This is a genomic window from Curtobacterium sp. MCPF17_001, assembly GCF_003234615.1.
GTDB lineage: Bacteria > Actinomycetota > Actinomycetes > Actinomycetales > Microbacteriaceae > Curtobacterium.
Map to the genome: position 1 here is coordinate 1 of NZ_QKSL01000003.1, position 111374 is coordinate 111374.

General features: G+C 71.2%; 110 protein-coding genes, 1 tRNA gene and 1 pseudogene (1 of these 112 running past the window's edge). 70 read left to right on the forward strand and 42 right to left on the reverse strand.

Features of this window, described 5'->3' with window-relative positions:
- Positions 1-117 precede the first annotated feature (117 nt).
- Genes DEJ24_RS03925 through DEJ24_RS03935 form a run of 3 tightly spaced genes read right to left on the reverse strand, consistent with a single transcriptional unit; the run spans position 118 to position 2233 of the window.
- Entirely contained in the window at positions 118-564 is a 447-nt protein-coding gene (locus tag DEJ24_RS03925; protein WP_111077377.1) for a hypothetical protein, read from the reverse strand.
- A complete protein-coding gene (locus DEJ24_RS03930) occupies positions 561-1694 on the reverse strand; it encodes a hypothetical protein (RefSeq protein ID WP_111077378.1) in 1134 nt (377 codons plus the stop codon). The genes DEJ24_RS03925 and DEJ24_RS03930 overlap by 4 nt, the downstream gene beginning before the upstream one ends.
- On the reverse strand, positions 1691-2233 hold the full coding sequence (locus DEJ24_RS03935) for a hypothetical protein (RefSeq protein WP_111077379.1): 543 nt from the start codon (positions 2231-2233) through the stop codon (positions 1691-1693). The genes DEJ24_RS03930 and DEJ24_RS03935 overlap by 4 nt, the downstream gene beginning before the upstream one ends.
- Before the next feature lie 133 nt (positions 2234-2366).
- Between DEJ24_RS03935 and DEJ24_RS03940 the strand changes: the two genes are divergently transcribed.
- Positions 2367-3509, forward strand: coding sequence for a geranylgeranyl reductase family protein (locus tag DEJ24_RS03940; RefSeq protein ID WP_111077380.1), 1143 nt, complete (start codon positions 2367-2369; stop codon positions 3507-3509).
- Positions 3510-3584: 75 nt separating this feature from the next.
- Here DEJ24_RS03940 and purB read toward each other — a convergent pair whose 3' ends face one another.
- From purB to DEJ24_RS03955, 3 genes are all read right to left on the reverse strand, one after another.
- The gene (gene purB, locus DEJ24_RS03945; protein ID WP_111077381.1) at positions 3585-4970 is read right to left on the reverse strand and encodes an adenylosuccinate lyase; all 1386 of its coding nucleotides are present in this window, start codon (positions 4968-4970) and stop codon (positions 3585-3587) included.
- Positions 4967-5479: a low molecular weight protein-tyrosine-phosphatase gene (locus tag DEJ24_RS03950; RefSeq protein ID WP_110905026.1), complete on the reverse strand. Its 513-nt coding sequence runs from the start codon at positions 5477-5479 to the stop codon at positions 4967-4969. Before DEJ24_RS03950 ends, purB begins: the two co-directional genes overlap by 4 nt.
- Before the next feature lie 74 nt (positions 5480-5553).
- The gene (locus DEJ24_RS03955) at positions 5554-5955 is read right to left on the reverse strand and encodes a phage holin family protein (protein WP_110904996.1); all 402 of its coding nucleotides are present in this window, start codon (positions 5953-5955) and stop codon (positions 5554-5556) included.
- A gap of 52 nt (positions 5956-6007) precedes the next feature.
- Here DEJ24_RS03955 and DEJ24_RS03960 point away from each other — a divergent pair, with 52 nt between their 5' ends.
- From DEJ24_RS03960 to DEJ24_RS03985, 6 genes are all read left to right on the forward strand, one after another.
- Positions 6008-7114: a histidinol-phosphate transaminase gene (locus DEJ24_RS03960; RefSeq protein WP_110904995.1), complete on the forward strand. Its 1107-nt coding sequence runs from the start codon at positions 6008-6010 to the stop codon at positions 7112-7114.
- Between the two features lie 5 nt (positions 7115-7119).
- Positions 7120-8256: a thiamine pyrophosphate-dependent dehydrogenase E1 component subunit alpha gene (locus tag DEJ24_RS03965; protein WP_111044576.1), complete on the forward strand. Its 1137-nt coding sequence runs from the start codon at positions 7120-7122 to the stop codon at positions 8254-8256.
- Between the two features lie 86 nt (positions 8257-8342).
- Entirely contained in the window at positions 8343-9302 is a 960-nt protein-coding gene (locus DEJ24_RS03970; RefSeq protein ID WP_110905025.1) for an alpha-ketoacid dehydrogenase subunit beta, read from the forward strand.
- Positions 9303-9346: 44 nt separating this feature from the next.
- Positions 9347-10918: a dihydrolipoamide acetyltransferase family protein gene (locus DEJ24_RS03975; RefSeq protein WP_111077382.1), complete on the forward strand. Its 1572-nt coding sequence runs from the start codon at positions 9347-9349 to the stop codon at positions 10916-10918.
- Between the two features lie 109 nt (positions 10919-11027).
- Complete coding sequence (locus DEJ24_RS03980; RefSeq protein ID WP_111077383.1) at positions 11028-11603, forward strand: GNAT family N-acetyltransferase; 576 nt, start codon at positions 11028-11030, stop codon at positions 11601-11603.
- A gap of 109 nt (positions 11604-11712) precedes the next feature.
- Positions 11713-12447: a GntR family transcriptional regulator gene (locus tag DEJ24_RS03985; RefSeq protein WP_111077384.1), complete on the forward strand. Its 735-nt coding sequence runs from the start codon at positions 11713-11715 to the stop codon at positions 12445-12447.
- A gap of 61 nt (positions 12448-12508) precedes the next feature.
- Here DEJ24_RS03985 and DEJ24_RS03990 read toward each other — a convergent pair whose 3' ends face one another.
- Together DEJ24_RS03990 and DEJ24_RS03995 are read right to left on the reverse strand one after the other, a co-directional pair.
- The gene (locus tag DEJ24_RS03990) at positions 12509-12961 is read right to left on the reverse strand and encodes a PTS glucose transporter subunit IIA (protein ID WP_111077385.1); all 453 of its coding nucleotides are present in this window, start codon (positions 12959-12961) and stop codon (positions 12509-12511) included.
- Positions 12958-13194 (reverse strand): glucose PTS transporter subunit EIIB, encoded by a 237-nt coding sequence (locus tag DEJ24_RS03995; protein ID WP_110823137.1) that lies wholly within the window; start codon positions 13192-13194, stop codon positions 12958-12960. The genes DEJ24_RS03990 and DEJ24_RS03995 overlap by 4 nt, the downstream gene beginning before the upstream one ends.
- Before the next feature lie 180 nt (positions 13195-13374).
- Here DEJ24_RS03995 and DEJ24_RS04000 point away from each other — a divergent pair, with 180 nt between their 5' ends.
- The 13 genes from DEJ24_RS04000 to DEJ24_RS04060 all read left to right on the forward strand — a co-directional run bounded on the left by DEJ24_RS04000 (position 13375) and on the right by DEJ24_RS04060 (position 25197).
- On the forward strand, positions 13375-14643 hold the full coding sequence (locus DEJ24_RS04000; protein ID WP_110904989.1) for a PTS transporter subunit EIIC: 1269 nt from the start codon (positions 13375-13377) through the stop codon (positions 14641-14643).
- Between the two features lie 75 nt (positions 14644-14718).
- Entirely contained in the window at positions 14719-15627 is a 909-nt protein-coding gene (locus DEJ24_RS04005; protein ID WP_111077386.1) for a metal ABC transporter solute-binding protein, Zn/Mn family, read from the forward strand.
- Entirely contained in the window at positions 15624-16517 is an 894-nt protein-coding gene (locus DEJ24_RS04010) for a metal ABC transporter ATP-binding protein (RefSeq protein WP_111077387.1), read from the forward strand. The genes DEJ24_RS04005 and DEJ24_RS04010 overlap by 4 nt, the downstream gene beginning before the upstream one ends.
- Positions 16517-17437 carry a metal ABC transporter permease gene (locus DEJ24_RS04015; protein ID WP_111077388.1) on the forward strand — a complete coding sequence of 307 codons (921 nt, stop codon included), beginning with the start codon at positions 16517-16519 and terminating at the stop codon, positions 17435-17437. The genes DEJ24_RS04010 and DEJ24_RS04015 overlap by 1 nt, the downstream gene beginning before the upstream one ends.
- On the forward strand, positions 17434-17856 hold the full coding sequence (locus tag DEJ24_RS04020; RefSeq protein WP_111077389.1) for a Fur family transcriptional regulator: 423 nt from the start codon (positions 17434-17436) through the stop codon (positions 17854-17856). Before DEJ24_RS04015 ends, DEJ24_RS04020 begins: the two co-directional genes overlap by 4 nt.
- A 10-nt stretch (positions 17857-17866) precedes the next feature.
- The gene (locus DEJ24_RS04025; protein ID WP_111077562.1) at positions 17867-18553 is read left to right on the forward strand and encodes an alpha/beta fold hydrolase; all 687 of its coding nucleotides are present in this window, start codon (positions 17867-17869) and stop codon (positions 18551-18553) included.
- A 69-nt stretch (positions 18554-18622) separates the two neighbouring features.
- The gene (locus tag DEJ24_RS04030) at positions 18623-20071 is read left to right on the forward strand and encodes a lipase maturation factor family protein (RefSeq protein ID WP_111077390.1); all 1449 of its coding nucleotides are present in this window, start codon (positions 18623-18625) and stop codon (positions 20069-20071) included.
- A 324-nt stretch (positions 20072-20395) separates the two neighbouring features.
- The gene (rpmB, locus tag DEJ24_RS04035) at positions 20396-20632 is read left to right on the forward strand and encodes a 50S ribosomal protein L28 (RefSeq protein WP_110905118.1); all 237 of its coding nucleotides are present in this window, start codon (positions 20396-20398) and stop codon (positions 20630-20632) included.
- Complete coding sequence (gene rpmG / locus DEJ24_RS04040; protein WP_110905119.1) at positions 20632-20802, forward strand: 50S ribosomal protein L33; 171 nt, start codon at positions 20632-20634, stop codon at positions 20800-20802. The genes rpmB and rpmG overlap by 1 nt, the downstream gene beginning before the upstream one ends.
- Before the next feature lie 3 nt (positions 20803-20805).
- On the forward strand, positions 20806-21111 hold the full coding sequence (gene rpsN / locus DEJ24_RS04045) for a 30S ribosomal protein S14 (protein ID WP_110823155.1): 306 nt from the start codon (positions 20806-20808) through the stop codon (positions 21109-21111).
- Between the two features lie 303 nt (positions 21112-21414).
- Entirely contained in the window at positions 21415-21702 is a 288-nt protein-coding gene (locus DEJ24_RS04050; RefSeq protein ID WP_110823157.1) for an HU family DNA-binding protein, read from the forward strand.
- A 130-nt stretch (positions 21703-21832) separates the two neighbouring features.
- On the forward strand, positions 21833-23875 hold the full coding sequence (locus tag DEJ24_RS04055; RefSeq protein ID WP_111077391.1) for a cytochrome c oxidase assembly protein: 2043 nt from the start codon (positions 21833-21835) through the stop codon (positions 23873-23875).
- A complete protein-coding gene (locus DEJ24_RS04060; protein ID WP_111077392.1) occupies positions 23872-25197 on the forward strand; it encodes an ATP-dependent RecD-like DNA helicase in 1326 nt (441 codons plus the stop codon). The genes DEJ24_RS04055 and DEJ24_RS04060 overlap by 4 nt, the downstream gene beginning before the upstream one ends.
- A gap of 265 nt (positions 25198-25462) precedes the next feature.
- On the opposite strand, the gene DEJ24_RS04065 is transcribed toward DEJ24_RS04060, so the two are convergent.
- Positions 25463-25981, reverse strand: coding sequence for a DUF4383 domain-containing protein (locus DEJ24_RS04065; protein ID WP_181432827.1), 519 nt, complete (start codon positions 25979-25981; stop codon positions 25463-25465).
- 193 nt (positions 25982-26174) lie between these two features.
- Here DEJ24_RS04065 and DEJ24_RS04070 point away from each other — a divergent pair, with 193 nt between their 5' ends.
- Together DEJ24_RS04070 and DEJ24_RS04075 are read left to right on the forward strand one after the other, a co-directional pair.
- Complete coding sequence (locus DEJ24_RS04070) at positions 26175-27107, forward strand: phosphatase PAP2 family protein (RefSeq protein ID WP_181436517.1); 933 nt, start codon at positions 26175-26177, stop codon at positions 27105-27107.
- 112 nt (positions 27108-27219) lie between these two features.
- The gene (locus tag DEJ24_RS04075) at positions 27220-28359 is read left to right on the forward strand and encodes a CE1758 family FMN-dependent luciferase-like monooxygenase (protein ID WP_111077395.1); all 1140 of its coding nucleotides are present in this window, start codon (positions 27220-27222) and stop codon (positions 28357-28359) included.
- Positions 28360-28536: 177 nt separating this feature from the next.
- On the opposite strand, the gene DEJ24_RS04080 is transcribed toward DEJ24_RS04075, so the two are convergent.
- Both DEJ24_RS04080 and DEJ24_RS04085 read right to left on the reverse strand, forming a co-directional pair.
- A complete protein-coding gene (locus tag DEJ24_RS04080; protein WP_111077396.1) occupies positions 28537-28893 on the reverse strand; it encodes a multidrug efflux SMR transporter in 357 nt (118 codons plus the stop codon).
- Positions 28893-29207, reverse strand: coding sequence for a multidrug efflux SMR transporter (locus DEJ24_RS04085; protein WP_111077397.1), 315 nt, complete (start codon positions 29205-29207; stop codon positions 28893-28895). The genes DEJ24_RS04080 and DEJ24_RS04085 overlap by 1 nt, the downstream gene beginning before the upstream one ends.
- 88 nt (positions 29208-29295) lie before the next feature.
- Between DEJ24_RS04085 and DEJ24_RS04090 the strand changes: the two genes are divergently transcribed.
- From DEJ24_RS04090 to DEJ24_RS04105, 4 genes are all read left to right on the forward strand, one after another.
- Positions 29296-29874 carry a TetR/AcrR family transcriptional regulator gene (locus DEJ24_RS04090; protein WP_111077398.1) on the forward strand — a complete coding sequence of 193 codons (579 nt, stop codon included), beginning with the start codon at positions 29296-29298 and terminating at the stop codon, positions 29872-29874.
- 152 nt (positions 29875-30026) lie between these two features.
- Positions 30027-31046: a permease gene (locus DEJ24_RS04095; RefSeq protein WP_181436518.1), complete on the forward strand. Its 1020-nt coding sequence runs from the start codon at positions 30027-30029 to the stop codon at positions 31044-31046.
- The gene (locus tag DEJ24_RS04100; RefSeq protein WP_111077399.1) at positions 31033-31866 is read left to right on the forward strand and encodes a TIGR03943 family putative permease subunit; all 834 of its coding nucleotides are present in this window, start codon (positions 31033-31035) and stop codon (positions 31864-31866) included. The genes DEJ24_RS04095 and DEJ24_RS04100 overlap by 14 nt, the downstream gene beginning before the upstream one ends.
- A complete protein-coding gene (locus DEJ24_RS04105; RefSeq protein WP_111077400.1) occupies positions 31856-33280 on the forward strand; it encodes a hypothetical protein in 1425 nt (474 codons plus the stop codon). Before DEJ24_RS04100 ends, DEJ24_RS04105 begins: the two co-directional genes overlap by 11 nt.
- Positions 33281-33358: 78 nt before the next feature.
- Here DEJ24_RS04105 and DEJ24_RS04110 read toward each other — a convergent pair whose 3' ends face one another.
- The 3 genes from DEJ24_RS04110 to DEJ24_RS04120 all read right to left on the reverse strand — a co-directional run bounded on the left by DEJ24_RS04110 (position 33359) and on the right by DEJ24_RS04120 (position 36766).
- Entirely contained in the window at positions 33359-34321 is a 963-nt protein-coding gene (locus DEJ24_RS04110) for an AraC family transcriptional regulator (RefSeq protein ID WP_111077401.1), read from the reverse strand.
- A 245-nt stretch (positions 34322-34566) separates the two neighbouring features.
- Positions 34567-35613 (reverse strand): NAD(P)-dependent alcohol dehydrogenase, encoded by a 1047-nt coding sequence (locus DEJ24_RS04115; protein ID WP_111077402.1) that lies wholly within the window; start codon positions 35611-35613, stop codon positions 34567-34569.
- A 154-nt stretch (positions 35614-35767) separates the two neighbouring features.
- Complete coding sequence (locus DEJ24_RS04120; RefSeq protein ID WP_220036691.1) at positions 35768-36766, reverse strand: LacI family DNA-binding transcriptional regulator; 999 nt, start codon at positions 36764-36766, stop codon at positions 35768-35770.
- A 167-nt stretch (positions 36767-36933) separates the two neighbouring features.
- Here DEJ24_RS04120 and DEJ24_RS04125 point away from each other — a divergent pair, with 167 nt between their 5' ends.
- On the forward strand, positions 36934-42882 hold the full coding sequence (locus tag DEJ24_RS04125; RefSeq protein WP_111077403.1) for a GH92 family glycosyl hydrolase: 5949 nt from the start codon (positions 36934-36936) through the stop codon (positions 42880-42882).
- Between the two features lie 82 nt (positions 42883-42964).
- Here DEJ24_RS04125 and DEJ24_RS04130 read toward each other — a convergent pair whose 3' ends face one another.
- The 3 genes from DEJ24_RS04130 to DEJ24_RS04140 form a co-directional block, all read right to left on the reverse strand.
- Complete coding sequence (locus DEJ24_RS04130) at positions 42965-43648, reverse strand: DUF6766 family protein (protein WP_111077404.1); 684 nt, start codon at positions 43646-43648, stop codon at positions 42965-42967.
- Positions 43649-43729: 81 nt separating this feature from the next.
- Positions 43730-44176, reverse strand: a complete 447-nt coding sequence (locus DEJ24_RS04135) for a hypothetical protein (RefSeq protein ID WP_111077405.1) — start codon at positions 44174-44176, stop codon at positions 43730-43732.
- A gap of 144 nt (positions 44177-44320) precedes the next feature.
- The gene (locus DEJ24_RS04140; RefSeq protein WP_111077406.1) at positions 44321-45418 is read right to left on the reverse strand and encodes a glycerate kinase; all 1098 of its coding nucleotides are present in this window, start codon (positions 45416-45418) and stop codon (positions 44321-44323) included.
- A gap of 150 nt (positions 45419-45568) precedes the next feature.
- On the opposite strand from DEJ24_RS04140, the gene DEJ24_RS04145 reads away from it, so the two are divergent.
- Positions 45569-46441, forward strand: coding sequence for a formate/nitrite transporter family protein (locus tag DEJ24_RS04145; RefSeq protein ID WP_111077407.1), 873 nt, complete (start codon positions 45569-45571; stop codon positions 46439-46441).
- Positions 46442-46469: 28 nt separating this feature from the next.
- Here DEJ24_RS04145 and DEJ24_RS04150 read toward each other — a convergent pair whose 3' ends face one another.
- Complete coding sequence (locus tag DEJ24_RS04150) at positions 46470-47594, reverse strand: FAD-dependent oxidoreductase (protein ID WP_111077408.1); 1125 nt, start codon at positions 47592-47594, stop codon at positions 46470-46472.
- 161 nt (positions 47595-47755) lie between these two features.
- On the opposite strand from DEJ24_RS04150, the gene DEJ24_RS04155 reads away from it, so the two are divergent.
- On the forward strand, positions 47756-49246 hold the full coding sequence (locus DEJ24_RS04155) for an MFS transporter (protein WP_309147003.1): 1491 nt from the start codon (positions 47756-47758) through the stop codon (positions 49244-49246).
- Positions 49239-50222, forward strand: coding sequence for an alpha/beta hydrolase (locus DEJ24_RS04160; RefSeq protein WP_111077410.1), 984 nt, complete (start codon positions 49239-49241; stop codon positions 50220-50222). The genes DEJ24_RS04155 and DEJ24_RS04160 overlap by 8 nt, the downstream gene beginning before the upstream one ends.
- A 39-nt stretch (positions 50223-50261) precedes the next feature.
- Here the strand turns inward: DEJ24_RS04160 and DEJ24_RS04165 are convergent, their stop codons facing one another.
- The 3 genes from DEJ24_RS04165 to DEJ24_RS04180 form a co-directional block, all read right to left on the reverse strand.
- Positions 50262-50696 carry a DUF2087 domain-containing protein gene (locus DEJ24_RS04165; protein ID WP_111077411.1) on the reverse strand — a complete coding sequence of 145 codons (435 nt, stop codon included), beginning with the start codon at positions 50694-50696 and terminating at the stop codon, positions 50262-50264.
- A gap of 760 nt (positions 50697-51456) precedes the next feature.
- Positions 51457-52005 carry a hypothetical protein gene (locus DEJ24_RS16520; protein WP_146242542.1) on the reverse strand — a complete coding sequence of 183 codons (549 nt, stop codon included), beginning with the start codon at positions 52003-52005 and terminating at the stop codon, positions 51457-51459.
- Positions 52006-52178: 173 nt separating this feature from the next.
- Entirely contained in the window at positions 52179-52583 is a 405-nt protein-coding gene (locus DEJ24_RS04180) for a nuclear transport factor 2 family protein (protein WP_111077414.1), read from the reverse strand.
- Positions 52584-52666: 83 nt separating this feature from the next.
- Here DEJ24_RS04180 and DEJ24_RS04185 point away from each other — a divergent pair, with 83 nt between their 5' ends.
- Positions 52667-53110: a MarR family winged helix-turn-helix transcriptional regulator gene (locus DEJ24_RS04185; RefSeq protein ID WP_146242543.1), complete on the forward strand. Its 444-nt coding sequence runs from the start codon at positions 52667-52669 to the stop codon at positions 53108-53110.
- A 425-nt stretch (positions 53111-53535) separates the two neighbouring features.
- On the opposite strand, the gene DEJ24_RS04190 is transcribed toward DEJ24_RS04185, so the two are convergent.
- Positions 53536-54075, reverse strand: a complete 540-nt coding sequence (locus tag DEJ24_RS04190) for a cysteine hydrolase family protein (RefSeq protein WP_111077416.1) — start codon at positions 54073-54075, stop codon at positions 53536-53538.
- Positions 54076-54573: 498 nt separating this feature from the next.
- A complete protein-coding gene (locus DEJ24_RS04195; protein WP_111077417.1) occupies positions 54574-55203 on the reverse strand; it encodes a TetR/AcrR family transcriptional regulator in 630 nt (209 codons plus the stop codon).
- 85 nt (positions 55204-55288) lie between these two features.
- Here DEJ24_RS04195 and DEJ24_RS04200 point away from each other — a divergent pair, with 85 nt between their 5' ends.
- The 4 genes and pseudogenes from DEJ24_RS04200 (at position 55289) to DEJ24_RS04215 (ending at position 57495) form a co-directional block, all read left to right on the forward strand.
- Positions 55289-55699 carry a nuclear transport factor 2 family protein gene (locus tag DEJ24_RS04200; protein WP_111077418.1) on the forward strand — a complete coding sequence of 137 codons (411 nt, stop codon included), beginning with the start codon at positions 55289-55291 and terminating at the stop codon, positions 55697-55699.
- Positions 55699-56112 carry a DUF6640 family protein gene (locus tag DEJ24_RS04205; protein WP_111077419.1) on the forward strand — a complete coding sequence of 138 codons (414 nt, stop codon included), beginning with the start codon at positions 55699-55701 and terminating at the stop codon, positions 56110-56112. Before DEJ24_RS04200 ends, DEJ24_RS04205 begins: the two co-directional genes overlap by 1 nt.
- A pseudogene (locus tag DEJ24_RS17355) lies at positions 56109-56987 on the forward strand (NAD(P)-dependent alcohol dehydrogenase); the annotation flags it as partial. The gene DEJ24_RS04205 and the pseudogene DEJ24_RS17355, both read left to right, overlap by 4 nt.
- Positions 56988-57126: 139 nt before the next feature.
- Positions 57127-57495, forward strand: a complete 369-nt coding sequence (locus tag DEJ24_RS04215; protein ID WP_111045114.1) for a DoxX family protein — start codon at positions 57127-57129, stop codon at positions 57493-57495.
- 231 nt (positions 57496-57726) lie between these two features.
- On the opposite strand, the gene DEJ24_RS04220 is transcribed toward DEJ24_RS04215, so the two are convergent.
- Positions 57727-57797: transfer RNA gene (locus tag DEJ24_RS04220), tRNA-Gly, on the reverse strand.
- A 205-nt stretch (positions 57798-58002) separates the two neighbouring features.
- On the opposite strand from DEJ24_RS04220, the gene DEJ24_RS04225 reads away from it, so the two are divergent.
- Both DEJ24_RS04225 and DEJ24_RS04230 read left to right on the forward strand, forming a co-directional pair.
- Positions 58003-59076: a DUF6177 family protein gene (locus DEJ24_RS04225; protein WP_111077420.1), complete on the forward strand. Its 1074-nt coding sequence runs from the start codon at positions 58003-58005 to the stop codon at positions 59074-59076.
- 1 nt (position 59077) lies between these two features.
- Positions 59078-59413, forward strand: a complete 336-nt coding sequence (locus DEJ24_RS04230; protein WP_146242552.1) for a hypothetical protein — start codon at positions 59078-59080, stop codon at positions 59411-59413.
- Between the two features lie 41 nt (positions 59414-59454).
- Here the strand turns inward: DEJ24_RS04230 and DEJ24_RS04235 are convergent, their stop codons facing one another.
- From DEJ24_RS04235 to DEJ24_RS04250, 4 genes are all read right to left on the reverse strand, one after another.
- Positions 59455-59784 carry a hypothetical protein gene (locus DEJ24_RS04235; protein ID WP_111077422.1) on the reverse strand — a complete coding sequence of 110 codons (330 nt, stop codon included), beginning with the start codon at positions 59782-59784 and terminating at the stop codon, positions 59455-59457.
- Positions 59781-60305, reverse strand: a complete 525-nt coding sequence (locus DEJ24_RS04240) for a helix-turn-helix transcriptional regulator (protein WP_111077423.1) — start codon at positions 60303-60305, stop codon at positions 59781-59783. Before DEJ24_RS04240 ends, DEJ24_RS04235 begins: the two co-directional genes overlap by 4 nt.
- 79 nt (positions 60306-60384) lie before the next feature.
- Positions 60385-60972: a dCTP deaminase gene (gene dcd / locus DEJ24_RS04245; protein WP_110903789.1), complete on the reverse strand. Its 588-nt coding sequence runs from the start codon at positions 60970-60972 to the stop codon at positions 60385-60387.
- Between the two features lie 31 nt (positions 60973-61003).
- Positions 61004-61303 (reverse strand): hypothetical protein, encoded by a 300-nt coding sequence (locus DEJ24_RS04250; protein ID WP_111077424.1) that lies wholly within the window; start codon positions 61301-61303, stop codon positions 61004-61006.
- A 244-nt stretch (positions 61304-61547) separates the two neighbouring features.
- On the opposite strand from DEJ24_RS04250, the gene DEJ24_RS04255 reads away from it, so the two are divergent.
- Both DEJ24_RS04255 and DEJ24_RS04260 read left to right on the forward strand, forming a co-directional pair.
- A complete protein-coding gene (locus tag DEJ24_RS04255; protein ID WP_146242553.1) occupies positions 61548-62264 on the forward strand; it encodes a GAF and ANTAR domain-containing protein in 717 nt (238 codons plus the stop codon).
- Positions 62264-62974 (forward strand): GAF and ANTAR domain-containing protein, encoded by a 711-nt coding sequence (locus DEJ24_RS04260; RefSeq protein ID WP_111077426.1) that lies wholly within the window; start codon positions 62264-62266, stop codon positions 62972-62974. The genes DEJ24_RS04255 and DEJ24_RS04260 overlap by 1 nt, the downstream gene beginning before the upstream one ends.
- Before the next feature lie 19 nt (positions 62975-62993).
- Here the strand turns inward: DEJ24_RS04260 and DEJ24_RS04265 are convergent, their stop codons facing one another.
- Positions 62994-63728: an ANTAR domain-containing protein gene (locus tag DEJ24_RS04265; RefSeq protein ID WP_111077427.1), complete on the reverse strand. Its 735-nt coding sequence runs from the start codon at positions 63726-63728 to the stop codon at positions 62994-62996.
- Positions 63729-63853: 125 nt separating this feature from the next.
- Here DEJ24_RS04265 and DEJ24_RS04270 point away from each other — a divergent pair, with 125 nt between their 5' ends.
- The 4 genes from DEJ24_RS04270 (at position 63854) to DEJ24_RS04285 (ending at position 68621) form a co-directional block, all read left to right on the forward strand.
- Positions 63854-65935: a cytochrome c oxidase assembly protein gene (locus tag DEJ24_RS04270; protein ID WP_111077428.1), complete on the forward strand. Its 2082-nt coding sequence runs from the start codon at positions 63854-63856 to the stop codon at positions 65933-65935.
- Positions 65936-65966: 31 nt separating this feature from the next.
- Positions 65967-67127 carry an alpha-hydroxy-acid oxidizing protein gene (locus tag DEJ24_RS04275; RefSeq protein WP_111077429.1) on the forward strand — a complete coding sequence of 387 codons (1161 nt, stop codon included), beginning with the start codon at positions 65967-65969 and terminating at the stop codon, positions 67125-67127.
- A gap of 64 nt (positions 67128-67191) precedes the next feature.
- Entirely contained in the window at positions 67192-67794 is a 603-nt protein-coding gene (locus DEJ24_RS04280) for an RNA polymerase sigma factor (protein ID WP_111077430.1), read from the forward strand.
- Positions 67791-68621, forward strand: a complete 831-nt coding sequence (locus DEJ24_RS04285) for a hypothetical protein (protein ID WP_111077431.1) — start codon at positions 67791-67793, stop codon at positions 68619-68621. Before DEJ24_RS04280 ends, DEJ24_RS04285 begins: the two co-directional genes overlap by 4 nt.
- Positions 68622-68784: 163 nt before the next feature.
- Here the strand turns inward: DEJ24_RS04285 and DEJ24_RS04290 are convergent, their stop codons facing one another.
- From DEJ24_RS04290 to idi, 5 genes are all read right to left on the reverse strand, one after another.
- Positions 68785-69903, reverse strand: a complete 1119-nt coding sequence (locus tag DEJ24_RS04290; protein ID WP_111077432.1) for a sugar-binding protein — start codon at positions 69901-69903, stop codon at positions 68785-68787.
- 109 nt (positions 69904-70012) lie between these two features.
- Positions 70013-71305: a multiple monosaccharide ABC transporter permease gene (gene mmsB, locus DEJ24_RS04295; RefSeq protein WP_111077433.1), complete on the reverse strand. Its 1293-nt coding sequence runs from the start codon at positions 71303-71305 to the stop codon at positions 70013-70015.
- Entirely contained in the window at positions 71302-72825 is a 1524-nt protein-coding gene (gene mmsA, locus DEJ24_RS04300) for a multiple monosaccharide ABC transporter ATP-binding protein (RefSeq protein WP_111077565.1), read from the reverse strand. Before mmsA ends, mmsB begins: the two co-directional genes overlap by 4 nt.
- Positions 72826-73218: 393 nt before the next feature.
- Positions 73219-74238, reverse strand: coding sequence for a LacI family DNA-binding transcriptional regulator (locus DEJ24_RS04305; RefSeq protein WP_111077434.1), 1020 nt, complete (start codon positions 74236-74238; stop codon positions 73219-73221).
- 206 nt (positions 74239-74444) lie between these two features.
- Positions 74445-74987 carry an isopentenyl-diphosphate Delta-isomerase gene (idi, locus tag DEJ24_RS04310; RefSeq protein WP_111077435.1) on the reverse strand — a complete coding sequence of 181 codons (543 nt, stop codon included), beginning with the start codon at positions 74985-74987 and terminating at the stop codon, positions 74445-74447.
- 21 nt (positions 74988-75008) lie between these two features.
- Between idi and DEJ24_RS04315 the strand changes: the two genes are divergently transcribed.
- Genes DEJ24_RS04315 through DEJ24_RS04340 form a run of 6 tightly spaced genes read left to right on the forward strand, consistent with a single transcriptional unit; the run spans position 75009 to position 80352 of the window.
- Entirely contained in the window at positions 75009-76067 is a 1059-nt protein-coding gene (locus DEJ24_RS04315) for a polyprenyl synthetase family protein (RefSeq protein WP_181432824.1), read from the forward strand.
- The gene (locus DEJ24_RS04320) at positions 76064-76987 is read left to right on the forward strand and encodes a phytoene/squalene synthase family protein (RefSeq protein ID WP_111077436.1); all 924 of its coding nucleotides are present in this window, start codon (positions 76064-76066) and stop codon (positions 76985-76987) included. Before DEJ24_RS04315 ends, DEJ24_RS04320 begins: the two co-directional genes overlap by 4 nt.
- On the forward strand, positions 76984-78645 hold the full coding sequence (gene crtI / locus DEJ24_RS04325) for a phytoene desaturase family protein (protein ID WP_111077437.1): 1662 nt from the start codon (positions 76984-76986) through the stop codon (positions 78643-78645). The genes DEJ24_RS04320 and crtI overlap by 4 nt, the downstream gene beginning before the upstream one ends.
- Entirely contained in the window at positions 78645-79004 is a 360-nt protein-coding gene (locus DEJ24_RS04330) for a lycopene cyclase domain-containing protein (protein ID WP_111077438.1), read from the forward strand. The genes crtI and DEJ24_RS04330 overlap by 1 nt, the downstream gene beginning before the upstream one ends.
- A complete protein-coding gene (locus DEJ24_RS04335) occupies positions 79001-79444 on the forward strand; it encodes a lycopene cyclase domain-containing protein (protein ID WP_181436519.1) in 444 nt (147 codons plus the stop codon). The genes DEJ24_RS04330 and DEJ24_RS04335 overlap by 4 nt, the downstream gene beginning before the upstream one ends.
- Positions 79441-80352: a prenyltransferase gene (locus tag DEJ24_RS04340; protein ID WP_111077439.1), complete on the forward strand. Its 912-nt coding sequence runs from the start codon at positions 79441-79443 to the stop codon at positions 80350-80352. The genes DEJ24_RS04335 and DEJ24_RS04340 overlap by 4 nt, the downstream gene beginning before the upstream one ends.
- Before the next feature lie 240 nt (positions 80353-80592).
- On the opposite strand, the gene DEJ24_RS04345 is transcribed toward DEJ24_RS04340, so the two are convergent.
- The gene (locus tag DEJ24_RS04345; protein WP_111077440.1) at positions 80593-81333 is read right to left on the reverse strand and encodes an MBL fold metallo-hydrolase; all 741 of its coding nucleotides are present in this window, start codon (positions 81331-81333) and stop codon (positions 80593-80595) included.
- A 116-nt stretch (positions 81334-81449) separates the two neighbouring features.
- Here DEJ24_RS04345 and DEJ24_RS04350 point away from each other — a divergent pair, with 116 nt between their 5' ends.
- The 3 genes from DEJ24_RS04350 (at position 81450) to DEJ24_RS04360 (ending at position 83738) form a co-directional block, all read left to right on the forward strand.
- Entirely contained in the window at positions 81450-81911 is a 462-nt protein-coding gene (locus DEJ24_RS04350; protein ID WP_146245923.1) for a hypothetical protein, read from the forward strand.
- Between the two features lie 2 nt (positions 81912-81913).
- Positions 81914-82957, forward strand: coding sequence for a YihY/virulence factor BrkB family protein (locus DEJ24_RS04355; protein ID WP_111077442.1), 1044 nt, complete (start codon positions 81914-81916; stop codon positions 82955-82957).
- A gap of 61 nt (positions 82958-83018) precedes the next feature.
- A complete protein-coding gene (locus tag DEJ24_RS04360; RefSeq protein WP_111077443.1) occupies positions 83019-83738 on the forward strand; it encodes an SDR family oxidoreductase in 720 nt (239 codons plus the stop codon).
- An 88-nt stretch (positions 83739-83826) separates the two neighbouring features.
- Here DEJ24_RS04360 and DEJ24_RS04365 read toward each other — a convergent pair whose 3' ends face one another.
- Positions 83827-85440: an ATP-binding cassette domain-containing protein gene (locus DEJ24_RS04365; RefSeq protein WP_111077444.1), complete on the reverse strand. Its 1614-nt coding sequence runs from the start codon at positions 85438-85440 to the stop codon at positions 83827-83829.
- 276 nt (positions 85441-85716) lie between these two features.
- Here DEJ24_RS04365 and DEJ24_RS04370 point away from each other — a divergent pair, with 276 nt between their 5' ends.
- Both DEJ24_RS04370 and DEJ24_RS04375 read left to right on the forward strand, forming a co-directional pair.
- A complete protein-coding gene (locus DEJ24_RS04370; protein ID WP_111077567.1) occupies positions 85717-86049 on the forward strand; it encodes a DUF3140 domain-containing protein in 333 nt (110 codons plus the stop codon).
- 27 nt (positions 86050-86076) lie between these two features.
- A complete protein-coding gene (locus tag DEJ24_RS04375; RefSeq protein ID WP_111077568.1) occupies positions 86077-86499 on the forward strand; it encodes a DUF3151 domain-containing protein in 423 nt (140 codons plus the stop codon).
- A gap of 183 nt (positions 86500-86682) precedes the next feature.
- On the opposite strand, the gene DEJ24_RS04380 is transcribed toward DEJ24_RS04375, so the two are convergent.
- The gene (locus tag DEJ24_RS04380; RefSeq protein WP_111077445.1) at positions 86683-89733 is read right to left on the reverse strand and encodes a glycoside hydrolase family 2 TIM barrel-domain containing protein; all 3051 of its coding nucleotides are present in this window, start codon (positions 89731-89733) and stop codon (positions 86683-86685) included.
- A 226-nt stretch (positions 89734-89959) separates the two neighbouring features.
- Here DEJ24_RS04380 and DEJ24_RS04385 point away from each other — a divergent pair, with 226 nt between their 5' ends.
- Together DEJ24_RS04385 and DEJ24_RS04390 are read left to right on the forward strand one after the other, a co-directional pair.
- Positions 89960-90394, forward strand: coding sequence for a hypothetical protein (locus tag DEJ24_RS04385; RefSeq protein WP_111077446.1), 435 nt, complete (start codon positions 89960-89962; stop codon positions 90392-90394).
- Positions 90375-91547 carry a Vms1/Ankzf1 family peptidyl-tRNA hydrolase gene (locus DEJ24_RS04390; protein WP_111077447.1) on the forward strand — a complete coding sequence of 391 codons (1173 nt, stop codon included), beginning with the start codon at positions 90375-90377 and terminating at the stop codon, positions 91545-91547. The genes DEJ24_RS04385 and DEJ24_RS04390 overlap by 20 nt, the downstream gene beginning before the upstream one ends.
- 148 nt (positions 91548-91695) lie before the next feature.
- On the opposite strand, the gene DEJ24_RS04395 is transcribed toward DEJ24_RS04390, so the two are convergent.
- Positions 91696-92856 carry an MFS transporter gene (locus DEJ24_RS04395; protein WP_111077448.1) on the reverse strand — a complete coding sequence of 387 codons (1161 nt, stop codon included), beginning with the start codon at positions 92854-92856 and terminating at the stop codon, positions 91696-91698.
- A gap of 107 nt (positions 92857-92963) precedes the next feature.
- Between DEJ24_RS04395 and DEJ24_RS04400 the strand changes: the two genes are divergently transcribed.
- Positions 92964-93680: a GntR family transcriptional regulator gene (locus tag DEJ24_RS04400; protein ID WP_258368832.1), complete on the forward strand. Its 717-nt coding sequence runs from the start codon at positions 92964-92966 to the stop codon at positions 93678-93680.
- 48 nt (positions 93681-93728) lie between these two features.
- Here DEJ24_RS04400 and DEJ24_RS16780 read toward each other — a convergent pair whose 3' ends face one another.
- Entirely contained in the window at positions 93729-93887 is a 159-nt protein-coding gene (locus DEJ24_RS16780) for a hypothetical protein (RefSeq protein ID WP_181421567.1), read from the reverse strand.
- Between the two features lie 99 nt (positions 93888-93986).
- Here DEJ24_RS16780 and DEJ24_RS04405 point away from each other — a divergent pair, with 99 nt between their 5' ends.
- The 8 genes from DEJ24_RS04405 to DEJ24_RS04440 all read left to right on the forward strand — a co-directional run bounded on the left by DEJ24_RS04405 (position 93987) and on the right by DEJ24_RS04440 (position 104250).
- Complete coding sequence (locus DEJ24_RS04405; RefSeq protein WP_111077449.1) at positions 93987-95144, forward strand: LacI family DNA-binding transcriptional regulator; 1158 nt, start codon at positions 93987-93989, stop codon at positions 95142-95144.
- A 94-nt stretch (positions 95145-95238) separates the two neighbouring features.
- A complete protein-coding gene (locus DEJ24_RS04410; protein ID WP_258374540.1) occupies positions 95239-96933 on the forward strand; it encodes an ABC transporter substrate-binding protein in 1695 nt (564 codons plus the stop codon).
- On the forward strand, positions 96930-97910 hold the full coding sequence (locus tag DEJ24_RS04415; RefSeq protein WP_111077450.1) for an ABC transporter permease: 981 nt from the start codon (positions 96930-96932) through the stop codon (positions 97908-97910). Before DEJ24_RS04410 ends, DEJ24_RS04415 begins: the two co-directional genes overlap by 4 nt.
- A complete protein-coding gene (locus DEJ24_RS04420) occupies positions 97907-98863 on the forward strand; it encodes an ABC transporter permease (RefSeq protein ID WP_111077451.1) in 957 nt (318 codons plus the stop codon). The genes DEJ24_RS04415 and DEJ24_RS04420 overlap by 4 nt, the downstream gene beginning before the upstream one ends.
- The gene (locus tag DEJ24_RS04425) at positions 98860-100731 is read left to right on the forward strand and encodes an ABC transporter ATP-binding protein (RefSeq protein ID WP_258374725.1); all 1872 of its coding nucleotides are present in this window, start codon (positions 98860-98862) and stop codon (positions 100729-100731) included. Before DEJ24_RS04420 ends, DEJ24_RS04425 begins: the two co-directional genes overlap by 4 nt.
- Positions 100728-101600, forward strand: coding sequence for an alpha/beta fold hydrolase (locus tag DEJ24_RS04430; RefSeq protein ID WP_111077452.1), 873 nt, complete (start codon positions 100728-100730; stop codon positions 101598-101600). The genes DEJ24_RS04425 and DEJ24_RS04430 overlap by 4 nt, the downstream gene beginning before the upstream one ends.
- Positions 101601-101620: 20 nt before the next feature.
- Positions 101621-102805 carry a glycoside hydrolase family 1 protein gene (locus DEJ24_RS04435; protein ID WP_220036694.1) on the forward strand — a complete coding sequence of 395 codons (1185 nt, stop codon included), beginning with the start codon at positions 101621-101623 and terminating at the stop codon, positions 102803-102805.
- Positions 102806-102912: 107 nt separating this feature from the next.
- The gene (locus DEJ24_RS04440) at positions 102913-104250 is read left to right on the forward strand and encodes a right-handed parallel beta-helix repeat-containing protein (RefSeq protein ID WP_111077453.1); all 1338 of its coding nucleotides are present in this window, start codon (positions 102913-102915) and stop codon (positions 104248-104250) included.
- A gap of 50 nt (positions 104251-104300) precedes the next feature.
- On the opposite strand, the gene DEJ24_RS04445 is transcribed toward DEJ24_RS04440, so the two are convergent.
- The 3 genes from DEJ24_RS04445 to DEJ24_RS04455 are packed head-to-tail and all read right to left on the reverse strand — an operon-like array spanning position 104301 to position 107157.
- The gene (locus tag DEJ24_RS04445; protein WP_375334691.1) at positions 104301-105365 is read right to left on the reverse strand and encodes a UDP-N-acetylglucosamine 4,6-dehydratase family protein; all 1065 of its coding nucleotides are present in this window, start codon (positions 105363-105365) and stop codon (positions 104301-104303) included.
- Positions 105362-106030, reverse strand: coding sequence for a NeuD/PglB/VioB family sugar acetyltransferase (locus tag DEJ24_RS04450; RefSeq protein WP_111077455.1), 669 nt, complete (start codon positions 106028-106030; stop codon positions 105362-105364). The genes DEJ24_RS04445 and DEJ24_RS04450 overlap by 4 nt, the downstream gene beginning before the upstream one ends.
- Positions 106027-107157, reverse strand: a complete 1131-nt coding sequence (locus tag DEJ24_RS04455) for a DegT/DnrJ/EryC1/StrS aminotransferase family protein (protein ID WP_111077571.1) — start codon at positions 107155-107157, stop codon at positions 106027-106029. Before DEJ24_RS04455 ends, DEJ24_RS04450 begins: the two co-directional genes overlap by 4 nt.
- 90 nt (positions 107158-107247) lie before the next feature.
- Between DEJ24_RS04455 and DEJ24_RS04460 the strand changes: the two genes are divergently transcribed.
- The 5 genes in view from DEJ24_RS04460 to DEJ24_RS04480 are tightly spaced (at most 1 nt apart) and all read left to right on the forward strand, a layout consistent with a single transcriptional unit that may run on beyond the window.
- Positions 107248-107874 (forward strand): acyltransferase, encoded by a 627-nt coding sequence (locus DEJ24_RS04460; protein ID WP_111077456.1) that lies wholly within the window; start codon positions 107248-107250, stop codon positions 107872-107874.
- Positions 107871-108986, forward strand: coding sequence for a DegT/DnrJ/EryC1/StrS aminotransferase family protein (locus DEJ24_RS04465; RefSeq protein ID WP_111077457.1), 1116 nt, complete (start codon positions 107871-107873; stop codon positions 108984-108986). Before DEJ24_RS04460 ends, DEJ24_RS04465 begins: the two co-directional genes overlap by 4 nt.
- The gene (locus DEJ24_RS04470; RefSeq protein ID WP_111077458.1) at positions 108986-110020 is read left to right on the forward strand and encodes a Gfo/Idh/MocA family protein; all 1035 of its coding nucleotides are present in this window, start codon (positions 108986-108988) and stop codon (positions 110018-110020) included. The genes DEJ24_RS04465 and DEJ24_RS04470 overlap by 1 nt, the downstream gene beginning before the upstream one ends.
- On the forward strand, positions 110017-111312 hold the full coding sequence (locus DEJ24_RS04475) for a nucleotide sugar dehydrogenase (RefSeq protein ID WP_111077459.1): 1296 nt from the start codon (positions 110017-110019) through the stop codon (positions 111310-111312). Before DEJ24_RS04470 ends, DEJ24_RS04475 begins: the two co-directional genes overlap by 4 nt.
- Before the next feature lies 1 nt (position 111313).
- Positions 111314-111374 carry the start of a lipopolysaccharide biosynthesis protein gene (locus tag DEJ24_RS04480; RefSeq protein ID WP_181432823.1) on the forward strand. Its footprint extends 1256 nt past the window's final position, so 61 of the gene's 1317 nt are visible here — the first part of the coding sequence; it begins with the start codon at positions 111314-111316; its stop codon lies off the right edge, out of view.

A 111374-nucleotide genomic window follows, 5' to 3' on the forward strand; every position in this document is an offset into this window, starting at 1 on the left:
GCCTCGCCCCGGCCTCGCCTCGCCCCGGCCCCGCCTCGGCCTCACCCCGGGCCGCCCGCGTCTCGGCAGGCCGCGTCTCCGCAGGTCCGTCCCGCCGGTCCCGTCCCGAGGCCCGTCTCACGACCGGCCGCGTGCCTCCTCGATCTCGTGCAGGAGCGCCGTCAGGCGGTCCAGGTGCTCGGCCGTCACGTCCTGGTTCAGCGTCCGGGCCGCGTAGAGGCTGACCGGGCTGGTGCGCTCCGCCAGGGTGAACCGGAGTGCGGCGTCGATCGTCTCGGTGAGCTGGCTCGCCGGACCGGTCAGGTACGACGGGTCGATCTCGAAGTACTCCGCGATCGCCTGCAGCAGCCGCTCGTCCTCGACCACGTAGCGGTTGCCCAGGCGCATGTACTCCCAGCGCGACCGGCTGAGCTTCACGTCCCGGTCGGCCAGCCAGTCGCGGATCTTCGGGTACGTCACCGGGCCACCGTCAGGGGCGGTGATGGTGCTGCAGAGCAGGTGCAGTTTGCGGGCGAGCTCGGCGCGCTGGGTCTGCTGCGCCTCGGTGAGCTTGTCGTGGTTCATGGCGTCGACTCGATCCGTTCCGGGTCTCGTTCGGTGTGCTCGTCGTCGGCCGGGACGTCGTCGTCGGGCAGGCTGAGTTCGTCGATCAGGGAGTCCGTCACGCCGGTCGTGGCGGCGACGCCCATCAGGTGGATGACCCCGCGTTCGTACCAGCGGGGCCGGAACTGGCGGAGGCGGATGTTGTCCTCGAGTTCCGCCCACCGCTGGTAGAGCGCCACCTCGGCCTCTTCTCCGCGGCTCCGGAACGCGTGGGCCCGACGGACGCTCCGCGGGTAGACGCTGAACTCCGGGTGCGCCTCCATCGCGCGATCGGTGATCGGCAGGCTGACCAGGAGCAGCAGGCGGCGCCACACCGGCACCACGACCGGGCGGGCGGCTGCGAACACCACCCCGACCGCGGTCAGGCTCGCCATCGACACCACGGCCAGTTCCCAGAGCGGGTCGACGGTGCCGACCATGGCGAAGTGCCGGTCGACGAACAGCCGCACCGCGCCGGCAGCCAGGCTCTCGGTGATCCAGGCGAGGTCGACGAGCGCGGCGATGCCGATCAGCCAGACGCCCCACCGCGTCGTCCACTCGCCGTAGAGGGGCAGCCCCCGGAACGCCACCGCGGCGACCTGCACGCCGTACAGTCCGACGCAGATCGGCAGCACCGCGGCGAACAGCTCGCGGGTCGGTTCGCCCGTGTACCGGCCGAGGAACGGGTCCGAGACGGCCCAGTCGCTCATCGCGAAGAGGGTGACCTGCACGGCGACCGCCACCAGGACCAGTCCCCACGTCAGGCGTTCCCCGAGGGGTCGGCGCTCACCGTGCTCGGCGCGGATGACCATGACCTCGAGGCAGCCGAGCGCGACGACCACCGCGGACCGGTACACCAGGTTGGTGACGTTGTGCCCGCCGAGCAGACCGTCGACCCAGAGGTAGACGAACGGGGCCTGCAGCGTGCACCCCAGCGCCCAGACGAGCACCCCGGGGACGAGCATCGAGCGGGGCCCGGTCTGGTCGTCGGCGTCCGGGTGCGCCGGCAGCGGCTGGCGCACGTTCGGGGACAGCATCGACAGTGCTGCGAGGCCGACGGACACCACCGTCACCACGCTCGCCACGAAGACCCAGCCGTCCAGGACGTTCATCCGCCGAACACCCGCCCGAACCGCACGTCCCGGCCCCGTGCGCGGGCGTGCCGCATCACGCGGACACTGAGCTCCACGCCGACGAGCTCCGCCAGGCGTTCCTCGTCCTCCGAGAAGTCCGTGTGGCCGTAGAGGAACTGGAGGTCCGGTGTGTACTCCTGCTCGAGGGTCTCCCCGGACCGGACCACCCGGCGACCGGGCACGATGCCGTCGACCTTCTCCTGGACGAACCGCGCGAACCGCGGGTCGATGCCGTGCGACTCCGCCGGTCCGTCCGGGCTGATGAGCATGTGGCCGTGCTCGTGGTTGATGACGACGAGCTGCGTGCCGGAGGGCGCCGGCGGGTAGGACACGACCGCGGTCCCGTCGTCGAACCCGGCCCAGAGCCCGTGCACGTCCTGGTGCGCGAGTCCGCGGACCAACCGGTAGGTGACCTCCCGGCCGGTGACCTCCTGCACGAGGCGGCGGATCGCGGACATCGGGACCGCGCCCGGCAGCCCGTGGTCGTCGACGATCTGCACGGCGGTGTTGCGGCTCACGTCCCTCGACACGGATCCCGCTCCCCACTCCTGGCCCCCGGCGGGGCAGCCTGCACGCCCGACGCAGTCAGCGTAACCGCTCGCATCGCCGCGAGGGCGGTCATGCCGGCGGTCGCCGGTAGGCTCTGGCCCCATGCAGGACACGGAACCCGATCAGCCCTGGGACGTCGTGGTCGTCGGAGCCGGCCCTGCCGGTGCCACCGCAGCCCGGCACGCAGCGCTCGGCGGCGCCCGCGTCCTGCTCCTCGACAAGGCGGTCTTCCCCCGGTACAAGACCTGCGGCGGCGGCATCATCGGGCAGTCCCGACGGCGACTCAACGACCGCGCCCTCGCGACCATCGAAGCGGACCTGCCCGAGGTCGGTTTCTCGCACCGCATGGGCCGCGTGACCCGGGTCCGCACCGAGGCGCCGTTCGTCGCGATGGTCGACCGGGAGCGGTTCGACCAGGCGAACGTCGACGCTGCGCAGGAGGCCGGGGTCGTCTTCCGCGACGGCGCCAACGTCCGCGCGCTCGCCGACGAGGACGGCCGCACCCGGCTGACGCTCTCCGACGGCGACGAACTGGTCGCGCGCGTCGTGATCGGCGCCGACGGCTCCGGCGGTCGGGTCGGACGGTACGTCGGCGCCGTGATGGCCGTCACGGACCTCGGACTCGAGGTCGAGGTCCCGCGTCGCCCCGAGGACGCCGCCACCGGTGTGCTCCTGGACTGGGGCCCGCACCCCGGCACGTACGCCTGGGTCTTCCCGAAGGCCGAGACCCTGACCGTCGGGGTCATCGAGCAGAAGGGCCACGCCGACCAGACCCGTCGGTACCTGGACGACTGGATCGAGCGCCTCGGCCTGCACCCGACCGACCAGGACCGCAGCAGCGGCCACCTCACCCAGTGGCGCACGGGGGACTCACCGCTCCGCAGCGGCACCGTCCTGCTCGCGGGCGAGACCGCGGGCCTCCTGGAGCCGTGGACGCGCGAGGGGATCTCGTTCGCCCTGCGGTCGGGGGAGTGGGCGGGGACCGCCGCTGCCGCGCACGTCGCCGGTGACCGCGCGGCGCTCGACCGCTACGAGTCGCAGGTGCGTGCGGAACTGGTCCCCGAGATCGACGCCGGGGCACAGCTGCTCCGTGTCTTCACGCGGTTCCCGGCCGGCTTCCACTTCCTCATCTCGAAGACACCGTTCGGCCGCGGCTACTTCGTCCGGTTCTGCCGCGGCGAGACGACCCTCGCCCGGGCCTTCCGGCACCGCTGGGTGCGGAAGGTCACCGGCTGGCTCGGCTGAGCATCGACCCACCGACCGGCCGGTCAGCCGGCCGGCCGGTCGGGCCGGCGAGGCGGCCGACCGGTCGGGTCCGGCTCAGACCTCGAGGTGGTCGACGAGTTCGTCCGCCAGGCCGGTGTACGTCGCCGGGGTGAGGTTCGTCAGTCGGGCCTTCGCAGCATCGGAGACGTCGAGTCCGTTCACGAACGCCACGAGCTCCTGCCGCCCGATGCGCTTGCCCCGGGTGAGCTCCTTGAGCATCGCGTAGGGGTCCTCGATGTCCGACTGTCCGGCCGTGACCTCGGCGCGGATGACGGTCTGGATGGCCTCGGCCAGGACCTCCCAGTTGTGGTCGAGGTCCTCGGCCAAGCGGATCTCGTTCACCGCGATCTCGCCCAGACCACGGCGCAGGTTGTCGAGCGCGAGCAGCGAGTGCCCGAACGCGACGCCGATGTTGCGCTGGGTGGTGGAGTCGGTCAGGTCGCGCTGCAGACGGCTCGTGACGAGGGTCTCGGACAGCGTGGAGAACAGCGCCGAGGAGATCTCGAGGTTGGCCTCGGCGTTCTCGAACCGGATCGGGTTGATCTTGTGCGGCATCGTCGACGACCCGGTCGCGCCGGCGATCGGGATCTGCGTGAAGTACCCCATCGAGACGTAGGTCCACACGTCGGTCGCCAGGTTGTGCAGGACCCGGTTCGCGTGCCGCACCCGGTCGTACAGCTCGGCCTGCCAGTCGTGCGACTCGATCTGCGTCGTCAGCGGGTTCCACGTCAGACCGAGGCCCTCGACGAACTCGCGGGACAGCGCGGGCCAGTCGGCCTCCGGGTCCGCGGCGAGGTGCGCCGAGAACGTGCCGGTCGCGCCGGAGAACTTGCCGAGGTACTCGCCCCGCTCGACCTGGGACAGGATCCGCTCGAGTCGGTAGACGACGACCGCGATCTCCTTGCCGAGCGTGGTCGGCGTCGCGGGCTGGCCGTGGGTGTGCGAGAGCATCGGCACGGCCCGGAGGCTCGTGGCCATCTCCCGCAGGCGCTCCACGACCGCGCGTGCGGACGGCAGCCAGACGTGCTCGACGGCGTCACGGACGGTCAGCGCGTAGGAGAGGTTGTTGACGTCCTCGCTGGTCGCGGCGAAGTGCGTCAGCTCGGCGACGGCGTCGAGGCCCAGGTCGCTGAGGCGACGACGGACGAAGTACTCGACCGCCTTGACGTCGTGGCGGGTGGTCGCCTCGATCTCGGCGAGCTCCGCGATCTGCTCCTGGCCGAAGTCGTCGACCAGGGCGCGGAGCGCGGCCTTGTCGTCGACGGACAGCGGGGAGGTGGTGAACATCGCGTGGTCGGTGAGGAACACGAGCCACTCGACCTCGACCCGGATCCGGGCACGGTTGAGGCCGGCTTCGGACAGGTGCTCGCCCACCGTGTGCACGATCGGGTAGTAGCGCCCGTCGAGCGGGCTGATCGGCTGCGGGGGAAGGGGGGTCATGGGGCTCCCTGGCGGACTGCCGGCTCGAGCTGGTGGAAGAGCGCCCGGCAGGCCCGTTCGACCGTGCTGAGCACCCGGTCGAACTCGTGTCGGTCCGCGTAGTACGGGTCCGGCACGTCAGCCTGCTGAGGCCAGGCGTCGTCGTACCGCAACAGGAGCGTCACCTTCGCGGCGTCGTCCATGGTGGGGGCCCACGAGCGCAGGATGCGTTCGTGGGAGCGGTCGAGTGCGACCACCAGGTCGAGGTCCGGGAACCGGTCCGGGTCGAACTGACGGGCGCGATGCCTGCTGCCATCGTATCCGCGTGCCGCGAGCGCTGCGATCGTGCGCTCGTCGGCGGGTTCGCCGACGTGCCAGTCCCCGGTGCCTGCGGACTCGACCACGAACCGGTCCGCCAGGCCGGCGTCGGCGGCCACCTGCGCGAAGACGATCTCGGCCATCGGGGACCGGCAGATGTTGCCGCTGCAGACGAAGGAGACACGGAAGGGCGACGGGGCGCCGGCGTCCATGGTCATGTGCACATCATGGCCCAGCCGGACGCCGGACGCGATGCCCGGCCACCAGGCGCGATGGCCGACCGGCCTCAGGCCCGACCGCGGCCGCCCAGGACCGGACGGGCGACCAGGCCGACGAGCCAGGCGAAGACCGCCAACACGAAGGCCCCGACGATGCCCCAGCCGAACGACTCCACCGACAGGCCGAAGCCCAGCCCGGTCGAGATCCCCGCGACGATGAGCAGCAGGACCGCGTTGACGACGAACGAGATCAGCCCGAGCGTCAGGACGTAGAGGGGGAACGCCACGATCCGGATCAGCGTGCCGATCACCGCGTTGACGATGCCGAACACCAGCGCGACGAGCAGGTACGTCAGGACGGTCTCGACGGGACCACCGTCCCCGAAGGAGTCGACGGCGACCCCGCTCACGAGGAGCGTGGTGAGCCAGAGGGCGACGGCGTTGACGATGAGCCGGACGAGGAACCGCATGGCCCCATGATGCCCGCCTTCTCCGCGAACAGGCCGCCGGTACGCTGGGGCGGTGACCGACCAGTCCGTGCCGACCGTGCACATCCGCCCCGAGATCGCCGTGCTGCCGCCCTACAAGCAGGGACGTCAGGCCGCGCCGGACGCCCTGAAGCTCTCGAGCAACGAGAACCCCTTCCCGCCGCTGGCCGGGGTGGTCGAGGCGGTGCAGGCGCAGACGGCCTTCAACCGCTACCCCGACGCCACCGCGCTCGCGGTCCGTGCGGTGCTCGCGAACCGGTTCGGCACCACCGTGGACGAGGTGCACGTCGCCCCGGGCAGCGTCGCGATCCTGCACGAGTTGGCGAAGGCGACCTCCGGCCCGGGCGACGAGGTCGTCTACGCCTGGCGGTCCTTCGAGGCGTACCCGGGTGTCGTCACCGTCGCCGGAGCCACGAGCGTGCAGGTCCCGAACCGTCCCGACGGCGGCCACGACCTCGACGCGATGGCGGCGGCGGTGACCGAGCGCACCCGCATGGTCATCGTGTGCACGCCGAACAACCCGACCGGCCCGATCGTCACCGGCGCGGAGTTCGGCGCGTTCATGGAGCGGGTGCCGACCTCGGTGCTCGTGGTCCTCGACGAGGCATACGCCGAGTTCGTCACCGACGTCGACGCGGTCCGCGGGCCGGCACTGCTCGAGCGGTACCCGAACCTCGTGGTGCTCCGGACCTTCTCGAAGGCGTACGGACTCGCGGGCCTCCGGGTCGGGTACGCGCTCGGACCGGCATACGTCCTCGACGCCGTCCGTGCCTGCGCCATCCCGCTGTCCGTGACGGCGCAGGGCCAGGCGGCCGCGCTGGCCAGTCTCGAGCGCGAGGGCGAGCTGCTGGACCGCGTCGCCGAACTGGCCGAGCGCCGGGACCGGATCCGCGCGGGGCTGCTCGAACAGGGGTGGGACGTCCCGGCGGCGCAGGGCAACTTCGTCTGGCTGCCGACGGGTGAGCACACCGCCTTCGCCGCCGAGGCCTTCGAGCACGCCGGGCTGATCGTCCGGGCCTTCGCGCCCGAGGGCATCCGCATCTCGATCGGGGAGCACGAGGCTGTCGCAAAGCTCCTCGAAACCGCGAGTGCCGTTGTGGAACGTCTCACAACGACGGCTCCTGAGCGGCCGGTACGCTGACGGACATGTTGTTCCGCGCCGCGGCTCCTGCGACGACCCCCGTCCAGCTCCTCGATCCCGAGGGCCGGTTCGTGGAGACCGACGAGAACGCCGAACTCGCCGCCGTCGCCCGGGCCCTCCCCGATGAGACCCTGCTCGCCATGCACCGCCAGATGGTGCTCACCCGACGCTTCGACCACGCCGCCGGCAACCTGCAGCGCACCGGTCAGCTCGGACTCTGGGCGCCGAGTCACGGGCAAGAGGCTGCGCAGGTCGGCTCCGCGTTCGCGCTCCGCCCCCAGGACCACCTCTTCCCCTCGTACCGCGAGCACGCCGTCGTGATGCAGCGCGGGGTCGAGCCGATGGAGATCATCTCGCTCTTCCGTGGCCAGGCCCACGGCAACTGGGACCCGGACGCCCGCGGCAACACGCACATCTACACGCTCGTCATCGGCGCGCAGACCCTGCACGCCACCGGCTACGCCATGGGTCAGGCGCTCGACGGCGTCGTCGGCACCGGCGACCCGGACGTCGACGAGTGCTCGATCGTCTACTTCGGTGACGGCGCGACCAGCCAGGGCGACGTGAACGAGGCGTACGTGTTCGCCGCCTCGCACACCGCGCCGGTCGTCTTCTTCCTGCAGAACAACCACTGGGCGATCTCGGTGCCGGTCTCGGTGCAGTCCCCGACCCCGCTCGTCGACCGTCCGCGCGGCTTCGGCATCCCGAGCATCAAGGTCGACGGCAACGACGTGCTGGCCTCGTACGCGGCGAGTCTCGTCGCGACCGACCACGCCCGCAGCGGTCAGGGCCCGGCGTTCGTCGAGGCCGAGACCTACCGCATCGGTGCGCACACCAGCTCGGACGACCCGACGCGGTACCGCGGCGACGACGAGCTCGCCGGCTGGGTCGCCCGCGACCCGATCACCCGGTCCGAGGCGTACCTGCGCAGCAAGGGCGCCACTGACGCCCAGTTCGCCGAGTTCGACGCCGAGGGCGAGCAGATCGCCGCCGACATCCGGACCCGTACGAGTGCCCTCCAGGACCCGCCGATGGAGGCGATGTTCGACAACGTCTACCGTGAGCCGCACCCGCGCATCGACGAGCAGCGCGCATGGCTCCGGGACTACGAGGCCGGCCAGGACGCAGGAGCCCACGCATGAGCACCACCGAGCAGCTCTTCGACTACACGTTGCGGACGCACCCCGGTGCGGGCGAGGTCCCCGCGGACCCGACCCCGACCCTCCCGATGGCAAAGGCGCTGAACGCCGGCCTGGCGAAGGCGATGGAGGCGGACGACAAGGTCCTGCTGATGGGCGAGGACATCGGCCGTCTCGGCGGTGTCTTCCGCATCACCGAGGGTCTGCAGGACCGCTTCGGCGCCGATCGCGTCCGGGACACCCCGCTCGCCGAGTCCGGCATCGTCGGCACCGCGATCGGCCTGGCGCTGCGCGGCTACCGTCCCGTCATCGAGATCCAGTTCGACGGCTTCGTCTGGCCCGCCTTCAACCAGATCACCTCGCAGCTGGCGAAGATGGCGAACCGACTGCCGGCGCACATGTCGCTGCCGATCGTCATCCGGATCCCCTACGGCGGGCACATCGGCGCGATCGAGCACCACCAGGAGAGCCCGGAGACGTACTTCGCGCACACCCCGGGGCTGCGCGTGGTCAGCCCGAGCACCCCGAACGACGCCTACTGGATGATCCAGGAAGCCATCGCGTCGAAGGACCCGGTGGTCTTCTTCGAGCCGAAGTCGCGCTACTGGCCGAAGGGCCAGGTCGACCTGGTCGACGGCCACGTGCCGATGCACACGACCCGCGTCGCCCGCACCGGCACCGAGGTCACCCTCGTCGGCCACGGTGCGATGGTCGCGACGCTCATGCAGGCCGCCGACATCGCGGAGGCCGAGGGCACCAGCTGCGAGGTCGTCGACCTCCGATCGATCTCACCGATCGACTGGGAGCCACTGCTCGCCTCGGTGCGCAAGACCGGCCGCCTGGTCATCGCGCAGGAGGACTCGGGCTTCATCAGCGTCGGCAGCGAGATCGCCGCGACCGTCGCCGAGCGGGCGTTCTACACGCTGCAGGCCCCGCCGCTGCGGGTGTCCGGGTTCGACATCCCCTTCCCGCAGTCGAAGCTCGAGCACTTCCACCTGCCCGACGCCGACCGCGTCCTCGAGGCCGTCGACCGCGCCCTCGCCTACTGACCCGCACCACTCCCGTACGAACGAACCCTGCTGAAGGAGCCGACGTGGCCGTCGCCGAATTCCCCCTGCCCGACGTGGGGGAGGGCCTGACCGAGGCCGAGATCGTCCAGTGGCGCGTCGCCCCCGGTGACGAGATCGCCGTGGACCAGGTGCTCGTCGAGATCGAGACCGCGAAGTCGCTGGTCGAGCTGCCGTCGCCGTTCGCCGGCACCGTCACCGGCCTGCTCGTCGCCGAGGGCGACACGGTCGAGGTCGGCAGCCCGATCATCCGCGTCGAGTCCGACGCGGCCGCCGCCGGGCAGTCGGCGGACTCGGCCCCCGTCGCCGACACCGCCGCGTCCGCCCCGGCGCCGGCTCCGGTGGCGTCCGCTCCGCTGGCGCCCGCGCCGGTGGCCCCCGCGGCCGTGGCGCAGGCTCCGGTCCCCGCTCCGGCCGCTCCGATCCATGCCGCTCCGGCTCACGCCGCCGCGGCCCCGGCCCCGGCCCCGGCCCAGGTCGCCGTGGACGCCGGTGTCGTCGGCACCGACGAGGGCTCGGGCGCCGTGCTCGTCGGTTACGGCTCCGCCACCTCCGCACCCTCCCGCCGGAAGCCGGGTGCCCGCCGGGCCGCGGCCGCCGCTGCGGAGGCGTTCCGGGCCTCCAGTCGGGAAGTCGGACTCGAGTTCGTCACCGACGACGGCGAGGCGACCACGGCCGACGCCGTCGCGGCACAGGGGAGCCGGCCCGCGCGTCCCACGATGCCGAGCGCCTCGGCGCTGCAGGTGATGGCGAAGCCGCCGATCCGGAAGCTCGCGAAGGACCTCGGTGTCGACCTGACGATCGTCGTGCCGACCGGCCTCGCCGGCGAGGTCACGCGCGACGACGTCATCCGGCACGCCACGCAGGCCACCGTGTTCCGCAACATCGAGACGCCGGAGTGGGGCGACGTCCGCCAGGAGGCCATCCCGGTCAAGGGCGTCCGCAAGGCCATCGCCACCGCCATGACGACCTCGGCCTTCACGGCGCCGCACGTCTCGCTCTTCGTGGACGTCGACGCGACCCGCACGATGGAGTTCGTCAAGCGGCTCAAGGAGTCGCCGACGTTCGCCGGGGTCAAGGTCTCGCCGCTGCTCATCATGGCGCGCGCCGTCATCTGGGCCGTCCGCCGCAACCGGTCCGTGAACTCGTCCTGGACGGACCGCGAGATCATCGTCCACCACTTCGTGAACCTCGGCATCGCCGCGGCGACCCCGCGGGGGCTCATCGTGCCGAACATCAAGGACGCGCAGGACATGTCGCTGCTCGAGCTCGCGAAGGCGCTCGAGCAGATGACGCTGACCGCCCGCGACGGCAAGACGACGCCGGCGGACATGGCCGACGGAACGATCACCGTCACGAACATCGGCGTCTTCGGGATGGACACCGGCACCCCGATCCTCAACCCGGGTCAGGTCGCCATCGTCGCGATGGGCACCATCAAGCCGAAGCCGTGGGTCGTCGACGGGGACGTGCGCTCGCGCATGGTGACCACGATCGGTGCCTCGTTCGACCACCGTGTCGTCGACGGTGACGTGGCGTCGCGCTTCGTGCACGACGTCGCCTCGGTCATCGAGGAGCCCGCGCTCCTGCTCGACTGACGACGAGCGCTGCCCGACCGGGCCGGGCGACGCCGACGGATCGGTTCGGGTCGCGCGGTCTTGGTGTGCCGTTCACGCCGATGTCGGCGGAGCGGGGGATGATCAGCACATGGTCCACCAGCTGCTCGTGCCGCAGCAGGAGATCCGGACGGGTCGCCTGGTGCTCACGCCCGTGACGCCCGCGGACATCGACGCGGTCCACGAGCTCTTCTCGGACGCCCGGACCTGGACGCACCTCCCGGCCGGGCGGCACACCTCCCGCGCCGCGACGCAGGACCTGGTGCAGCGGAAGATCGGCGGGCGCGTCCGGCACGGGCTTGGCTCGTGGGCGATCCGAGCGGCCGACTCCGGTGTGTTCCTCGGCATCGGCGGTGTGGACCTCACCGCCGGCGGCGTCTGGAACCTCGGGTACCGCCTGGCCCCGGAGCACCACGGCCACGGCTACGCGACCGAGGTCGCCCGCGCCGCGGTGGACGCCGCACGCGAACTGCGCCCGGACGTCCCGGTGACCGCCCGGGTGCTCACGAACAACCCGGCTTCGTCTCGTGTGCTCGCCCGGGTGGGGCTGACCCAGGTCTGGCAGGGGCCGACACGGACGGCAGCGCCCGAGGGTGTCGAGTGCCAGGTGTGGAGCGACCGGACGCTGACGCCGGCGCAGCTGGACTGGCTCGTCGCGAACGCCTGACCGGCCCGGTGCAGAGCCTCCGCGGCGGTTGCACGCGCGGGTGCGGCCGGTACTGTGGGTGAACTGGTCATGTCCGCACAGGACCACTTGATCCACACGAGGAGTCCGCTTGCCGAGCCGCATCACCGAGGGTGCTGAACCGAAGCACCAGCAGCTGCGGCGGATCCTGCTCGACCAGATCACGACCCGCCTGGCACCGGGGGCCGCGATCCCCTCGGAGCGGCAGCTCATCGCCGAGTACGGCGTCTCGCGCATCACCGTGCGGGAGGCCCTGGGCCAGCTGGTGAACGAGGGACACCTCGAGCGCGTCCGCGGCAAGGGCACCTTCGTCGCGAACCGCCCGATGCAGTCGACCCTGCACCTGGCCTCCTTCACCGAGGAGATGCGCGCGATGGGGCACGTGCCGACGACGGTCGTGCTGATCCGGGAGGAACGCGTCCCGCCCGCCGCGACGGTCGCGGCCCTGCACCTCGGCGAGGGCGAGACCGCGCACCACCTCAAGCGACTGCGGATGGCCGACGGGGCACCGGTCTCGGTCGACGACGCCTGGCTCGCCGCGGACGTGTTCCCCGGTCTGCTCGACCACGACCTGTCCGGCTCGGTGTACTCGATCGCGGCCGAGGCGTACGGGCACCCGATCGACCGGGCGCAACAGACCGTGGCGGCCAACCCGGCGACCGACGACGTCGCGACCCTGCTCGGCACGAAGACCGGGGCGCCCCTGCTCGAGTTCGACCGGGTGTCGTACTCGGGGCCGCGGGCGGTCGAACACGCACGGAGCTGGTACCGCTCCGACCGCTACCGCGTGCAGATGGAGGTCACGGCCTCCCGGGCAGGGGTCTGACGCGGGACGGGCCGGGAGCGAGCGGGTGCTCACTCCCGGCCCGTCCGGTCGTCGGGGTCGGTCAGACCTCGAAGAGCGCGTCGCCCTCGGCCACGGTGGTGCCGACCGTGCCCTGCGGGACGGAGTCCGGCGTCGACCCGAGCACGACCACGGGGACGACGGGGGAGTACCCGGCCGCGGTGATGGCCGCGGGGGTGAAGCGCACGACGGGGTCGCCGGCGGCGACGGTGTCGCCCTCCGCTGCGAGGAGCGTGAAGCCCTCGCCCTTGAGCTTCACGGTGTCGATGCCGACGTGCACCAGGACGTCGGTGCCCGCGGCGCCCTGCAGCGCGAACGCGTGGGGGTGCAGCTTGACGATGGTGCCGTCGACCGGGGCGACCGCGGTGACCGGACCCTCGGCGCCGGTCGGGTCGACCGCGACACCGGCACCGACGAGCTGCTCGGCGAACACCGGGTCGGGAACGTCGGAGAGTCCGACGACCGGGCCGGCGAACGGCGTGCGGACGACCGTCACAGCTCGTCCTGGATGTCCTGCGCCAGGTTGTCCGCGATCGGCCCGACGATGACCTGCCAGCCGGTGCCGCCACCGACGACGGCCTGGGCGCCGGCGGCCTTCAGCGCGTCCTTGTCGACGAGGTCGCCGTCCTCGACCTCGACGCGGAGGCGGGTGATGCAGCCCTCGACCTCGTCGATGTTGTCGGTTCCGCCGAGTGCGGCGATGATGTCGGCAGCCTTGATGTCAGCCATCTGTTTCCTCCTCGTTACGGGTTCGCTCACAGGTTGACATGCAGTCCACGGTCATCGACACTACGAACTGGTCATGACCGGACAGGACCGGGACCTGGCGACACTGCCGAGGGTACCTGCGCCGTCCACGCGACTCAACTCACCCCGAACAGCTCCACCCGATGACGAGAGGAACTCCGCATGAGCACCGCTGCCACCACGGACGTGCCGGAGAAGAAGACGCCGAAGAAGCAGTCACGCTTCTTCGCGAATGCCCAACGGCTGGGCCGGAGCCTGTTGCTCCCGATCGCGGTCATGCCGGCCGCGGGCATCCTCAACCGGATCGGGCAGCCCGACCTGCTCGGTGCGATCCCCGGGTTCGAGACCGGTGCGAGCGTCATCGGCGCCGCCGGCAACGCGATCTTCACCTGGCTGCCGCTGCTCTTCGCGGTCGGCATCGCGATCGGCTGGGCGAAGAAGTCCGACGGCACGACGGCCCTGGCCGCGGTCGTCGGCTACATGGTCATGTACGAGGTCTTCAAGACGATGTCGCCGATCGTCCTGGCGGGCGTCAAGGACTCGGCCGGCAACCAGGCGACCATCAACTTCGGTGTCCTCGGCGGCATCGTGATGGGTCTCGTCGCCGCGGGCCTGTGGCAGAAGTTCCACCGGACGAAGATGCCCGACTTCCTCGGGTTCTTCTCGGGTCGCCGTCTCGTCCCGATCCTCACCGCGGCCGCCGGTCTGGTCATCGCCGTGCTGATGTCCTTCGTCTACCGGTACTTCGACATCGGCCTCACGTGGGTCGGCGAGCAGGTCACGTCGCAGCCGGTCGTCGGTGGCGGCATCTTCGGGTTCGCCAACCGCATGCTCATCCCGGTCGGTCTGCACCAGCTGCTCAACTTCTTCCCGTGGTTCCAGCTCGGCAGCTTCGCCGGTCCGAACGGCGCCGTCTCCGGTGACATCCCGCGCTTCCTGGCGGGCGACCCCACCGCCGGCATCTTCCAGACCGGCTTCTTCCCGATCATGATGTTCGCGCTGCCCGCCGGTGCGCTGGCCATCTGGCGGAACGCCCGCCCGTCGCAGCGCAAGCTCGTCGGCGGCATCATGCTCTCCGCCGCGCTGACGTCCTTCGTGACCGGCATCACCGAGCCGCTCGAGTACTCGTTCATGTTCGTGGCCTGGCCGCTCTACGTGATCCACGCCGTGCTCACCGGCACCTCGCTGGCGCTGGTGAACGCGCTCGGCATCCACGACGGTTTCTCGTTCTCCGCCGGGGCGATCGACTACGTGCTCAACTTCGGCAAGGCGCAGGGGGCGATCTGGCTCATCCCGATCGGTCTGGCGTACGCGGCGGTGTACTACTTCCTCTTCAGCTTCGTGATCAAGAAGTGGAACCTCCGGACGCCGGGTCGCGAACCGGAGGACGAGATCGCCTCGGCCTCGGTCGACGACCTCACCAAGGCGTAGGTCCTCTGGCCCGTCCGTCGTTCGCGCTGATACCGGTTTTGACAATCGTTCTCATGTGGCGCTAGCGTCGTCCCCATGCACACCCGACTCCTCGCCCTGCCGCTCGTCGCCGGCGCCGCCGCGCTCGCCCTGACCGGGTGCGCGACCTCCTCCGGATCGACCGACGCTGGCGACGGCACGGTCCGCGTCGTCGCCTCGACCAACGTCTACGGGTCGATCGTCGAGAGCATCGGTGGCGACCACGTCGACGTCACGAGCATCCTCGAGGACCCGTCGCAGGACCCGCACTCGTTCGAGTCGAGCGCGAAGACGCAGCTCGCCGTGTCCAAGGCGGACCTGCTGATCGAGAACGGCGGTGGCTACGACGACTTCATGTCCACGCTGGCGAAGTCCTCGAACACCGACGCCCCCACGATCAACGTGGTGGAGCTCTCGGGTCTCGACACCGGCGGATCGGACGAGTTCAACGAGCACGTCTTCTACAGCTACCCGACGATGGTGAAGCTCGTCGCCGACGTCTCCGAGCGCCTGACGAAGCTGGACAGCGCGGACGCGAGCACCTTCCAGGCCAACGCGAAGACCCTCACCGGCAAGCTGCAGGAGCTCGAGTCACAGACCGCCTCGGTCGAGAAGACCGTCGACGGCGAGAAGGTGGCGTACACCGAGCCCGTGCCGGGGTACCTCTTCGACGCGATGGGCCTCGACAACGTGACGCCGCCGGACTTCTCCGAGGCGATCGAGGAGGGCGACGACGTCCCGCCGGCCGCGCTCAACGACACGCTCAAGCTCTTCACGAGCGGTGAGGCGAGACTGCTCGCCGTCAACGAGCAGACCTCGAGCCCCGAGACCGAACAGGTCCAGAAGGCCGCGAAGCAGGCGGGCGTCCCCGTCATCGGTGTCACGGAGACGCTCCCGAAGGGGGAGGATTACGTCTCGTGGCAGCAGGCGAACATCGACGCGGTGACGGCGGCACTCGAGAAGTGACGACCTTCCAGGACCGGGACCGGACCGCCACTGCCGCGCGCAGTGGCGGTTCCGCCGTGCTCGCACTCCGTGACGCGGGGCTCGCCTACGGCAGTCGTCGGCTCTGGGACGGCCTCGACCTCGACGTGCAGCCCGGCGAGTTCGTCGCCGTGCTGGGGCCGAACGGCGCCGGCAAGACCTCGCTGCTGCGCACCGTCCTCGGGCAGCAGCGGCTGACGAGCGGGTCGATGTCGTTCCTCGGACGCCCGGTCCGCCGCGGTCACCGGAGGATCGGCTACATCCCGCAGCAGCGGCTGATGGACTCCGGGACCCCGCTCCGTGCCCGCGACATGATCGCGCAGGGCGTGACCGGGCACCGCTGGGGCATCCGACCCGAACGCCGTGCCGAACGCGAGCGCATCGACCGGATCGTGGCGGAGGTCGGCGCGACCGCGTTCGCCGACGCGCCCGTCGCCGAGCTCTCCGGCGGCGAGCAGCAGCGCACCCGTGTCGGACAGGCCATCGCCGCCGACCCGGCACTGCTGCTCTGCGACGAACCCCTCATCTCGCTCGACCTCCGGCACCAGCGCGGCGTCACCGAGCTCATCGACCGGCAGCGCCGACAGCAGGGCGCCGCGGTGCTCTTCGTCACCCACGACGTGAACCCGATCCTCGACGTCGTCGACCGGGTCCTCTACATCGCGGGCGGACGCTTCCGGATCGGTGCCCCCGACGAGGTCCTGCGCGCCGACGTCCTCAGCGACCTCTACGGCACGCCCGTCGACGTCGTCCGCACGATGGGCCGCATCGTCATCGTCGGTGCGAGCGACGCCCACGACACCGCGGGCGATGGACACCACCACTGCGAGCCCTCACCGCACGCCACCACCCCCGACGAAGGACGAATCTGATGGACGTCTGGTCGACCGTCTTCTCGTTCCAGGACTACGGCGAGCTGCTCGTCCTGGTGCGCAACTCGATCGTCGCGGGCGCCGTGCTCGGCATCGTCGGCGGGCTCATCGGGCCGTTCGTCGTCGCCAGGAACATGCCGTTCGCGGTGCACGGCATCAGCGAGCTGTCGTTCGCCGGCGCGAGCGCCTCCCTGCTCCTCGGCGTCAACGTCGTCAGCGGCTCGGTCGTCGGGTCCCTGATCGCCGCGCTGCTCATCGGGGTGCTCGGCAGCCGGGCCCGCGACCGGAACTCGATCATCGCCGTGCTCATGCCGTTCGGCCTGGGCCTCGGCATCCTCTGCCTGGCGCTCTACAAGGGCCGGGCCGCGAACAAGTTCGGCCTGCTCACCGGCCAGATCGTCTCCGTCGACAACCCGCAGCTCGGCATGCTCGTGGCCATCGCCGCGGTCGTGGTGCTCATCCTCGTGGTCATCTGGCGTCCGCTGATGTTCGCCTCGGTGGACCCCGACGTCGCCGCGGCCGCCGGTGTCCCGGTGCGCACCCTCGGCCTGGTCTTCATGCTCGCGCTCGGCCTGGCCACCGCGGTGTCGGTGCAGATCGTCGGGGCGCTCCTGGTGCTCTCGCTGCTGGTGACCCCGGCCGCCGCCGCACTGCGGGTGACGGTGAACCCGGTCCTCGTGCCGGTGCTCTCCGTCGTCTTCGCCGTGACCTCGGTGGTCGGTGGGATCCTCCTGGCCCTCGGCGGCGGACTGCCGATCAGTCCGTACGTCACCACCATCTCGTTCCTCATCTGGGTCGTCTGTCGGGTGCTCGGCGCTCGCAGGGACCGCCGTGGACGTGACCGCGTGACGGCGCGGGAGCAGCAGGTCGACCGTGGGACGGGCCTCCCGGCCGTACCGGAGCAAGGAGTCGCAGCATGAACGCCGTCCAGAAGCCACGACGCAACACCTGGCAGCGCGAAGCGGTGCGCGGAGCCCTGTCCGCGACCGAGGGGTTCGTCAGCGCGCAGTCGCTGCACGCGCACCTGCGGGACGGCGGCTCCACCATCGGGCTGGCGACCGTGTACCGGGCGCTGTCCGACCTGGCCACCGAGGGTGACGCCGACTCGCTGCAGCAGGACGGTGAGTCCCTGTACCGGGCGTGCACGACCGACAAGCACCACCACCACCTGATCTGCCGCGTCTGTGGCCGGACGGTCGAGATCCAGGCCGACCCCGTCGAGGAGTGGGCCCGCGCGACCGCCGCCGCGAACGGGTTCTCGAACGCCAGCCACGTCGTGGACGTGTTCGGCGAGTGTGCCGAGTGCACCGCGCGTGCCGCTGTCCGGGGCGGCGCGTAGTCTCCGCCACATGCACGTGATCCTGGTTCCCGGGTTCTGGCTCGATGCGAGCGCATGGGACGACGTCGTCCCGGTCGTCCGCGCGGCGGGCCACACCGTCGACGCCGTCACCCGACGCGGGTCGACGCTCGACGAACAGGTCGCCGACCTCGTCGCCCGGGTGGACGACGCCCCGGAGCCGGTCGTGCTGGTCGGGCACTCCGGTGCGGGACCGATCGCGTACATGGCGGCCGACCAGCGGCCCGACCGGGTGCTGCACCTGGTCTACGTCGACACCTTCCCCGGGCCGGACGGTGGATGCGTCAACGACGAACTGCCGGTCGTCGACGGGCAGGTGCCCCTGCCGTCGTGGGACGTCTGGGAAGCCGCGACCCTGCGGGACATGACCCCGGAGATCCGTGCCGACGTCGAACGACGTGCGTTCCCCGAACCGGCTCGCGTCGCGTCCGACCGGTTCCACTACGCCGACCCCGCACGACACCGGATCCCGGCGACCGTGATCACGTGCGAGATCGCCCCGGACGAGCTGGCCGGCATGGTCGCGGACCACCAGGTCTGGGCCGCCGAACTCGTGGCGACCGAGGAGCTCGAGATCGTCGGCCTGCACACCGGGCACTGGCCGATGTCCACCGCACCACGGGAACTCGGTGCGCTGATCGTGCAGGCGCTGGCACCGCGCCCGACCGACGGCGTCTGAGGGCGCGCTCCGGCCGGACCGCGCGGGTCCGGACAGCAGTCGAGGGAGCCCGCGGGTAGCGTCCGGCGCGTGGACCTCGAGGCGTGGACGAGTTGGGCGGGCGCCGGCGACTACGACGTCGCCCGGTTCGTCCTGCAGCGTGGGGTCGCGGCGATCGCGTGCCTGGCGTTCCTGTCGGCGATCGCGCAGTTCCCGGCGCTGCTGGGGGAGCGGGGGCTCCTGCCCGTCCCGCGGTTCATGGAGCGCCGGTACGCGCAGACCCTGCCCGTCGTTTGGCGGTGGTGGCGGTACACCGATCGACGACTGCGGATCCTGGCCGGAGGCGGGGCGCTGCTGTCGCTGACGATCGTCGTCGGCCTGCCGCAGCGGGGGCCGGCGTGGGTCCCGGTGCTCTGCTTCCTGGTGCTCTGGCTGGCGTACATGTCGATCTCCGACGTCGGCCAGACCTTCTACTCGTTCGGGTGGGAGTCGCTGCTGCTCGAGTCCCTGTTCGTCGTGGCGTTCCTCGGTTCCGACCAGGTCGCGCCACCGATCGTGGTGCTCATCGCGATCCGGTGGCTCGTGTTCCGGCTGGAGTTCGGTGCCGGCATGATCAAGATGCGTGGGGACCGGTCGTGGCGCGACCTGACCGCGCTCTACTACCACCACGAGACGCAGCCGATGCCGAACCCGATGTCGCGCACGGCCCACCTGCTGCCCCGACCCGTGCACCGGCTCGAGACGCTCGGCAGCCACGTGGTCCAGCTCGGGGTGCCGTTCCTGCTGTTCGCGCCGCAGCCCGTCGCCTCGGTCGCCGCGGCGCTCGTGCTGCTCACCCAGGCCTGGCTCGTGGTGTCGGGCAACTTCGCCTGGCTCAACTGGATCACCCTGGTGCTGGCCTTCGCGGCCGTCGACGACCGGTCGATCGCGACGGTGCTGCCGTTCCTCGACGGGATCGCGGACACCGGCCCGACCGCGACGCCGGCCTGGTTCGTCGGACTGACGGTCGCGGTCGGCCTGCTGCTGCTCGTGCTGTCCTGGCCGTCGGCGAAGAACCTGGTGTCACGCCGACAGCTCATGAACGCGTCGTTCAACCGCTGGCACCTCGCCAACGCCTACGGTGCCTTCGGCAGTGTCACGCAGGAGCGCGACGAGGTGATCGTCGAGGGCACCATGGCAGAGGTCCCCGACGAAGCGGACTGGCTGCCCTACGAGTTCAAGGGCAAGCCGGGGGACCCGCGTCGCCGCCCGGGGCAGTTCGCGCCGTACCACCTGCGCCTCGACTGGCTGATGTGGTTCCTGGCGCTCGGTGCGGACGACGGCTGGTTCCGGGTGTTCGTGCTGCGGCTGCTCGAGGCGGACCGGCCGACGCTCCGGTTGCTCCGGCACGACCCGTTCGACGGACAGCGGCCGCGGTGGGTCCGGGCGCGGGTGTTCCGGTACCGGTTCGCCACCCGGGCGGAGCGTCGGGAGACCGGGCTGTACTGGATCCGGCAGGAACAGGGGTACCTCCTGCCGCCGTCCGGCCTCCGGCGGTGAGGGCGGACCGGAGGCCCGGCTCGCGACGCGCCCGACTCGCGACGCGCCCGGCTTGCGAGGTGCCTGGCCGTCGCGTAACGTGGGTGGCTGGTTCTCTGCGTTCACCGTGGAGTGCCCGTTGTTCTGCCCTCCGACCGTCGCGAACGCCGCGGTCGCGCGGTACCGGATCGAGCCTCCAGGCCCGACTGCCGGTCTGGGCGGTGCGCACAACCCCCTCGCTCGTCGCCGTCGTGGACTTCCACTCAGGCGGCGCAGCGCGTGCGTGCCAGGCAAGTGACCTTGGGTGCAGCCGATCGGCTGCACGGTATTCATCAGGAGGAAACCATGGCTGCAGTGTGCCAGGTGACCGGCGCCGTTCCCGGCTTCGGACACAACATCTCGCACTCGCACCGTCGGACGAAGCGTCGCTTCGACCCGAACGTGCAGAAGAAGACCTACTACGTGCCGTCGCTGCGTCGTAACGTGACGCTCAACGTCAGCGCCAAGGGCATCAAGGTGATCGACGCTCGTGGCATCGAGTCCGTCGTGGCGGGCATCCTCGCCCGTGGGGAGAAGATCTGATGGCGAAGCGCGGTCAGGACATCCGTCCGATCATCAAGCTCCGTTCCACTGCGGGTACCGGGTTCACGTACGTGACCAAGAAGAACCGCCGGAACAACCCCGACCGTCTCGTGCTGAAGAAGTACGACCCGGTGGTCCGCAAGCACGTCGACTTCCGTGAGGAGCGCTAGGCCATGGCGAAGAAGAGCAAGATCGCGAAGAACAACCAGCGCGCCGTCATCATCGAGCGCTACGCCGAGCGTCGCCTCGAGCTGAAGAAGGCCCTCGTGGACCCGAACGGCACCGACGAGTCCCGCGAGGCCGCCCGCGTCGGCCTGCAGAAGCTGCCCCGCGACGCGTCGCCGGTCCGCTACCGCAACCGCGACGCCATCGACGGCCGTCCCCGCGGCCACCTCGGTGAGTTCGGCATCAGCCGTGTCCGCTTCCGTGACATGGCCCACCGTGGCGAGCTCCCCGGCATCACGAAGAGCTCCTGGTAAGCACCAGTTCTCCCGACGCCCCCGCGACCTCTCGAGGTCGCGGGGGCGTCGTCGTCCGCGAGACGTCATCCGCCGACCCGGGCAGCACCACGGTCGTCACATCGGTCACTCCAGCCCCTCCTGTTACCCGAGAGGCCCGGAAAACCGGGCGGGTCGACCGGAAACCCCGGAACCGGCTGGTAGGTTCATCAGCGGTTCCCCGGGCCCTCGGCCCGACCGGGCCCACCGCTCGGGGCAACCGTCCCGCAGCATCCGGACGTTCCGCGTCCGACCCATACGCAAGAAGTCCGAGGAGGACATCCAATGGCTGACAAGTCACTGAACCGCACCGAGCTCGTCGCTGCCGTCGCCGCCGAGTCCGGCCAGAGCCAGGCCACCGTCAACGGCGTCGTCGACGCGCTCTTCGCCGTCGTCGGCAAGTCCGTCGCGGACGACACCAAGGTCACGATCCCGGGCTGGATCGCCTTCGAGAAGACCCACCGTGCCGCCCGCACCGGCCGCAACCCGCAGACGGGTGAGGCCATCGAGATCGCCGCGAGCGACTCGGTCAAGGTCAGCGCCGGCAGCAAGCTCAAGGCATCGGTCAAGTAAGACCACTCAGCTCCACGGAAGGGACGGCGTTCGCGCCGTCCCTTCCGTCGTTCCCGGGAGGCCCGTCCACCGTCCACAGGTCGGCCCGCGTCGTTGCGGTGGCGCGCTGGGCAGCGCCTAGGCTTGACGGGTGAACCGCATCGCGCGCATCGCCGGCCCCGGCGTCCTGCTGCTCGCGGCGTTCGTGTCCCTGCTCGTGGCGCTCGTCGTCGGCGGTGGTGCCGACGCCGCCCTCATCGCCGACCCCGGTGCGGTCGTCCGCTTCGGGCTCCCGATCGCGCGGATGCTCGTCGACCTGTCCGCCGCAGCCGCCATCGGCGGGCTCGCCCTCGCGACGATCGGACTCTCCCGCACGGCACCGGAGTGGGACCGCGCGATCGACGTGGCCGCCGCGGCAGCCGGTGTCTGGACGGTGACCTCGGCGGTCACGACCTTCTTCACCTACCTCAGCGTCGCCGGCGGGGCGGTCAGTCTCGACGCGAAGTTCGGCCAGTCGATGGGCGTCTTCCTCACCGGGACCGACCTCGGGCTCGCCTGGCTCACCACCGTGCTCGTCGCGGCAGCGGTCACCGTGCTCTGCTTCGCCGTGCGATCCCGGGGCATGGTCGCGCTGACGGCCGGTGTCGCCCTGATCGGCCTCGTCCCGCTGACACAGCAGGGCCATGCGGCCGGCACCGCCAGCCACGACGCCGCGGTCACCGCACTCGGACTGCACCTGGTGGGTGCCGCGCTCTGGGTCGGCGGGCTCGTCATGCTCGTCCTCGTCCGTGACGTCGTCCCCGGCGACCGTCTCGCAGCCGTCGTCGGCCGGTACTCCAGCGTCGCGCTGGGTTGCTTCGTCCTCGTGAGCGTCTCCGGCGTGGTGTCCGCCCAGATCCGGATCGGGGCCTGGGCTGAGCTCGGCAGCCCGTACGGCGTGCTCGTGCTCGTCAAGGTGGCCGCGATCGTCGCGATGGGCGTCATCGGAGCGATGCACCGCCGCCGGGTGATCTCCGCCCTGACCGCCGCACCCGCGCGCGTCCGGCCCTTCTGGACGCTCGTCGTGGTCGAGCTCGCCGTGATGGGCGTCGCGTCGGGCTTCGCCGCCGCGCTCGGCCGCACCGCCACCCCGGCGGGGCAGCTGGCGCTGAGCAAGACCAGCGACCCGAGTCCGGCCGAGGTCCTGACCGACGACCCGCTCCCCGCGGCGCCGGGGTCCTGGGGCTGGCTGACGAACTGGAACGTCGACCTGTTCTGGCTGATGGCCGCCGTGCTGCTCGTGGCCGCCTACGTCGCCGGGGTCGTCCGTCTGCGTCGACAGGGGCGCTCCTGGCCCCTCCGCCGCTCGGTGTCCGCCGGCATCGCGGTGGTGGCGCTCGTCGTCGCGACCTCGGGGTCGCTGCACACCTACGACCGCTTCCTGGTGTCGGCGAACGTCGGAGCGCACGTGCTGCTCGGGCTGGTCGTCCCCGCCCTCGTCTGGGCCGCGGCGCCCGTGCAGCTCATCCGGGCCGCCGTCCACCCGCGAACGGACGACAGCGCCGGTGTGGCCGAGTGGACCACGGTCTTCGTCGACAACGCCGTCGTGCGGTACCTGGTCCAGCCGTTCCCGGCGTTCCTGCTGCTCGCCGGCATCTGGTGGGGGCTGTACGCGACCGACGTGCTGCGCTGGTCCGTCAGCGACGCCATGGGCCGGACCGTGGTGGACCTGGTCTTCCTGCTCGTGGGGCTCCTGGCGCTGCCGACCCTCCTCACGCCGATCGCCCTCGGCGCCCGGCGGCCGTCGGCAGCGGCGTTCCTCGTGCGTGCCGTCGGAGCGGTCGTCGTCGCGGCGGCCACCATCTCGCTCGGCATCGCGATGCAGGGGCCGCTCGGGCTGCTGCAGGCGTCCTGGTTCGGGGCGATGGGGCGCACCTGGGGCCCGGACCCGCTCGTCGACCAGGCCCGGGCAGGCGCGCTGCTGATCGTCGCTGGTGTGCTCGTCGTCGTCGCGGTGGTCGTCGTCGGCGCGGTGCGCCTGCGGACCCGTCCGGGTGCCGGTGTCGGTGTCGGCGGCGGTGTCGGCGGGGTCGAGGACCAGCCCATCGCACCGGCGGCCGCGTCCCCGGCGGACGTGCCCAGGAGCCTCCCGGACGCCGACATCGCGACAGCGATCGGCGACAGCGGCGTCGCGAGCGGATCGAGCGCGCGATGAGCGTCGAGCTCTCCACCGAACAGCGGGCGGTCTTCGAGTACATCGAGTCGACGCGCGACCACGTCTTCATCACCGGACGAGCCGGCACCGGCAAGTCCACGCTGCTCAACCACCTGTCCTGGAACACCGAGAAGCAGGTCGTCATCTGCGCCCCGACGGGTGTCGCGGCGCTGAACGTCGGCGGACAGACGATCCACTCGCTGTTCCGCCTGCCGATCGGCCTCATCGCGGACGCCGAACTGCGGCAGGGCCCGGACACCCGGAAGCTCCTCAACACCATCGACACCCTGGTCATCGACGAGGTCTCCATGGTCAACGCCGATCTGCTCGACGCCATGGACCGCTCGTTGCGGAAGGCCCGCGGACGGCAGTTCGAGCCGTTCGGCGGCGTCCAGGTGGTCATGTTCGGCGACCCGTACCAGCTGCCCCCGGTACCGGGTGACGGTGACGAGCGCGCCTACTTCACCGACCACTACCGGTCCATGTGGTTCTTCGACGCCAAGGTGTGGCTCGAGGCCCAGCTCCACATCATCGAACTCGCGACCGTGCACCGGCAGCGGGACGACGCCTTCGCCGCGATGCTCACCGCCGTCCGCCACGGACGGGTCACCGCCGACGTCGCGCAGCGGCTCAACGAAGCGGGCGCCCGTCCTGCCCCCGACGACGCGATCACCCTCGCCACCCGGAACGACACCGTCGCCCGGATCAACAAGGCCGCCCTCGAACGCCTGCCCGGCAAGCTGAAGACCGCCAAGGCCGACGTCAACGGCGACTTCGGCGGTCGGAACTTCCCGGCGGACGAAGCCCTCGAGCTGAAGCCCGGCGCCCACGTGATGTTCCTCCGCAACGACCCGGACCAGCGCTGGGTGAACGGCACGCTCGGCATCGTGCGGAGCATCCGCGACACGGTGTGGGTCAGCGTCGACGGTGAGGACTTCGAGGTCCAGCCGTCGGTGTGGGAGAAGTTCAAGTACTCGTACGACCCGGAGAAGAAGGAACTCAAGAAGGACACGGTGGGGGAGTTCCAGCAGTTCCCCCTGCGCCTGGCCTGGGCCGTGACGATCCACAAGTCCCAGGGCAGCACCTACGACCGGGCGGTGGTGGACCTCGGCAACCGGGTGTTCAGCGCCGGGCAGACGTACGTGGCGTTGTCGCGCTTGACGTCCCTGGACGGGCTGTACCTGACGCGGCCGCTCCGACCGGCGGACATCATCGTGGACCTCGACGTGCGGCGGTTCATGTCCGAGTCGCCGCGCGTCGTCGCGACGCAGCTCGAGCCGCCGAAGCCCGCCGCCGAGCCCTCGGACGCACCCGAGGCCTGACGCCGACGCGAGGCCGGCCCGCTCCGTCCGTGGTGCGCCCCCGCGCTCCCTGCCGCCTCGACGGGCCGGTGCCAAGGTCGCACGACGTGCCGCTCGCGTCCGTCGAGGTCGCACGATGTGCCTGCTGGGCGGCCGGCCGGCGGCAGGTCGTGCGACCTCGGCGGGCGGCCGGCGGCGCGTCGCGCGACCTGGCCGCGCCGCACGCACCCCACGAACGACGACGCCCGCCTGCCGGAGCGGCAGACGGGCGTCGGAGGTGAGCAGGTCAGGCGCGGGCGCCCGCTGCCCGCAGTGCGCGGATGTTCTCCTTGTCGGCACCCAGCGCGGTGAGCAGCAGGACGACGCCGACGATGGCGTGGAAGACGTTGTCGGTCGTGTTCAGCGCGAGGACGTTCGCCGAGGTGTTCGAGAACACGAACCCGTAGACGGCGAGCACGAGCAGCACGACACCGATGACCCGGTTCACCGTGCGGGACCCGATCGTGTTGCCGAGGCCCACGATGAAGAACGCGGCGGCCAGGATCGTCCACAGCCCGCAGAGCGCCGGGTTGAGCCCGAACGCGTTCCAGAGGAACCCACCGGAGCGGCTGAAGAACGCTCCGCCACCGTCCTGGGCGAAGAAGAAGCCCAGGATGCCCCAGATCGCGAAGAGCGTGCCGGCGGTCATCGCCAACGCGCGGTTCGGCGAGGCGATGATGCTCGGTTCCTTGACGGCCACTTCGGTCTCCTCTTCCTGCGCGACGATCGCGCTGTACGACTGCCCGCCGTCACGTTGGTCACGCACACTGTCAGCGGCACGCGCTCCGGTGCCGGACCGACCTGTGTCACGCTGTCCGGAGACCTGCTGCAGGACGGCCGTGGCCTTGCTGCGAAGGCCGGCGTTCCCAGCTTCGGACGGGTGCCCCAACGGTATCGTGTCGGACCCCGAGCGACCGAATCGCTTCCCGCGCAGCAGACCGACGACGAGGCCGACCACCATGACCCCCAGGAGGACGATGCCCGTGATGCGGACGCCCGAGCGCACCGCCCCCGAGTCCGTCGACGAGGGGCGTGGACCGAGCGTCTCCCGGAGGCTCCGGTGGGCTCTGCTCGCGGCTCTGGGGTTCGTGATCGTGCCTTCCGTCTACGCGGTCGCCGTGCTGACGCCGCTGGGGCAGCGGGTGGAGGACGCCGCGCTCGGCGGTGTCCGCGAGTCCGACCTGTTCGGGTCGGACACCGCACTCAACGTCATCTCGGTGCCGGTGATCCTGCTGTTGGTCGTCGTGATCGCCGCCGTCGCGTTCGCACGCAGGCGGCTCGCCGTGGGGCTCGGAGCGGGCTTCGTGGTGCTCGCGTCCGCGGCCACCTCGACGTTGCTCAAGCGTATCGCCGAGCGCCCGGAGATCGCTCAGTCGACTACGCCGAACTCGTTCCCGTCGGGTCACGCGACCATCGCCCTCGCGGCGTTGTTCGCCGTGTTGATGGTCACACCGCGGCGGTTCCGGCCGCTGGTGCTGCTCGTCGGCGCCGTCTACGCGGTGTTCGTCGCGAACCAGACCGTCGTCTACGGGTGGCACCGGGTGAGCGACATCATCGGCGCCTGCGCGGTCGCGCTGTTCTGGCTCGGGCTCGTCCGGGCCGTCGGACCGCAGGTGGACCGCGGCGCCCGGGGCGACCGCGACGGACGCCGGGGACCGCGACGCGCGGTGACGGTCGTGCTGCTCGTCGCCGTGGCCGCCGCGTTGGCGGTCGGTGTCGTCGCGCTGCTGGTCGGGACCCTCGGTGACGGAGAGCACGGTGCGATGCTGCTGGCGGGTCGGCTGGCCTCGTCCGCCAGCGTCCTGGCGGTGATCACGGCGGTGTGGTTGGCCGACGGCATGCACCACGTGCCGCCGACGACCAGCGCGGACGCGCCTCCCGTCCGCATCTGACCGGGGTGGGTGGCAGTGGCGGGAATGCTCCCGTCTACGCTACGTTGTACTCGTCAGTTCGATGCAAACGCATAGAACAGCGACGAGCCAGCGACAGACGAGGCGGCACATCATGCAGTTCGGGATCTTCACGGTCAGCGACGTCACCACCGACCCCACCACCGGGACCACGCCGGACGACACCCAGCGTGTCCGGGACATCCTGACGATCGCGCAGCACGCGGACCAGGCCGGCCTCGACGTCTTCGCCACCGGCGAGCACCACAACCCGCCGTTCGTCGCCTCGAGCCCCACGACCATGCTCGGCTACCTGGCCGGCGTCACGAAGGACATCACCCTCTCGACGTCGACGACCCTCGTCACCACGAACGACCCGGTGCGCATCGCCGAGGAGTACGCGATGCTCCAGGTCGTCTCCGGCGGCCGCATGGACCTGATGATGGGCCGCGGCAACACCGGCCCGGTCTACCCGTGGTTCGGCAAGGACATCCGGCAGGGCCTGAACCTGGCGGTCGAGAACTACGCACTGATCCGCCAGCTCTGGGAGAACGAGGTCGTCAACTGGCAGGGGCAGTTCCGCACGCCGCTGCAGGGCTTCACCTCGACCCCGCGCCCGCTCGACGGCGTCGCCCCCTTCGTCTGGCACGGGTCGATCCGGACGCCCGAGATCGCGGAACAGGCCGCCTACTACGGCGACGGGTTCTTCCACAACAACATCTTCTGGCCGATCCAGCACACCGAGCAGATGGTCGGGCTGTACCGGCAGCGCTACGAGCACCACGGACACGGGCGTGCTGACCAGGCGATCGTGGGCCTCGGTGGGCAGTTCTTCGCGCGGAAGAACTCGCAGGACGCAGTCGACGAGTTCCGTCCGTACTTCGACAACGCCCCGGTCTACGGACACGGCCCGTCGATGGAGGACTTCACCACCCAGACCCCGCTCACCGTCGGGTCGCCGCAGCAGGTCATCGACCGGTACGCCACGATGAAGGACCACGTCGGGCACTACCAGCGCCAGCTGTTCCTCATCGACCACGCCGGCCTGCCGCTGAAGACGGTGCTCGAGCAGATCGACATCCTGGCCGAGGACATCGTCCCGGAGCTCCGCCGCATCAACGAGTCCGACCGGCCCGAGCGCGTGCCGTCGAACCCGCCGACGCACCTGGAGCGCGTCGCTGCCGCCCGCGCGTCCGGCACGGCCGGTGCCGACCACGTGGCCGCCGTCGACGAGTGGACCGGCGCGTCCGTCTGACCGGGCCGGTGACCACCTGACGGACGGGAGGCACGCCACCCGTCACGACCGTCCCGGCGCGCGTTTCGACCCCGGTGCGCGTCGCAACCCGGGCGCTCGTTGCCTCCGCCGAAGCGACAGATCGCCGCGAGGCATTCGCGGCGATCTGTCGCTTTCGCGTCCCGGAAGCCGCGCGGGTCAGCGCCGGACGTCCCGAGGGTCCGCGGGGCGCGCGGGGCGTGCGGGCACGAGCTTGAGGCCGACGACGCAGCCGACGATGCCCGCGATGAACAGCAGGCGGAGGAGCGTGACCGGCTCCGCACCGGTCGCCATGCCCCAGAGCACCGTGAGCGCCGCTCCGGTGCCGGTCCAGACGGCGTACGCGGTGCTGATCGGGATGTGCTTGAGGACGTACCCGAACGCTCCGAGGCTCAGCACGATGGTGACCGCGAAGACCAGCGTCGGCCCCGGGCGGGTGAAGCCGTCGCTGGCCCCGAGCGCGGTTGCCCAGACGGTCTCGAACGCGGCGCTGACGAACAGCACGACCCAGGGCATCAGCTCACCACCTTGAGACCGACGACGCACGCGACCAGACCGAGGACCAGTGCGATGCGGGCGAGCGACGCGGCCTCCTGCCGCCGTAGGACCGCGACGACGACCGTCAGCGAGGCGCCGATCCCGACCCACACCGCGTAGGCGGTGCCGACCGGGATCTCCTTCATGGCGAACGCGAGCCCGACCATGCTCAGGCCCATGCCGGCGACGAAGACGATCGTCGGCACCACCCGCTTGAACCCGTTCGACGCCCCGAGCGCGGTGGCCCAGACGGCCTCGAGCACGCCCGACAGCACCAGGATGACCCATGCCATGGTTCCTCCGATCCACAGTCGTACGACTGTGCGACTCATTGACGACCAGTTCTAGCACGAAGTCGTACGAGCGTGCGACCATGAGTGCATGTCGCGCAGCATCGACCTCGAGGAACGTCGTCGCACCGTGTCCGCGGCGGCCTGTCGGGTCCTCGCCCGGGACGGCCTGGGCGCCCTGTCCGTTCGGAACGTCGCCGCCGAGGCCGGACTGCCCCCGAGCACCGTCCGCTACGCGTTCCCGACCCAGGCGAGCGTGCGGGAGCACGCGATCGCCTCGGTGTTCGACCGGACCAGGGAGCGCATCGAGGCGATCCCCGCGGACCTGCCGCCCCGCGAGTGGGTGCGGGCCGTCCTCGTCGAGCTGCTGCCCCTCGACGACGAGCGCGTGATCGAGCTCGACGTGTACCTGGCCCTCGGGAATGCGGCACTGACGGACGTCGAGCTCCGGCCGACGCTCGACCGCGTCGTCGTCGAGATGCGCGAGTGGTGCGAACGCGTCCTCGGCGTACTCGGGGTGCCCGAAGCCGACCGCGAGTACGAGGCCTGCCGACTGCACGCGCTGCTCGACGGCCTCGCGATGCACGTCGCCCGGCTCGCACCGGGCGAATCGGGTGACTGGGCGATCGACGTCCTCGGCCGACACGTCGACGGAGTCGCCCGGATCTGACCGAGGGAGGCCTGACCGGCGCAGCCCCGGCCGAGGGGAGCCGGACCGGGAGGCCTGACCGGCGGAGCCCCGGACCGGCCCCGCCCTGCCGGCCCGCCGGGGGCAGGACGGGCCTCCAGGCCGGCGATGCCGACGCCCCCTATCCTGTCCGGGTGACGAGCACCTCCGCGCGCCCCGTCACGACGCGCCCGCGCAGCCTGACCGGCCCCGGTCTGGTCCTCGCCGCCGTCGTGGCGCTCCTCGCCGTCCGCGTGCTCTCGCCGGCTGTCGGGACCGCGGGCCTGCCGGACGTCGTGCAGGACTTCCTGACGCTCGCCATCAGCGTCGTCGTCGAGTCGCTGCCGTTCGTGGTCCTGGGCATCGTGCTGTCGATCGTCGTCGAGGTCTGGGTCCCGCACGGGGTCCTCGAACGGATCCTGCCGACGCGGCCGATGCCCCGGCGTGCGGTCATCTCGCTGATCGGCATGCTGTTCCCGGTCTGCGAGTGCGGCAACGTCCCGCTGGCCCGCGGGCTCATGCTCCGCGGGTTCACCCCGGCCGAGGCGGTCACGTTCCTCGTCGCCGCACCGATCCTCAACCCGCTCGTCGTCATCAGCACCGCGCAGGCCTTCGGCTGGTCGGGGTGGATCCTGCCCGCGCGGATCGTCGGCGGGTTCGTCGTCGCGAACCTGGTCGGGTGGATCGTCGCCGCGCACCGCCGCCCGGCGGACCTGCTCCTGCCCGCCTTCGAGGCCCGCTGCCGCGCGGCCGTCGGCGCCCCGCCGGTCCGCGACCGATGGCGGGAGAGCGCATCGCACTTCGGTGGCGAGACCGCGACGATGATGCCGGCCCTGTTCGTCGGTGCCGGGCTGGCGGCGGCGATCCAGGTCGCGGTACCGCGGAGCGCCCTGGTCGCGGTCGGGTCCAACCCGGTGCTGTCGGTGCTCGCGATGATGCTCCTGGCGATGACGGTGTCGCTCTGCTCGAACGTCGACGCCTTCTTCGCGCTGTCGTTCGCGTCGACGTTCCTACCCGGGTCGATCACCGCCTTCCTGATCATCGGGCCGATCATCGACGTGAAGATGATCGCCCTGCTCCGCACGACGTTCCGCGCGCGCTTCCTGGTGCTGCTCGCTGTCGTCTGTGTCCTGTTCGCCGCGACCGTCGGGTTGGTGATGAATGTCCTCGTCTGACCGCAGCCCGGCCGGGCACGAGCACGGTGCCGCCGCCAGTCACGCGGACCGCACCGCGACGCGTCGGGCACTGCTCGGCCTCGGGTCCGTCCTGGCCGTCGCCCTCGGCACGCTCTGGCTCGGGCTCGCCGACCACCTCGACCTCTACATCAACCCCCGGTACGCCGTCTTCACGCTGGTGCTCGCGGCCGTCGCGGTGCCCGCTTCGGTCGCCGGCCTCGTCGTGGTCGCCCGCCACGGCGGCCACACGCACGACGCGGACCCGGAACCCCGGCCGGGAGGCGGTGGTCGCCTCCTGCACGTCGTCCTCGGCTCGGTCGCGGCGCTCGTCACGATCGGCACCGTCGTCGCGATGCTCGTCCTGCCCCCGACGACCCTCTCCGCGCGGACCGCGCAGCAGCGCAGCGTGGGGTCGGCCTCGCTGTCCGACGCGACGGGTGCCGGGGCGCCGGTGTCGCTCCTCGGCAGCGAGTCGGTCGACACCTCGGGCTACGGCGTGAAGGACTGGGCCGCGCTCATCCGGCAGAGCACCGACACGACGGCGCTCGTCGGCCGCGAGCTCACCCTCACCGGCTTCGTCGTGCCCGGCTCTGACGACACCTTCACGCTGACCCGGTTCGTCGTCAGCTGCTGCGCGGTCGACGCCCAGCCCGTCGGCATCGGTGTCACGACGGACGGCACGCCGTCGCCGGAGAACCAGTGGGTCCGGGTCGAGGGCGCCCTCGCCGCGAACCCGGACACGTCCTCGGACGCCCGGCTCGTCATCCGCGCCGCGACGGTCACCCGTGTCGGCCAGCCCTCGGACCCGTATGAGTACTGACGCCGAGCCGGGTGCCGTCCGCCCGCGACGTCCGGTCACCCACCGCTTCCGCCGTCGGTTCCTGGCCGTGGTGGTCGTCCTGACCGTCGTCGCAGCGCTCGCCGCCGTGGTCGGTTCGCAGCAGGGCCCCCGGTTGCGGTCGGTGTCGTACGACGCCGGCGACCTGGTCACCCGGCCCGCCCAGCGCGTGATCCTCACCGCGAACCAGGCGGTGCAGCGCGTCCCGGCGTCTGCGGTCCGCGTGAGTCCTGCGGCAGCGTTCTCGGTCACGTCGAGCGGCAACACCGTCGCCGTGGAGTTCGCCGGCCCGCTCGGGTACGACCGCGACTACACGCTGACGGTCCGCGGCGTCCGCGCCCCGGGGCAGGCGGCCGCCTCCGAGCTCCGCACCACGATCCGCACCGGCAGCACCGACGTCCTCGCCGTGCTGCCCGGCGGGGACGGCGACCCGGACCGGATCATCCGCCGGGACCTCGGCGCCGCCGGCACCCGCACCGTGTACCGCGCGTCGGGGATCGCGGAGTACGCGGTCCTCGCCCGCTCCCTGGTCGTGCTCCGGAACGACACGTCGGGCCACTCGGCGATCGACATCGTGCCGCTCGCCGGTGGCGTCCAGGACCCCGCGGTCCCCGTCGAACGGCTGTCGATGCCGAGCCCGGTCGGGACGGCGAAGGCCCTGCACGCCGCCGACGACGGCGCATCGTTCGGGTTCGTCTACGCTGACACGTCCTCCGGTCGGTCCGAGGACGTCGGCCTGTACGACGTCGACCTGACGGGCACGCACCAACCGGAGCCGGTCGGGCCGGACGGCCGACCGGCGGTCGGGGCGACACCGCTCTCGGTCGCCCAGTGGGCCTACGTGCCGCGCACCGCGAGCGCCCTCGTCCGGACGGGCGCCGACGACCTGGTGCTCGTCGACATGGGTGGTCGCAACGAAGCCGTCCGACTGGGCTCTGCGACGTACCTGCACGGCTTCGTGGGCTCCGGCACGACCGCAGTCGTCGAGACCGGCACCGGCATCGTGCAGCTCGACCTCACGGACGGCGACCGGACCCCGCTGCCCACCCCGGCGGCGAGCACCGATCAGCCCTACCTCGGACGCATCGCCCCGCTCGCCGAGGGTCGGTACCTGCGGCTCGTCGGTGCGACCCGCGACGACGGCACCCTGGCGGCCCGCATCATGCGGGTGGACGGGGCAGGGGCCTCCCGGCTGGCGGTGACCATCCCCGACGACGCGAGCGTCACCGCGGTCTGCCCGTCACCGAACGGCCAGTTCGCCGCGGTGGCGACACGTTCCGCCGACGGCGCGCTGGTCAGCGTCGCGGACACCACGTCGGGTGCACTCCAGGCTTCCCTGGCCGGCACCGCGATCGACTGGTGCACCGCGCTGCCGACGGGCGACGAGGTCGGCTGAAAGCCGGACCCGGGAACGGACCAACCGGACCCGGGAACGGACCGACAACCGGACGTGGATCCGGACGCGCGACCGCCGCTACTTCCGCAGCGTCTGCCGCGGGTACTCGCCGAAGCGCCGCAGGTACTCGCCCGAGAACCGGCCCATGTGCGTGAAGCCCCAGCGTGAGGCGATGTCCGCCACCGACGCGGTCCCCGGCTCGGCAGCCACCAGGTCGTCGTGGACCTGGCGCAGCCGGACCTCGCGCAGGTAGTTCATCGGCGTGCGGTCGAGCGTCCGCTGGAACGACTCCTGCAGCGCACGGACGCTGAGGTCCGCCGCCCGGGCGATGTCCGACACGGTCAACGGCTCGCCGGCGTGCTCGTGCAGGAACTCGACGGCCTTCCGCAGGCGGGTGTTGCGACGCTCGCCGTAGCCGTCCGGCTGGGCCTCGCCCTGGAACCGGTACAGCCCGAACAGCGACCGGACGACGTCACGCTGCGCCTCGTTCCACGCGAGGGACGCGGACCCCTCGGTGCGGAGGGCCCGGACCGCGACTGCGACGGAACCGCGCCACGCCTGCACGGCGGCATCGGTCGGGGTGACGGAGCGGTCGAAGCCGAGGGTGCCGTCGACCAGGTACCGCTCGGCGGCCACGTCGAGCACCAGGTCGCGGTCGAGGTGGACGAGTCGCTGGTCCCAGTCCTCGTACTCCATCTCGAACCGGCGCTCGATCGGGAACAGCGCCGGGACGCCGGGCTCCATCCGGACCTCGTCACGCCCCACGTCCACACGCGCCCGGCCGGCGTCGATCCACTGGACGACGACCTCGCCCTCGACGGCGACGTCGCCGCGCAGGTACCCGTGCATCTGCGATCGGCGGATGCTCATCCGGTCGTCACCGACGCCGACGTACTTGTACCAGTAGTCGCGGTCGACGGGAGAGGAGTACCAGGTCCGGCCGGCGTACATGCCGGCGAGGTCCTGGATGGCGCCACCGGTGTCGTTGCCCGACACGGCGACGATGGCACCGGTGGGCGCCGAGGTCTCCGGATTGGTCATGTCCCCACCATCCCCCGGTCGGCGGTCCCGCGCGAGCCGTCCGGCGAGCTGTGGTCGCGGGACGGCGCTCCGCGGATCATGGCACGCGGATGTCGAGGTCGCGGTCAGGTTCGCGGCCGGATCGGGGGACGGCGAGGTGGAGCCAGGTGGACGACGGAACGGGAGGCCCGTCACCAGCTGGTGACGGGCCTCCCGTTCCGGTGTGGACCGGCTGTCGACGTGCGGGACGACGACGGCGCGGGTCGTTACGCGAGCGTCGCGGCGTCGATGACGAAGCGGTAGCGGACGTCCGAGGAGAGGACGCGCTCGTAGGCCTCGTTGACCTGGTCGGCGCTGATCAGCTCGGTCTCCGGCAGGATGCCGTGCTCGGCGCAGAAGTCGAGCATCTCCTGGGTCTCCCGGATGCCACCGATGGACGAACCCGCCCAGCTGCGACGGCCCGGCAGGAGCGCGAACGCGGGGACCTGGAGCGGCTCGGACGGGGCGCCGACGTTCACCATCGTGCCGTCGACCTTGAGCAGGCTGAGGTGCGCACCCATGTCGATCGTCGCCGAGACGGTGTTGATGATGAGGTCGAACGAGCCCTTGAGCTTCTCGAACGTCTCCGGGTCCTTCGTCGCGTAGTGGGCCTTCGCGCCGAACTTGAGCGAGTCCGCCTGCTTCGAGGTGGTCTGCGACAAGACGGTGACCTCGGCGCCGAGCGCCGCGGCGATCTTGACGCCCATGTGACCGAGGCCGCCGAGGCCGACGATCGCGACCTGCATGCCGGGGCCGGCCTTCCAGTGGTGCAGCGGCGAGTACAGCGTGATGCCGGCGCAGAGCAGCGGTGCGACCTTCTCGATGTCGAGCGACTCCGGGACGCGGAGGACGAAGTCCTGGTCGACGACGACGGCCTGGGAGTAGCCGCCCTGGGTGATGGTGCCGTCGGCGGGGTCGACGCCGGCGTAGGTGCCGATGTTGCCCTTCAGGCAGTACTGCTCCTGGCCGGCGAGGCACTGCTCGCACTCGCCGCAGGAGTTCACCATGCAGCCGACGCCGACCAGGTCACCGACGGCGTACTTCGTGACGTCCGATCCGACCTCGGAGACGTGGCCGACGATCTCGTGGCCGACGACCTGCGGGTACTGGATGGGGCCCCACTCGCCGCGGACGGTGTGGATGTCGGAGTGGCAGATGCCGGCGTAGGCGATGTCGATCATGACGTCGCCCGGTAGGAGGTCGCGGCGCTCGATGGTGGTCTTGACGAGCGGTTCGGTCGCGGACGGTGCCGCGTACGCGTTGACGGTGCGCAAGGGTCTCCTCGTGGGGTGGGGATGTCGGGCCGGGTGCGGCCCACCGTCGATCCTGCTCCGGTTGTGCGACAGGTGACAGGTACGGGTGGAACACCCTTCGGGTTGCCCGGGCAGGCGTGGCGTGCTGCCGCGCCGGTGCTCGCGCGGAGTGTGGTCAGCGTGGCGTGCTGCTCGACGCCCGGACGACGAGCCGGACCGGGAGGACGTGGTGCCGTGGGGGACCGTCGTCCCCGGCGATGCGGGCGAGGAGCTCTCCGGCCCCGACGCGACCCATCGCCTCCGGTTCGTGCGCGATGACACTGATGCCGAGCACGTCGGCGAGCTCGAAGTCGTCGAACCCGACCAGGGCCGGACGGTCCACGCGGTCGGCGTACGCCCGCAGGGCTCCGGTCGTGATGCGGTTGTTCGTCGTCACGACGGCGGTCGGCGGTTCGGGGCTCTCGGCGAGGCTCACCGCGGACCGGGACGCCTCGTCGAGGTCGTGGGAGTCGCTGCGGACCCAGCGTTCCCAGTCCTCGACCCCGGCGTCGCGCATCGCCTCGCCGAACGCCTCGACCCGGGCACGGTGGGTCGAGAGCCGGCTGAGGTCACCGATCAGCCCGATCCGCCGGTGGCCGCGTTCGAGCAGGTGTTCGACGGCTGACCGCATACCGCCGGCGTTGTCGAGGACCACCGAGTCGACGTCGACGTCCGTGGGGGACCGGTCGAGGAACACGACCGGTGTCCCGAGCGCGCGTTCCCGCGCGAGCAGGGAGTGGTCGTCGTCGGCGGAGACCACGAGCAGACCCCCGACCCGCCGTTCGACGAGCTGCGCCACCAGCGTCCGTTCCCGGTCGGCGTCCTCGTCGGTCGACGCGGACAGCAGGCTGAGTCCGGGCGCCCGGAGTGCGTGCTCGGCTCCGCGGGCGATCCTCGAGTAGAACGGGTTCGCCACGTCGCCGGTGACGAGTCCGACCGTCGCCGAGCGACCGCCCGCACGCAGCTCGCGCGCCAGGGTGTTCGGGCGGAAGCCCAGTTCGGCGGCGGCCGCGAGCACCCGCTCGGCGGTGTCCGCGGCGACGTAGCGCTCGCCGTTCACCACCCGCGAGACCGTCTTCATGCTGACGCCGGACCGCTCGGCCACGGCGCGCAGCGTCGGTCGCTCGGTGCTCACCCGGTCATCGTACGGTTGTCCGCTTTCATGAGTGGACCTTGACACGACTCACACCGAACGGATAGAAACGCCCAGTGTGACAACGCTGTCATGGTCGACGCGGCGTCACCTCTCCCCAACCCCGAAAGGTGACGATGTCGTCATACGGTTCCCGGCGCGGCCGGACCATGCAGCAGATCCGCGGAACAGTCGGCGGGCTCGGGACCCGCGTCACCGCGATCGTCGTCGGCGCGGCGATCGCCTCGTCCGGCGCACTCCTCGGAGCGGTCCCGGCGAACGCGGCCTCCGGTCCCTTCACCACCTCGTTCGAGGGCGGTGAGACGCAGCCCCTCGCGAACACCCCGCTCACCCCGTCGACGACGGTCACCGGGTCGACACTGCCCGTCGGCAGCCTCCTCGGCCACGTCACCGCGGTGACGGCCGACGCCGAGAACCCGCCGAACGAGGTCGCCGCGAGTCTGGCCGACGGGAACCCCGGGTCGAAGTGGCTCTCGTTCAAGAACACCGGTGTCATCACCTACCGGCTCGACCAGGCCGAGACGCTCCGGAAGTACTCGCTCACGAGCGCCAACGACGCACCCGGCCGCGACCCGAAGGCGTGGACCCTCGAGGGCTCGACCGACGGCAGCACGTGGACGACGGTCGACACGCAGTCGGCGCAGTCCTTCAGCGGTCGCGGGAAGACGAACGACTACACCGCGGCGACGCCCGGCTCGTACGCCCAGTACCGCCTGCGCATCACCGAGAACAGCGGCGAGGGCATCACGCAGCTCGCCGACTGGAGCATCTCCGACGGGTCCACCACCCCGCCGCCGCCCAGCCCGATGGTCACGCAGGTCGGGAACGGCCCCGTCTCCGGGCTGAACATCCGCTCCACCGTGGGCTTCAGCGGCACCAAGGCGCTCCGCTACTCGGGTGCCCACGTCGGTACCGGCGAGGCGAGCGCGACGAACGTCCTCTACGACGACGTCTCGTTGCCGATCACCACGGACAGCGAGCTCAGCTACAAGCTCTTCCCGGAGCTCGGCGGCGACACGACCTACCCGGCGACCTACGCCGCGGTCGACCTGCAGCTCTCCGACGGCTCGCTCGTCTCCGCGTCCCCGCAGGTCACGGACGAGAACGGCAACCGCGTCTCGGCGAAGGCGCTCGGCCACGGCAAGGTCTTCTTCGTCGACCAGTGGAACTCGATCCGGATCCCGCTCGGCGCCCTCGCCGGCAAGACCGTGACCAAGGTCCTCTTCACCTACGACGACGACGCCGCGGGCACCAGCGCCGCGACGAAGTTCCAGGGCTGGGTCGACGACATCCGGATCGACCCGCAGGCCGAGCGCATCGACGGCGCGAGCCTGACGAACTACGTCGACACCCGCCGTGGCACCAACTCGTCCGGCGGCTTCTCCCGCGGGAACAACATCCCGGCGGCGGCCGTCCCGAACGGGTTCAACTTCTGGACCCCGATGACGAACGCGTCGAGCCAGTCGTGGGAGTACTCGTGGCAGTCCGACAACGACTCGGGCAACCTGCCGCGTCTGCAGGGCATCGGCATCTCCCACGAGCCGAGCCCGTGGATGGGTGACCGCAACCAGCTCGCGATCATGCCGTCGACCTCGGGCACGAACCCGGACGCCTCGCTCGGTTCCCGTGCGCTCGCGTTCGACCACAACGACGAGGTCGCCCGCCCGGACCTGTACTCCGTGAAGACGAAGTCCGGTGTCGTGGCCGAGGTCACGCCGTCCGACCACGGCGCCGTCCTCCGCTTCGCCTTCCCGGCGTCGAGCGGCAGCGTCGTGTTCGACAACGTCGGTTCGGACGAGCAGACCTCGATCACGATGAACCCGGACGGGACGGTCAGCGGCTGGACCCAGGGCGGCTCCGGCCTGTCGGTCGGCGCCACCCGGATGTTCTTCGCCGGCACGTTCGACCACGACCCGTCCGGCACCGGCACCGCAGCGGGCAACCGCTCGAGCGCCCGGTACGCGTCGTTCTCCGGCCTGACCGGCGACCACGTCGTCGAACTCCGGCTCACCACCTCGTTCATCTCGCTGGCCCAGGCCCGGCACAACGCCGACCTCGAACTGACCGGCAAGTCGTTCGGCCAGGTCCAGCAGGCTGCTGCGTCCGCGTGGAACGACCGACTCGGTGTCGTCACCGTGCCGCAGTCCGCGGCGAGCGACTCGCAGCTGCAGGCGCTCTACGGCTCGCTCTACCGGATGAACCTCTACCCGAACTCGCAGCACGAGAACACCGGCACTGCCGGCGCCCCCGTCTGGGAACACGCCAGCCCGGACATCGCCCCGAAGGGCGCGGCGACCGCCACCACGACGAACGCCGTCGTCAAGGCCGGCAAGGTGTACGTCAACAACGGGTTCTGGGACACCTACCGCACGGTGTGGCCGCTGTACTCGATGCTGTACCCGCACATCGCGCAGGAGCTCGTCGACGGGTTCGTGCAGCAGTACCGCGACGGTGGATGGACGCCGCGCTGGTCCTCCCCGGGCTACGCAGACCTCATGACGGGCACGAGCTCCGACGTGGCGTTCGCGACCGCGTACCTCGACGGTGCCGTGGACACGAAGACCGCGCTCGAGGCCTTCGACGCCGGCTTCAAGAACGCCACGACCGTCTCCACCGACGTCTCCGGCGCCGGCCGGAAGGCGCTCGACCAGTCCGCCTTCCTCGGCTACGTCCCGGACTCGCTCGGTGAGAGCGTCTCCTGGGGTCTCGAGGGCACCATCAACGACCACGGCCTGGCGAAGATGGCCGAGGCACTGGCGAAGGACCCGGCCACCCCGGCCGACCGCGTCGACGAGCTGACGGCCGATGCCGCCTACCTGAACGACCGGGCGAAGGACTACGTCAACCTGTTCGACCAGGACGCCGGGTTCTTCCAGGGCCGCGACGCCGACGGGTCGTTCCAGGTCGCAGCCGACGAGTTCGACCCCGCCGAGTGGGGCGGTGCCTTCACCGAGACCGACGGCTGGAACTTCGCGTTCCACGCCCCGTTCGACGTGCAGGGCCTCGCCGGGCTCTACGGCGGCGACGACCAGCTCATCGCGAAGCTCAAGGAGTTCTACGCCACCCCGGAGACCGCCGAGAACGTGGGCTCCTACGGCGGCCAGATCCACGAGATGCTCGAGGCACGCTCGGTCCGCATGGGCCAGCTCGGCATGAGCAACCAGGTCTCGCACCACATCCCGTACATCGCCGCCGCCGCGGGCGACCCGTCGCTCACGCAGCAGGTCGTCCGGGAGAGCATGCGACGCCTGTTCGTCGGCAGCGACATCGGGCAGGGCTACACCGGTGACGAGGACAACGGCGAGATGTCGTCGTGGTTCGTGTTCTCCGCCCTCGGCCTCTACCCGTTGGCACAGGGCTCCGGGCAGTACACGATCGGCTCGCCGCTCTTCTCGCAGGCCACCGTGCACCTGGACGGCGGCGACCTGCACGTGAACGCGAGGGGGAACAGCGCGCAGAACGTGTACGTGCAGTCGGCCTCGTTCAACGGGAAGGCCCTCGACCGAGCGGTCATCTCGCAGGCCGACGTCGCGAAGGGCGGCACGCTCGACTTCACCATGGGGTCGACCGCGTCGAACTGGGGTGCCGGCAAGACGCAGGGCGCCGAGGGCCTGGACACCCCGGCCGTGGCACCGAAGCCGCTCGTCGACGCCACGACCCCCGGGTTCGGCGCCACGACGAGTGACGACGACACCGCGGTCGGCGCACTGACCGACGACGAGTCCATGACCGCGACGACCTTCCAGACCGCCACTCCGGCGATCACCTGGAAGTCCGCGCAGGGGCCGGTCACCGTCGACCAGTACACGCTCACCACCGCGGCCTCCGGCGCCCAGCCGACGTCGTGGAAGCTCGAGGGCTCGAGTGACGGCACCACCTGGGTGCCGCTGTCGACCGTCGCGAAGAGCGCCTTCGACGCGCCGCTCCAGACCCGTCCGACGACGATCGCCCACCCCGCCGCACTGACCTGGTACCGCCTGTCGGTCACCGGGACGAGCACCGGGAAGGCGCCGTCCATCGGCGAGTTCGAGCTGCTTGCGGACAGCACCGCCACGACCAGCGCGTTCGCGGTCGCACCGACGCCGGGACTCACCGCGGAGGTCGGTCAGACCTTCTCCGGCAACCTCGCTGCGATCACCGGGCCCGGCACGACGGCCGCCGACTACACGGTGACCGTGGACTGGCAGGACGGTTCAGACCCGCAGCAGGTGACCCCGACGAAGTCGGCCCTCGGCGCGTGGGAGGTGCCCGGCGAGCACGTGTTCGACACCGCCGGCGAGCACACCGTGCACGTCGTCGTCCGCTCGGGGACGGAGATGGCGAGCACCGACGTCCCGGTGACGATCTCGCGGACCGCTCCGAGCCTCCAAGGCGCATTCGACAACGTCTGCCTCGGTGACCCGGGCCAGGCCGCGAACTGCGACTTCGGAGGCCGCGGGTTCTCCCGCTCGGCGCTCGCCGCCGACGGGTTCACCCAGGGTGCGACGAACGCCGTGCCCGGCACGGACCTGACGTTCGACCTGCCGGCCGTCGAGCCGGGTGAGCCGGACAACGCCACGAACGACGGTCAGGTGATCCCGGTGCCGACCGGCACCGGGATCACGGAGCTCTCCGTGATCGGCACCGCCAACGAGCACCCGCAGCAGCTCGACGGCACGATCACCTACGCGGACGGCAGCACGGACGTCCTCCCGATCGCGTTCGGCGACTGGACTGCCTCGTTGGCGAACCCGCAGTTCGGGAACACCGTCGTCGCGACCAGCGACCACCGCACCGTCGGGGTGAACGGCACCGACGGCACGGACGCCGGCGTCTTCGCGACCGCGGCGTTCGCGATCCCGACGGGCAAGCAAGCCGTCTCGATCACGCTGCCGGAGGCTGTCGGGACCCCGTCGGGTCAGGGCCGCATCCACGTCTTCGCGATCGCGACGAACGGCACCCGGGTCCCCACCACAGCGCTCGCCGCGACCGCCGGGGACACCCTCACCGGCACCGCCGGCGAGGAGGTCTCGGGGACCCTCGCGACCGCGACCGGCGGCACCGTCGGCACGGGCACGACCACCGCGACCGTGAACTGGGGCGACGGTTCGCCGCTCGAGGCCGCGACCGTCAGCGTCACCGACGGCACCGCGACCGTCACCGGGAAGCACACCTATGCCGACGCCGGGGAGCGCACGGCCATCGTGACCGTGGACGACGGCACCGGGAGCGCGACCGTGCGCACCGCGGTGACGATCGAGGCGGCGCCGGTCTGGACCCCGACGCTCACCACCTCGGCGGGCGACGGCGTCCGACCGCGTGCGACCGTGCACGTCACGGGCGCCGGGTTCGCGGCGGGCGAGTCGATCACGGTCGGTGTCGACGGGACCACGGTCCCGGTCACGGCGACCGCGGGCAGTGACGGAGCGGTCGGGTTCGACGTGACCGCCCCGGGACGTCCGGGCAGCCACGTGGTCTCGGCCACCGGCGACCGGTCGGCGACCCCGGCGAGCGCCACCTTCCAGGTGGTCGTCCCCGGCAACGGCGGCGGCAACGGGAACGGCGGCGGGAACGGCGGCGGCAACGGCAACGGCAACGGCAACGGCAACGGGAACGGCGGCGGCAACGGGAACGGGAACGGCGGCGGACACGGATCGTGGGCGCCGGAGTTCCGGCTCCTGGCGGACGCCGGCACCGAGGGCACCGTCGTCGGGTTCTCCGGCAGTGGGTTCGCGCCGAACGAGCGGGTCACCCTGACCCTGCACAGCGCCCCGATCGCCCTCGGGACCGCGACCGCCAACGCCGACGGCGTGCTCGGCGGGACCTTCACGGTGCCGTCCGCAGCGCGACCGGGCAGCCACCGGGTGGAGGCCCTCGGCGCGACGTCCGACGTCACGGTGAGCGCCGCGTTCCGGGTCCTCGCCCGACCCGCCGCCGACGCGGGGGCGGCACCGGCGGAGCCGGGTAACTGGGACGGCCTCGCCTGGACCGGTTCCGACGTCGACCCGGCCCGCTGGGGGCTCGTGGCCGGAGCGCTGATCGCGCTCGGTGCGGCGATCACCGTCGCGGTCACGGTGGTCCGACGTCGACGCGACCGACTGGGGGTGCCGACGGAGTAGGGACCGGTCGGAGCACGGACACGTGACGGACGGGAGGTGCGGTGCCGGTCGGCATCGCACCTCCCGTCCGCCGTCCTGGCGCTCAGCCCTCGGCACCGGTGTCGTCGTGCGCGGCCCCGACCGGCTTCGACTCCGGCGACCCCCGCTCGCGCAGGAACACCGACAGCACCGCCATGCTCCCGACGGCCAGGAACTCGGACTGCCAGTTCTGCAGGGTGCGGTTCCAGAAGTCCGCGCTGACGACGTACTGCGCCCAGGTGACCGGCGCCTCGAGGTCGAGCAGCTGCTGCTCGTCGTACGCCACCACCCCGGCGGCCGACTGCGCGGCCCAGCTCGCCAGGAAGACGCCGCCCATCACGAGCAGCAGCGAGTGCGAGAACAGTGCCTGCCGCAGACCGCCGACCGCGGCCCAGCGCGGTGAGCGGGGACCGGCGTGCGGGCCGACCTCCTGGTCCGCGTCCGACTCGAGCCCGGTCTGGTCCTGCTCCTTCGACTCCGGGGAACCGCGCTGCACGAACCACACCGTCGTCCAGATGTAGAGCAGGAACTGCAGGTACTCGGACTGCCAGTTCTCCGCGACGTCGGCGGTGAAGCTCGACGAGGACACGTACTCCAGCCAGCCGATCGGGTCGAGGCCCTCCGCGGTCTGGGTGTCGTTGAACACCGCCCAGCCGGCGAACGACTGCCCGACGAGCGCGGCCACCAGGATCCCGCCGAAGAACAGCCCGAGTGCGTTCTGCCGGACGGCCTTGCGCACCGCGCTCACCGCCCGAGTGCGGCGATGGCGAAGCAGTACGCCAGGCCCGCGACGATGAACACCAGGTACGCGGTGAACAGCTTCCGCACGTCAGCTCCCGTCCAGGACGCACTCGAACGGGGCGTCGGCGACCGGCGTGCACCCGGCGGCGCGGACCAGCCACGACGAGCCGGACCGCGCCAGGAACACGGCGTCGCCCTCGCCGTGCACGAGTGCGGCGCGTCCGTGCACCTCGGTCGACGCGGTGCGGACGACCCTCGGCAGGTCGAGCTCGAGCACACCGTCGGCGCAGTCCCGGTGGGTCTGGTCGGTCACTGCCTGGCGTGCGTCCGGCACGAGGAGGGCGCAGGCGTCGGCACCGCGCTGGTCGTCGAGCGCCGTGACGAAGTCGGAAGCCGCGTCGACGGCCGCCGCCCGGGTGTCGCCGCCCGCACTGCACCCGGTGACCGAGGCCATGAGCAGGGCCGCGAGCAGGGCCGATCCGGTCAGGACGCCGGCCGGGGTCCTGACCGGGGTACGGGTCGGTCGCTGGTGCACGGCCCCTGGTTACCGCGACGCCGGGGGAGGCGTTCCGGACCTGTCCGACACACGCGGGGTGGGCCTCCCGTCAGCGTGCCGCGCCTGCCGTGCGTGCCGCGCCTCCCGTCAGTGCGCTGAGCCGGACCGGGACGGCGCTGCCGGTCAGGCGTCCTGCGCCCGCGCGATCCGCGCCCCCGCGATCCGGGCGAAGCGCAGCGGGTCCCGCAGCGCGTCGTCGGGCTCGCCGGTGGTCTGCGTCGCGATGACGGTGAGCGACGCCGCCAGCGCGAACCCGTCGACCGGTGCCGCGATTGCTCCGGCGACCAGCGCAGTCGGCGTCCCCAGGTCCTCGGCGAGCGCCCGGACCACGGCAGGGGCCTTGCCCGCGGCGCTCTGGGCGTCGAAGCAGCCCTCGCCGGTGATCACGAGGTCGGCTCGGGCCACGGCGTCCGACAGTCCGATCGCGTCGGCGATCGTCGTGGCACCGCTCGCGAGGACGGCGCCCCAGGCGAGCAGCCCGAACCCCGTCCCGCCTGCCGCTCCCGCGCCCGGCGTGGCCGCGTCGACGTGGGGGAAGCACTCGGACCAGCGGCGGAGCCGGTCCTCGTGCACGGCCACCCGGTCGGGCGCCACGCCCTTCTGTGGTCCGAACACGGCGGCGGCCCCGTGCTCGCCGAGGAGCGGGGAGGTCACGTCGCTGAGCACCACGGCGCCGAGCTTCGGCAGGGTCCGGAGCGCGGTGGTGTCGACGGGAGGCACGTGGTCGAGCACCGTGCCGCCGGTCGCGTCCGCCGGCACGCTCGTCCCGACCGCCAGTCCCAGCGCCCGCAGTGCGCCGATGCCGCCGTCGGTCGAGGCGCTGCCGCCGATGCCGAGGAGCAGCCCGGTCGCGCCGGCGTCGAGGGCCGCGGCGATCGCCTGCCCGAACCCGGTCGTGTGCGCGGTGTCGGGCCGGGGGTGGTCGAGGAGTGTCAGGCCACTGGTCGCCGCCAGTTCCACCAGGGCACGGCCGTCCGGCAGACGGAGCCATGCCGTCTCGACGGGCCGGTCGTCCGGTCCCGTCACGGTCACCGGTACCCGTTCGCTGCCCGGTACCGCGGTGGCCACGGCGTCGATGGTGCCCTCGCCGCCGTCGGCCATCGGCAGGATGACCAGGTCGTCGTCCGGCCGCTCACTCCGCCAACCGTCGGCGACGGCCCGGGCGACGTCGGCCGCCGACGCGGTCCCCTTGAACGAGTCCGGTGCGATGACGACGCGCATCCCGTCACGCTAGCAACCCCGCGAGCGCGCCCGCAGAACGCAACCCCGGCGGCACCGCGCAACGGAGTACCGCTGCGTGCCGCCGCCCGCGTTGCGTGTTGCGGCGCAACCGACCAGCTGGCCCGGGTCCGACTGAGTACCGTCCGGACGATGACCGACGACCGCCGCCGCGAGCTGGGCTCCACCGACGCACCCGTGGAGGACGAGCTCGCCGAGTCCTTCGACGCCACGATCGAGGAGGGCGCCGAACGGCTGCAGCGCACGACCCGCGCCGTCCTCATCACGGGCTTCTTCGGCGGCCTCGAGGTGGGCCTCGGCGTGATGGCGTACCTCGCCGTGCTCACCGAGACGGACAGCCACCTGCTCGCCGGCCTCGCGTTCGGCATCGGCTTCATCGCCCTGCACCTGGCGCACAGCGAGCTGTTCACCGAGAACTTCCTCATGCCGGTCGCAGCCGTCGTCGCCCGGGAGGGGACCGTCCTGCAGCTCGTGAAGCTCTGGGGCGGCACCCTGGTCGCGAACCTCGCCGGCGGCTGGGTCTTCATGTGGTTGGTGGTGCAGGCGTTCCCGCAGTGGCACGCCACCCTCACCGAGTCGGCGGCGCACTACATCGACGCGCCGTTCGGCCTGCAGAGCGTCGTGCTGGCCGTCCTCGGCGGCAGCACCATCACGCTGATGACGCGCATGCAACAGGGGACGGACTCGGACCCGGCGAAGCTCGTCGCGGCCGTGGCGGGCGGGTTCCTGCTCGCGGGCCTCCAGCTGTTCCACTCGATCCTCGACTCACTGCTGGTCTTCGGCGCGATCCAGTCCGGCGCGGACATCACGTACGGGCAGTGGCTCGGGTGGTTCGGCTACACGCTGCTGTTCAACGTCCTGGGCGGCCTGGTCCTGGTGACGGCGCTCCGGCTGCTCCGCACGAAGGAGCTGATGCAGGACCGTCGGCAGGACTCACAGCAGGACCCCGAGCGCGCCGACGCTGAACAGACCGACGCTGAACAGACCGACGCCGAACGGGACTGAGGCGCGGCACGGACAGCACGCGGCACGGTCAGAGCGCGAAGCGCGGGTGCGGTTCGCCGCCGGTGGCGAGGTCCGCGAGCATCTCCCCGACGACCGGCGCGAACTTGAACCCGTGCCCCGACGATCCCGTCGCGACCGTCACCGGCCCGCGCCGGTCCAGCACGAAGTCTTCGTCGGGGGAGTTGTCGTACAGACAGCTGATCAGCGTCGGCTGCGACGCGTCCACCCCCGGCACGAACCGCTCGACGTACGCCTGCAGCCGCGCCACCTCGGCGGCGTCCGGCGTCCGGTCGCGGTCGTCCGGGTCGACGACCGGCCCGGTGCCGTGGAAGCCGACCTTGACGCCCTCGCCCGGGGTCAGCAGCCCGTAGACGCCGCCGCCGTCGGCCGGGTGGTGGACGAACGACGGCCACGCCTCGTCCGGCAGGTGGCTGGGGAAGTGCGCGGGCTGCTCCTGGGTGACGCGGATGGCCGGGAGGCCCGCCCCGCGCCCGGCGAGCAGCGCACCCACCAGGGTGGGCGCCCAGGCTCCGACGGCTGCGACGACGCTGCGGGTGCGGACCGTGCTGCCGTCCGCGAGGGTCAGGGTCACCGTGTCGCCGGCGTCCTGGACGTCGGTCACCCGCATGCCGAAGCGGAGGTCGGCGCCGTCCGCCGCTGCCAGGTCGAGCAGCGCCTCCAGGGCGTCGGCGGCGCGGATCCGACCGGCCGTGGCGTGCGCCAGGACGTGCCCCTCGAACGCGATCCCGGGCCAGCGGGCGGCGGCCTCGGCCGGGGTCAGGTGTTCGACTGCGACCCCCGCGGCGTCGAGCGCGGCGGCGATGGCGTCGACGACCTCCGGACGACCGTGGTCCACGGCGCCGGTGTGGTCGAGCAGGGTCCGACCGGACGCGGACTCGAGCGCGGCCCAGGCGTCCCAGGCCCGCAGCGTCAGGTCGACGTAGTCCGCGTCGGGGTACCCCATCCGGAAGATCCGGCTGCCCCCGTGCGAGGAACCGTGCACGTGTCCCCGGTCGTGCTGCTCGAGCAGCAGGACGCGCTCGCCGCGGGCGGCCAGGGCTCGGGCGGTCGCGGCGCCCAGGACGCCACCGCCGATGACGACGTGGTCGGAGGTGTGCGTGGTCGGTCCGTCGGTCGACGTCGCAGGGGGCATGACGACACCGTAGTGAACGCGGTGTCCCGCCGGGCCCTGCGCGGGGGGTCCGGATGCGTTACAGTTCGACGCAGAGGGAAAAAAACCCGTTCTGCTCCGGCAGACGGAACCGCGTACGCGTCTCACGGGAGCCGCCACTTCTTCATCGAAGGAGTGCGCCCGTGTCAGTACGAACCTCCCCGCCGACCACACCCGTCTCGCCACCCGCTGGTCTCCGCGACGCCTGGCTGCCGTTGGCCGGCCTGTCCGCGGTCTTCCTGTTCGAGATGCTCGACAACTCGGTCCTGAACGTCGCGCTGCCGACCATCGCCCGTGACCTCCGGGCCTCGACGACCGCGCTGCAGTGGGTGTCGGGTGCCTACTCGGTGGCCTTCGGCGGCCTGATGCTGCTGTTCGGTGCGGTCGCCGACCGCGTCGGCCGGCGTCGCACGATGCTCGTCGGCCTGGTGCTGCTGGCGGTGGCGAGCCTCCTGACCGTGTTCGTCACCTCGGTCCAGGAGCTCATCGTCGTCCGGGCCCTGATGGGCGTCGCCGCCGCGATGACGACCCCCGGTTCGATGGCACTGGCGTTCCGCCTCTTCGCCCGCCAGGACCTGCGGGTCCGGGCGCTCACCGTCATCTCCACCGCCGGGCTGGTCGGCCTCGCCGTCGGGCCGACCGTCGGCGGGTTCGTCCTGGCCGTGGCGCCGTGGCAGGTGCTGCTCGTCGCGGACGTGCCGATCGCGGTCGTCGCCTTCGCCGGCATCCGGGCAGGGATCGCCGCGGACCGCCCGGACGACCTGCACCGCGACCCGATCGACGTCGCCGGGGCGGTCCTCGGTACCGCGAGCATCGTCGGCGTCCTCGTCACCCCGACGCTCGTCGTCGGTGGCGCTGCCGGATGGGCCGGGTGGGGCGCCGGCGCGGTCACCGCCCTCGTGGCCGTCGGCTTCGTCGTCCGGGAGCGCACCGCACACCACCCGCTGCTCGACCTGCACCTGATCGCTCGGCCGCTCGTCGCGAGTGGCCTGGCGTACAAGGCCGCGGCGGGTCTCGCCATGGCCGCGCTGTCGTACCTCGTCACCCTGCAGCTGCAGTTCGCCTGGGGATGGCCCCCGGCGCTCGCCGCAGTCGGGACGCTGCCGCAGGTGGTCGTGCTCCTCGCCAGCGGACGCCTCGTCGGCCCGTTCGTCCAGCGCGTCGGACTCGACCGGGCGGCACGCATCAGCGCCGCCGCGGTCGTCGCCGGCCTCGCCGTGTTCGCCCTGACCGCACGGCTGGGGTACCCCGGTGTCCTGGTCGCCCTCGTGCTCGTCGCCGCCGGCATGCGCGTCGTCGGTGCCGTGGCCGGCAACAACGTCCTGCACGGGCTGCCCGCCGACCGGACGTCGATCGGGGCGGCGCTCGTCGACACGGCGAGTGAGATCGCCACCGCGGTCGGGATCGCCGCCACGGGCACGATCCTCGCCGCACTCGTGCCGGGCGACCTCGGCACGACCCCCTGGGCGCCGGGTCGGACCGCCGCGTTCGAGGGCGCCGTCTCGATCGCGGGCGCGGTGGTCACCGCCGTCGCGGCCGTCCTGGTCGTCGTCGGCATGCTCCGCGCCCGCACCGCCGCAACCCCTTCCACCGCAACTGCTCCCACCACCAGCCAGGAGAACACCGATGTCTGACCTGATTGCCCGCCCGCCGTTCGACCGCGAGCTCGCGCCGTTCCTCGCCGCACTCGCCGCGCGCGGACCGTTCGTCCTCACGCCGGAGATGCTGCCCCGGATGCGGCAGCTCGACATCCCGCTGGAGACCCACGACGAGCGACTGCGCCAGCGCGGCCTGGAGCGTCGGAGCATCACGGTGCCCGGCCACCTCGGCGACCCGATCGAGCTGGCGGTCATCCAGCGCACCGGCCGCACCGGCCCGACGACCGGGGTCTACACGATCCACGGCGGCGGCATGATGTTCGGCCACCACCTCGGCAACCTGGGCTCCTACGACGACTGGCTGCTCGACCACGACGTCGTCCTCGTCAGCGTCGACTACCGCCTGGCCCCGGAACACCCGGACCCCTACCCGGTCGAGGACTGCTTCGCCGGCCTGGTGTGGGTCGCCGAGCACGCCGACGAACTCGGCATCGACCCGGACCGGATCGTGATCGCCGGACAGAGCGCCGGAGCCGGCCTCGCGGCGGGGACGGCCCTGCTCGCACGCGACCGCAGGGGCCCTGCCCTCCTCGGGCAGATCCTGGTCTCGCCGATGCTCGACGACCGCGACCGGACCGTGTCGACGCGGCAGATCGACGGCGTCGGCGTCGCCGACCGGCAGATGACCCGGTCCGGCTGGACCGCCTACCTGGGCGACCGCCGGGCCACCGACGACGTGTCCGAGTACGCCGCCCCGGCGCGTGCGACGTCACTGGCCGGGCTGCCACGCACGTACATCGACTGCGGCAGCGCCGAGGTCTTCCGGGACGAGACCGTCACCTACGCCAGCGCGCTCTGGGCCGCGGGCGTCGACGCGGAGCTGCACGTCTGGCCGGGCGCCTTCCACGGCTTCACGAGCATGGTGCCCGAGGCCGCCGTGTCGCGGCGCGCGACCGCGGCGTTGGCGGACTGGACCCGGCGGCTGCTCGGCGAGCCGGTCAGCCGCGCGTGACGCCGGTCACCCGCCAGCGGTCAGGGCGACAGGTCGAGGTCACGGCAGGTGCCCGCCGTTCCGGGCCGGGTTCGTGTCGAGACGGTACGACGAACCGTCCGCTGACCGGGTGAGCACGCCGGCGTCGACCGCGTCGCGCCGGACGAGCGCGACGTCCTCGACGAACATCGCGAGGGCGGCGTTCAGTGCCGCTTCCGAGACGCTGCGCCGAGCCGGCAGGCGGTCGAAGACGGTCTGGACGATCGCGTTCGAGAGTTCCTGACGCCGGCGCGCATCGGTCGGCAGGTCGCGGATCCGCCCAGTGTGCAGGACGGCCCGGTCGGACTGCAGGAGCTCGATCGTCTCCTTCGCCTCCACCAGCAGGTCGGTGACGACGGCTCCGTCGTCACCGACCCAGTCGAACCGGTCCGCGGGGATGTGCGGGTTGATGGCGACCGCCACCACCTGCCGTGCGCGCCGGAGTGCGGACTGCATGCTCACGTCGAGTACTCCTTCGTCGTCTGGGTGCCGGTGACGATACCGACGGACGTGGCGCGGGCGCGACGCGGAGCGGGGAACGGCGGCTCCACCTGTCGCTTCTCGCGGCAGGTGAGACTCCGGGATTGCCCGGTACTCAGTCGGGACGGCGGTCGACAGAGGGGGGGGCGGAGATGCTGGTGCAGGTGTCTGGGCCTCCCGGGGAGCCGGGAGATCCCCCTGTCTGCTGCGATCGCGGAGCGGTTTCCGGCGACCTCACGACGCTGGTCGTCGACGCGTACAGCTTGCTGTCGCGGTAGCTCGTCTAAGTGAGCCCAGTGTGCTGCGTCGAGCCTGAGCACTGCGACGAGCGCAGCTTCGTCCCGGATGCCGATCCTCTACCGGTCGCGCTCCGCTGCCTCAATCCGCTGCGTACGTTGCTGCTGTCGAGCAGCGCGCGGCCCCAACACGAAGAGAACTGATCCAGCCACGGCGGCGGTCACCGCAGCGGCGAGCAGGGGCGGCCACGACGTGAAACGTGTGGCCGCTGCGATGACGGTCACGACGAACAACGCAATGGTGACCGGGCCGAGTATCCAGCCCACCCAGAGTCGATGTGTTCGCATCCCTCAGTTGTACTCGGCCGATGTCTCGGCGGTCGATCGGCTACCGGGCGCGTTCTGATGTGCTGATGGTCAGCCGTGCTGCCTAGGGCGGTCAGTCAGTCAGTCAGTCAGACCGACAGCATGCGAGAGCGGTGGCGCAGATTCCTCGCGGGCTAACCCGTCCGCGAGATGCGGGGCTGCTCGGGGTAGGTGCACTTCCAGCCTCGGTGGTCGTCGGTGGTGTCGCTGCCTCGTCCGTCAGCCATGTGCCTCTGCACGGTGATGGCCTGACCTGCGGCGAGATGGCCGCCGTCGGCTTCATACGAGAGCGCGATATCGATCTGGCACAGGTCGAACCGCTCGAGCAGGTTGGAGGTGGTGTCGTTGGCTGCGACCACATACCGGTAGACGCCGGGCGATTCCTCGGTTGCCGACCCCATCGCACCCTGACGCTGACCGAGATCGGTTGCGGGCCAATCCTGCGTCGCGTCGCCCAGTGGCGTCGCCGCCGCGCCAGCCTGAGTGCTCGAGCCCGCATCGGAAGGCGATGCTGCATCGGTTGGACGGGAGGCGCTGGCAGGCGTCGTTTGCTTCGCCGCGGAGGATGAAGATGGGACACGCGGCCCTTCTTGATTGCTCGGAGCGGAGCAGGCGCTGGCCACCAGAGTGACGCCCAGAATCAGTGCGACTCCGGTTCCCCGGAGCATGTTGCGCTTGTCCACGTGTTCCCCCCCCCCCCCTCGTCACCGGGCAAGTCCGCCCGGCTTCGGTCGACCGGAGCTTACCGTCCTCCCCCCCCCCCCGCTCGGCCTGGCGCGAGTCCCGCTCGCGGAGGGGATCCGCCAAGTCTGGAGACGTAGTGGTGAGGCACGACAGTCGGGGAGGTCCGCGGTGGTCACGCCTGCAGCTGGGGGAACGTTCCGCGCGCCCACACCAGGTTGATGGAGAACGACGTGACGAGCCAGGTGTCGCCGTGACGGATCAGGCGGCCGCGCCAGACGTTCGATCCCTCGAATGCCGGCGTATGCGCGTCGTCGCAGAAGACCGCAGTGACATTGCCGCGAACTTCCGCCTGGTTCCCCGCGATGTCGGCCACGACGCCCGAGACGAGGTGCTGCGTGGCGGGGATCGGCTCGTGAACGGCGCGGACCTGCTCGACCACCAAGCCGGCGCCGACAGTGACACCCATGACCGTCGTCGCTTCCACGTCGCTCGCATACATCTGGGGGAGATCGTCGAAGCGGCGGTCGTCGATCGCGGCGAAGATGCGGGAGATGATGTCCGACGGTGTGCTTGACATGAGAAGCCTCTCTTACTGTTGGGATCCCAACGTTGGAATCCCAACGATACACGGAAGCGGGAGTTTCGCCTACCGTGGAGAACATGGCTGAGCGGGAGATTCCGGAGCGACTGCGTTCGCTTCCGAGCTGGCTGCTCGTCGAGGCTGCGGCGCGAGCGTCTCGAGTGGTGTCGGAGCTCACCACCGAGGCCGGCGTCCCGAAGGCGGCGTACCCGATCCTTGCCGTGCTCGAGGCGGCTGGTCCGCTCAGCCAAGCCGAAGTCGGCCGTCGCGTCCGGATCGACCGCAAAGACCTCTCGGGATACGCTGCGCGGCTCGAGCAGCTCGGCTTGGTCACGCGGCGTCCTGACCCCGCAGACGTGCGACGCAACCTGCTCGAGCACACGCTTGCGGGGACGGAGCTCCTCAAGCGGCTCGACCCCGCTTTCGCGGCGGCGCAGGACCAGCTGCTGACGCAGTTGACCTCAGCGGAACGGGCGACGTTGAAGCGGCTGCTCGATCTCATCACCACTGAAGTCGCCCACTAGCTGCAGGCCCGTCGACCTGGCAGTGACTTTCGTCATCGCGACGACGGCGCTCCTCCCGTGGCTGCCCCCCGCGGTGATCCAGCCGGCAACCTGCAGTGATGTTCCGTGAGCCGGTGACCCAGCGGACAGCGGAGTTGTGGCGAGGGAGCGAGCGCTGGGGACCGTCACCGTCGCAGTGAACGATCGTGCGTCGACGCAATGACCGGTCGCTGAGGGGCTGTCGCATCCACGGGAACCCGCCCAAAGTGCATCTACCCGGTGAGGATGCGTCCTGCCCGCAGCATGGCGAGGGTCGCTGCCCGTTCAAGCCGGGCCGGGTCCGTGGGCCTCACTTCGCTGCGGGCGATGTCGGAGGTCATCAACAGCGACGTTCGATGAGCCATGGCCTACCGGTCAATGACTGCTCGTCTCGGTGACCGGGTCGATCACACCAGGGAGCTGCTGTCGGTCACGGTCGCAAAGCTGCCGTCGAGCGCGGCCATGAATGCGGCGTGCACGGCTGCGCCCGGCACGACCGTGTCACCGTGTTGCAGGTCTGGTGCCGTGCAGGCGTCCGAGACGACGGTGTTGCTGTAGCCGAGTTCGTGCGCGGCCCGCGTGGTCGAGTCGATGCACATGCTGCTCATCATCCCGACGATCACCAGTTCGGTGACGTCGGCGTCGTCGAGGACCGATGCCAGCCCCGTGTCGATGAAGCTGTTCGGCCGGTGCTTTTCGAGCACGACCTCACCGTCCGCGGGCGTGACGGACGAGTGGAACTCCACCCCAGACGTCTCGGGACGGAAGAACGACGCTGCCGGGTCCGTGCTGACGTGGAAGATGTGCACGACGAGCTCGCCGGACGCGCGGAAGCGGTCGAGGACGGTCCGCGCCGCGGTGGCCGCCGCCTCGGGCTCGACGAGGGGGAACGCGCCGCCGGGGAAGTAGTCACGCTGGATGTCGACGAGGACGAGAGCACGGGTCATGTCACGAGTATTGCGACGCTCGCCTGGATCTTCCGCTGTCATGGAACTCGCGCTCGCGCTTGAGCGCTGCGCTTGTCGTGGCTGCGCTGGTGGCCTGGCTTGCTCCAGCTTCGGTGGTCGCTCTCCGCCTGGCATGGACGGATCCTCCCTCTCCAGTGCCCGTGCATTGGACGGGAGCAGGCCCAGATCAGTGGGCTTCGGCGGACGACGCCTTCTGGTCGTGCATCGTTCCGGGCATCGTCGGAGCGCTTGTCTGCAGTCTGCTGGTCGTCCCGTTGTCTTCGGGCGCTTCGCGATGGGGCGCAGCGATCACTTTCGGGGCGGTGAGCGCGGGAACAGGCATCATCGCGTTCTTCTGGATCGCGATGATGCTCGCTGCTCAAGGAGCGACGACGCCGTTCCTGGTCGTCCTTGCCCCGCTCGGGCTGGGAGTGCTCGTGTTCGGCCTCTCCCTACTCGTTCAGACGAGGACCGCCCAGTCGACGATCGCGAGCTTGACTAGTTCGAGCCTGCAGATTGCATCGCCAGTGTTTTCCGGAAGGCATCCGCGGTCCCTTCCACCAGGTCGGCGGGGTCGCTGGCCAGGATTCGACCGCTGGAGTAGCAGGCGACCGCGAGTTGCCCTGCAATGGTGGCAACGTCAACGGGGGCGTTCTGCATGATGAGCGCCTTCGTGAACTCGTTCGCGATGTACTGGTGCTTGACCGCTTCGCGTGCCCGCAGCTCCTCGTGCGCGTCGAGAAGCCTTGTGTGCCGCCCGTACGTGGCAAGGTCCGAGATCGCTTGTGCGCAGAGTTGGAGGACAAGCGGTTCGAGCGCGCTCAGGGCGTCTCCGAGGGTTTGCACGGCTGGCGCGGGATCCCAAAGCGCGGATGCAACGGTAGTGATCGCGTCGAACATGGCCTGCTCTTTGGCGAAGACGACTTCTGTCTTGTCGCCGAAGTGTCGGAAGAACGTCGTCCGGCCGACCTCGGCCCGTTCGGCGATGTCCGTGACCGAGACCGCGTCGAAGCCTCGCTCGGCGAACAACTCATCTGCGGCGTCGATGATCCGGCTCCGCGCGGCACGCTGCTTGCGTTCGACCAAGGTCAGCGGGGTCGTGTCTGCTTCGGCGGCTGGCTCGGTCATGGCTTCACTGTACCAACAAGTGCCGGACTAGGTTCCAACGTGAACGGGGTGTGATACGGTACTGAGTACCAAACAAGGAGGAGCAATGCTCTCGACAGATGACCGGCTTCAGATCTCCGAGACTCTCGCGCGCCAGGCGTTCATGGTCGACGAGAACGCCCTGGATCAACTCGGTGAGGTGTTCACTCCCGACGCCACGTACGACATGACCAGTTCCGGGATGGGCGCTTTCGAGGGTCTGGAGGCCCTGCGAACCGCGGCGGGGCAGCTGTTCGCCTCCGGGCATGCGCCGCTGTCGCACTTCGTGACGAACATCGTCATCTCGGAGACGGGGGAGTCGACGGCGTCGGTGCGATCCAAGGGACTGATGATCATGGCTCACGGCGGCGTGCACGGCGTCGTCTACGACGACACGGTCGTCCTGCATGAAGGCCGCTGGCTGATCGCGAGCCGCGTCATCCTGCCGCTCCGTACGACATCCAACGTTGAGCACTGATGCGAGGGGCGACGCTGGGTAAAGTCCTGGTCTCCGCTACTGCGGTGGCGCAGATGGTCGGCCCGTACGTGTTCGACTTCAACGAAACGCACATCTACAACGACTCCTGGCCTCCGCACGCGAAGTTCCACAACGCGCAGACCATGAGCTCCGGCGTCGCGTTGTCGATGGCGACCCTGGCGAACTTGTGGCGGCCGGGCTCCGGCCGTGTGGGCGTGGACGCTGCCGCGTTCGCGGCAAGCACGTACTGGCTCAGTCAGCTCTCGGCGTTCTTCTACCCGGGAACGGCAAGCGTGGACCCGCCCGCTGAGGACGATTGGCCGCAGCTCAAGTTCACCATCCCCATGCTGGCCGTGATCGGCGTCGGCTGGTTCCTCGCACGCCGCGGGCTCGCTGGGACCCGGCAGCGATGAGGCGCCTGCAGTACCACCGCTACGGCGGTCCCGAGGTCCTGGTGTTGGAAGACGCGGCCATCCCGCAGCCAGGTCGGCGCCAGATCCTCGTGCGCGTGCGTGCAGCATCGGCGAACGCCATGGACTGGAAGATCCGCAACGGCGAGATGCGGGTCATGACCGGCAGGAGGTTCCCACGCGGTGTCGGCCACGATTTCGCCGGTGTCGTCGAACATGTCGGAGAGAGCGTCACCCGCTTTCGGGTAGGCGACGCGGTCCTCGGCGCGGCGCGCCTGCAGCATGCGGGAGCGTTCGCGGAGTTCGTGATCGCCGACGAACGATCCGTCGCTTCCAAGCCCGACGACCTCTCCTTCGAACATGCCGCAACCCTGCCGGTGGCCGGCCTCACCGCCTACCAGGCGGTCACGGCGGCCGGCAAGCTCCGACCTGGACAGCGCATCTTCATCAACGGCTGCCTCGGCGGAGTCGGACGGATCGCCGTCCAGGTCGCACTCGCGGCAGGCGCGAGCGTGGCCGGGAGCTGCCGGTCGGGCACGGAAGCCGAAGCTCGTCACCTCGGCGTCGACCCCGTCGTGACGTTCGACACAGATCCTCTTCCGCGCACCGGCCGGTTCGACGTGGTCTTCGACACGGCAGGGACCCTGCCCTACGGCGTCGCACGCCAGATGCTCACCCTCCACGGACGCATCATCGACATCGTCCCCGCGGCATCGAAGTTCGCCCGCAGCGTCCTACCCGGCCCCTACAGCGCGTTCATGGCCCGCCCCGACAGCGACGACCTTCAGCGCGTCGCCGACGCCGCCGGACGAGGCGAGATCGTCACCCGCATCGCTCGTGCCGTCGCCCTGGACGACGCCATCCCCGCCCTCGCGGAGCTGGAAACCGCCCCCAACCTCCGGCGGCGGAAGACTCGTCATCACCATCGAGTGACCTGCGGGGTTCACCCCCGCCGCATCAACGCTCCTCGATCGAGTACACCGTCGGACACCATCACCCCACCTGGAGATACAACGCATGGCCATCACCTTCTGGATCGTTGCCGGTCTCGCCGCAGTCGCCTTCTTCGGCGCAGGCCTGATGAAACTGATCCGCCCAGTACCGGCCCTCAAGGAAGCCGGCATGGGCTGGATCGAGGACTACTCCAACACCACCGTCAAGCTCATCGCCCTTGCAGAAGTCGTCGGAGCAATCGGACTCGTCCTCCCCATCGCGACCCGCATCGCCCCTGCCCTCAGCCCCGTCGCCGGCGTCGCCCTGACCGTGATCATGGCCGGAGCGATCGCCGTTCACGTCCGCCGCAAGGAATCTCCCATTGCCGCAATCGTCCTGACCGCGCTGCCCCTCGCCGCCGCGATCCTCGGCTTCATCCTCGTGTTCTCGTGAGCCTGCAGCCGGTGTGAAGAAGGCTGTCGCAGACAGACAGACAGACAGACAGACAGCACTGCCACGTCGGCGCAGCTCCACGATCTGGAGACCGTACGCCTGTAGCCATGTTCGGCCGCCCGTCAGCCGGTCGGCGACCGGACGGCATCCAGGTCGCCGGAGCGGCGTCGGGGCCGAAGGCGATCACTGTCCCGATGAATCGGGCTCGGTAAGCAGTGCGGAAGCGGAGAGAGCGAGTGACGGGAATCGAACCCGCGCTACCAGCTTGGGAAGCTGGAGTTCTACCATTGAACTACACTCGCGCATCCCGTCGAACGGGACCGCACCAGCCTAGCGGAACTTCCGCCGGGTGCCAGCCGCACCTCCGTGGCGGACGCACGCCGGGCCTCCTGTCCGCCCCTGTCTCTCCGCTGTGAGCCGCGCTCTCCGACGGACACCGCCAGGAGCCCGTGTGTACCGTCCGAGTGGACCACCCAGCTCGTACGACTGACCCGAGGAGGAACCGGAATGGTCCGACATCCCCTCATCGACGACGTCGTCGGTCCGGCCATCGTGGTGGACTCCAGTGCCCCCGTGGTGTGGCTCACCGACTCCCTCGACTCGCTCCTGCGCCGCGCTGAGGCGGCCGGGCGCACGGTCGTCCTGCGGACCGGGCCGGAGGCTGCACTCACTCCCGCACTGCGGCACGCCCTGGGCGCGCACGGCGCCGCGTGGGCGGTCCGCGGACCCGACGGTGCCCTCCGGGACGGGCGGACCGGTGTTCCGGCGGCCGGCGTGGAGGACTTCGTCACGCACGGCCCGGAGCTCCTCGGTGACCCGTCGCCGGAGCACCGCGACGCCGTCGGCTCCGTCCGACAGATCAGCATCGACCTGACCCTGCGGCACCACGACGAGCGGACCGTCGACATCGGCTCCGCGATCGAGGCGCTGTGCGCGACGGTCGGCACGTGCCCGACACGGTGGGGCACGTCGGAACCGCTCACCTCGGCGTGGGACCGCTGGGTCGTGACGCAGTACGCGATGCACGAGTCGCCGGGCATCAGCACCTCGTACGCCATCGGTGACGGCTTCGCCGCGACGATGACCGCGCACCTGACCGACGGGGTCGTCGTCGAGACGATGTCCGCGGTCCTCACGGTCCCCGAGAGCGGAGCGGACCCGCAGCTCGCATCGCGCCTGCTCGACGCCGTGCACAGTGTCGCCGAGGGCGTCGAGCCCGTGTTCGGTGTCGTCATGCAGCGCCGCGGGGACGCGGACCACCTGGTGCGCGCGTTGGCCTACGGCGAGCCCGAACCGCTCGCGGTCATCGTCGGCCCCGAGGCCACACGCTTCCTGGACCGCCGCGGCGAGTGGCCGCCGGTCCGCACCACCACTGACACGTTCGCGGGCGAGGTCGGCGAGGGCCTGGTCGTCCGGTTCGAGGACGGCTGGACCGCGCTCGAGTCGTTCCTCGACCGCATCGACGAGGACCGGTTCCTGCAGTTGGTCGGCGGGGCGCCCCTCGACCCCGCCTCCGACGACGGCGCACTCGGGCCGCACGCCATGCACCACGGTGGGCAGGGGTCCCAGGGTGCCGCGTGACGTGACCCTCCTCTGTCGCGGTGAGGTGCAGGTCCGCGACGTCGCCGAGGCGTTGCTGCTCCACGACGACGCATGGGGTGTCCGGGCGCTCGACGACGGACCGATGATGCAGGTCTGCCGTGACGCCACGCACCCGGTCATCACGGTGCTCGGCGTGCGTCGGGTCGACGAACTCGGCGAGGTCGCGCGGCTCCTGCCCGACGCCCCGGCGCTCTCGGTGCCGCTGTGGTGGGTCGACACGGTGACGCCCTTCGACGCCGACGGTGAGCGCGGGGTGACGGCCGCGCTGGAGGCATCACTCGACCTCGACGCCGTGTGCATCGTGCACGGGGACTGACACCGGGTCGTGGCAGCGGCCGCTGACCCCTCCGTCCGGACTCAGACGCAGCGGGCGCGCATCCGCCGTGCCGCCGCACAGAGGACTGGAACGTCGGTCCGAGCCGTGCCGAGCAGCACCGACGCGGGTGTCCCGGCGGGCCGGCGGGTCAGTCGGCCGGCGAGTGCCGACACGTGCGCCCACGGCACGGCCGGTTCGTGCGCGGTCATCATCGGCGGGAGCCGCTGGACAGCCGAGGCGATGTCCACCAGGCACATCCGGACGGCGTCGTGCACGAGCGCCTCGGGCAGGGCCGAGTCGGCGACGTAGGTGCGGATCCGATCACAGGAATCGATGACGTCGTCCAGGGACTGCGCGACGGGCGTCGTCACAGCGGGACCGTCCGATCGAGCAGCTCGTCCGGCAGGGCATCGGCGGCCAGGACCTCGACGCGCACGCCGAGCAGTTCCTCCGCGTCGTCCTGCATGCGCATCAGCGCGAACATGCCGGTGGGCGGTGCCAGGTCCACGACGAGTTCGACGTCCGCCGGCCAGTCGTCCGCGCCCTGCGCTCCCGAGGTGCCGACGAGCTGCCGGACGGCGACGGCGCCGTGCCGTACGAGGATCGAACGGAGTTCGTCACGGTGCCGGGCGACGAGTTCGCGCAGAGGGAGTGGCTCGGCGACGGGTTGCAGGTCGATGGCGGTGCGGAACCCCGCCGCGAGCAGGAGCCGCTGGAGCGCCGCGAGCGAGGGTTCGCGTCGGCCGTTCTCGTAGGTGCTGATCACGCTCTGGGTCACACCGGCTCGTCGGGCGAGCTGCACCTGCGTCAGGTCGGCCCGGAGCCGGGCTTCGCGGATGATCGCTGCGGCGGAGAGCGTCGTCGTCGACGCGCGAGCGTGTCCTGGCGGCATGCGGCCAACGATACACAGGATTCCGTATTCCGGTTCGCAGCCGGAGGTCGTGGGGTCTGCCGCCCCGACGGAGGCTCGTTCAGCGCGGCTGGGACACGTCCGCCCGGTGGAAGTTCAGCGCCGACCGCGACGCCGTCGGTCCGCGCTGCCCCTGGTAGCGCGACTGGTAGTCGGCGGACCCGTAGGGCTTCTCGGCCGGGCTCGACAGCTGGAAGAAGCAGAGCTGGCCGATCTTCATCCCCGGCCAGAGCTTGATCGGCAGGGTCGCGACGTTCGACAGCTCGAGGGTCACGTGCCCGGAGAAGCCCGGGTCGATGAACCCGGCGGTCGAGTGCGTGAGCAGCCCGAGTCGACCGAGCGAGCTCTTGCCCTCGAGCCGCGCCGCGATGTCGTCCGGCAGCGTGACGACCTCGAACGTCGACCCGAGCACGAACTCGCCCGGGTGCAGCACGAACGCCTCGTCCGGGTCGGTCTCGACCAGACGGGTCAGGTCGGGCTGGTCCACCGCGGGGTCGATGTGCGGGTACTTGTGGTTGTCGAACAGGCGGAAGTACTTGTCGAGCCGGACGTCGATGCTCGACGGCTGCACGAGTGCGGGGTCGTACGGGTCGAGGCCGATCCGGCCCTGGTCGAGCTGGGCGGTGATGTCGCGGTCGGAGAGCAGCACGCTGGAAGCCTAGTCGCCGGCCCGCGCACCGTCAGGAGTCGAACACGTCCAGGACCCAGTCGTCGGTCGGCAGGGTGCGGTCCTGCCAGCGCATCCGGATCGCGCCGTCGTCGACCAGGTGGGAGTCCGGGTGGCCCGTCCGGAGCTGACAGCGGTGCCCGTGCAACATCCGTGGGCAGCGGTCCTGGTCCGGGCCGGCACCAGGTCGGCCGACGACCGCGCCGATCAGGCGGGCGGCGACGCGGCGCAGACGAGCGCGGCTGGTCCGGCGGAGGCTGACGCGTCGGGCGACGGGCCGGACGGCGGGCGGGGAGGGAAACGGTGTGCGCACGGGAGACTCCAGCTGTTCGCAGTGCTGCGAATGAACGAGCGGCCGGGGTCTGGGGCTACCGCGTTGCACGGTAGTCGAGCGCACCTCGGAGTGGGTGGAGTCCGCGCGACTAGGCTGAACCCGTCCGCTTCAGCACCCAGCCCCCGCGCTGCAGCCACCCCTCAGCAGGAGCGCAGATGACCACGACGACGACCTCCGTCCCGACGACCACGTCCGGCACGAACTGCCCGATGCGGTGCAGGCGATGATCTCCTTCGCCGACGCCGCGCGGCGGTTGCAGGACGGTGAGGACGGCGCCATCGCCACCGCGTTCGTCGACGTCCTGCCCATCGAGGGCGCCGCGCTGTCGACGCTCGGACCGCCGTTCGGCAGCGCGGTCTTCTCCGCGTCAGACCCCCGTGCCGCAGCATCGGACGAGCAGCAGGTGCTCCTCGGCGAAGGCCCCGGCTGGTCCGCCCTCCGGCACCGAGAGCCCGTCCTCGTGTACGACCTCGACGGCGCCACCGGGGACGACTGGCCGTCGACCCGAGCAGCCCTGCGGCAGACCGGCTGGGCGGGACTGCTGTCGTTCCCCCTGTCCGTCGGGACGTTCGACCTCGGGGCCGTGACGCTCTACCGGGCGGACACCGGCCCGCTGGCACCGGCCGAACTCGACGGGGCGAAGCTCCTCACCCACCTGGCCGCGCTGCGGATGCTGTCCTCGGCGATCCGGGACGTCGAAGCCGGCCGCACACCGACGTCCGTCTCGGTCGCGCAGCCGTCCGGCCGCCACGTGCACCAGGCGACGGGGATGGTGGTGGCCCAGCTCGACCTGACCGCCGAGGACGCACTCCTGGTCCTCCGCGCCCGGGCGTTCGCCGACGGGCTGCCACTCCACGCCGTCGCCCAGGGCGTCATCGAGCGGCGCATCGACTTCCGAGACCCACGCACGACCGACTCCGCACGGAAAGAAGACCGCTGATGACGCAGAGCAGAGAGCAACGCCTCGTCGACACGTTCGTCACGCTCGCCGACACCCTCGTCGACGACTACGACGTCATCGAGCTGCTCCAGCTGCTCGTCGGGAAGGCAGCGGACCTCTTCGACGTCAACGCTGCAGGGATCATGCTCGCGACCCGGACGGACGAACTCGAGTTGGTCGCCTCCACCAGCGAGCGGAGCAACCTCGTCGGCATCATGCAGCTCGACGCCGGCGAAGGCCCCTGCATCGAGGCCTACCGCACCGGCAAGGTCGTGACCGTGGGCAGCACCGCCGAGTTGGCGGACCGGTGGCCGGCCTTCGCGGCAGCGTCGCAGTTGTTCGGCTACGCGTCGGTGCACGCCATCCCGCTCCGTCTCCGGAACGAGACGCTCGGCTCGATGAACCTCTACCGGGAGCAGCCCGGTGCGCTGGGCGAGGACGACATCGTCGCCGCGCAGGCGTTGACGGACGTGGCCACGATCAGCATCCTGCAGCAGCGTGGGCTGGAGCAGGCCACGATCGCGCGCACCCAGCTCCAGCGGGCGCTCGACAGCCGAGTGGTCATCGAGCAGGCGAAGGGGTTCCTCGCGCAGACGCACGAGGTCGACATGGACCAGGCGTTCGCGCTGCTCCGGTCCTACGCACGGTCCCACCAGACGCCGCTCGCCGAGACCGCACGGCAGGTGGTCGAGCGGACCCTCTCGATCTGAGGGGTGTCGGAGTGGACTGTCAGGCGATCTCGCGCAGGTCGGACCCGCGCTCGACGACGTCCTCGGCGAGTTCACGCAGGCCGCGACCGGTCCGCCCGGCGCCGTCGCGCAGGACGCGGAAGGCCTCGTCGATCCGGACGTCCCGGCGGTAGGCCAGCGCGCCCTTGGCCTGCTCGAGCAGCACCCGGGCCTCCAGGGCATCGCCGATCTGCTCGTCGAGCGTCCGCTGCGCGCCCTCCTCCCGGTGGCGGACCAGGGCGGCGGACGCAGCGTCGGCGAGCAACTGGATCACCACGACGTCGCGGTCATCGTGTCCCCGGTCGTGGTCGGCGAAGACGCACAGCGACCCGATCGTCGCGGTCCGCAGCCGCACCGGTTCGGCGAACGTGCCGACGAACCCGCGCTCGTGCATGACCTGCGAGAAGGTCGGCCACTCGGCCGCCTTCGTGCTGACGTCCGGGACGTCGATCGTCCCGCCGGTCCGGAAGCAGTCCAGACACGAGCCTTCGTTCGTCCCGAGCTGCGCTTCCTCGGCGTCGATGCTGCGCTCGCTCGTGGAGGCGATGACGTGCAGGGTGCCGGACTGGTCCGCGAGGACGATGCCGGCTTCGGTCGCCGCGGTCCACTGCACGCACGCATCGACCACCCGCGTCATCGCGTCGAGGACGTCGAGCGCCGGGTCGAGGACGGACCCCATCACGTCGAGCAGGTGGTCGAACCGGTCCTGGTCATCGCGCTGCGCTGTCGTCGTCACCCTGCTCACGCTACGGCGTACCGCCGGGGTCGCCGTCCAGGCTCCCGATCCACATGGTGGGCCCAGAGGGGCGCGCCTACGATGGAGGGTCCGCGGACCGCGGACGGAACCGACCCGAGACAGGTATGGCCGTCACGTCACCCCAGCCCCACCCGGACGCCGCCGACCGTCCGGACGCCGCCACCCGCCCGGGAGGCCCGGCACCGGACCACGCGCCCGTCACCACGCGCACGTCCACCGTCGCGACCGTCCTCGTGATCGCCCTGCCCCTCGTGGTGGCCTGTGCGGTCCTCGGGATGACGATCACGGGCGCGTTCACCGCCGACCAGCAGCTGGAGTCCGCCGGGGACCTGGTGCAGTTCGGCCTGGTCGCCGCCCGCGGTGTGCACGACGGCGTCGCCGCGCTGACGGTCGGTCTGCTCATCGTGGCCGCGTTCGCCCTTCCGGCCCAGAAGGCCGACCACCGGGCGATGTCCTCGGTGCAACACCGGGCAGCGCGCTGGGCCGCGATCGCCGGGTCGCTGTGGTTCCTGGCCGCAGTCGCCGGCATCGTGCTCACCGGTGCGAACACCCTGGGTGTCCCGCTGACGAGCCCGGTCTTCGCCCGCAACTTCCTGCTCTTCGCGTTCCAGGTCGAGATCGGCCAGTCGCTCGTCGTCTCGGCCGCCGCGATCCTCATCGCGACGGTGCTCGCCGCGCTCGCCACCCGGGCGACGACCCTGGCGTTCGCGACCGTCGCCGCGCTCTTCGCCCTGCTGCCCCTCGCCCTGTCCGGCCACGCCGCCGGGTCGCTCGAGCACGCCAACGCGGTGAACTCGCTCGCGGTGCACCTGCTCGGGGTGTGCGTCTGGGCCGGTGGTCTCGTCGCCGTCGTGCTGCTCCGCACCCGGATGAAGGGCGCCACCGGACGCGTCGTCGCCCGCTACTCGACGCTCGCCGGGTGGGCGTTCGGTGCGGTGGCGTTCTCCGGCATCGTGAACGCGCAGCTCCGGCTGACCGGGCCACTCGACCTGGTCACGACGCCGTACGGGTGGCTCATCACGACCAAGGCCACGATCCTCGTGCTGCTCGGCGTGGCCGGCGTCGTGCAGCGCCGGAAGCTCGTGCCGGGCCTGCTCCGGGCTCCCACCGACCGACGTCTGTTCGTGCGGTTCGCGCTCGCCGAGATCGTCTTCATGGCCGTCGCGATCGGCGTCTCGGTCGCGGTGTCCCGCAGCCAGCCGCCGATCCCGCAGACGCCGGAGACCGGCGCGGACACCCGCTCGGGGCTCATCGGCTACCCGTACCCGCCCGCGCAGACCATGCAGACCTACCTGGCGCAGTGGCACATCGACTGGATGTGGCTCGCGCTCGCCCTGGTCGGTGCCGCCTGGTACCTGTGGAGCGTCCGGAAGCTCCGGCAGCGCGGTGACTCCTGGCCGGTCGGTCGGACCATCGCCTGGCTCATCGGCTGCGCGGTCTTCGCCTGGACGACCTCCGGCGGCCCCGCGGTCTACGGCATGATCCACTTCTCGTCGCACATGGTCCAGCACATGCTGCTCATGATGTTCGTGCCGCTGCCGCTGGTCCTCGGCGGCCCCGTGCTGCTCGCGCTCCGCACCCTGCCGGTCCGCAACGACGGTTCCCGTGGTGCCCGCGAGTGGCTGATGCTGTTCGTGCACTCGCGGTGGATGCAGTTCCTCGGCAAGCCCGCGGTCGCCGGGGTGATCTTCGCCGGGTCCCTCGTGGTGTTCTACTTCACGCCGGCGTTCGAGTACTCGATGCAGTCCCACGAGTGGCACATCGTGATGATCGTGCACTTCGTGTTCAGCGGGTACCTGTTCTTCTGGGTGTTCGTGGGCATCGACCCGGGACCGCAGCGTCCCCAGTACCCGATCCTCATCATCGCGCTGCTCGCGACGCTGGCGTTCCACGCGTTCTTCGGTGTGGCCGTGATGACCTCGCAGTCGGTGTACGCGATCGACTGGTTCCACGCGCTCGGGCAGACGAACGACCGCGCGCTGCTCGACGACCAGCACGTCGGCGGCGGCATCGCCTGGGGCGCGTCCGAGCTGCCGATGGTGTTCGTCGCGCTGCTCGTCGTGCGGAACTGGGTGCGCTCCGACGAGCGCATCGCCAAGCGCAAGGACCGACAGGCCGAGCGCGACGGCGACGCCGAGCTCAAGGCGTACAACGAGCGCCTCTCGGCGATGCAGCGCCGGGACTGAGGCGGGGTCCCGGGCGGAGCATGATGGTCGCGTGACCTTCGGCGATTACCAGAACGAGATCCACCTCCGCGGCCTGCAGGGCGTCGTGCCCCGGTTCCCGGTCGCGGCCGCGGACCTCGCGGCCGCCGCGGCGGCAGCGATGGCACCGTCGGTGTGGACCTACGTCGCCGGCGGTGCGGGCGACGAACGCACGCAGCGCGCCAACGTCGCCGCGTTCGAGCGCCGCGGCATCGTGCCGCGCATGCTCGTGGGCGCGTCGGACCGGGACCTCTCGGTCGACCTGTTCGGGATGCACCTGCCCTCGCCGCTCTTCCTCGCTCCCGTGGGTGTGCTGGGCGTCGCGGCGCAGGACGGCCACGGCGACCTCGCGACGGCCCGCGCTTCCGCCCGCACCGGCGTGCCGATGGTCGCGTCGACCCTGTCGGAGGACCCGCTCGAAGCCGTCCGGGAGGCCCAGGGCGACACCCCGGGCATGTTCCAGCTCTACACACCCACCGACCGCGACCTCGCGGCGAGCCTGGTGCGGCGGGCCGAGGACGCGGGCTACGCCGCCGTCGTGGTGACGCTCGACACCTGGGTCACGGGCTGGCGCCCCCGCGACCTCCAGACCGCGAACTTCCCGCAGCTGCGGGGCGCAGCGCTCGCCAACTACCTCAGTGACCCGGCCTTCCTCGCCGGCGTCCCCGTCCCCACGGACCCGCGGTCGGTCATCGAGCACTGGACCCGGGTCTTCGGCAACCCGCTGCGGTGGGAAGACCTCGCCTGGCTGCGCGGTCTCACCGACCTGCCCCTCGTCCTCAAGGGCATCTGCGCCGCCGACGACGCTCGGCGGGCGGTCGACGCCGGGGTCGACGGCGTGTACGTGTCGAACCACGGCGGACGTCAGGCGAACGGGGTGCCGGCGATCGACCTCCTGCCCGAGGTGGTCGACGCCGTCGGTGACGATGCTCCGGTGTTGTTCGACTCGGGCGTCCGGTCCGGTACCGACGTGGTGACGGCACTCGCCCTGGGAGCGACGGCCGTCGGGCTCGGGCGTCCGTACGTGCACGGGCTCACCCTCGGCGGGACCGACGGCGTCGAGCACGTCGTGCGCTCGGTCCTGGCCGAGGCGGACCTGCTCATGGCGGTCAACGGGTTCCCGGACCTCGCCGCCCTGCGGACGGCCGACGTCCGGAGCATCCCGGCCTGGTGACGGTCGGCGGTGAGGATCGGGTGGTCGGGTGGAACCATCCGGGTGCTGCCGGACACTCCAGGACATGAGAACCGGAAGCGGCGACGACGCCGAGGACTGGGCGGCAGCGGGCCGCGGTGACGGCGAGGCCTACGGCCGCGTCTTCGACCGCCACCGTGACCGCGTGCACCGGCACGCCCTCCGGCTGGTGCCGCCCGAGGTGGACGTCGACGACATCGTCGCGGTCGTGTTCCTCGAGGCGTGGCGACGACGGCGGAGCGCTCGGCTCGTCGACGGCGACCTGCTGCCGTGGCTGCTCGTCACCGCAACGAACGTCGCGCGCAACGCCACCCGCGCGACGATGCGGTACCGGCGATTGCTCGCGACGCTGCCGCCCGCCGATCACGCTCCCGACCCCGCCGACCGGCACGACGACGGTGCCGCGGTCGCCGCGTTCCGGACGCTCTCGGCGGCCGACCAGCAGGTCCTCGCGCTCTGTGTCATCGCCGGGCACCGTGAGGCCGAGGCAGCCGAGGTGCTCGGCGTGCCGATCGGGACCGTGAAGTCCCGTCTCTCCCGAGCCCGGAAGCGCCTCGGTGCGCAGTTCGCCGAGCAGACAGCAGTGCCGGCCGCTCCGCCGACCGCACCGACCACGACCGCACCGTCCACCACCGGAGGAGCACGATGACCGAGACGACCCGCGACCGCGCCCTCCGTGCCCTGCTCGTCGACCGGGTCGACCGGTCCGTGCGACGGCGGCGCTGGCTCGTCCCGACCATCGGCGTCGGCGCGTTCGTCGTCGCCGGGTCCCTGACCGCCGGGGCCCTCGTCGGCACCGGGCTGTTGCAGCAGTCGCTCACGCCGGAGGACGCGTCCGCCCTGGTGGCGACCGGTGCCGCCGGGGACGTGACCCTGCTCGGATCGCCGGTCGTGCGGGTCACCGACGGCTCGACGACGCTGACGCTGCCGGGGCGGCCCTCCGGAGCGCGTGACGTCGCCGTCGGGCTGCAGTGCGCCCCGCCCGGCACCGCGACCGTCACCATCGGCACGGGGGACGGCGGTGTCGACCCGACCACCGCGGACTGCGGCGCCTCGGTCACGCTGCCGGTCGGCGCGGACACAGCAGGTCGGCCGACCGTGCGGGTCGAGCACGACGGGCCGATGACTGTCTGGGCGTCGTGGGCGCGCCCCGACCCGATCCCGGGGCCGTCGCCCGAGCAGCAAGCCGCCCTCGAAGACGGTGTCGTCACCCGTTTCGAGTACGTTGCGGCCTGGGACCGGTACGTAGGGTGCATGCGGGCATCCGGGCACCCCGTCGACCTGGGCCCTCTGCAGCCCGTCGTGATCGTGAGTGGGATCCCGACCGAGGCCCTCCAGGCCGACAGCCGGTGCGGAGCGTCCGAGCTCCTCGACGTCGACGCGATGTGGCAGAACGAGCACCCGGACGCGGAGCCGTACACGCCCGCTGCGGGAGCACCGTACGACCCGGCCAGCGACCCCCGCTACGCCGGGTAGGCGAGGCCGGCCACGCGGCGAGGCCGGCCACACGGCGGCGGCGACCGGCCTGGAGGCGCGGGGCGGGCCTCCAGGCCGGGGCACCACACGGGGAGCTCGCCGGGGACGACGGAAGGGCCCCGTCGCTGACGCGACGGGGCCCTTCTGCACGGGACGGGGAGACTCAGCCCTTCTTGGCGAGTGCCTCGAGCGTGTCGTCGTTCGAGTACGCCTCGACCGCGTTGTCCTTGGTGACGAGGACCGGGGTCAGCTCGACGGTCGGGACGATCTTCTTGCCGTTGTCGTTGTTCTTGTCCTTCACGGTCTCCGGCTTCTTGCCAGCGGCCAGGTCGGACACCAGGTCGACGGCGGCCTGGGCCTCGTCGGTGGTGTTCTTGTAGATCGTCGAGTACTGCGTGCCCTGCATGATGAGCGGGATCGACGCGGTCTCGGAGTCCTGACCGGTGACGACGGGGTTCTCCTTGCCGGCGGCCTTGGTCGCGGTGAGGATCGCACGGGCGAGCGTGTCGTTCGGCGACAGGACGCCGTCGAGCTCGGTGTCACCCGTGTAGTACTGCGAGATCAGGTCGGTCATGCGCGACTGGGCGTTCTGCGCGAGCCAGCCCTTGGTCTGCACCTTCTGGAAGGTGGTCTGACCCGAGGTGACCTTGAGCGTGCCGTCGTCGATCTTCGGCTGAAGGACGTCCATGGCACCGTTGAAGAACACGGTGGCGTTGGCGTCGTCAGCGGAACCGGCGAAGAGCTCCACGTTGTACGGCTTGTCGCCCTTCTTCTCCTCGAGACCCTTGAGGAGCGCCTGTGCCTGGAGCTGGCCGACCTTGAAGTTGTTGAACGCGACGTAGTAGTCGACGTTCTCGGTGTTCAGGATGTTGCGGTCCCAGGCGATGACGACGGCGCCCGAGGACTTCGCCGACTTGACCTGCGAGGTCAGCTGCGAACCGTCGGCCGCGCCGATGATGACGGCCTTCGCACCCTTGGTGATCATGCCGGAGATCTGCGACTGCTGGTCCGGGACCGGGCTGCCGGCGTTGGCGTACTGGATGTCGGCCTTGAAGCCGGCCTTCTCGATCGACTTCTTGAACGCGGCGCCCGCGAGGACCCAGTTCTGCGAGGTCTTGGCGGGGAGGGCGACACCGATGAGGTCGCCCTTCTTGATGGTCGAGCTGGAGCCGGAGCCCGAACCCGAGCCGGAGTCGCCCGAGTTGCCACGGGACGAGCAGCCGCTGAGGGCGAGGCCTGCGATGAGCGCCAGGCTGACGCCGGCGACGATCTTCTTGCGCATGTGATTGCTTTCTCTTCGTTGAGGAGTTGGGACCGGGGCCCCGCTGTGTGTGGATGGGTCGTACCGGGTCACGCGGCGGCCGGTCACCCGACCGCCGCGAGTACCCGAGCTAGGGGAGGGTGACCTTCTCGGGCTGGTCCTCGATCGAGCGCGGCTGCTGGGCGGCCACGGTGTTCTGCTCGGTGTCCTTGCGCTGGAACTGCCGCATCATGCCGCCGATCAGCGACGGACGCCCCTGCGACTTCGAGTAGACGTCGAAGGCGACGGCGACCAGCAGGACCAGACCGCGGATGATCTGCACCTTGTTGGACTCCAGGCCCATCAGCTGCAGGCCGTTCGACAGCAGGGCCATCACGAGACCACCGATGATCGAGCCGGAGATCGTACCGACACCACCGGCGACCGCGGCGCCACCGACGAACACGGCGGCGATCGCGTCGAGCTCCCAGCCGGTGCCGTCAGCCGGGCCGGAGGCACCGGAGTAGGCGACGAACACCATGCCGGCGACAGCGGCCAGGACGGACATGTTCATCATGACGAAGAAGTTGACCTTCTTCGCGGAGACACCGGACAGGACGGCGGCGCTGGAGTTGCCACCGACCGCGTAGACCTGGCGGCCGAAGATCGTGTTCTTCGTGACGAAGCCGTAGATGATCGTCAGGACACCGAGGATGATCGCGACGATCGGGACCGAGGTACCGACCGGGCCGGCGCCGAACAGGTACGTGGCGACGAGCGTGACCGCGACGAGGATGCCGGTGCGGACGACGGAGACCCACAGCGGCGGGACCTCTGCCTGCATCTTGCGACGACGGGCACGGCCGCGGGCCTCGATGATGATGAGCGCGGCGATGGTGACGAGCCCGATGAGCAGGGTGCCGTTGCTGTAGCCGAAGTCCGGACCGAAGTCACCGAGGAAGCCGGCGCCGATCGGCGTGTAGGCATCCGGGACGGGGACCGAGGTGGAGTTGCCGATGATCTGGTTGACGCCGCGGAAGATGAGCTGGCCGGCCAGGGTCACGATGAACGCCGGGACACGGACGAACGCGACCCAGAAGCCCTGCCAGGCACCGATGAGCGCTCCGACGGCCAGGCCGAGGATGATCGCGGTCCACACCGGGAAGTGCCAGACCGCCATGGACTGCGCCACGATGATGCCGACGACCGCCGCGACCGAACCGACCGACAGGTCGATGTGGCCGGCGATGATGACCATGACCATGCCGAGCGCCAGGATCAGGATGTAGGAGTACTGCAGGAACAGGTTGATCACGTTGGTGGGCTCGAGGATCAGGCCCTGTGTCGTGATCGAGAAGAAGATCAGCAGCGCGATGAGCGCGATGACCATGCCGTACTGGCCGATGCTGTTGCCCTTGCCGAAGAGCAGTTTCAGGTTGTTCATGAGACGGTGGCGCCCTTCCGCGCGGACGTCATGCTGCGCATGAGCGTTTCTGGATCGGCCTGGTCGGCCGGGAGGTCAGCGGTGATCTGGCCCTCGAAGATGGTGTAGATCCGGTCGGAGAGACCGAGGAGCTCGGGGAGCTCGGACGAGATGAGGATGATCCCCTTCCCCTCGGCCGCGAGCTGCTGGATGATCCCGTAGATCTCGAACTTCGCGCCCACGTCGATGCCGCGGGTGGGCTCGTCGAGGATCAGCAGGTCCGGGTCGGTGAACATCCACTTCGACAGGACGACCTTCTGCTGGTTGCCGCCGGAGAGCTTGCCGACGTTGTCCTCGACGCTCGGCACCTTGGTGCGGAGCATCTTGCGGTACTTCTCGGCGACCGAGTACTCCTCGAGGGAGTCGACGACGCCGCCCTTGGAGATCTTCTTCAGGTCCGCCGCGACGGTCGAGCGCTTCACGGTGTCGAGCAGGTTCAGCCCGAGGGCCTTCCGGTCCTCCGACACGTAGCCGAGGCCGTTGTTGATGGCCTGCTGGACGTTGGCGATCTTGACCTCGCGGCCGTCCTTGATGATCTGCCCGTCGAGCCAGGTGCCGTAGGAGCGACCGAACAGGCTCATCGCGAGCTCGGTGCGCCCAGCACCCATCAAGCCCGCGAAGCCGACGATCTCGCCCCGGCGGACGTGGAAGTTCGAGCCCTTGCAGACCAGGCGCGACGAGTCGAGCGGGTGCTGCACGGTCCAGTTGCGGACCTCGAAGAAGGTCTCGCCGATGTTCGGGGTGCGGTCCGGGAACCGCGACTCGAGCGACCGACCGACCATGCCGCGGATGATGCGGTCCTCGTTGACGCCGTCCGCCTTGACGTTCAGCGTCTCGATGGCCTTGCCGTCGCGGATGATCGTGATCTCGTCCGCGATCTGCTCGATCTCGTTCAGCTTGTGGCTGATGATGATGCTCGAGATGCCCTTGGCCTTCAGCCCGATGATGAGGTCGAGCAGGTGCTGCGAGTCGTTCTCGTTCAGGGCGGCCGTCGGCTCGTCCAGGATGAGGAGCTTGACGTCCTTGTGCAGGGCCTTGGCGATCTCGACGAGCTGCTGCTTGCCGACGCCGATGTTCTTGATCTGCGTGTCCGGGTCGTCCCGGAGGCCGACGCGAGCGAGCAGGTCCTGAGCGCGCAGCTGGGCGGTGGTCCAGTCGATCGCACCGAAGCGGCTCGGCTCGTTGCCGAGGAACAGGTTCTCGGTGATCGAGAGCTCCGGGATCAGCGCCAGCTCCTGGTGGATGATGACGATGCCGGCCTGTTCGGACTGCTTGATGTTCGCGAAGCGGACCTCTTCGCCTTCGTAGACGATCTGGCCGTCGTAGGTGCCGTACGGGTAGACGCCCGACAGCACCTTCATCAGCGTGGACTTGCCAGCGCCGTTCTCGCCGCAGATCGCGTGGATCTCGCCGGCGCGGACGCTCAGCGAGACGTCGGAGAGCGCCTTCACACCAGGGAACTCCTTGGTGATGGAACGCATCTCGAGGATCGTCTCGGGAGCGGTGATCGAACGGGTCTCGAGCCCGCTCGCGATCGGGTCGTGACCCTGTGGGGTTGACGCCACGGTGCATCTCCTTCTGCCGCTGCGATGCGGCAGTCCTTCGGTGGAACAGCTGCGGCATCCGAAGGGCACGAGGGTGCGTGCGGACTTCGTTGTCGCGTCCGGGTGATCCTCGTGTGACAGCTGATGTGAACGGTCACATCGAGGAACGGAGGCAATGTTACGCACACGCTCGGCGCGGCTGTCAATTCGGATTGGTCACGTTTCGGTGACGCAGGGTCGGTTGCCGCGGACGGCGGAAGCGCTGTCCCTCGGGTTGGGGTCAGCGCCGTGACGGGCCGGCGCGCGACGAGGAGTCCACCCGCGGTTCGCTCAGCGGCGTCGCGGTGCCGACGTGGAGCCGCGCACGACCAGCTGGGGCACGATGTCGATCGGCCGGAGCGTGTCACCGCCGCTCGGCAGCAGGATGTCCACGCTGCGCCGTCCGAGCTCCTCGAAGTCGACCTGCACCGTGGTGAGCGGCGGCCAGAAGTGCTTCGCTTCGGGGATGTCGTCGTAGCCCACCACCGAGAGGTCGCCGGGGACGTCGAGCCCGTACGAGCGGGCCGCGTGCATCACGCCGAGCGCCATCGCGTCGTTCGAGCAGAACACCGCCGTGCAGTCCCGCCACCGCAGCAGTTCCCGCCCGGCGTGGTACCCGAAGTCGGCCGTCCAGTCCCCGAGGATCGGTGGCTGTACCGGCATGTCCCGGTCGGACATCTCGCGGAGGAAGCCCTGCATCCGGGCATCCGCCTCGATCCAGTCCTGGGGCCCCGCGATGTGCCGGACGTACTCGTGGCCCAGGTCGAGCAGGTGGGCCGTCGCCAGGCGTGCGCCCTCCATCTGGTCGACCCAGAGCGCCGTCGGGTCCTCGCCGACGCTCGAGCGCATCGTCACGTACGGGGTGCGGACGCCGAGCTCCTCGATGAGGTCGAACACCCGCTGCTGCGGGGCGATGACGACGATCCCCTCGACGTCCTGGTCCAGCAGGTGTCCGAGTCCGTCGCGGACCGCCTCGTCGGTCGGCACCGCGATGTTCGCCGTCGTCACCGAGTACCCGCGGAGGACCGCGGCGTCCTCGATCGCCTGCAGGGTGACGGTCGGGCCGTAGTGCGACCGTTGCGCCGTCAGGACTCCGATGGTCCGGGTCTTGCTCGTCACCAGTGCGCGTGCGGCCCGGTTCGGCCGGTACTGCAGTTCCTCCATCGCCGCGAGCACCCGGTCACGGGTCTCGGCCCGGATCGCGTCCGAGTTGTTGAGGACCCGGGAGACGGTCTGGTGCGAGACGCCCGCGACCCGCGCGACGTCACGGATGCTGGGGGACCGCGGCTGTTGTGCCCGCGTGGTCGCCATTGCTGCTCTCTCCCGCCCGGGGCCGCGGCACGCCCATGTGCACGTTCACATCCCGAGCCAGATCATTATGCACGGCTCTCCGGTCCACGCCACCTGAGCAGGTGAGGAGGACGGACGCGACGGGAGGCCCGCGGCGGCATCGCCGTGGACCTCACGTTGCGTCGTCCGGGCGCGTCGGGTCCGACGACCCGCCGGTCAGCGGTGCTTCAGCGCTCCGCGCCGAGGGCGTCGAGCGGGAGCTCCGCCAGCTGCCACCCGAGCCACGGGCTGAAGGCGAAGGGCGCGGCGGTCACCGCCTGGCGGAGGTCCTGCTCCGACAGCCACACCCACTCGGCGACCTCGTCGTCAGCGGGCTGCGGGTCGCCGTCGGCCAGGGCGCGGAACACCGGGCAGACCTCGTTCTCGACGATCCCGGACGCGTCCACCGCGCGGTAGCGGAAGTCCGGCAGCACCAGGTCGACACTGTGCAGCGTCATGCCGAGTTCGCGGTCGGCGCGACGGGCGATCGCGTCCTCGAAGGACTCGTCCGGGCCGGGGTGCCCGCAGAACGAGTTCGTCCACACGCCGGGCCATGTCTTCTTCACGAGGGCGCGACGGGTCACGAGGAGATCGCCGGCCGCGTTCTGCACGTGGCAGCTGAAGGCGAGGTGGAGGGGCGTCTGGTCTGTGTGCACCGTGAACTTGTCCGCCGTACCGATCGGGGTACGGTCATCGGCCAACAGGACAACGGTTTCCGGGAAAAGGCTCATCTGCCTCGATAGATTAGGCCAATGACCGAGGAAGCGGCCACCGTGGCGCACATCGACCTCGCGCTGGTGGATGAGTGCCTCGAGCGCTTCTTCACGGTGTCGAGCGCCCGGGCCCAGGCCTTCGGCCGACCGTCCGAAGAACTCTGGCGCGTCCTGCGCAGGGCGAGCATGGGTGGCAAGCGGTTCCGGCCGCGCATGGTCCTGACCTCGTACACGGCCCTCGGCGGGCAGGACGTGCACGCCGCGTCGCACGTCGCTGCGGCGTACGAACTGCTGCACACCGCCCTCGTCGTCCACGACGACGTCATCGACCGGGACTGGTCCCGCCGTGGTCGTCCGAACGTGGCCGGGTCCTTCCGCGACAACGCGACGACCGGGGGGCTGCCGCTGCCGACGGCCGAGCACCGGGGGACGAGCGCCGCAGTGATCGCCGGGGACCTGGCGCTCGCCGCCGCGCCCCGCTTCATCGAGGCCAGCGGGGTCACCGGGGACCGTCGTTCCCGCCTCCTCGACCTGTTCGACGACGCCGTGTTCGCCAGCGCCGCCGGCGAGATGGCGGACGTGGACCTCGCGCTCGGCGTGATGCCCACCGTGGAAGAGGTCCTGCAGATGGAGCGCGCGAAGACGAGTGTCTACAGCTTCGAGGCACCGCTGCAGTCCGGTGCGGTCCTGGCCGGTGCGCCGGAGCCCGTCGTCGCCTCGCTCGGCGCCTTCGGCCGTGAGATCGGCATCGCCTACCAGATCGTCGACGACCTGCTCGGGGTCTTCGGCAACGAGGGATCGACGGGGAAGACCGCCATCGGGGACCTGCGCGAGGGCAAGCGCACGATGCTCATCGCGTACGCCGCGACCACCGACTGCTGGCCCGACCTGGCGCCGTACCTCGGCGACCCGGACCTGACCGAGGAACGTGCCGCGGGACTCCGCGGCCTGCTCGTCGAGTGCGGTGCTCGTGACGCCGCGCTCGACCACATCCGCGAGCACACCGCTCTGGCCCGCGCCGAACTGGCCGCGCTGCCCGACGAGCTCGGCGCACGACTCGAAGGGCTCGTCACCGAACTCGTGGAGCGCGTCCGGTGAGCTCGAGCACCACCGGTCACCGCCTCCCGCTCTACGACGCCACCGCCGAGGCCGCCTCGAGCGTCGTCATCAGCCGGTATTCCACGTCCTTCGGGCTGGCCAGCCGCCTGCTCACGAAGGACACCCGTGAGCACATCCGGAACGTCTACGCCCTGGTCCGGGTCGCGGACGAGGTCGTCGACGGCCCCGCGACCGAGGCCGGCCTGGACCCCGCGCTCGCCCGGATCGTGCTCGACGAGCTCGAGCAGGACACCGACCGCGCCATGGCGTTCGGCTTCTCGGTGAACCCCGTCGTGCACGCGTTCGCCCGGACCGCCCGCACCGTCGGGTTCGGCAGTGAACTGACGGCGCCGTTCTTCACGTCGATGCGGATGGACCTCGAGCAGACCCGGCACGACCAGGCCTCCTTCGACGCCTACGTGTACGGCTCCGCCGAGGTCGTCGGCCTGATGTGCCTCCGCGCCTTCGTGTACCGCGCCGGGCGCCCGACCTTCGACGACGCGGTCCTCGTCGACGGCGCGCGTGCCCTCGGTGCCGCCTTCCAGAAGGTGAACTTCCTCCGGGACCTGCACGCCGACTTCGAGGTCCTCGGCCGCTCGTACTTCCCGGGCGTCGACGTGCGCACCTTCGACGAGGCGACGAAGGGCCGGCTCGTCGCCGACGTCCAGTCGGACCTCGACCGGGCCGCCGTCACCGTCCCGCTGCTGCCGCGGGACGCCCGTCCGGCGGTCGCCCTCGCACACGCCCTCTTCCAGGAGCTCAACGACCGGATCGCCGCCACCCCGGCGGACCGGCTCGTCACCTCCCGGGTCCGGGTCCCGAACCCCGTGAAGGGACGGCTCGCCGCGCGTGTCCTCAGCCGACGCGGCGCCCTGCCCGCGCGCACCGTCACCACCCCACAGACTGGAGGCTCGTCATGAGCCCGACCCGTGCCTCCCGTCCGACCGACGCACCGACCACTGCCGCACCGCCCGCCATGCGCACCGTGCCGGTCCGCCGAGCCGTCGTGATCGGCGGCGGCATCAGCGGCCTGGCGGCCGCCGCCCTGCTCGCCCGGGACGGCTTCGCCGTCACCGTCCTCGAGCAGCGCACCCAGCTCGGTGGCCGCGCCGGCACGTGGGAGCAGGACGGCTTCCGGTTCGACACCGGACCCAGCTGGTACCTCATGCCCGAGGTGTTCGACCACTTCTTCCAGCTGCTCGGCACCAGCGCCGACGAGCAGCTGGACCTCGACGTGCTGGACCCCGGGTACCGCGTGTACACCGAGGGCCGCGACGAGCCGATCGACCTCCGGTCCTCGCGCGAGGCCAACATCGCCCTGTTCGAGTCGATCGAGCCCGGTGCGGGCGCGAAGATGGCGAAGTACCTCGACTCCGCCGCCGACACCTACGACATGGCAGTCCGTCGGTTCCTGTACGGCACCTTCCAGGACCTCACGAAGCTGGCCGCCCCCGACGTCCTCAAGCGGATGGGCAAGCTCGCCCGACTGCTGCTCCAGCCGCTGTCGTCGTTCGCGTCGACCGCGGTCAAGGACCACCGCCTGTGGCAGGTCCTCGGCTACCCGGCGGTCTTCCTCGGCACCAGCCCGTACCAGGCGCCGAGCATGTACCACCTGATGAGCCACCTGGACCTGGCCGACGGGGTGCTCTACCCGAAGGGCGGCATCACGCAGGTCATCGCCGCCGTCGAGCGGGTCGCGCTCGCCGAGGGGGCGACGATCAGGACCGGTGCGGCCGTGACCCGGATCGTCGTCGAGGGCGGGCACGCCACCGGTGTCGCCTGGCGCGACCAGGACGGCGCCGAGCACGTCGAGCACGCCGACCTCGTCGTCAGCGCGGCGGACCTGCGGCACACCGAGATGGAACTCCTCGAGCAGGAACACCGCACGCACGACGCCGCGCACTGGGCCAAGCGCGACCCCGGCCCCTCCGCGGTGCTCGTGTACCTCGGCGTCGACGGCCCGGTCCCCGGACTGCTGCACCACACGCTGGTGTTCACCGAGGACTGGAAGGAGAACTTCGGCGCCATCTTCGGCAAGGACCGGCACGTGCCGGACCCCGCGTCGATCTACGTCTGCGCGCCGTCGCTCACCGACGACTCGGTCGCGCCGGAGGGGCAGAGCAACCTGTTCGTCCTCGTCCCGCTGCCGGCTGACGTCGCGATCGGCAAGGGCGGTCTCGACGGCGCCGGCGACGCCCAGGTCGAGGCGATCGCCGACCGCGCCATCGACGTCATCGCCGAGCGGTCCGGCGTACCGGACCTGCGCGACCGGATCCGCGTCCGCCGGACGATCGGCCCGCAGGACTTCGCCGACGACCTCAACGCCTGGAACGGGTCGATGCTCGGCCCGGCGCACACCCTGACGCAGAGCGCCTTCTTCCGCGAGAAGAACGCCTCCACGAAGGTCGACGGGCTCTACTACGTCGGCGCCTCGACGATCCCGGGCATCGGGTTGCCGATGTGCCTGATCAGCGCCGAGGTCCTGCTCAAGCGGATCCGCGGCGACACCTCGACCGAGCCGCTGCCGACCCCGCTGCCGCGGTCCGTCGACGCGCCGCCGGTACGGACGACGGGCTGATGCCGGGGCTGTACCTCGCCGGACTGCTGATCTCGATCGCCGGCATCGCGGTGCTCGACGCCCGGTACCGGCTGTTCTTCTGGCGTGCCCCGCTGCGTGCCGCCGCCGTGATGCTCATCGGGCTGGTGTTCTTCATGGTCTGGGACGTCGTGGGCGTGCACCTCGGGATCTTCTTCATCGGCACGAACGGGCTGCTCACCGGAGTGCTCCTGGCGCCGGACGTGCCGCTCGAGGAGCTGTTCTTCCTGGTGCTGCTCTGCTGGACGACGATGGACCTGTTCGGTGCCGTCCGGCCGGTCCTCGCGCATCTCAGCGCTCGGCGATCCGCGGACGCGGGCCACGACGGGAGCCGGGCATGACCGGGTCCGGCACGTACGCGCTGCTCGCGGTGCCGTTCCTCGGCGTCGCCGTGCTCGTCGCGGTCCTCGCCGGAACCGTGTCCGCCCGTCGCCGACGGGCGGGACGGCCGGACGCTGCGGCCCGTGGCCGTCGCACCACCGTGCTCACCGGGGTCGTCGCCGGCATCGCGCTGCTCGTGATGACGTGCGTGTTCAACAACGTGATCGTCGGGCTCGGCATCGTCGCCTACGACCCGGCGCTCGTCCTCGGGGCGCGCATCGGCCTGTTCCCCGTCGAGGACCTGGCGTACTCGATCGGCGCGGTGCTGCTGCTGCCGAGCTGCTGGGTGCTGCTCGACGGCCTGGGCAGCGACCGGAGCCGGCGACCGGACGCGGTCGCCGGACCGGTACGGTCAGAGCGCCCGACCCAGCCGTCCCGTGCACCGGAGGAGACCCCATGACCGTGAGCCGAGCCTCCAGGCCGTCGACGCTCCGTGCCCTGTTCGTGTCCTCGCGACCGATCAGCTGGGTGAACACCGCGTACCCGTTCGCCGCCGCCTACCTGCTGGGCAGCGGGGTCGGCGTCGAGGGCGGCGGCGGGTTCTCGCTGCTGGCGTTCCTCGTCGGTGTCGTGTACTTCCTCGTGCCCTACAACCTGGCGATGTACGGCATCAACGACGTCTTCGACTACGAGTCCGACCTGCGCAACCCGCGCAAGGGCGGCGTCGAGGGGGCGCTGCTCGACCGGAGCGTGCACCGGGCCACGCTCTGGGCCGTGGTCGTCACGAACGTGCCCTTCCTGCTCGTCCTCGTGCTGCTCGGCGGGCCGTGGTCGTGGCTCGTCCTCGCGATCAGCGTCTTCGCGGTCATCGCCTACTCGGCACCGGGGCTGCGCTTCAAGGAGAAGCCGTTCCTGGACTCCCTGACCTCGTCGACGCACTTCGTGTCCCCGGCCGTCTACGGGCTCGCGCTCGCCGGCGGCCAGTGGACCGGGCAGCTCGTCGCCGTGTGCGTGGCGTTCTTCCTGTGGGGCATCGCCTCGCACGCGTTCGGCGCCGTGCAGGACGTGCTCGCCGACCGGGCCGGCGGGATCGGGTCCGTGGCGACCGTGATCGGTGCCCGGGCGACCGTCCGTCTGGCGTTCGTGGCGTACCTCGTCGCGGGTGTGGCGCTGCTGTTCTCGGCGTTCCCGGGGCCGATCGCCGCGGTCGTCGTCGTGCCGTACGCGCTCAACGTGCTGCCGTGGTGGAACGTCACGGACGCCGGGGCGGAGGCGGCGAACGCGGGCTGGAAGCGCTTCCTCTGGATCAACTACCTGGCGGGCTTCATCGTCACGATGGCCCTGATCGGCTTCGCCTTCACGCACTGAGCGGTGCGGTGCGGTGCGGTGTGGGCCGGGGCGGCCGCCCTGCCGGTGCGGTCCCACGCTCCCGCGTGCGCGTCGGCGTGCGCGTCCCGAGATGCCGCACTCGCCGCGCGTACTCCGCCGAGATGCCGCGATATCGCAACCGGGCGCCGGACCGGGCGACCGACCGGGCAACCTCGGCAACGGACCGGGCGACTTCGGGCGCCGGACCTGAGCGACCGACTGGGCGACGGACCGCCCGCGTCAGGCCGCGCCGGCCGCCCGCCGCGCCTGCGCGACCGCGGCCCGCACCCCGCGCGACCACGACGGGCCGTGCCCCGGCAGGACGTGCTGCGCCTCGGTGTCGACGAGCAGGTCGAGGGACGCGACCGCGGTCGCCATGTCCGCCGTCGCCGCGGGGGCCACGACCCGCGGGCCGATCCCGCCGGTGTACGGATCGAAGGTGACCAGCGCGTCGCCGGCGATCACCGCGTCCCGGTCCGCGAAGTGCAGCGCCACGTGCCCGTCCGTGTGCCCGGGCGTCTCGATGATCCACGGGTTGCCGGGGACGTCCGCACGGGACTCCAGGGTCTCGACCTCGTCGATGCCGTCGACGGTCGCGGCCCCGGCGAGCAGCATCCGGCTGAGCGGACGGAGGCCGCCGGGGTGCGCGACGACGAACCCGAACCGGTTCTGCTGCGGCCGGTACGAGTACGGGTGGGCTGCGAGGTCACGGTCGCCCGGGTGCACGTACACGGGGGTGCCCCACTCGTGGTGCATCCTGGCCGCCGTCCCGACGTGGTCGAAGTGCCCGTGCGTGAGCAGCAGCGCCTCGACCCGGTCAGGGGAGTAGCCGAGGTCGTGGACCGCGAGCAGCAGGTGTGGCCAGACGGCGGGCAGCCCGGCGTCGACGACGAGCAGTCGGTCCCCGGTCTCGACCAGGTAGGTGTTGGTGTGTGCGAGCTCGAGGCGGTGGATGCCCTCGGCGACGTCCCGGAACAGCATGCGGCGGACGCTAGGCCGACACCCCTGGGCGCGCGTCCGGCTCCGGATCGCCCACTGCACGTCCGCGGACCGCACGCCAGCGCGTCTACTCACCGCGGAGCGTGTACTCAGGGAGAATGCCCAACGACTCCATGCCCGAGCTCGAGCTCCGGAACGTACGGACCCGGGAGCGCATCGTCGACACGGTGACGCGGATCCGGCAGAAGTCCGACGTGCCCGCGCGCACCCGCCTCGCCCTCGCGAAGACCCGGCAGCGCTGGCACCGCGACCCCACGCCCCTCGTGGCCGTCGCGATGACCGCCGCCGCCGGCATCGCCGCGATCGTCGTCGGTGCACGCATCCGGAACGAGCCCGCCGGGCGGCTCTCCGCTCTCCGCGAGCCCGCTCCCGTCCCGGTGTTCAAGCCGGTCAAGCTCCGCAAGGACGGACAGTCGAAGGGCGTCCCGGTGTTCGCGCAGAAGGACCCGACGGGCAACCCCGTGTACCAGGAACGCCAGGCCGCCGAGAAGCGTCGGAAGAAGGACGCCAAGCGGAACAAGAAGGCTCGCAAGCGGATCACGAAGGCAGCGAAGGGCTGATCATGGCGAAGGAAGCACAGAAGCCGGCGGCGGACGACCCCCGGAAGCCCGACAGCCCGACGGACCTGAAGAAGCCCACGGTCGTCTACACGCTGAAGAAGACCCTGCGGGAGTTCACCAGCGACCAGTGCACCGACCTGGCCGCGAGCCTCACGTACTACTCCGTGCTGGCGCTCTTCCCCGGGCTGCTGGCCGTCGTGTCGATCCTCGGCCTCATCGGTCAGGCCGACACCACGATCAAGACGTTGCTCGACGTCATCGGCAACATCGGGTCGCAGGACGTCGTGAAGCTGATCCGGGGTCCGGTCGAGAACCTGGTCCGGTCGCCCGCGGCACCGGTGACGTTCATCGTCGGTATCCTCGGTGCGCTCTGGTCGGCGTCCGGCTACGTCGGCGCGTTCGGCCGCGCGATGAACCGCATCTACAACGTCCGCGAGGGACGTCCGATCTGGAAGCTCCGCCCGACGATGCTCGGCGTCACGGTGACGACGGTCGTGCTGCTCGTCATCGGCCTCCTCGCCCTCGTGTCGGGGCCGCTCGCCCGCAGCTTCGGCGACGTCATCGGCCTCGGCGACGCCGCAGCGCTGGTGCTGTCGATCGTGCAGTGGCCGATCCTGCTCGTCATCGCGGTCGTCATCATCGCGGTGCTCTACTACTGGTCGCCGAACGTCAAGCAGCCGAAGTTCACCTGGGTCAGCGGGGGCTCCATCATCGCGCTGCTCATCTGGATCATCGCGAGCGTCGGATTCGGCTTCTACGTCGGGAACTTCTCGAACTACAACGCCACGTACGGCTCGCTGGGTGGCGTCATCGTCTTCCTGCTGTGGATCTGGATCACGAACAACGCGCTGCTCTTCGGCGCCGAGTTCGATGCCGAGATCGAGCGCGGCCGCGAGCTGCAGGCGGGCATCAAGGCCGAGGAGGACATCCAGCTCCCCGAGCGCGACACCCGCCAGACCGAGAAGCAGGACGAGAAGCGCGCCGAGGACGTCCTGCAGGGCATCCGGATCCGGCAGAGCGCCGGCGAGACCAAGGACGACGACTGAGCAGTCTCCGGACACGCCACCCGGACGGGAGGCCCGGTACCGGTTCCGTAGGCTGGCCTGCGTGACCGACACCGAGCCTCCCGTCCCCGTCTCCACCCCCGCCAACGACCGTCCGGTCGCGCTCGTCACCGGCGCGACGCGGGGCATCGGCCGCGCGATCGCGGCCGACCTGGGCCGGACGCACCACGTGCTCGTCGGCGGACGCGATGCCGGGGCGGTCGACGCCGTCGTGGCTGCGCTGCCGAGCGCGGAGCCGTTCGTCGGTGACCTCGGGGCCGGCGACGTGCCGACGGTCCCGAGCTGGATCGACGTCCTGGTGCACTCCGCCGGCGTCGAGCAGGGCACCCGGGTCGCGGACACCCCGCGCGACACGTGGGAGGCCGTCTTCGCCACGAACGTCTTCGCGGTCGCCGAGCTCACCCGGGTGGCGCTGCCGGGCCTCCGGGCGGCGCGGGGCATCGTCGTGTCGATCAACAGCGGCTCCGGGTTCACCGCCGGAGCCGGGGGCGGCGTGTACGCGGCCTCGAAGTTCGCGCTCCGGGCCTTCACCGACGCGCTGCGTGAAGAGGAGCGGGCGAACGGCGTGCGGGTGTCGAGCGTGCACCCGGGCCGTACCGACTCGGACATGCAGCGGGCCCTGACCGAGAAGCTCGGCGAGGACTACGACACCGACTACTACCTCGCGCCGTCCGACGTCGCGGACGCGGTCCGCACCGTCGTCGACCTGCCGGAGCGCGGCACGGTCGAGGTGCTCTCGATCCGGCCGTCCCGGCGGCGCTGACGGCGGACCGGTAGCGACACCCGGCACCCGGCACCCGAAACCGACGGCCGACGCCGACGCCGACGCCCGGCGCTGGCCGCCGGTGTCCTCAGCGCAGGTGCACGCGTCCGTCCAGGTCCAGCCGGTCGAGGAACGTGTCGTCGTGGCTCACGACCACCAGCGCACCCCGGTAGGCCCGGAGCGCCGTCACCAGCTGGTCGACGCTCGCCATGTCGAGGTCGTTCGTCGGCTCGTCGAGCACCAGCAGCTGCGGCGGCGGGTCGGCGAGCACGAGTCCGGCCAACGCCACCCGGAACCGCTCCCCGCCGGACAGCGACCCGGCGGGCCGGTCCACCGTGTCGCCCCGGACGAGCAGCCGCGCGAGCCGGTTCCGCAGTTCGGCTGGTGCGATGTCCGGGGCGACCCGACGGACGTTCTCGAGGACGGTCGCATCGTCGTCGAGGCTGTCCTTCCGCTGCGGCAGGTAGCAGATCCGGTCGGTGTACGGCACCGCTGTCGTCTCCGGCAGCGGGTGCCGCCGCGCTCCCGGAAGTCCGACGAGGTGCTCGAGCAGGGTCGTCATGCCCACGCCGTTGTCCCCGACGACGGCGATGCGCTCCGGCCCCTGCACGACCATCGTCCGGCTGCGCACCGTGACGGTCGCGATCCGGCGGGACGCGGCCACCCCGGGGTCGGGCAGCTCGACGTGCAGGTGCTCGTCGTCACGGACCCGTCGGCCGGCCTCCCGCGCGGTCGCGAGCGCTGCCGCTTCGGCCGACGTGTGCCCGGAGCGCAGCCGACCTGCCGTGGCCTCGGCGCGCTTCCGCCGCTCGTTCGCCACGATCTTCGGCATCGACGACGCCGAGGCCGCGCCTGCCTTCGCCCGTCGCGCGATCGTCGTCTCGGCCTCGATGCGCTGACGCTTCTCGGCACGGTGCCGCTGTTCGGCGACGCGGACCTCGCGCTCGACGGCGGCCTGCTGCACGGCGAGGTGCTCCTCGAATGCCGAGTACGTCCCGCCGAACACGGTCAGGGTGCCGTCACGGAGCTCGACGACCTCGTCGACGTGCTCGAGGAGTTCCCGGTCGTGGCTCACCACGACGAGGGTCCCGCGCCACCCGTCCACCATGTCGAGGAGCGTGGCACGCGCACGGCGGTCGAGGTTGTTCGTCGGTTCGTCGAGGAACGCGATCGGACGACCGCGGAGCCGGATGCCCGCCACCGCCACGAGCACGGCCTGCCCGCCGGACAGTGTGTCGACAGGCCGGTCCAGGTCCGCCGGGCCGAGGTCGAGTGCGGCGAGTGCGGCCCCGGCGCGCTCCTCGACGTCCCAGGCTTCGCCGACCACGTCGAAGAGCTCCGGGGTGGCGTCCCCGGTAAGGACGGCTCGGAGCGCCCGGACCTGCGGGCCGACCCCGAGCAGGTCCGCGACCGTGCGCGGGGAGGCGGGACGGGCCTCCAGGCCGCCATCCGCAGTACGCGACCCGATGTCAGCGAGTCGCTGCGGCAGGTGGTCCACCGGGCCCGTCGTCGTGACGGTGCCCGATGTGGGGGTGAGCTGGCCCGTGACCAGCCGGACGAGGGTCGACTTCCCGGCACCGTTCCTCCCGACCAGCGCGGTGCGGCCACGACCGAAGGCAGCGGCGAGGTGGTCGAGCGCGACGGAGCCGTCGGGCCAGGTGAACGAGACGTCGTGCAGGACGACGGACGGGCTGATGGGCATGGCGATGCCTCCGGTGGTCGTGCGGGCGCACGACACCGTCAGCCGCGGAGGCGGCAGACCCGCGAGGAGGCGGGCGAGGTCACGGTGTCAGCGCAGGGACAGCGGCTGCTGCGGCGCAGTGCCGGTGGTCTCGCGCAATGCCGGATCCGTTCCCGTCGGGAGGCCCCGTGGCCGTCACCCGTGCCGCCGGTCGGTCGTCCCGCACCGGGGTCCCGCGTGACGACGGGGTACGACTCACCGTACGACCGCGCAGTCGCGCCGCGCAAGATGTCCGACATGGCTGACGACGAGAAGCAGACCCGGGACGACTTCGCCGACGCGGTGAACATGACCGCCTCGCAGCTGCAGGGCTGGCTGGACTCCGACGAGTCGAAGGAGGTCGGCCAGAAGAAGGACGGTGCCTCCGAGTCGACCGGGCACGAGTCCGGGCGGCACATCGTGCGGATCCTCCGCAAGAAGCAGGGCGAGTACACCGACGACGACTACGCGCACATGCGGAAGGTCGTCGGGTACGTGGCGCGGCACATGGAGCAGCGACCCTCGGGCGACGTCGAGGACACCCGGTGGCGGTACTCGCTCATGAACTGGGGACACGACCCGCTGAAGTGACCGGGCGGCTCAAGTAGCGTGGCGGGCATGCCGGACAACCTGCTCCCGAACCCCTCGACCAACCCCGAGACGCTGCTGGCCGCCGAGCCCGAGGTGGACGCGGCCCTGGCGGCGGGCGCTCCCGTCGCCTCGGTGGTGGTGTCCTCCCCGTCGTCGAGCCTGGCGTGGGCGATGCTCGCCGACGAGGCGTGGGCACGCGGCGCGACCGTCGAGTCCTACGCGTACGCCCGGGTCGGGTACCACCGCGGCCTCGACGCCCTGCGGAAGGCCGGGTGGCGCGGAGCCGGGCCGGTGCCGTGGTCGCACGAGCCGAACCGTGGCGTGCTCCGGAGCCTGTTCGCGCTGCGCCGGGCGGCCGAGGCGATCGAGGAGCCGGGCGAGGCCGAGCGGCTGACGCAGTTCCTCGACGGCGCCGACCCGTCGGCCGCCGAGGCCATCGCGCGCGGCTGACGCCGCGCCGCGCCGCGGCCGGCCGGCCGGCCGGCCGCGCCGCACTGCGGCTGGGCACAACAGGAACCCGTTCGAACCGGGGGATCCCCTGGTTCGGACGGGTTCCTGTTGTGCGGCGCCAGCCGGCACCGGGTGCCGTTGGCCCCGGCCGGCGGCGGCTCCGGCGCCGGCTCCGGCGCCCCGCTACGCCAGCAGGACGCTCCAGCTCCGCGCGCTCGGCCAGAGCTGGTGCTCCGGCAGCACGTCGAGCCCGCACGCCCGACTCCCGAGCCCGTGCTGCGCGTCGTCGAGGTACAGGTACAGCGCGTCCGGCACCGGCAGCTCGTGCGGGTGCCCGGCACGCCCGACCTGCTGCGCGGTCCACGGCGTCAGGGTGAACCCGGCGCGGTGCCCCGATGCGGGATCCGGCAGGGTCGTCACGGTGATCGGCCCCACGCTCAGCGTCCGGAGTTCCGGCCGGTGCCCGCTCTCCTGCGGCATCGAGTAGCGCGTGGTCATCGCCGACACCGGCGCCTGGAACCGCCCGACCCGTGCCGCGTGCGAGGAGTCCGCGTACGACTCGTCCGGCCCGGTCCCGAACCACGAGGCCGTCTCCGACAGCAGCGCGGCGGGCAGGTCGATACGCACGCCGATCCGCGGCCAGGTGACGTCCCAGCCGCCGAACGGCATGGCGTCCGTCCGGAGCAGCAGTCCGGCGTCGGTCAGGGTCCACCGGTGCGTGACCTCGACGCCGGCACCGCTGTTCGCCGCCGCGACCCGGACCCGCTGCACCAGGCCGTCGTCGGTTCGCGTCACGGACACCAGCCGGTGGGTCAGACGGTCGAGACCACGGGCCTCCCACCGCGACGCCGACGAGGGCGCCGTCGGGTCGCCGACGCCGAGGGTCAGCACCGGGTCCGAGGTCTCGTACCCGCCCTGCGAGGCACCACGGTCGTTGTCCGTCGGCGCCCGCCACAGCTCGAGCCGCGGGCCGGACACGTCGTGGCCCCTGAACGTCGCGAGGTCACCGCGTGCGGTGAAGGTCGCCTCCCCGAGACGGTCGCCGTCCCAGCCCCGACTGGAGGCCCGTGGCACCGCCGCCGGTCGGCTCGCCACGAGCGCCTGGGTGCGTGCCACCACGTGCCCGGTGTCCGCCCAGGCGGTCGGACCGGCGAGCTCCGCGACGACGTCGAGCCACAGCTCGTCGCCCGGCGCGAGGGAGCCCGCATCGGCCCGGGCTGCCGCCAGCACCTCGTCGGGCACCGGCACCGTGGCGGACTGCCGCACCGCGACGATCCCGGGGGCGAGCCGCCCGGACGCCTCGACGACGCCGTTCCGCGAGAGGGTCCAGCAGAACCGCAGCCCCGCGGTGGAGGCCGAGTGGTACCGGTTCTCGACCAGCACCGTCGTGTCCGAGACGGACAGGCGGACCGGCGCGACGACCGCCGCGAACTCCGCCAGCCCCGGGGTGGGGGTGTCGTCCGGCAGCACCAGGCCGTCCATCACGAAGTTCCCGTCGTGGACGACCTCGTGGAAGTCGCCTCCGTAGGCGTGGTAGGGCGTGCCGTCGTCCGTGTGCGCCAGCAGTCCGTGGTCCCGCCACTCCCACACGAAGCCGCCGTGCAGGCGTGGGTAGCGGTCGACCAGGGCCTCGTACTCGGCGATCTGCCCGGGACCGTTGCCCATCGCGTGCACGTACTCGCAGTGGATGAAGGGCTTCGACCGCTGTCGTGCCGCCTCGGCGGGACCGCAGCCGAGCAGGGGAGTGGCCGGACCGCCGCCGATCGACTCGGTCTCCTGCAGCGTCGGGTACATCCGTGAGTAGACGTCGGTGTACTCGCCCGTGTAGTCGCCCTCGTAGTGGACCGGACGCTCGGGGTCGCGGGCGTGCACCCACTGCGCCATCGCGGCGAGGTTCCGGCCGGTGCCGGACTCGTTGCCGAGCGACCACATCACGATCGAGGCGTGGTTCTTGTCGCGCTCGACGGTGCGGGCGACGCGGTCGAGGTAGGCGTCCTCCCACGCCGGGTCGTCGGACGGGTTGCCGAGCCACCCCTGGAACTCGAAGCCGTGCGTCTCGAGGTCGCACTCCAGGACCACCCAGAAGCCGAGTTCGTCCGCCAGGTCGAGCACCCGCGGGTGCGGCGGGTAGTGCGAGGTGCGGATCGCGTTGACGTTGCTCTGCTTCATGAGCGCCATGTCGGCGCGGGCGTGGGCCTCGTCGAACACCCGGCCGCGGACGGGGTGCGTCTCGTGACGGTTCACGCCGTGGAACACGACGCGCTCGCCGTTGACCAGGAAACGGTCGCCCACGATCTGCACGCTCCGGAAGCCCAGGCGCAGCGACACGGTCTCCCCGTCGAGGGAGCCGCCGACAGCGCCGCCGCCCCCCGACGTCAGCGTCGCGTCGTACAGCCGCGGGAGTTCGGCGCTCCACGGTTCGACGCCTTCGACGGTGATCGGGGCGACGTCGTCGGCGCTGGCCCAGGTCACGTCCACGCCGAGTTCGGGTACGGCGAAGTGCACCGGGAACACGGCGTCGATCGTCGGCACCGAGATCGTGCCCGTCCCGGTCGACGGCCGACCGGACGCAGCCGTCCCGGCGGACACCACGTCCCCGGGCGAGGCGGTCCAGCCGGCGCGCACGAACACGTCGTCGATCGGGGCGGTGGGCCGTGCCAGCAGGGTGACGTCGCGGAAGATGCCGGGTAGCCACCACTGGTCCTGGTCCTCGAGGTACGAGGCCGCCGACCACTGGTGCACCCGGACCCGGATCTCGTTCGACCCCGGGCGGAGCAGCGACGTCACGTCGAACTCGGTGGCGAGCCGGGACCCGGTCGACCACCCGACGACGGTGTCGTTCAACCACACCCGGTAGTGCGACTCCACCCCGTCGAAGCGGAGCAGCACGCGCGCTGCCCCGTCGAAGGAGTCCGGCAGGGTGAACGTCCGGCGGTGGTCACCGGTCGGGTTCTCGTCCGGCGGGTGCGGCGGGTCGACCGGGAACGGGTACTGCACGTTCGTGTAGCTCGGCGCACCGTGACCGTGCAGCACCCAGTGCGACGGCACCGGGAGCGACCCCCACCCGTCGGGGTCCTCGAACCCGGGGGCGTCGGCCACCGGTGACCACCGGAAGTCCCAGTCGCCGTGCAACGACAGGGACGGCGCGTCGGTGTGCAACCAGGCACGCGGTGCCCGTCGCGACGTCGAGCCCGGGGCGGTCGAGTGCAGGTCGTCGAGTGCGGCAGAGGTCAACCTCGACCAGTCCTTCCGTGAGGCCCCGCACCGGTGCACGGGGGAGTGGCGCGGCCGGGCCTCCGGGGGCACGCCGTCGTGCAGTCCAGTGTGGTCGGTTCCTGCTCCGCTGCTGTCAGCATCGTCCGCCGCGGCGCGGATCGGCCGCCCGTCCACCAGGACGCGGCACCTGCGAACGGGGTCAGGGACGCTCGCGGACCGTGGGATGCCCACGAGAGGAGCAACGATGATCGAACGCGGGAACACCACCCACAACCCGGAGCTCGACGACCAGCTCGCGCACGAGGCGCAGAGCATCGTCCAGGGACACGGCAGCAACGCCCACGTCGAGGAGTTCCGGCAGTCCGAACCGGTGCCCGACGACACCGACGACGCCGAGACCGTGCGGGCGTCCGGCTACGACGGCGACCTCGAGGGCAGCCTCGTCGACGACACCACGGATGTCGACGCCCCCGACGACCCGGCCGGCGTCGCCGCCGAGGAACCGGACGGCAGCGGGGACGGCGCCGACGCGACGGTCTACTCGACCTCGACGGCCGGTGCCGACGACGACGCGGCGGACGTCACCGCCACGAACGCGGCCGTGCCCGACGCGACCCCGACCACCCCCGACCTGAGCACCGCGACGACTGGAGGCGACGATGCCGATCACGCAGAATGAGACCACCGAGGACGGTCGGGCACTCGGCTCCCGACTCGCCGGCGGCGGGACGTGGACCTGGGCCTACGTGGACGCCTCCGGGGACCGCGAGGACCCGCAGCACCTCGCCGCCCTGCAGCGCCGGAAGGCCGAGGACGCGCTCCGGGCAGCAGGAGCCGACGCCGCCGTCATCGACACCGTGATGGCGGAACTCGAGGAGACGCCGGGCGTCCCCGCACCCGTGAACCGGTACGTGCTCGTCCACGACGGCGAACTCGTGCTCAGCGAGGTGCTCCCCGGGCACATGCACGGACCGGAGTCGGTCGGGCACGGAGCCGTCCCCGACCTCGTGCCACTCCTGGCGCACCGGCCGCTCGACGTCCCGTTCCTGGTCGTCGAGGTCGGACGCGGTGGCGGCGGGTACCGGGCGTACCGTCTCGGGCACGCTGACCACCCGGACCAGCGCGACGAGCAGGAGGTGCAGGGTCGGACCGACACGCTCCACAAGTTCCAGGGCGGTGGCTGGGCGCACCTGCGCTGGCAGCACCACACCGAGGAGCTGTGGCGGCAGAACGAGTCCGAGGTCGCCGCCGCCGTGCAGGACGCCGTCGACCGGCTGTCGCCCCGGCTCGTGATCGTCGCCGGCGACATCCGTGCCCGCCAGCTGCTCATCACCGAGTTGTCGAAGACGAAGGCCACCGCGCCGCTCCTGTCCGAGGTGCCGATCGACCCCCGCGCCTCGGACGCGTCGGAGGACGGCGTCCGCGAGCACGTGGACATCGCCCTCGCCCGGGTCGTCGCCCAGCGCCGACACGACGTCGAGGACCTGCTCCGCACCCACGACGGTCGCGGGGACGGTGAGGTCGCGGCCGGACTCGGCCCGGTGGTCGAGGCCCTGCAGCAGGCGCAGCCCTCGATCGTGGTCCTCGACCCCGCGGGCTTCGAGGACCGCACCGTCCTGGCCCTCGACGCAGCGCCGTGGATCGCGACGGCGCCGGAGCAGGCACTCGGCGCAACCGTGCTCGGGCACGTCCCGGCACCCGTCGGGATCGTCCGTGCGGCGCTCCTGACCGACGCCGAGGTCGTGTACGCCAACACCGCGGCACTGCCGGGCGGCGCACCGGCCGCTGCGCTGCTCCGCTGGCGGACCGGGCCGGAGATCCCGGGGGCCTGACCCGCGCCCGACGCGGCAGACGGTGACCCGATGACGGACGGGAGGCTCGTGGCGGTGCCGCCACGAGCCTCCCGTCCGTCGCCCCGGCCCGTCGTGGGTCGGTCGGTGTCGCGGGTCGCCCGGCATCGCGGGCGGTCGACGTCGCGGGTCAGTCGTGCGACCGGTCCACCCGCGGCACGAGCGGCAGCGCCAGCACCGGCAGCGCCGCCACCAGCAGGAACGACCCGGCGAAGCCGACCAGCCCGACCAGTGCGCCGATGCCCGGGCCGACGGCGCTCGCCGCGATGAACTGCCCGGTGTTCTGTGCGCCCAACGCCCGACCGGACCACGAGGGGCCGGCGGCTTCGGCGACCGACGTGTACGCCAGCCCGTTGTCGGCGACCGTGACGCTCGTCGCCACGACCAGCACCACGGCGGCCGCGGGCAGGTGCGCGACGTCGACCAGGGCCAGGACCGCCATCACCGCGGCGGCTGACACAGCGACCACCCGCAACGGCCCGACCCGGGAGCCGACCCGGTCACTCCAGAACCCGACCAGGATCCGGCCGATCGCGCCGACGAACTGCGCCGCCCCGACCAGCAGCCCGGCGGTGGCGGTCGACCAGCCGAGGGTGACGAGCCAGACCAACCCGTAGGTCGACAGGGTGAACTGGGGGACCACGAGCAGGATCGAGACCGCGTGGATCCGCCAGAGGAAGCCGGTGGCGCGGTAGGGGTTCGCGGTGCCGACTGCGGCGCCGGCATCGCCGCCCGACGCCGGACGGGACGGGCGCGGCGGGTCCACGATCCCGACCGCGCAGACCACCGCGAGCACCGCGCACAGGACGACCGGCAGGACCAGCGCGCTGCGGATGCCCGACGCCTCGGCGAGCCGGGGCACCGTCACGGCCGCCAGGGTCACCCCCAGCGGCTGCGACATCTGCCGGATCCCCATCGCGAGGCCGCGCCGCTCCTTCGGGAACCAGCCGACGACGACCCGGCCGCTCGCCGCGTTCGTCGAGGCGCTCGTCATCCCGGCTGCCAGGAACGCGACGCCGAGCAACACCGTGTCGTCGTCCGCCAGCCAGGCTCCGGCGACCGCGAGCGTGGTGAGCACCAGACCGCCCGCGATCACGATCCGCTCACCGATCCGGTCGGCCACCGCGCCCCAGGCGATCAGCGTCAGCACCATCCCCGCCGTCGGGGCCGCCGCGAGCAGCCCGGCCTGTGCGAGTGGCATGCCCTGCGCGTGGAGGTGCGGGATGAGCAGTGCCGGTGCGGTGACGACGAGCGTCCCGGCGGCCTGCGCGGCGACCCCGAGCGCGAGCATCGTCCACGCTCGGGCAGGTGTCCGGACCACGCGCTCCCCGTCTCGACTCGGCTGGTGTACCGGAACGGTATACCAACGGTGGTCCGACGGCACTACGCTGGATGCCCGTGACCGAACCGACCGACGCAGCACCCGTGTCGCAGACGGCCCAGCTCTACGACAACCTCCGTGCCGCGATCCTGACGCTCGACATCGCGCCGGGGGAACGCATCTCGGAGCGCGGGCTCGAAGCGCGCTTCCACGCCTCACGCACCCCCGTCCGGGCAGCCCTGTCACGCCTCGAGCGCGAGGGGCTCATCCTGCACGAGGGTCGCTCGTGGACGGTCACCCCGATCGACCTCGACGAGATCGCCTCGCTCGCCGAACTCCGCGGCGTGCTCGAACCCGCCGCCGCCCGTCTCGCCGTCGCCCGCGCGCAGCCCGAGGCGCTCGCCGAGGTCCGCGCGCACCTCGACGCCCTCCGACCGACCCCGGACCAGCAGGCCGGCATCACGATGGGCTCGACGTTCCACCTGGACCTTGCCGCGCTCGGCGGGAACCGCTTCGTCACCGATGCCGTGGCCGACGCCCTGACCCGACTCGAGCGCACCCGGTGGATCGAGGTCCGCACGCCCGAGGCCCGCGACGCGGCGTGGCAGGAGCACAGCGACATCCTCGACGCCGTCCAGCAGGGCGACGCCGACCGCGCCGCGGAACTGGTCGCCGCCCACGTCGCGGGGACCAACGACCGGCTGCTGGGCTTCATCGCCCAGGAGCGGCGTCGGCTCCGCGGCGCGGGCATGGCGATCGTCGGGGCACCGGAGCGGCTGGCGGCCGGGGCCTGACCGACGCGGGCCGGACCCCGGTCGCTCCTCGACCGGTGGACGTGGCCGCTACTCGACCAGCGGACGTTCCTCCGTCCCGTCGAGCTGGGCGGTCACCCAGGACAGGTGCGGGTCGGCGTCGTGGTCGAGGAGGGCCTCCCGCACCTCGGCCTCGTCGGTGGAGAGCCGGTACGCATCCCTGCGCCCGGACGGAGTCGACTGTGACATCTGATCGTCCTTTCCCCTGTTGGTCGGGCCAGTGTCGTCCTGCGCGCTGTCGTCCGCAAGGCCCCGGGCTGGACCTGTGGAGAACCGACGCTGCCTAGGATGGTCGGCGTCGCCGGGCGGGCTGCCCGCGGCTCCGACCGCGACGGGAGGCACGGCGTGACCACGCAGGGCACCGCACCTCCCACGGTGTACGACGTCGCCTCGGCCGCGGGCGTCTCGATCGCGACGGTCTCCCGCGTCCTCCGCACGCCCGACGCCGTCCGCGAGGGCACCCGGGACCGTGTCCAGGCCGCGATCCGCTCCCTCGGCTACGTCCCCTCGGGGAACGCCCGCGCGCTGGCCGGACGCCGGACCGGCGTGGTGGGCCTGCTGCTGCCGGGGTTCGACGTCGTACCGGACGAACGGCCGGACGTCGTCACCGACGGCGGTGTGCGCATCGTCGACGACCGCCGGCACGTCACCCAGCCGACGTCATCGAACCTGTACTTCGACGAGGTGCTGCGCGGCGCCGAGACCGAGGCGTGGCAGCGTGGACTGGCGCTGATGGTGGCGGCCGGCCGTGGTCCGTCGCGGGACGTCATCGTGAACGACGTCGCCGGCCGGGTCGACGGGCTGGCGGTCCTGGCGCAGACCGTGCCGGACGAGCTCCTCGAACACGTCGCCCGCCGGATCCCGGTGGTGGTGCTCGCCGACGACCGGCGCTCGCGCGGCTTCGACTCGATCAGCGTCGACAACGCCGCGGGCATGCGGACCCTCGCCGCCCACGTCATCGGACGGCTCGGCATCCGGTCGATCGCCTACGTGGCGGGACCGGTGGACTCCCCGGACGACCAGGAGCGCACCGCCGGGTTCAGGCGGGCGCTCGAGGACCACGGGCTCGCGCCGACGGCGGTCCGGACCGTGCACGGCGACTTCGGTCGGGTCCGGGCCCGTGAGCTGGCCCGGACGCTGCTGGACGAGCGGGTGCCGCGGGCGATCGTCTGCTCGAACGACCAGTCGGCGCTCGGGGTGCTCGACGCGGTCCTGGCGCGCGGGCTGCGGGTGCCGGACGACGTCATGGTGACGGGCTTCGACGGCATCGACGCGGGGCGGTACTCGACCCCGCGCCTGACCACCGTGCACCAGCCGATGGGGGACCTGGGGCGTGCGGCGGTCCGGGCGATCGTCGACCGACTGGACCGCCGTGAGGGGCCACCGCGTGCCGTCCGGCTGCCCGTCGAGGTGCTGCTCCGCGAGAGTTGCCCGCCGGAGCTCTAGCGTGCTGCGCGACGTACGGACTGCGACTTGCGCACCGCGATGTAAGCGCATACATTGACCCTCGTACCCACTCGACACGGAGGTCGACCGAGCAATGACGCTTCCCCCACAGCGCACCCGCCGTGCTCGCCTCGCCGCTGCCCTCGCCGGCATCGCGGTCGTGGCCCTCACAGCGACCGGCTGCAGCATCCAGGTCCGGTCGGAGCCGGACCCGAGCATCGGCAAGGACACGATGCTCATCAACGCCGACCACGGCAACCCGCTGTTCGACCGCAACTTCAACCCGTACATCACGAACGCCCGGACGGCGTCGAAGTGGATGTACGAGCCCCTCATCGAGGTGAACCCCCTCGACGGCAAGCGGAACCCGTGGCTCGCCAGCTCGTGGGAACAGCCGGACGCGAAGACGATCGACATGACGATCCGCCGGGGTGTCGAGTGGTCGAACGGTGACGCGTTCACCGCGAAGGACGTCGTCTTCACGTTCGACCTGCTGAAGAAGTTCCCCGCGATGGACGTCAAGGGTGCCTGGCAGCACATCGACACCATCGAGCAGCAGGGGGACCACGTCGTCTTCCACCTGAAGTCCGAGGACGTCCCGAGCCTGACGATCATCGGCCAGACGTACATACTCGGCGAGCGGCACTGGGGGAAGGTGGAGGACCCGACGACGTGGCGGGACCCGAACCCCATCGGCACCGGCCCGTTCGTCCTCGGCAACTACACCGACCAGCAGTACTCGATGGACAAGAACCGTCGGTACTGGCAGGCCGACGAGATCGCGATCGAGCACCTCATCCTGCCGGCGACGAACACGCAGCTCGACACCGTGACCCGCGGCTACGACTGGTCGTACTCGTTCATCTCCGACGTCGAGGGCACGTGGGGCGCCGCGTCTCGCACCAACACGTGGTGGTTCCCGCCGGGGGGCGTGATCGGGCTGATCCCCAACCTGACGAAGGCGCCGTACGACGACGTGAACGTCCGCCGGGGCATCTCGCTCGCCCTCGACCGCGACGACATCGCCGAGACCGCGACCGAGGGCAACCTCACCGCCGCGGCCCAGACCGGCCTGATCCTGCCGAACCAGGAGCGGTACGCGAACCCGGACATCCCCGACAAGGGCATGGTGACGCAGGACGTCGCCGCCGCGAAGGCCGCGTTCGCGAAGTCCGGCTGGGTGGAGCAGGGCGGCAAGATCGTCAAGGACGGCAAGCAGCTCGCGATCACGATCACCACGGCGAACGGCTACGCGGACTGGCTCCGTGCCGCGCAGGAGGTCCGCCGCGACCTCACCGCCATCGGCGTCGCGGTGACCATCAAGGCCCCGCAGCCCGCCGGGTACCAGCAGGCGATCAACAACGGTGACTTCGACATGGCGATGGGCGGCATGGGCAACGGCGACGTGTACCAGGCGTTCAACTCGCTGATGTCGACCGAGTTCTACCAGCCCGTCGGCAAGCCCACCGTCAACAACTACGAGCGGTACCGTGACCCGGCCACGCAGCGCCTGCTCGACGAGTACAAGGCGACGACCGACACCGGCCGGCAGCAGCAGATCCTCGACCAGCTGCAGACGATCGTGTACGACCAGCTGCCCGTGATCGGCATGTACCACGGCGGCCTCTGGGGTCTGTTCAACACCGGCAAGTTCGTCGGCTGGCCGAGTGCGGAGGACCCGTACATGGCCCCGCAGAACTACGACTCGGCACCGCTGCTCATCTTCACCAAGCTCCGGCTGCGCGACAGCGCCGCAGGGCGCGCGATCGTCCAGGAGCAGGGCAAGTGAAGTACATCGCCCAGAAACTCGTCCTCTTCGTCCTGACCCTCTGGGCCGCGGTCACGCTGAACTTCGTGCTGCCGCGCCTCATGCCGGGCAGCCCGAGCGACGCGGCCCTCGCGAAGCTCAGCCAGAACGGCCCGGTCACCGACGCCACCCGCACGGCCATCGAGGCGCAGCTCGGCGTCCCGACCGGGAACCTCTGGGACCAGTACGTCAGCTACCTGCACCAGGTCGTCACCCTCGACTTCGGGACGAGCTACACGTTCTACCCGCAGCCGGTCGGCGACCTGGTCGGGAAGGCCCTGCCGTACACGCTGATCCTGGTCGGGGTCGTGACGATCCTGGCGTTCGTCCTCGGCACCCTGATCGGCATCGCGGCGGCCTGGAAGCGCGGCACCTGGCTCGACTCGCTCCCCACCCTGTCCGGCAGCTTCATGTCCACGTTCCCGTACTTCTGGACGGCGCTGCTCCTGCTGTTCTTCCTCGGCTACGTCCTGCACTGGTTCCCGACCACCGGCGCGTACTCGGCGACGACCACGCCGGGTCTCACCGGAGCGTTCGTGGGTGATGCCCTGCAGCACGCGGTCCTGCCGGCGGTGACGATCCTGGTGACGAGCCTGGGCGGCTGGATCATCGGCATGCGCAACGCGATGATCAACACGCTCGGCGACGACTACGTGACCTTCGCCGAGGCGAACGGCCTGCGCGGCCGGACCGTCGCGATCCGCTACGCGGCGCGCAACGCGATCCTGCCGAACCTGACCGGCTTCGGCCTGGCCCTCGGCGGCGTGGTCGGCGGCTCGGTGCTCGTCGAGCAGGTGTTCGGCTACCCGGGCATCGGCTACCTGCTGTTCAACGCCGTCATCGGGCAGGACTACCCGCTCATGCAGGCACTCTTCCTGATGATCACCGTGTCGGTGCTCATCGCCAACTTCATCGTGGACGTGCTGTACGGCGTCCTGGACCCGAGGACGCGCCGATGACCAACACGAGCACCCCCGACGCAACCGTCGCAGTCCGCACCCAGCCGGGCCCAGAACAGCAGGCGCCGAGCAAGCTCAGGTCAGCCGCTCGCCAGTTCGGCGTCGTCTGGTCGAACACGAAGGCCCGGATCGGCATCATCATCCTGGCCGTGTTCGTCCTCGTGGCGATCCTGGCGCCCCTCCTCGCCCCGTACGGCGCCAGCCAGAACGGCTTCGCACGGTCAGCCGACGCGACGCCCGACCACTGGATGGGCACCACCGCCGCCGGCGAGGACGTCCTCTCCCAGCTGATCTACGGCGCCCGCATCTCGGTCATGGTCGGCGCGGTCGCGGGCATCCTGTCCACGCTCGTCGCCGTCGCGATCGGCCTCAGCTGGGGCTACGTCCGCGGCTGGGTGGCCGAGGTCATCGGCTTCATCGTGAACCTGTTCCTGGTGATCCCGGGCCTGCCGCTCATGATCGTGATCGCGGCGTACCTGCAGAACGGCGGCATCGCGGTCATCATCGCGGTCATCGTCGTCACCGGCTGGGCCTGGGGAGCGCGTGTGCTCCGCTCCCAGACGCAGTCCCTCCGCGGCCGCGACTTCGTGACGGCCGCGCAGTTCTCCGGCGAGGGGGCGACCCGCATCGTCTTCCGCGAGATCCTGCCGAACATGACGTCCCTGATCGTCGGCAGCTTCTTCGGGGCGGCGACCAGCGCGATCCTGGCGGAGGCGGGCCTGGAGTTCCTCGGCCTCGGCGATTCCTCGATCGTCAGCTGGGGCACGATCCTCTACTGGGCGCAGAACTCGAACGCGCTGCTCACCGGCCAGTGGATCCTGCTGTTCGCCCCGGGGCTCTGCATCGCCCTCCTCGCGATGAGCCTCACCCTGATCAACTTCGGCGTCGATGCCGTGTCCAATCCGCGGCTGCGCGAAGGCGCGCGCCCGAAGCGCAAGGAGGCGACCGCATGAGCGGCGCACGTCCCGTCCCCACCACCGGACTGGAGGCACGCACCGGCGCCGCCACGGGCCTCCCGTCCGACACGTCCCACGGAACCACCGGCTCCGCAGGATCCGACGTCCTGCTCGACGTCCGCGACCTGTCGGTCGTCTACGAGTCGTCGGGGCAGACCGCCGTCCAGGCGGTCGACCACGTGTCGTTCTCGCTCCGGAAGGGCGAGTTCGTCGGGCTGGTCGGCGAGTCCGGCTCCGGCAAGTCGACGCTCGGCTACGCGCTCACCCGACTGCAGAAGCCCCCGGCGCGGACGAACGGCGGCAGCATCGTGTTCGCGGGGAAGGACATCCGCGACCTCGGCGACGAGGAGCTCCGGCAGCAGCGCCAGGGCGGATTCGCGATGGTGCTGCAGTCCGGCATGAACGCGCTCAACCCGGTGCGGACGATCCGGAACCACTTCATCGACGTCTTCACGGCCCACGGCCACGTCCCACGCGAGCGGTGGGACAGCCGGATGCGGGAGCTCGTCGGCAAGGTGAAGCTCCCCGACTCGATGCTCGCGCGGTACCCCGGCGAGCTGTCCGGCGGCATGCGGCAGCGCGTCTCGATCGCCCTCGCGCTGTCCCTCGAGCCGCAGCTCATGGTGTTCGACGAGCCGACCACGGCGCTCGACGTCCTCGTCCAGCACGCGGTGATGGACACGATCATCGAGCTGCAGCGGGCCGAGGGCTTCACGGCGGTGCTCATCAGCCACGACCTCGGCATCGTCCTCGAGGCCACCGAGCGCGTCCTCGTCATGCACGAGGGCCGGATCGTCGAGGACGGCGGTTCGCGGGAGATCCTCCGTGACCCGCAGGACCCGTACACGCAGATGCTGCTCTCGCACTACGCCGACCCGCGCGCGTCGGTCGTGAGCCTCCCCGGCTTCCCGGACCGCTCGCTCCGTGCCGCGTCGGGTGAGAAGCGCCAGCAGGCGACCTCGTCGTTCAGCACGGTCGGCTCGCGCGAGCGCAGTGCGGCGCGGAACCCGATCGTCGTCGACCACCTCGTGAAGACCTACGCCCCGCCCCGTCGTGGTGAGGACCCGGTCCGCGCCGTCCGCGACGTGTCGTTCACGCTCGAGCCGGGGCAGTCCCTCGCGCTCGTCGGCCAGTCGGGCTCCGGCAAGTCGACCATCGCGAAGCTGCTCACCGGCGTCGAGAAGCCGACGTCGGGCACTGTCCAGTTCGGCGACCTCGACGTCGCGAAGCTCGGCCGCCGCGGCATGCGGGACCTGCGCTCCGAGGTGCAGATGGTGTTCCAGGACCCCTACTCGGCGCTCAACCCGCTGCACACGGTCGAGTACACGCTCACCCGTCCGGTCGTGAACTACACCGGGCTCCGCGGGCGCGATGCCCGCCGTCGCGTGCTCGAGCTCCTGGAGACCGTGGGCCTGACGCCCGTGGAGCAGTTCGCGCAGAAGCTCCCGCACCAGCTCTCCGGCGGGCAGCGGCAGCGCGTGGTGATCGCCCGGGCGCTCGCGAGCGATCCGCAGGTGATCATCGCCGACGAGCCGGTCTCGATGCTCGACGTGACGCTCCGCGCCGGGGTGCTCGCGCTCCTCGAGGACCTGCGGGAGCAGTGGGGCGTCTCGCTCCTCTACATCACCCACGACCTGTTGAGCGCCCGGCTCATCACCGACGACATCATGGTGCTCCACGAGGGTGCCGTGGTCGAGCGGGGGCGGACCGCCGACGTGCTGCAGCACCCGCAGGACGACTACACGGTCGCGCTGCTGGACGCCGTGCCGAACCCGCGGCGCGCGGTGGAGCTCGAGGGCGTCGCGAAGCGGCGTGCGACCCCAGCGCCGAGCGAGCCTGCGAGCTCGGTGGATGATGCAGTATGACGAACCTGCACGCGTTCCCCACGGTCCCGCCGTTCGGCCACCTGCCCACGCCCGAGGGCGTCGACGTCGTCGGCATCGACCTCCCCGTCGGCCGGCTCACCGCCTACCGCGTCGTCCCGTCGGGTCCGTCGAAGGGCGTCGTGCTCGTCGTCCCCGGGTACACCGGCTCGAAGGAGGACTGGCGCACGTTCATGCCCCTGCTCCGCGACGCCGGCTGGACCGCGGTCGCGATCAGCCGCCGCGGGCAGGCCGACTCGGCAGCGCCGGGCTCGCCGCAGAGCTACACGCTCGACGAGGAAGCCGCCGACGTCGTCCGCGTCGCCCGGCTGCTCGACGACGGCGCACCCGTGCACCTCATCGGGCACTCGCTCGGCGGCGTGATCGTCCGCGCCGCCGCGATCGCGTCGCCTCGCTCGTTCCGGTCCGTCGTGCAGTTCTGCTCGGGACCGTACGGCTGGCCCTACCGCAAGGTCACCGAGCTGACGATCATGCACGACACCGGTGGGAACAACCGCACGCTGTTCGACGCCACGAACCCGCTGTGGGCGTACCGCCCCGACGAGGAGCTCCCCGACGACGTCCGCATGGTCCGTGAACGCTTCGACGCCACCAGCCCCCTGAGCATCGTCGCCGGCGGGCACATCCTCGAGGACCACACCGACAGCTCCGCCGAACTCCGCGCCACCGGGCTGCCCGTCCTCGTCACGCACGGCGAGTGGGACGGTGCCTGGCCGATCCCGTGGCAGCGCGCCATGGCGACCGACACCGGCGCCGAGTACGAGGTCGTCCCGGCGAGCTACCACGGACCCCAGATCGAGAACCCGCAGGGAACCGTCGAGGTCTTCGATCGGTTCTTGTCCGCCCACTGAAAGGCACCATCATCACTTCGCTGCACTTCCCCGACGGCTTCCTCTGGGGTGCCGCCACCGCCGCCCACCAGATCGAGGGCAACAACGTCAACAGCAACTGGTGGGTGCACGAGCACGAGCCGGACACCACGATCGTCGAGCCCTCCGGCGACGCGGCGGACAGCTACCACCGCTACCGCGAGGACATCCGGATCGCCGCCGACCTCGGTCTGAACTCCTACCGGTTCAGCATCGAGTGGTCCCGCATCGAGCCCGAGCGCGGGTTCGTCAGCCGCGCCGAGGTCGACCACTACCGCCGCATGGTCGAGGCCTGCCACGAGTTCGGCCTCGAGCCGATCGTCACCCTCATGCACTTCACCGTGCCGCGCTGGTTCGAGCGGGACGGCTTCTGGCGCGCCCCCGACGCCGCCGACCTGTTCGCCCGGTACACCGAGGCCGCGCTCCCCGTCGTCCAGGACGGCGTCCGCTACGTGTGCACGATCAACGAGCCGAACATCGCGGCGATGCTCGCTGGCGGTGAGGACGCCCGGAACCTCGTCGCCTACGGGTTGCCGAACCCGGACCTCGGCGTCGCCGACGCGCTGCTGGCCAGCCACAAGCGGTCGCGAGACGTCCTGTCACAGGTGTCGGGCCTCCAGACCGGGTGGACCGTCGCGACGCAGGCGTTCAAGCCCTCCGGCGAGCCCGGGTCCGAGCAGATGCTCCGTGAGTACGGGTACCCGCGCGACGACTGGTACCTCGAAGCGGCGGCCGGGGACGACTTCGTCGGCGTCCAGGCCTACACGCGCACGTTCATCGGTCCGTCCGGTCCGCTGCCCGTCGCCGACGATGTCGAGACCACGCTGACCGGGTGGGAGTTCTACCCCGAGGCCTCGGCGGACGGCCTGCGGTCGGCGTGGGAGCTCTCCGGTCACGTCCCGCTCATGATCACCGAGAACGGCATCGCGACCGCCGACGACACCCGCCGGATCGCCTACACGCAGGGCGCACTCGAGGGCATCCACCGCTGCATCGAGGACGGCATCGAGGTCCTCGGCTACCAGCACTGGTCGCTGCTCGACAACTACGAGTGGGCGTCCGGGTTCCGGCCCACCTTCGGGCTCGTCGCCTGGGACCGGGAGACGTTCGAACGGACGCCGAAGCCGAGCGCGCACTGGTATGGGGGCGTTGCGCGTGCGAACGCGCTCGAGACGCGTCGCAGCTGACGTCTTGTCCTGACCGACGGGAGGCCCGACTCACCTCCGCCCCGTTCCGGCAGCCGTGCACATGACATGTTCGGAGGGCGCGGGTGGGTCCTGCGTACTGTGCGCAGATGGACCCATGGCCTCTGACCCACCCCGGCGATCCCATCGAACCGAACAGATCGGCCCGAGCGCCCGTCCGGACGTCGACCACCGTGTCGGACGTCGGTGTCCCGGACCTCGACGGACTCGTCGCTGCTGTACCACCGGGGGCCACCCTCCGCATCACCCGCGCCTGGAAGCGGTTCTCCCCGCTCGTCCTGAGCCGGCCGGTCGCCCTCGTGTTCGAAGGCGCTGGCTCGATCGCGATGACCGACCACGCGACCGCCATCGAGATCGCGTCGAGCTGGGTCTGCGTCTCCGGAGCGCGACTCGTCGGCCCCGGTGGGACGGTTCAAGGTGACGGACGAGGCATCAGGGCACGAGCGACGTCGGAAGCGCCGTTCCGCGGTCTGCGCGTCTCCGGCTGCACGATCACCGAGTTCTCCCGCTCCGCACTCGAGTTCCAGCACGTGCAGGACTTCGTGGTCGAGTCGAACACGGTCCAGGACCTCGGCCACGCGGGGGTCGTGCTGCTCTCCTGTTCCGACGGGACCGTCAACGACAACACCGTCGCGGACGTGCACCAGCCCCACGGGTACGGCGACTCCGCTGGGGTGACCGTCTCCCGCGACGACGCTCGAGACTCCCGAGACGCACCCGGGAGCGCTCGTGTCGCGGTCGACCGCAACCGCATCACCGGAGTGCGGGGATCGGTGGGCATCGAGATCCGATGCGGTGCCGACCTCGCCGTTCGGCAGAACCGCGTGCAGGACTGCCGGGTCGGGATCACCGTGCTTGTGTCGAAGCAGGCGGTCGATCTCGACGCCGGGTCCGCGAGCGGGCAGGTCCTCGTCGCCGGCAACCACCTCGAGCGACGGGCGCCGCTCGGCCCCGGGTCCGGCATCGTCATCCGTGGTGCGGGGACCGCGGTCCGGGACGACCGTCAGCGGGTGACGGCCACGATCACCGGCAACACGATCGTGGGCTTCGGTGGGAGTTCGAGCGATGCCGGGATCCGCGCTTCCCGCACCCACGCATTGGTGATGAGTGACAACGAACTGCATTCGTGCGTCCGTGCTGCGGTGTCGCTCGCACACTGTGACGGACGCACGACGGTGACGCGGACGTCCGTGCACGGTGTGGTTCCACCGGAGCCCGGGGGGCAGTCGGTGGCTATCGAGGTGGGAGCCGCGACCAGTGCTCGGGTCATGGCGACACGTGTCCGGCCCGGTGTCGACGGTCGACGGTGCTCGAGCGGTGCCGTCTGTGCGAGCGGCAGCAGGCTCACGTTGCTCGCGAACGACTGGTCTGGTGCCGAACGCGCCATCGCCGGGGCCGGGACGTTCCTCCGCTCAGGAGAGCAGTGACGGCCCGCATCCACGCGTCCGGAGTGGCCGGGACAATCGGTGTGACGTCGTCATCGATGAGACGCGCTGGATCGAGTCCGGCGCTCCTGCGCCATCGCCGCGTCGCGCAGTCCGCTCGGAGCGAGCGGCGGGACGTTCGCATGCGCGATCTTCGGGTGGATGGGTCGTCGGTCCGCCTCTCCTTCCCCGATGAGTTCCTCATGGAGTTTCTCGCCCGGCCGGAGTCCCGAGAACACGATGTCCGCCGCGCTGTCGAGCTCCGCTATGAGACGTTCGGCGACGTCGAGGATGCGGACCGGGTCGCCCATGTCGAGGACGAGCACCTCGCCGGGCGCAGCGATCGCTCCGGCCTGGATCACCAGGTGACACGCCTCGGGGATGGACATGAAGTACCGGGTGGCGTCCGGGTGCGTGACGGTGACCGGGCACCCTGACCGAATGAGGTCCACGAACAACGGGAGCATCGATCCTCGGCTCCCGAGCACGTTGCCGAAGCGGACGGAGACGTAGTCGTGCCCGGTCGTCTCGGCGACCCAAGCGGTCAGCCGCTCCGCCAGCCGCTTCGTCCGGCCGAGGACGCTGATCGGGTTCGCCGCCTTGTCCGTCGAGATGTTCACGAGCGTCCGCACGCCGGCCGCGGCTGCCGCCTCGAGGACGTTGCGTGTCCCGAGGACGTTCGTCTTCCAAGCCTCTTCCGGGTACTGCTCGAGCATGGGGAGGTGCTTGAGGGCCGCCGCGTGGAAGACGACGTCGGGACGCCGGTCGAGCATGATGTCGGTCACGGCATCGGCGTCGCGGATGTCGACCAGCACCACGTCACGGGTGTCCAGGAGGCCGTGCCCCGACACCGAGACCTGAACCGTCTGCAGCGCGGTTTCGTCGCGGTCGAGCATGATGACCTCGGACGGCTCGAACCGCACGATCTGTCGGCACAGCTCGCTGCCGATCGAGCCGCCGGCACCGGTGACGAGGACTCGCTTGCCACGCAGGAAGTCGGCAGCCAGTTCAAGGTCCGTCGCTGTCGAGTGATGCCCGATCAGAGCCTCGATGTCGATGTGCTCGATGGACAGGTGGGGTTCTGGACGAGCAGGGCTCAGGGGGGCCTTGTGGTTCACGATGCTCCGGAGGGGATGGTGTGCTGGCGGGGAAGTGTGCGGGCGGGGACCCCGACGACGGTCGTTCCCGCTGTGACGTCACGCGTCACGGCGGCGGCGGCACCGACGACAGCATCGGGGCCGATCGACAGCCCCTGGAGCACGACGGCACCGGCACCGATCAGCGCGCGGTCGCCGACGAGCACGTCGCCGGAGAGCGCACTCCGCGGGTTCACCGACACGTGGTCACCGAGGTGGACGTCGTGCCCGATGACTGCTCCGGGGTTGACGTGCAGGTGCCGTCCGGCGCAGACGTTCGATCCGACCGTGGCGTTCGCGCAGACCACGGCGCCGGTGCCGAGCGAGACGAGCGAACCGATCGACGCCGACGGATGGACGAGGGAGGTCGCCGAGGCGCCGGCCCGGAGCGCGGTGAGGTCGAGCCGGGACCGGATGGCAGGCGCTCCGACGGCGACCACGAAGGACCGCCCCCGGGCCGTCGGCAGCCAGTCGGACATCCCGCCCAGGAACCGGATCCCGAGCCGTTCGAACGTCCGGAGGGCTGTCCCGGTGGGAGCGTCGTCGACCACACCGTGGAGGGGACGTCCGCACGCGAGCGCGATGTCGAGCGTTTCGCGTCCGAAGCCTCCTGCGCCGATCACGGTGACGGGTGACGCGTCCGTCATGGCAGGAACCGCCGGATCGTCTCGCACACGCGCGTGAAGTCGTCGTCCGACATCGCACTTCCGGACGGCAGCGCGAGCCCGTGCTGGAAGAGTCTCTCGGCGACGCCCGTCAACACCGCTTCGGCGCCGACGTGGACGGGCTGCAGGTGCATCGGCTTCCACAGGGGCCGTGTCTCGATCCCTTCGCCCGCGAGCGCCGCAGCCAGGTCGTCCTTCGTCCAGCCGGTCGTCTCGGGGTCGACCACGACTGCCGTGAGCCAGCAGTTCTCGAGGTGGTCGTCTCCGCCACGTCCGAGGACCCGGACGCCGTCGACCTGCTCGAAGAGCGCCCGGTACGCGGAGCGGAACGAGCGACGCCGGGCGATCATCTCGTCGAGGCGTCCCAGCTGCGCACGACCCAGCGCTGCGAGCACGTTGCTGAGCCGGTAGTTGTAGCCGATGTCGACGTGCTCGTAGTGCGGAACGGGTTGCCGCGCCTGTGTGGCGAGGTACCGGATGCGCGCCGCGGTCTCGTCGTCGTCGGTGAAGACCATGCCGCCACCAGAGGTGGTCATGATCTTGTTCCCGTTGAAGGAGACGCACGAGGCGGATCCGAAGGACGCGGCAGCTCGGCCGGCGTGGAGGGTGCCGAACGACTCCGCGGCGTCGGCGATCAGCGGGATCCCTTCGACACGGCAGATCTCCTCGAGCGCGGGGTAGTCGACGGCATGCCCGAGCAGGTCGACGGGGAGCACCGCTCCGATCCGTCGACCACTCGCACGGATCCGCCCGATGGCGGCGGCGAGGAGCTCGACGTCGATGTTCCCGTCGCACTCGACCGAGTCGATGAAGAACGGATGCGCGCCGGTGTATCGGATGGCGTTGGCCGTGGCGGCGAAGGTCATCGTCGAGGTGGGGACGACGTCGCCCGGGCCGACGTCGGCGGCCAGCAGCGCGAGGTGCAGGGCTGCGGTCCCCGATGCGAGGCCGATGCCGTGCCGCCGACCCATCCTGGCTGCGGCCTCGCACTCGAACGCGTCGAGGTCGGGCCCCACCGGAGCGACCCAGCCGCTCGCGATCGCAGCGGCGACGGCGGTCGATTCGGCGAGCCCGACGTCTGGGGATGAGAGCGGGATCGGACTGTGCATGACCACGAGTGTACAGCACTCGGTATGTTGCACTTGCATTTGATATCCAATACGATCAGCACGACCTTGCTGCTGCGATGGGAGAGAACGATGCCCGAACAACCCGACACGACCACGAGCGCACCACCGTTCGTCTCGCCACGCGCGGTCGTCGCGACGACCGCACGTCTCCACCGAGGAGTCCGGGTGTGGGACGACGCACACGTCGAGCCGGACGCCGAGATCGGAGCCGGGAGCACGATCGGTCGAGGCGTGACCGTCGGACGAGGCGTCCGGATCGGCGCCCGGTCGAAGATCCAGAACGGTGCACTGCTGTACGAGCCCGCCATCGTCGCCGAGGGGGTGTTCGTCGGCCCCGGCGTCGTTTTCACCAACGACCGTGTCCCCCGTGCGGTCCTCCCCGACGGCCGTGTGAAGGAGGCTGACGACTGGGAGCACGTCGGCGTCACAATCGGGCACGGAGCGTCGATCGGCGCCGGAGCCGTTTGTGTCGCGCCGGTCGCGATCGGCCGTTGGTCGATGGTGGCGGCGGGCGCGGTGGTCACTCACGACGTCCCGGACTTCGGTCTCGTCGCCGGCGTCCCGGCACGACGTGTCGGGTGGGTCGGGCGCGCCGGCCACCGACTCGTGCCGCTCGACGACCGTACCCACGAGTGTCCGGTGACGGGTGCCCGCTACCGCTTCGACGGAACCGACCTCCAGGAGACGAGCGCATGAGCATCTTCGACAGCATCGAGTCGACCTCCGAGTACATCCCGGCGGCGAAGCCCCTCATCGGCGACGACGAACGCCGGGCGGTCGACGCCGTCCTCCGCACCGGCATGCTCGCGCAAGGGCCGGAGGTGGCGGCCTTTGAGCGTGAGTTCAGCACGACGCTCGTGCCGTCACGACGTTCGGTCGCGGTGAACTCCGGTACGTCTGCGCTCCACCTCGCGCTCCTCGGGGCCGGCATCGGCCCAGGCGACGACGTCATCGTGCCCTCCTTCACCTTCGCGGCGAGCGCCAACGCCGTCGCACTCGTCGGTGCGACGCCGGTGTTCGTAGACATCGACCCGGTGACCTACTGCATGGACCCTGCCGCTGCGCGTGCTGCCGTCAGCCCGCGCACCGTGGCGATCATGCCGGTGCACCTCTACGGGCACCCCGCGGACATGACGGCGATCGGGGCGTTGGCCGACGAGTACGGCCTGAGCGTGATCGAGGACGCCGCCCAGGCGCACGGCGCCCGATGGCAGGACCGACCCGTGGGCGCGTTCGGTGTCGCCGGCGCGTTCTCGTTGTACCCGACCAAGAACATGACCGCTGGTGAAGGCGGGATGATCACCGTCGCCGACGACGGCCTCGAGCGACGACTGAAGCTGTACCGCAACCAGGGCATGGAGCGACGGTACGAGAACGAGGTCGTCGGGTTCAACATGCGGATGACCGACCTGCACGCGGCGATCGGGCGCGTGCAGTTGGGCAAGGTCCGGACGTGGACCGCTCAGCGGCAGGCAAACGCCTGCTACCTCTCGATCGAGATCGACTCGGTCGTCACGCCGACCGTCGCCTCCGGTGCCGAGCACGTGTTCCACCAGTACGTGGTGCGGGTCCCGGAGGACCGCGATGGCATCGCGAAGGCGCTCGAGCTCGAGTGGGGGATCGGCACCGGCGTCTACTACCCGGTCCCGGTGCACAGACTGCCGTCCTTCGACCGGACGTGTGACCTGCCCGAGACGGAGCGTGCCGCCGCTGAGGTCCTCGCACTGCCCGTCTACCCCACGCTGACCAAGCGCCAGCTCGACCGCGTCGTCGAAGGCGTGAACCGCCTTGCCCGGGCGGGTGCCTGATGGCCGCGTCGATCCGGACCGGGGTCGTCGGCCTCGGCATGATGGGGCGGCACCACGTCCGCGTCCTGCGAGCGCTCGACGGTGTCGACCTGGTGGGCGTCGTCGACGCGGCGGGTGACCGGTACGGCGCCGCGGACGGCCTCCCGGTCTACCGGACGGTGGGGGAGCTCCTCGACTTGGGCATCGAGGCGGCCGTCGTGGCGGTGCCGACGGCGCACCACGAGTCCGTGGCCCTCGAACTCGCCGACCACGGGGTGCACTGCCTCGTCGAGAAGCCACTCGCCGCCGACCTGCCCGGCGCTCAGCGGATGCTCGAGCGCTTCGAGGCTGCGGGCGTGGTCGGAGCCGTGGGGCACATCGAGCGGTACAACCCGGCGTTGCAGGAGCTGCGTCGGCGGCTCGACGCAGGGGCGCTCGGCGACGTGTACCAGGTGGTCACCCGGCGCCAGGGTCCGTTCCCGGCCCGCATCGCCGACGTCGGGGTCGTCAAGGACCTCGCGACGCACGACATCGACCTGACGAGTTGGCTCGTCCAGAGCCCCTTCGCACGGCTCTTCGCCCAGGCTGCCCACAAGAGCGGTCGCGAGCACGAGGACCTCGTCGCGTTCTCCGGGACACTCGCCGACGGCACCGTCACCAACCACCTCGTCAACTGGCTGTCGCCGTTCAAGGAGCGGGTGACCGTCGTGACCGGGCAGCGTGGGTCCTTCGTCGCCGACACCCTGACGGGTGACCTCTGGTTCCACGAGAACGGCACGGTCGCCACGCAGTGGGACGCCGTCTCCGCGTTCCGCGGGGTGTCGGAGGGCGCGATGACCCGGTTCGCCTTCCCCAAGCGGGAGCCACTCGTGCTCGAGCACGAGGCGTTCCGCGACGCCGTGCTCGGGGACGGCTCCCGCATCGTGACCCTGCGCGAAGGGCTCGAGACGCTGCGGGTCGCCGAGTGCGCACTCGAGTCCGCACGCTCGAACCGCATCACCAGTCCGCTCGGGTCGCTCGGGCCCGGCGGCGACCGAGAGGAAGAGGCAGCATGAAGATCGGTGTCGTGGGACTCGGCAAGATCGGGCTCCCGCTGGCGGCGCAGTACGCGCTCCGTGGGCACGACGTCATCGGCATCGACGTCGATGACCGGGTCGTCCGGGCGGTGAACAGCGGGGAAGTGCCGTTCCCGGGCGAACACGGCCTCGCCGAGGCGTTGCAGCGACTGGCTCCGACGGGGAAGCTCCGAGCGACGGGGGACTCCACTGCGGCAGTGCCCTCGTGCGACGTGATCGTGGTGGTGGTCCCGTTGTTCGTCGACGACGAAGGCGTCCCCGACTTCGGTTGGATGGACGCGGCGACCGACGCGATCGGGGCGTCCTTGACTCCGGACACGCTGGTCCTCTACGAGACGACGCTCCCCGTCGGTACGACGCGGGAACGCTGGGCGCCGCGACTGGAAGCCCGCTCCGGACTCCGGCAGGGCTCGGACTTCCACGTGGCCTTCTCGCCGGAGCGGGTGCTCACCGGTCGTGTCTTCGCCGATCTGCGACGGTACCCGAAGCTCGTCGGCGGTCTGACACCAGCGGGGACGGCTCGTGCCGTTGACTTCTACCGGGCCGTGCTCGAGTTCGACGAGCGCGACGACCTCCCACGCGCGAACGGCGTCTGGGACCTCGGGTCCGCCGAGGCCGCCGAGATGGCGAAACTCGCCGAGACGACGTACCGCGACGTCAACATCGGTCTGGCGAACGAGTTCGCTGCCTTCGCCGAGCGGGTGGGCGTGGACGTCGAGCAGGTCATCGAGGCGTGCAACTCCCAGCCGTACAGTCATCTCCACCGTCCGGGCATCGCGGTCGGTGGGCACTGCATCCCGGTCTACCCGCGTCTCTACCTCTGGAACGATCCGGGGGCGAGCATCGTCCGTGCCGCTCGCGAGCGGAACACCGCCATGCCCGAGCACGCCGTGGCGGTCCTCTCCGGCCTCGCGGGAGGGCTCGAGGGCGCGACCGTCCTGGTGCTCGGAGCGTCCTACCGAGGAGGGGTCAAGGAGACCGCGTTCTCGGGCGTGTTCCCGACCGTCGAGGCGCTCCGGGCGCGAGGCGCGCTGGTGCTCGTCCACGACCCGATGTACACCGATGCGGAGCTCGAGCAGCTCGGGTTCGTCCCGGCGCGGCGGGGAGTCGCGGCCGACGCGGTCGTCGTGCAGTCGGACCACGACGAGTACGCCTCGTGGTCGGCTGCGGACGTGCCCGGTGTGCGCGCGGTCCTGGACGGGCGTCGCGTCCTCGACGCCGCCGCGTGGCCGTGCTCCTTCGCGGTGCTCGGCGCGCCACCGAGGGCCTGACGTGCCCGCGGAACGCTCCGGGTTCGTGCAGCGTGCGTGGCAGTCAGGTCTCCCGCGGATCC

What these genes read in the sequence shown, in the direction of transcription:
- DEJ24_RS03925 (WP_111077377.1), bottom strand. Translation starts at nt 564, where the DNA reads ATGAACCACGACAAGCTCACCGAGGCGCAGCAGACCCAGCGCGCCGAG.
- DEJ24_RS03930 (WP_111077378.1), bottom strand. Translation starts at nt 1,694, where the DNA reads ATGAACGTCCTGGACGGCTGGGTCTTCGTGGCGAGCGTGGTGACGGTG.
- DEJ24_RS03940 (WP_111077380.1), top strand. Translation starts at nt 2,367, where the DNA reads ATGCAGGACACGGAACCCGATCAGCCCTGGGACGTCGTGGTCGTCGGA.
- purB (WP_111077381.1), bottom strand. Translation starts at nt 4,970, where the DNA reads ATGACCCCCCTTCCCCCGCAGCCGATCAGCCCGCTCGACGGGCGCTAC.
- DEJ24_RS03950 (WP_110905026.1), bottom strand. Translation starts at nt 5,479, where the DNA reads ATGGACGCCGGCGCCCCGTCGCCCTTCCGTGTCTCCTTCGTCTGCAGC.
- DEJ24_RS03955 (WP_110904996.1), bottom strand. Translation starts at nt 5,955, where the DNA reads ATGCGGTTCCTCGTCCGGCTCATCGTCAACGCCGTCGCCCTCTGGCTC.
- DEJ24_RS03965 (WP_111044576.1), top strand. Translation starts at nt 7,120, where the DNA reads ATGTTGTTCCGCGCCGCGGCTCCTGCGACGACCCCCGTCCAGCTCCTC.
- DEJ24_RS03970 (WP_110905025.1), top strand. Translation starts at nt 8,343, where the DNA reads ATGGCAAAGGCGCTGAACGCCGGCCTGGCGAAGGCGATGGAGGCGGAC.
- DEJ24_RS03980 (WP_111077383.1), top strand. Translation starts at nt 11,028, where the DNA reads ATGGTCCACCAGCTGCTCGTGCCGCAGCAGGAGATCCGGACGGGTCGC.
- DEJ24_RS03995 (WP_110823137.1), bottom strand. Translation starts at nt 13,194, where the DNA reads ATGGCTGACATCAAGGCTGCCGACATCATCGCCGCACTCGGCGGAACC.
- DEJ24_RS04000 (WP_110904989.1), top strand. Translation starts at nt 13,375, where the DNA reads ATGAGCACCGCTGCCACCACGGACGTGCCGGAGAAGAAGACGCCGAAG.
- DEJ24_RS04005 (WP_111077386.1), top strand. Translation starts at nt 14,719, where the DNA reads ATGCACACCCGACTCCTCGCCCTGCCGCTCGTCGCCGGCGCCGCCGCG.
- DEJ24_RS04015 (WP_111077388.1), top strand. Translation starts at nt 16,517, where the DNA reads ATGGACGTCTGGTCGACCGTCTTCTCGTTCCAGGACTACGGCGAGCTG.
- DEJ24_RS04020 (WP_111077389.1), top strand. Translation starts at nt 17,434, where the DNA reads ATGAACGCCGTCCAGAAGCCACGACGCAACACCTGGCAGCGCGAAGCG.
- DEJ24_RS04025 (WP_111077562.1), top strand. Translation starts at nt 17,867, where the DNA reads ATGCACGTGATCCTGGTTCCCGGGTTCTGGCTCGATGCGAGCGCATGG.
- rpmB (WP_110905118.1), top strand. Translation starts at nt 20,396, where the DNA reads ATGGCTGCAGTGTGCCAGGTGACCGGCGCCGTTCCCGGCTTCGGACAC.
- rpmG (WP_110905119.1), top strand. Translation starts at nt 20,632, where the DNA reads ATGGCGAAGCGCGGTCAGGACATCCGTCCGATCATCAAGCTCCGTTCC.
- rpsN (WP_110823155.1), top strand. Translation starts at nt 20,806, where the DNA reads ATGGCGAAGAAGAGCAAGATCGCGAAGAACAACCAGCGCGCCGTCATC.
- DEJ24_RS04050 (WP_110823157.1), top strand. Translation starts at nt 21,415, where the DNA reads ATGGCTGACAAGTCACTGAACCGCACCGAGCTCGTCGCTGCCGTCGCC.
- DEJ24_RS04060 (WP_111077392.1), top strand. Translation starts at nt 23,872, where the DNA reads ATGAGCGTCGAGCTCTCCACCGAACAGCGGGCGGTCTTCGAGTACATC.
- DEJ24_RS04070 (WP_181436517.1), top strand. Translation starts at nt 26,175, where the DNA reads ATGACCCCCAGGAGGACGATGCCCGTGATGCGGACGCCCGAGCGCACC.
- DEJ24_RS04075 (WP_111077395.1), top strand. Translation starts at nt 27,220, where the DNA reads ATGCAGTTCGGGATCTTCACGGTCAGCGACGTCACCACCGACCCCACC.
- DEJ24_RS04080 (WP_111077396.1), bottom strand. Translation starts at nt 28,893, where the DNA reads ATGCCCTGGGTCGTGCTGTTCGTCAGCGCCGCGTTCGAGACCGTCTGG.
- DEJ24_RS04085 (WP_111077397.1), bottom strand. Translation starts at nt 29,207, where the DNA reads ATGGCATGGGTCATCCTGGTGCTGTCGGGCGTGCTCGAGGCCGTCTGG.
- DEJ24_RS04090 (WP_111077398.1), top strand. Translation starts at nt 29,296, where the DNA reads ATGTCGCGCAGCATCGACCTCGAGGAACGTCGTCGCACCGTGTCCGCG.
- DEJ24_RS04100 (WP_111077399.1), top strand. Translation starts at nt 31,033, where the DNA reads ATGTCCTCGTCTGACCGCAGCCCGGCCGGGCACGAGCACGGTGCCGCC.
- DEJ24_RS04105 (WP_111077400.1), top strand. Translation starts at nt 31,856, where the DNA reads ATGAGTACTGACGCCGAGCCGGGTGCCGTCCGCCCGCGACGTCCGGTC.
- DEJ24_RS04110 (WP_111077401.1), bottom strand. Translation starts at nt 34,321, where the DNA reads ATGACCAATCCGGAGACCTCGGCGCCCACCGGTGCCATCGTCGCCGTG.
- DEJ24_RS04125 (WP_111077403.1), top strand. Translation starts at nt 36,934, where the DNA reads ATGCAGCAGATCCGCGGAACAGTCGGCGGGCTCGGGACCCGCGTCACC.
- DEJ24_RS04140 (WP_111077406.1), bottom strand. Translation starts at nt 45,418, where the DNA reads ATGCGCGTCGTCATCGCACCGGACTCGTTCAAGGGGACCGCGTCGGCG.
- DEJ24_RS04145 (WP_111077407.1), top strand. Translation starts at nt 45,569, where the DNA reads ATGACCGACGACCGCCGCCGCGAGCTGGGCTCCACCGACGCACCCGTG.
- DEJ24_RS04150 (WP_111077408.1), bottom strand. Translation starts at nt 47,594, where the DNA reads ATGCCCCCTGCGACGTCGACCGACGGACCGACCACGCACACCTCCGAC.
- DEJ24_RS04160 (WP_111077410.1), top strand. Translation starts at nt 49,239, where the DNA reads ATGTCTGACCTGATTGCCCGCCCGCCGTTCGACCGCGAGCTCGCGCCG.
- DEJ24_RS04165 (WP_111077411.1), bottom strand. Translation starts at nt 50,696, where the DNA reads ATGCAGTCCGCACTCCGGCGCGCACGGCAGGTGGTGGCGGTCGCCATC.
- DEJ24_RS04180 (WP_111077414.1), bottom strand. Translation starts at nt 52,583, where the DNA reads ATGTCAAGCACACCGTCGGACATCATCTCCCGCATCTTCGCCGCGATC.
- DEJ24_RS04185 (WP_146242543.1), top strand. Translation starts at nt 52,667, where the DNA reads ATGGCTGAGCGGGAGATTCCGGAGCGACTGCGTTCGCTTCCGAGCTGG.
- DEJ24_RS04190 (WP_111077416.1), bottom strand. Translation starts at nt 54,075, where the DNA reads ATGACCCGTGCTCTCGTCCTCGTCGACATCCAGCGTGACTACTTCCCC.
- DEJ24_RS04195 (WP_111077417.1), bottom strand. Translation starts at nt 55,203, where the DNA reads ATGACCGAGCCAGCCGCCGAAGCAGACACGACCCCGCTGACCTTGGTC.
- DEJ24_RS04200 (WP_111077418.1), top strand. Translation starts at nt 55,289, where the DNA reads ATGCTCTCGACAGATGACCGGCTTCAGATCTCCGAGACTCTCGCGCGC.
- DEJ24_RS04205 (WP_111077419.1), top strand. Translation starts at nt 55,699, where the DNA reads ATGCGAGGGGCGACGCTGGGTAAAGTCCTGGTCTCCGCTACTGCGGTG.
- DEJ24_RS04215 (WP_111045114.1), top strand. Translation starts at nt 57,127, where the DNA reads ATGGCCATCACCTTCTGGATCGTTGCCGGTCTCGCCGCAGTCGCCTTC.
- DEJ24_RS04225 (WP_111077420.1), top strand. Translation starts at nt 58,003, where the DNA reads ATGGTCCGACATCCCCTCATCGACGACGTCGTCGGTCCGGCCATCGTG.
- DEJ24_RS04240 (WP_111077423.1), bottom strand. Translation starts at nt 60,305, where the DNA reads ATGCCGCCAGGACACGCTCGCGCGTCGACGACGACGCTCTCCGCCGCA.
- DEJ24_RS04255 (WP_146242553.1), top strand. Translation starts at nt 61,548, where the DNA reads ATGATCTCCTTCGCCGACGCCGCGCGGCGGTTGCAGGACGGTGAGGAC.
- DEJ24_RS04260 (WP_111077426.1), top strand. Translation starts at nt 62,264, where the DNA reads ATGACGCAGAGCAGAGAGCAACGCCTCGTCGACACGTTCGTCACGCTC.
- DEJ24_RS04270 (WP_111077428.1), top strand. Translation starts at nt 63,854, where the DNA reads ATGGCCGTCACGTCACCCCAGCCCCACCCGGACGCCGCCGACCGTCCG.
- DEJ24_RS04280 (WP_111077430.1), top strand. Translation starts at nt 67,192, where the DNA reads ATGAGAACCGGAAGCGGCGACGACGCCGAGGACTGGGCGGCAGCGGGC.
- DEJ24_RS04285 (WP_111077431.1), top strand. Translation starts at nt 67,791, where the DNA reads ATGACCGAGACGACCCGCGACCGCGCCCTCCGTGCCCTGCTCGTCGAC.
- DEJ24_RS04290 (WP_111077432.1), bottom strand. Translation starts at nt 69,903, where the DNA reads ATGCGCAAGAAGATCGTCGCCGGCGTCAGCCTGGCGCTCATCGCAGGC.
- mmsB (WP_111077433.1), bottom strand. Translation starts at nt 71,305, where the DNA reads ATGAACAACCTGAAACTGCTCTTCGGCAAGGGCAACAGCATCGGCCAG.
- mmsA (WP_111077565.1), bottom strand. Translation starts at nt 72,825, where the DNA reads ATGCGTTCCATCACCAAGGAGTTCCCTGGTGTGAAGGCGCTCTCCGAC.
- DEJ24_RS04305 (WP_111077434.1), bottom strand. Translation starts at nt 74,238, where the DNA reads ATGGCGACCACGCGGGCACAACAGCCGCGGTCCCCCAGCATCCGTGAC.
- idi (WP_111077435.1), bottom strand. Translation starts at nt 74,987, where the DNA reads ATGAGCCTTTTCCCGGAAACCGTTGTCCTGTTGGCCGATGACCGTACC.
- DEJ24_RS04315 (WP_181432824.1), top strand. Translation starts at nt 75,009, where the DNA reads ATGACCGAGGAAGCGGCCACCGTGGCGCACATCGACCTCGCGCTGGTG.
- crtI (WP_111077437.1), top strand. Translation starts at nt 76,984, where the DNA reads ATGAGCCCGACCCGTGCCTCCCGTCCGACCGACGCACCGACCACTGCC.
- DEJ24_RS04330 (WP_111077438.1), top strand. Translation starts at nt 78,645, where the DNA reads ATGCCGGGGCTGTACCTCGCCGGACTGCTGATCTCGATCGCCGGCATC.
- DEJ24_RS04335 (WP_181436519.1), top strand. Translation starts at nt 79,001, where the DNA reads ATGACCGGGTCCGGCACGTACGCGCTGCTCGCGGTGCCGTTCCTCGGC.
- DEJ24_RS04340 (WP_111077439.1), top strand. Translation starts at nt 79,441, where the DNA reads ATGACCGTGAGCCGAGCCTCCAGGCCGTCGACGCTCCGTGCCCTGTTC.
- DEJ24_RS04345 (WP_111077440.1), bottom strand. Translation starts at nt 81,333, where the DNA reads ATGCTGTTCCGGGACGTCGCCGAGGGCATCCACCGCCTCGAGCTCGCA.
- DEJ24_RS04350 (WP_146245923.1), top strand. Translation starts at nt 81,450, where the DNA reads ATGCCCAACGACTCCATGCCCGAGCTCGAGCTCCGGAACGTACGGACC.
- DEJ24_RS04355 (WP_111077442.1), top strand. Translation starts at nt 81,914, where the DNA reads ATGGCGAAGGAAGCACAGAAGCCGGCGGCGGACGACCCCCGGAAGCCC.
- DEJ24_RS04365 (WP_111077444.1), bottom strand. Translation starts at nt 85,440, where the DNA reads ATGCCCATCAGCCCGTCCGTCGTCCTGCACGACGTCTCGTTCACCTGG.
- DEJ24_RS04370 (WP_111077567.1), top strand. Translation starts at nt 85,717, where the DNA reads ATGGCTGACGACGAGAAGCAGACCCGGGACGACTTCGCCGACGCGGTG.
- DEJ24_RS04375 (WP_111077568.1), top strand. Translation starts at nt 86,077, where the DNA reads ATGCCGGACAACCTGCTCCCGAACCCCTCGACCAACCCCGAGACGCTG.
- DEJ24_RS04385 (WP_111077446.1), top strand. Translation starts at nt 89,960, where the DNA reads ATGATCGAACGCGGGAACACCACCCACAACCCGGAGCTCGACGACCAG.
- DEJ24_RS04390 (WP_111077447.1), top strand. Translation starts at nt 90,375, where the DNA reads ATGCCGATCACGCAGAATGAGACCACCGAGGACGGTCGGGCACTCGGC.
- DEJ24_RS04395 (WP_111077448.1), bottom strand. Translation starts at nt 92,856, where the DNA reads ATGCTCGCGCTCGGGGTCGCCGCGCAGGCCGCCGGGACGCTCGTCGTC.
- DEJ24_RS16780 (WP_181421567.1), bottom strand. Translation starts at nt 93,887, where the DNA reads ATGTCACAGTCGACTCCGTCCGGGCGCAGGGATGCGTACCGGCTCTCC.
- DEJ24_RS04405 (WP_111077449.1), top strand. Translation starts at nt 93,987, where the DNA reads ATGGTCGGCGTCGCCGGGCGGGCTGCCCGCGGCTCCGACCGCGACGGG.
- DEJ24_RS04410 (WP_258374540.1), top strand. Translation starts at nt 95,239, where the DNA reads ATGACGCTTCCCCCACAGCGCACCCGCCGTGCTCGCCTCGCCGCTGCC.
- DEJ24_RS04420 (WP_111077451.1), top strand. Translation starts at nt 97,907, where the DNA reads ATGACCAACACGAGCACCCCCGACGCAACCGTCGCAGTCCGCACCCAG.
- DEJ24_RS04425 (WP_258374725.1), top strand. Translation starts at nt 98,860, where the DNA reads ATGAGCGGCGCACGTCCCGTCCCCACCACCGGACTGGAGGCACGCACC.
- DEJ24_RS04430 (WP_111077452.1), top strand. Translation starts at nt 100,728, where the DNA reads ATGACGAACCTGCACGCGTTCCCCACGGTCCCGCCGTTCGGCCACCTG.
- DEJ24_RS04440 (WP_111077453.1), top strand. Translation starts at nt 102,913, where the DNA reads ATGGACCCATGGCCTCTGACCCACCCCGGCGATCCCATCGAACCGAAC.
- DEJ24_RS04450 (WP_111077455.1), bottom strand. Translation starts at nt 106,030, where the DNA reads ATGACGGACGCGTCACCCGTCACCGTGATCGGCGCAGGAGGCTTCGGA.
- DEJ24_RS04455 (WP_111077571.1), bottom strand. Translation starts at nt 107,157, where the DNA reads ATGCACAGTCCGATCCCGCTCTCATCCCCAGACGTCGGGCTCGCCGAA.
- DEJ24_RS04460 (WP_111077456.1), top strand. Translation starts at nt 107,248, where the DNA reads ATGCCCGAACAACCCGACACGACCACGAGCGCACCACCGTTCGTCTCG.
- DEJ24_RS04465 (WP_111077457.1), top strand. Translation starts at nt 107,871, where the DNA reads ATGAGCATCTTCGACAGCATCGAGTCGACCTCCGAGTACATCCCGGCG.
- DEJ24_RS04470 (WP_111077458.1), top strand. Translation starts at nt 108,986, where the DNA reads ATGGCCGCGTCGATCCGGACCGGGGTCGTCGGCCTCGGCATGATGGGG.
- DEJ24_RS04475 (WP_111077459.1), top strand. Translation starts at nt 110,017, where the DNA reads ATGAAGATCGGTGTCGTGGGACTCGGCAAGATCGGGCTCCCGCTGGCG.